General features: G+C 66.4%; 112 protein-coding genes, 4 tRNA genes and 3 pseudogenes (2 of these 119 cut by a window edge). 74 read left to right on the top strand and 45 right to left on the bottom strand.

The window, feature by feature from the left end; genetic code table 11:
• Positions 1-659, bottom strand: the 5' portion of a protein-coding gene (locus ACWPV3_RS13635; protein WP_453978203.1) for an arginine N-succinyltransferase. The gene continues 349 nt to the left of window position 1, outside the view; only the first 659 of its 1,008 coding nucleotides appear in the window; it begins with the start codon at positions 657-659; its stop codon lies beyond the left edge, outside the window.
• A 1-nt stretch (position 660) separates the two neighbouring features.
• Entirely contained in the window at positions 661-1,911 is a 1,251-nt protein-coding gene (locus ACWPV3_RS13630) for a hydrolase (protein ID WP_453978202.1), read from the bottom strand.
• A 98-nt stretch (positions 1,912-2,009) separates the two neighbouring features.
• Between ACWPV3_RS13630 and ACWPV3_RS13625 the strand changes: the two genes are divergently transcribed.
• Together ACWPV3_RS13625 and arsC are read left to right on the top strand one after the other, a co-directional pair.
• Positions 2,010-2,546: a hypothetical protein gene (locus ACWPV3_RS13625; protein WP_453978201.1), complete on the top strand. Its 537-nt coding sequence runs from the start codon at positions 2,010-2,012 to the stop codon at positions 2,544-2,546.
• A gap of 2 nt (positions 2,547-2,548) precedes the next feature.
• Positions 2,549-2,890, top strand: a complete 342-nt coding sequence (gene arsC / locus ACWPV3_RS13620; RefSeq protein WP_453978200.1) for an arsenate reductase (glutaredoxin) — start codon at positions 2,549-2,551, stop codon at positions 2,888-2,890.
• Here the strand turns inward: arsC and ACWPV3_RS13615 are convergent.
• The 5 genes and pseudogenes from ACWPV3_RS13615 to ACWPV3_RS13595 all read right to left on the bottom strand — a co-directional run.
• Positions 2,887-7,146, bottom strand: a complete 4,260-nt coding sequence (locus ACWPV3_RS13615; protein ID WP_453978199.1) for a translocation/assembly module TamB domain-containing protein — start codon at positions 7,144-7,146, stop codon at positions 2,887-2,889. The genes arsC and ACWPV3_RS13615 overlap by 4 nt on opposite strands.
• A complete protein-coding gene (locus ACWPV3_RS13610; protein ID WP_453978198.1) occupies positions 7,143-8,963 on the bottom strand; it encodes an autotransporter assembly complex protein TamA in 1,821 nt (606 codons plus the stop codon). The genes ACWPV3_RS13615 and ACWPV3_RS13610 overlap by 4 nt, the downstream gene beginning before the upstream one ends.
• Positions 8,964-8,995: 32 nt before the next feature.
• Entirely contained in the window at positions 8,996-9,262 is a 267-nt protein-coding gene (locus ACWPV3_RS13605; protein ID WP_292087590.1) for a hypothetical protein, read from the bottom strand.
• A gap of 258 nt (positions 9,263-9,520) precedes the next feature.
• Positions 9,521-9,920, bottom strand: a pseudogene (locus tag ACWPV3_RS13600) (CoA transferase); the annotation flags it as partial.
• A 118-nt stretch (positions 9,921-10,038) separates the two neighbouring features.
• Positions 10,039-10,350: pseudogene (locus tag ACWPV3_RS13595) on the bottom strand (CoA transferase); the annotation flags it as partial.
• A 164-nt stretch (positions 10,351-10,514) separates the two neighbouring features.
• Here ACWPV3_RS13595 and ACWPV3_RS13590 point away from each other — a divergent pair.
• Both ACWPV3_RS13590 and ACWPV3_RS13585 read left to right on the top strand, forming a co-directional pair.
• Positions 10,515-10,591: transfer RNA gene (locus ACWPV3_RS13590), tRNA-Lys, on the top strand.
• Between the two features lie 83 nt (positions 10,592-10,674).
• Positions 10,675-11,217 carry a hypothetical protein gene (locus tag ACWPV3_RS13585; protein WP_453978197.1) on the top strand — a complete coding sequence of 181 codons (543 nt, stop codon included), beginning with the start codon at positions 10,675-10,677 and terminating at the stop codon, positions 11,215-11,217.
• On the opposite strand, the gene tgt is transcribed toward ACWPV3_RS13585, so the two are convergent.
• From tgt to udk, 3 genes are read right to left on the bottom strand one after another with little or no spacing between them, the layout of a single operon-like run.
• Positions 11,214-12,326, bottom strand: a complete 1,113-nt coding sequence (gene tgt, locus ACWPV3_RS13580; protein ID WP_453978196.1) for a tRNA guanosine(34) transglycosylase Tgt — start codon at positions 12,324-12,326, stop codon at positions 11,214-11,216. The genes ACWPV3_RS13585 and tgt overlap by 4 nt on opposite strands.
• Entirely contained in the window at positions 12,327-12,800 is a 474-nt protein-coding gene (locus ACWPV3_RS13575; protein WP_312733333.1) for a hypothetical protein, read from the bottom strand. It lies immediately after the preceding gene.
• Position 12,801: 1 nt separating this feature from the next.
• A complete protein-coding gene (udk, locus tag ACWPV3_RS13570; RefSeq protein WP_453978195.1) occupies positions 12,802-13,449 on the bottom strand; it encodes a uridine kinase in 648 nt (215 codons plus the stop codon).
• A 160-nt stretch (positions 13,450-13,609) separates the two neighbouring features.
• On the opposite strand from udk, the gene ACWPV3_RS13565 reads away from it, so the two are divergent.
• Together ACWPV3_RS13565 and ACWPV3_RS13560 are read left to right on the top strand one after the other, a co-directional pair.
• The gene (locus tag ACWPV3_RS13565; RefSeq protein WP_453978194.1) at positions 13,610-15,238 is read left to right on the top strand and encodes a long-chain-fatty-acid--CoA ligase; all 1,629 of its coding nucleotides are present in this window, start codon (positions 13,610-13,612) and stop codon (positions 15,236-15,238) included.
• Positions 15,239-15,257: 19 nt separating this feature from the next.
• Positions 15,258-15,941, top strand: coding sequence for a DUF1499 domain-containing protein (locus ACWPV3_RS13560; RefSeq protein WP_453978193.1), 684 nt, complete (start codon positions 15,258-15,260; stop codon positions 15,939-15,941).
• Here the strand turns inward: ACWPV3_RS13560 and ACWPV3_RS13555 are convergent.
• A complete protein-coding gene (locus ACWPV3_RS13555) occupies positions 15,938-16,840 on the bottom strand; it encodes an MBL fold metallo-hydrolase (protein WP_453978192.1) in 903 nt (300 codons plus the stop codon). The genes ACWPV3_RS13560 and ACWPV3_RS13555 overlap by 4 nt on opposite strands.
• 220 nt (positions 16,841-17,060) lie before the next feature.
• A complete protein-coding gene (locus tag ACWPV3_RS13550) occupies positions 17,061-17,600 on the bottom strand; it encodes a hypothetical protein (protein WP_453978191.1) in 540 nt (179 codons plus the stop codon).
• A gap of 250 nt (positions 17,601-17,850) precedes the next feature.
• On the opposite strand from ACWPV3_RS13550, the gene ACWPV3_RS13545 reads away from it, so the two are divergent.
• Both ACWPV3_RS13545 and ACWPV3_RS13540 read left to right on the top strand, forming a co-directional pair.
• Positions 17,851-20,808, top strand: coding sequence for a TonB-dependent receptor domain-containing protein (locus ACWPV3_RS13545; protein ID WP_453978190.1), 2,958 nt, complete (start codon positions 17,851-17,853; stop codon positions 20,806-20,808).
• A gap of 143 nt (positions 20,809-20,951) precedes the next feature.
• Complete coding sequence (locus ACWPV3_RS13540) at positions 20,952-21,539, top strand: hypothetical protein (RefSeq protein WP_453978189.1); 588 nt, start codon at positions 20,952-20,954, stop codon at positions 21,537-21,539.
• A 40-nt stretch (positions 21,540-21,579) separates the two neighbouring features.
• On the opposite strand, the gene metH is transcribed toward ACWPV3_RS13540, so the two are convergent.
• From metH to ACWPV3_RS13515, 5 genes are read right to left on the bottom strand one after another with little or no spacing between them, the layout of a single operon-like run.
• Entirely contained in the window at positions 21,580-24,246 is a 2,667-nt protein-coding gene (gene metH / locus ACWPV3_RS13535; RefSeq protein ID WP_453978188.1) for a methionine synthase, read from the bottom strand.
• Positions 24,246-24,707, bottom strand: coding sequence for a hypothetical protein (locus ACWPV3_RS13530; RefSeq protein ID WP_453978187.1), 462 nt, complete (start codon positions 24,705-24,707; stop codon positions 24,246-24,248). The genes metH and ACWPV3_RS13530 overlap by 1 nt, the downstream gene beginning before the upstream one ends.
• On the bottom strand, positions 24,704-25,792 hold the full coding sequence (locus tag ACWPV3_RS13525; protein ID WP_453978186.1) for a homocysteine S-methyltransferase family protein: 1,089 nt from the start codon (positions 25,790-25,792) through the stop codon (positions 24,704-24,706). Before ACWPV3_RS13525 ends, ACWPV3_RS13530 begins: the two co-directional genes overlap by 4 nt.
• The gene (metF, locus tag ACWPV3_RS13520; RefSeq protein WP_312733347.1) at positions 25,792-26,745 is read right to left on the bottom strand and encodes a methylenetetrahydrofolate reductase [NAD(P)H]; all 954 of its coding nucleotides are present in this window, start codon (positions 26,743-26,745) and stop codon (positions 25,792-25,794) included. Before metF ends, ACWPV3_RS13525 begins: the two co-directional genes overlap by 1 nt.
• Positions 26,745-27,707 (bottom strand): ArsR/SmtB family transcription factor, encoded by a 963-nt coding sequence (locus ACWPV3_RS13515; RefSeq protein ID WP_453978185.1) that lies wholly within the window; start codon positions 27,705-27,707, stop codon positions 26,745-26,747. Before ACWPV3_RS13515 ends, metF begins: the two co-directional genes overlap by 1 nt.
• 120 nt (positions 27,708-27,827) lie before the next feature.
• On the opposite strand from ACWPV3_RS13515, the gene ACWPV3_RS13510 reads away from it, so the two are divergent.
• Positions 27,828-28,226: an EF-hand domain-containing protein gene (locus ACWPV3_RS13510; RefSeq protein ID WP_453978184.1), complete on the top strand. Its 399-nt coding sequence runs from the start codon at positions 27,828-27,830 to the stop codon at positions 28,224-28,226.
• On the opposite strand, the gene ACWPV3_RS13505 is transcribed toward ACWPV3_RS13510, so the two are convergent.
• The 5 genes from ACWPV3_RS13505 to ACWPV3_RS13485 form a co-directional block, all read right to left on the bottom strand.
• A complete protein-coding gene (locus tag ACWPV3_RS13505; protein ID WP_453978183.1) occupies positions 28,227-29,153 on the bottom strand; it encodes a 2-hydroxyacid dehydrogenase in 927 nt (308 codons plus the stop codon).
• The gene (locus ACWPV3_RS13500) at positions 29,150-29,482 is read right to left on the bottom strand and encodes a DUF5615 family PIN-like protein (protein ID WP_453978182.1); all 333 of its coding nucleotides are present in this window, start codon (positions 29,480-29,482) and stop codon (positions 29,150-29,152) included. Before ACWPV3_RS13500 ends, ACWPV3_RS13505 begins: the two co-directional genes overlap by 4 nt.
• Entirely contained in the window at positions 29,479-29,706 is a 228-nt protein-coding gene (locus ACWPV3_RS13495) for a DUF433 domain-containing protein (RefSeq protein WP_312733357.1), read from the bottom strand. Before ACWPV3_RS13495 ends, ACWPV3_RS13500 begins: the two co-directional genes overlap by 4 nt.
• A gap of 24 nt (positions 29,707-29,730) precedes the next feature.
• The gene (ettA, locus tag ACWPV3_RS13490; RefSeq protein WP_453978181.1) at positions 29,731-31,398 is read right to left on the bottom strand and encodes an energy-dependent translational throttle protein EttA; all 1,668 of its coding nucleotides are present in this window, start codon (positions 31,396-31,398) and stop codon (positions 29,731-29,733) included.
• Between the two features lie 103 nt (positions 31,399-31,501).
• Positions 31,502-32,113: a TIGR02466 family protein gene (locus ACWPV3_RS13485; RefSeq protein WP_453978180.1), complete on the bottom strand. Its 612-nt coding sequence runs from the start codon at positions 32,111-32,113 to the stop codon at positions 31,502-31,504.
• An 87-nt stretch (positions 32,114-32,200) separates the two neighbouring features.
• On the opposite strand from ACWPV3_RS13485, the gene ACWPV3_RS13480 reads away from it, so the two are divergent.
• Complete coding sequence (locus tag ACWPV3_RS13480) at positions 32,201-34,231, top strand: acetyl/propionyl/methylcrotonyl-CoA carboxylase subunit alpha (protein WP_453978179.1); 2,031 nt, start codon at positions 32,201-32,203, stop codon at positions 34,229-34,231.
• Here the strand turns inward: ACWPV3_RS13480 and ACWPV3_RS13475 are convergent.
• Positions 34,228-34,518, bottom strand: coding sequence for a putative quinol monooxygenase (locus ACWPV3_RS13475; protein WP_313454094.1), 291 nt, complete (start codon positions 34,516-34,518; stop codon positions 34,228-34,230). The two genes, ACWPV3_RS13480 and ACWPV3_RS13475, sit on opposite strands and share 4 nt — an antisense overlap.
• 102 nt (positions 34,519-34,620) lie before the next feature.
• Here ACWPV3_RS13475 and ACWPV3_RS13470 point away from each other — a divergent pair, with 102 nt between their 5' ends.
• The 5 genes from ACWPV3_RS13470 to ACWPV3_RS13450 all read left to right on the top strand — a co-directional run bounded on the left by ACWPV3_RS13470 (position 34,621) and on the right by ACWPV3_RS13450 (position 39,385).
• Positions 34,621-35,019, top strand: coding sequence for a DUF1489 family protein (locus ACWPV3_RS13470; RefSeq protein WP_453978178.1), 399 nt, complete (start codon positions 34,621-34,623; stop codon positions 35,017-35,019).
• Positions 35,020-35,082: 63 nt separating this feature from the next.
• The gene (locus tag ACWPV3_RS13465; RefSeq protein ID WP_453978177.1) at positions 35,083-36,435 is read left to right on the top strand and encodes an MATE family efflux transporter; all 1,353 of its coding nucleotides are present in this window, start codon (positions 35,083-35,085) and stop codon (positions 36,433-36,435) included.
• A gap of 38 nt (positions 36,436-36,473) precedes the next feature.
• A complete protein-coding gene (locus tag ACWPV3_RS13460; RefSeq protein WP_453978176.1) occupies positions 36,474-36,881 on the top strand; it encodes a hypothetical protein in 408 nt (135 codons plus the stop codon).
• Between the two features lie 64 nt (positions 36,882-36,945).
• A complete protein-coding gene (metG, locus tag ACWPV3_RS13455) occupies positions 36,946-38,649 on the top strand; it encodes a methionine--tRNA ligase (RefSeq protein WP_453978175.1) in 1,704 nt (567 codons plus the stop codon).
• A 22-nt stretch (positions 38,650-38,671) separates the two neighbouring features.
• The gene (locus ACWPV3_RS13450) at positions 38,672-39,385 is read left to right on the top strand and encodes a 2OG-Fe(II) oxygenase (protein ID WP_453978174.1); all 714 of its coding nucleotides are present in this window, start codon (positions 38,672-38,674) and stop codon (positions 39,383-39,385) included.
• Between the two features lie 32 nt (positions 39,386-39,417).
• Here ACWPV3_RS13450 and ACWPV3_RS13445 read toward each other — a convergent pair whose 3' ends face one another.
• From ACWPV3_RS13445 to ACWPV3_RS13435, 3 genes are all read right to left on the bottom strand, one after another.
• Complete coding sequence (locus ACWPV3_RS13445) at positions 39,418-39,843, bottom strand: hypothetical protein (RefSeq protein WP_453978173.1); 426 nt, start codon at positions 39,841-39,843, stop codon at positions 39,418-39,420.
• Between the two features lie 225 nt (positions 39,844-40,068).
• A complete protein-coding gene (locus tag ACWPV3_RS13440) occupies positions 40,069-40,602 on the bottom strand; it encodes a rhodanese-like domain-containing protein (protein WP_453978172.1) in 534 nt (177 codons plus the stop codon).
• A gap of 4 nt (positions 40,603-40,606) precedes the next feature.
• Positions 40,607-40,933, bottom strand: a complete 327-nt coding sequence (locus ACWPV3_RS13435; RefSeq protein WP_453978171.1) for an ArsR/SmtB family transcription factor — start codon at positions 40,931-40,933, stop codon at positions 40,607-40,609.
• 44 nt (positions 40,934-40,977) lie between these two features.
• Between ACWPV3_RS13435 and ACWPV3_RS13430 the strand changes: the two genes are divergently transcribed.
• The gene (locus tag ACWPV3_RS13430) at positions 40,978-41,325 is read left to right on the top strand and encodes a carboxymuconolactone decarboxylase family protein (RefSeq protein ID WP_453978170.1); all 348 of its coding nucleotides are present in this window, start codon (positions 40,978-40,980) and stop codon (positions 41,323-41,325) included.
• On the opposite strand, the gene ACWPV3_RS13425 is transcribed toward ACWPV3_RS13430, so the two are convergent.
• From ACWPV3_RS13425 to rlmB, 3 genes are read right to left on the bottom strand one after another with little or no spacing between them, the layout of a single operon-like run.
• Positions 41,322-41,666, bottom strand: coding sequence for a rhodanese-like domain-containing protein (locus ACWPV3_RS13425; protein WP_453978169.1), 345 nt, complete (start codon positions 41,664-41,666; stop codon positions 41,322-41,324). The two genes, ACWPV3_RS13430 and ACWPV3_RS13425, sit on opposite strands and share 4 nt — an antisense overlap.
• Positions 41,663-42,472 carry a TerC family protein gene (locus ACWPV3_RS13420; protein WP_453978168.1) on the bottom strand — a complete coding sequence of 270 codons (810 nt, stop codon included), beginning with the start codon at positions 42,470-42,472 and terminating at the stop codon, positions 41,663-41,665. The genes ACWPV3_RS13425 and ACWPV3_RS13420 overlap by 4 nt, the downstream gene beginning before the upstream one ends.
• Positions 42,473-42,503: 31 nt before the next feature.
• Entirely contained in the window at positions 42,504-43,388 is an 885-nt protein-coding gene (gene rlmB / locus ACWPV3_RS13415) for a 23S rRNA (guanosine(2251)-2'-O)-methyltransferase RlmB (protein ID WP_453978167.1), read from the bottom strand.
• Positions 43,389-43,537: 149 nt separating this feature from the next.
• Between rlmB and ACWPV3_RS13410 the strand changes: the two genes are divergently transcribed.
• The 10 genes from ACWPV3_RS13410 to rplA all read left to right on the top strand — a co-directional run bounded on the left by ACWPV3_RS13410 (position 43,538) and on the right by rplA (position 49,550).
• Positions 43,538-43,621 (top strand) — tRNA-Tyr (locus tag ACWPV3_RS13410).
• Between the two features lie 82 nt (positions 43,622-43,703).
• Positions 43,704-43,777 (top strand) — tRNA-Gly (locus tag ACWPV3_RS13405).
• A 52-nt stretch (positions 43,778-43,829) separates the two neighbouring features.
• The gene (gene tuf, locus ACWPV3_RS13400) at positions 43,830-45,020 is read left to right on the top strand and encodes an elongation factor Tu (RefSeq protein ID WP_453978166.1); all 1,191 of its coding nucleotides are present in this window, start codon (positions 43,830-43,832) and stop codon (positions 45,018-45,020) included.
• A gap of 349 nt (positions 45,021-45,369) precedes the next feature.
• Positions 45,370-45,504, top strand: a complete 135-nt coding sequence (locus ACWPV3_RS13395; RefSeq protein ID WP_453978165.1) for a hypothetical protein — start codon at positions 45,370-45,372, stop codon at positions 45,502-45,504.
• Between the two features lie 95 nt (positions 45,505-45,599).
• Positions 45,600-46,934, top strand: coding sequence for a hemolysin family protein (locus ACWPV3_RS13390; protein WP_453978164.1), 1,335 nt, complete (start codon positions 45,600-45,602; stop codon positions 46,932-46,934).
• A gap of 95 nt (positions 46,935-47,029) precedes the next feature.
• A tRNA-Trp gene (locus tag ACWPV3_RS13385) sits at positions 47,030-47,105 on the top strand.
• Positions 47,106-47,175: 70 nt separating this feature from the next.
• Positions 47,176-47,475, top strand: a complete 300-nt coding sequence (gene secE, locus ACWPV3_RS13380) for a preprotein translocase subunit SecE (protein WP_453978163.1) — start codon at positions 47,176-47,178, stop codon at positions 47,473-47,475.
• Positions 47,476-47,492: 17 nt separating this feature from the next.
• Positions 47,493-48,068: a transcription termination/antitermination protein NusG gene (nusG, locus tag ACWPV3_RS13375; protein ID WP_292089579.1), complete on the top strand. Its 576-nt coding sequence runs from the start codon at positions 47,493-47,495 to the stop codon at positions 48,066-48,068.
• A gap of 357 nt (positions 48,069-48,425) precedes the next feature.
• Positions 48,426-48,857, top strand: a complete 432-nt coding sequence (gene rplK, locus ACWPV3_RS13370; RefSeq protein ID WP_054765996.1) for a 50S ribosomal protein L11 — start codon at positions 48,426-48,428, stop codon at positions 48,855-48,857.
• A gap of 3 nt (positions 48,858-48,860) precedes the next feature.
• Positions 48,861-49,550: a 50S ribosomal protein L1 gene (gene rplA / locus ACWPV3_RS13365; protein WP_292089577.1), complete on the top strand. Its 690-nt coding sequence runs from the start codon at positions 48,861-48,863 to the stop codon at positions 49,548-49,550.
• A 60-nt stretch (positions 49,551-49,610) separates the two neighbouring features.
• Here rplA and ACWPV3_RS13360 read toward each other — a convergent pair whose 3' ends face one another.
• Entirely contained in the window at positions 49,611-50,219 is a 609-nt protein-coding gene (locus ACWPV3_RS13360; protein ID WP_453978162.1) for an NAD(P)-dependent oxidoreductase, read from the bottom strand.
• Positions 50,220-50,271: 52 nt separating this feature from the next.
• Between ACWPV3_RS13360 and ACWPV3_RS13355 the strand changes: the two genes are divergently transcribed.
• The 7 genes from ACWPV3_RS13355 to rplL all read left to right on the top strand — a co-directional run bounded on the left by ACWPV3_RS13355 (position 50,272) and on the right by rplL (position 54,898).
• A complete protein-coding gene (locus tag ACWPV3_RS13355) occupies positions 50,272-50,688 on the top strand; it encodes a winged helix-turn-helix transcriptional regulator (protein ID WP_453978161.1) in 417 nt (138 codons plus the stop codon).
• A gap of 162 nt (positions 50,689-50,850) precedes the next feature.
• Positions 50,851-51,495, top strand: a complete 645-nt coding sequence (locus ACWPV3_RS13350) for a DUF47 domain-containing protein (protein WP_453978160.1) — start codon at positions 50,851-50,853, stop codon at positions 51,493-51,495.
• Positions 51,496-51,500: 5 nt separating this feature from the next.
• Positions 51,501-52,502, top strand: coding sequence for an anion permease (locus ACWPV3_RS13345; RefSeq protein ID WP_453978159.1), 1,002 nt, complete (start codon positions 51,501-51,503; stop codon positions 52,500-52,502).
• Positions 52,502-52,951 (top strand): NUDIX hydrolase, encoded by a 450-nt coding sequence (locus ACWPV3_RS13340; protein ID WP_453978158.1) that lies wholly within the window; start codon positions 52,502-52,504, stop codon positions 52,949-52,951. The genes ACWPV3_RS13345 and ACWPV3_RS13340 overlap by 1 nt, the downstream gene beginning before the upstream one ends.
• A gap of 69 nt (positions 52,952-53,020) precedes the next feature.
• Positions 53,021-53,605, top strand: a complete 585-nt coding sequence (locus ACWPV3_RS13335) for a DUF2059 domain-containing protein (protein WP_453978157.1) — start codon at positions 53,021-53,023, stop codon at positions 53,603-53,605.
• Positions 53,606-53,936: 331 nt separating this feature from the next.
• A complete protein-coding gene (rplJ, locus tag ACWPV3_RS13330) occupies positions 53,937-54,452 on the top strand; it encodes a 50S ribosomal protein L10 (protein WP_292089568.1) in 516 nt (171 codons plus the stop codon).
• Between the two features lie 62 nt (positions 54,453-54,514).
• The gene (rplL, locus tag ACWPV3_RS13325) at positions 54,515-54,898 is read left to right on the top strand and encodes a 50S ribosomal protein L7/L12 (protein ID WP_087119339.1); all 384 of its coding nucleotides are present in this window, start codon (positions 54,515-54,517) and stop codon (positions 54,896-54,898) included.
• 73 nt (positions 54,899-54,971) lie between these two features.
• Here the strand turns inward: rplL and ACWPV3_RS13320 are convergent, their stop codons facing one another.
• The 5 genes from ACWPV3_RS13320 to ACWPV3_RS13300 all read right to left on the bottom strand — a co-directional run bounded on the left by ACWPV3_RS13320 (position 54,972) and on the right by ACWPV3_RS13300 (position 60,389).
• The gene (locus ACWPV3_RS13320; protein WP_292089566.1) at positions 54,972-55,154 is read right to left on the bottom strand and encodes a hypothetical protein; all 183 of its coding nucleotides are present in this window, start codon (positions 55,152-55,154) and stop codon (positions 54,972-54,974) included.
• Entirely contained in the window at positions 55,148-55,573 is a 426-nt protein-coding gene (locus ACWPV3_RS13315; protein ID WP_313454508.1) for a serine hydrolase domain-containing protein, read from the bottom strand. Before ACWPV3_RS13315 ends, ACWPV3_RS13320 begins: the two co-directional genes overlap by 7 nt.
• A gap of 108 nt (positions 55,574-55,681) precedes the next feature.
• Complete coding sequence (locus ACWPV3_RS13310) at positions 55,682-57,655, bottom strand: M61 family metallopeptidase (protein WP_453978156.1); 1,974 nt, start codon at positions 57,653-57,655, stop codon at positions 55,682-55,684.
• Positions 57,656-57,769: 114 nt separating this feature from the next.
• Entirely contained in the window at positions 57,770-59,725 is a 1,956-nt protein-coding gene (locus ACWPV3_RS13305; protein WP_453978155.1) for a M61 family metallopeptidase, read from the bottom strand.
• 112 nt (positions 59,726-59,837) lie between these two features.
• Positions 59,838-60,389 carry an FKBP-type peptidyl-prolyl cis-trans isomerase gene (locus ACWPV3_RS13300; protein ID WP_312733413.1) on the bottom strand — a complete coding sequence of 184 codons (552 nt, stop codon included), beginning with the start codon at positions 60,387-60,389 and terminating at the stop codon, positions 59,838-59,840.
• A gap of 344 nt (positions 60,390-60,733) precedes the next feature.
• On the opposite strand from ACWPV3_RS13300, the gene rpoB reads away from it, so the two are divergent.
• Positions 60,734-64,849, top strand: a complete 4,116-nt coding sequence (rpoB, locus tag ACWPV3_RS13295) for a DNA-directed RNA polymerase subunit beta (RefSeq protein WP_453978154.1) — start codon at positions 60,734-60,736, stop codon at positions 64,847-64,849.
• A gap of 106 nt (positions 64,850-64,955) precedes the next feature.
• On the top strand, positions 64,956-69,152 hold the full coding sequence (gene rpoC, locus ACWPV3_RS13290) for a DNA-directed RNA polymerase subunit beta' (protein WP_453978153.1): 4,197 nt from the start codon (positions 64,956-64,958) through the stop codon (positions 69,150-69,152).
• A 60-nt stretch (positions 69,153-69,212) separates the two neighbouring features.
• On the opposite strand, the gene ACWPV3_RS13285 is transcribed toward rpoC, so the two are convergent.
• Positions 69,213-70,028, bottom strand: coding sequence for a hypothetical protein (locus ACWPV3_RS13285; RefSeq protein WP_453978152.1), 816 nt, complete (start codon positions 70,026-70,028; stop codon positions 69,213-69,215).
• 413 nt (positions 70,029-70,441) lie between these two features.
• Here ACWPV3_RS13285 and rpsL point away from each other — a divergent pair, with 413 nt between their 5' ends.
• The 6 genes and pseudogenes from rpsL to ACWPV3_RS13255 all read left to right on the top strand — a co-directional run bounded on the left by rpsL (position 70,442) and on the right by ACWPV3_RS13255 (position 76,705).
• A complete protein-coding gene (gene rpsL / locus ACWPV3_RS13280; protein WP_021697983.1) occupies positions 70,442-70,816 on the top strand; it encodes a 30S ribosomal protein S12 in 375 nt (124 codons plus the stop codon).
• 81 nt (positions 70,817-70,897) lie between these two features.
• Positions 70,898-71,371, top strand: coding sequence for a 30S ribosomal protein S7 (gene rpsG / locus ACWPV3_RS13275; RefSeq protein ID WP_166623005.1), 474 nt, complete (start codon positions 70,898-70,900; stop codon positions 71,369-71,371).
• Between the two features lie 135 nt (positions 71,372-71,506).
• Positions 71,507-73,585 carry an elongation factor G gene (gene fusA / locus ACWPV3_RS13270; RefSeq protein ID WP_453978151.1) on the top strand — a complete coding sequence of 693 codons (2,079 nt, stop codon included), beginning with the start codon at positions 71,507-71,509 and terminating at the stop codon, positions 73,583-73,585.
• Positions 73,586-73,693: 108 nt separating this feature from the next.
• A pseudogene (tuf, locus tag ACWPV3_RS13265) lies at positions 73,694-74,886 on the top strand (elongation factor Tu).
• A 224-nt stretch (positions 74,887-75,110) separates the two neighbouring features.
• A complete protein-coding gene (locus tag ACWPV3_RS13260) occupies positions 75,111-75,602 on the top strand; it encodes a carboxylesterase family protein (protein ID WP_453978150.1) in 492 nt (163 codons plus the stop codon).
• On the top strand, positions 75,509-76,705 hold the full coding sequence (locus ACWPV3_RS13255; RefSeq protein ID WP_453978149.1) for a carboxylesterase family protein: 1,197 nt from the start codon (positions 75,509-75,511) through the stop codon (positions 76,703-76,705). The genes ACWPV3_RS13260 and ACWPV3_RS13255 overlap by 94 nt, the downstream gene beginning before the upstream one ends.
• 4 nt (positions 76,706-76,709) lie before the next feature.
• Here the strand turns inward: ACWPV3_RS13255 and ACWPV3_RS13250 are convergent, their stop codons facing one another.
• Together ACWPV3_RS13250 and ACWPV3_RS13245 are read right to left on the bottom strand one after the other, a co-directional pair.
• Positions 76,710-77,750, bottom strand: a complete 1,041-nt coding sequence (locus ACWPV3_RS13250; RefSeq protein WP_312733422.1) for a L,D-transpeptidase family protein — start codon at positions 77,748-77,750, stop codon at positions 76,710-76,712.
• Between the two features lie 43 nt (positions 77,751-77,793).
• On the bottom strand, positions 77,794-77,955 hold the full coding sequence (locus ACWPV3_RS13245) for a hypothetical protein (RefSeq protein WP_292088357.1): 162 nt from the start codon (positions 77,953-77,955) through the stop codon (positions 77,794-77,796).
• Positions 77,956-78,130: 175 nt separating this feature from the next.
• Between ACWPV3_RS13245 and ACWPV3_RS13240 the strand changes: the two genes are divergently transcribed.
• The 3 genes from ACWPV3_RS13240 to ACWPV3_RS13230 all read left to right on the top strand — a co-directional run bounded on the left by ACWPV3_RS13240 (position 78,131) and on the right by ACWPV3_RS13230 (position 81,219).
• A complete protein-coding gene (locus ACWPV3_RS13240) occupies positions 78,131-79,291 on the top strand; it encodes a GNAT family N-acetyltransferase (protein WP_313454254.1) in 1,161 nt (386 codons plus the stop codon).
• Positions 79,292-79,302: 11 nt separating this feature from the next.
• Positions 79,303-80,214: a transcriptional regulator gene (locus ACWPV3_RS13235; RefSeq protein WP_313454253.1), complete on the top strand. Its 912-nt coding sequence runs from the start codon at positions 79,303-79,305 to the stop codon at positions 80,212-80,214.
• A 114-nt stretch (positions 80,215-80,328) separates the two neighbouring features.
• Entirely contained in the window at positions 80,329-81,219 is an 891-nt protein-coding gene (locus tag ACWPV3_RS13230) for a GIN domain-containing protein (RefSeq protein WP_312733428.1), read from the top strand.
• A gap of 154 nt (positions 81,220-81,373) precedes the next feature.
• Here the strand turns inward: ACWPV3_RS13230 and ACWPV3_RS13225 are convergent, their stop codons facing one another.
• Positions 81,374-82,120, bottom strand: a complete 747-nt coding sequence (locus tag ACWPV3_RS13225; protein ID WP_313454252.1) for an outer membrane protein — start codon at positions 82,118-82,120, stop codon at positions 81,374-81,376.
• A gap of 527 nt (positions 82,121-82,647) precedes the next feature.
• Here ACWPV3_RS13225 and rpsJ point away from each other — a divergent pair.
• The 28 genes from rpsJ (at position 82,648) to rplQ (ending at position 97,685) form a co-directional block, all read left to right on the top strand.
• Positions 82,648-82,953 (top strand): 30S ribosomal protein S10, encoded by a 306-nt coding sequence (rpsJ, locus tag ACWPV3_RS13220; protein WP_003164367.1) that lies wholly within the window; start codon positions 82,648-82,650, stop codon positions 82,951-82,953.
• Between the two features lie 21 nt (positions 82,954-82,974).
• The gene (gene rplC / locus ACWPV3_RS13215; RefSeq protein WP_292088350.1) at positions 82,975-83,724 is read left to right on the top strand and encodes a 50S ribosomal protein L3; all 750 of its coding nucleotides are present in this window, start codon (positions 82,975-82,977) and stop codon (positions 83,722-83,724) included.
• Positions 83,724-84,362 (top strand): 50S ribosomal protein L4, encoded by a 639-nt coding sequence (gene rplD / locus ACWPV3_RS13210; RefSeq protein ID WP_292088348.1) that lies wholly within the window; start codon positions 83,724-83,726, stop codon positions 84,360-84,362. Before rplC ends, rplD begins: the two co-directional genes overlap by 1 nt.
• Positions 84,362-84,664: a 50S ribosomal protein L23 gene (locus ACWPV3_RS13205; RefSeq protein ID WP_087119318.1), complete on the top strand. Its 303-nt coding sequence runs from the start codon at positions 84,362-84,364 to the stop codon at positions 84,662-84,664. Before rplD ends, ACWPV3_RS13205 begins: the two co-directional genes overlap by 1 nt.
• Positions 84,665-84,668: 4 nt before the next feature.
• On the top strand, positions 84,669-85,505 hold the full coding sequence (gene rplB / locus ACWPV3_RS13200; RefSeq protein WP_292088346.1) for a 50S ribosomal protein L2: 837 nt from the start codon (positions 84,669-84,671) through the stop codon (positions 85,503-85,505).
• A 2-nt stretch (positions 85,506-85,507) separates the two neighbouring features.
• A complete protein-coding gene (rpsS, locus tag ACWPV3_RS13195) occupies positions 85,508-85,786 on the top strand; it encodes a 30S ribosomal protein S19 (RefSeq protein ID WP_017506055.1) in 279 nt (92 codons plus the stop codon).
• A 3-nt stretch (positions 85,787-85,789) separates the two neighbouring features.
• The gene (gene rplV / locus ACWPV3_RS13190; protein WP_087119316.1) at positions 85,790-86,170 is read left to right on the top strand and encodes a 50S ribosomal protein L22; all 381 of its coding nucleotides are present in this window, start codon (positions 85,790-85,792) and stop codon (positions 86,168-86,170) included.
• Positions 86,170-86,925 carry a 30S ribosomal protein S3 gene (gene rpsC / locus ACWPV3_RS13185; protein ID WP_292088344.1) on the top strand — a complete coding sequence of 252 codons (756 nt, stop codon included), beginning with the start codon at positions 86,170-86,172 and terminating at the stop codon, positions 86,923-86,925. The genes rplV and rpsC overlap by 1 nt, the downstream gene beginning before the upstream one ends.
• A 3-nt stretch (positions 86,926-86,928) precedes the next feature.
• On the top strand, positions 86,929-87,369 hold the full coding sequence (rplP, locus tag ACWPV3_RS13180; protein ID WP_453978148.1) for a 50S ribosomal protein L16: 441 nt from the start codon (positions 86,929-86,931) through the stop codon (positions 87,367-87,369).
• On the top strand, positions 87,369-87,566 hold the full coding sequence (gene rpmC, locus ACWPV3_RS13175; protein WP_054765463.1) for a 50S ribosomal protein L29: 198 nt from the start codon (positions 87,369-87,371) through the stop codon (positions 87,564-87,566). The genes rplP and rpmC overlap by 1 nt, the downstream gene beginning before the upstream one ends.
• Positions 87,567-87,576: 10 nt before the next feature.
• A complete protein-coding gene (rpsQ, locus tag ACWPV3_RS13170; protein WP_292071425.1) occupies positions 87,577-87,819 on the top strand; it encodes a 30S ribosomal protein S17 in 243 nt (80 codons plus the stop codon).
• Positions 87,820-87,837: 18 nt separating this feature from the next.
• On the top strand, positions 87,838-88,206 hold the full coding sequence (gene rplN, locus ACWPV3_RS13165; protein WP_292088341.1) for a 50S ribosomal protein L14: 369 nt from the start codon (positions 87,838-87,840) through the stop codon (positions 88,204-88,206).
• A gap of 1 nt (position 88,207) precedes the next feature.
• Positions 88,208-88,516: a 50S ribosomal protein L24 gene (gene rplX / locus ACWPV3_RS13160; RefSeq protein ID WP_161638968.1), complete on the top strand. Its 309-nt coding sequence runs from the start codon at positions 88,208-88,210 to the stop codon at positions 88,514-88,516.
• On the top strand, positions 88,516-89,076 hold the full coding sequence (rplE, locus tag ACWPV3_RS13155) for a 50S ribosomal protein L5 (RefSeq protein ID WP_292177041.1): 561 nt from the start codon (positions 88,516-88,518) through the stop codon (positions 89,074-89,076). The genes rplX and rplE overlap by 1 nt, the downstream gene beginning before the upstream one ends.
• Positions 89,077-89,095: 19 nt before the next feature.
• Positions 89,096-89,401 (top strand): 30S ribosomal protein S14, encoded by a 306-nt coding sequence (gene rpsN, locus ACWPV3_RS13150; protein ID WP_453978147.1) that lies wholly within the window; start codon positions 89,096-89,098, stop codon positions 89,399-89,401.
• 15 nt (positions 89,402-89,416) lie between these two features.
• A complete protein-coding gene (gene rpsH, locus ACWPV3_RS13145; protein WP_292088333.1) occupies positions 89,417-89,815 on the top strand; it encodes a 30S ribosomal protein S8 in 399 nt (132 codons plus the stop codon).
• 1 nt (position 89,816) lies between these two features.
• Positions 89,817-90,350 carry a 50S ribosomal protein L6 gene (gene rplF / locus ACWPV3_RS13140; protein WP_313454547.1) on the top strand — a complete coding sequence of 178 codons (534 nt, stop codon included), beginning with the start codon at positions 89,817-89,819 and terminating at the stop codon, positions 90,348-90,350.
• 3 nt (positions 90,351-90,353) lie between these two features.
• Entirely contained in the window at positions 90,354-90,710 is a 357-nt protein-coding gene (rplR, locus tag ACWPV3_RS13135) for a 50S ribosomal protein L18 (RefSeq protein WP_292088330.1), read from the top strand.
• A gap of 12 nt (positions 90,711-90,722) precedes the next feature.
• Entirely contained in the window at positions 90,723-91,331 is a 609-nt protein-coding gene (gene rpsE / locus ACWPV3_RS13130; protein WP_453978146.1) for a 30S ribosomal protein S5, read from the top strand.
• A 3-nt stretch (positions 91,332-91,334) separates the two neighbouring features.
• Positions 91,335-91,523 (top strand): 50S ribosomal protein L30, encoded by a 189-nt coding sequence (gene rpmD / locus ACWPV3_RS13125; protein ID WP_292088327.1) that lies wholly within the window; start codon positions 91,335-91,337, stop codon positions 91,521-91,523.
• Positions 91,524-91,683: 160 nt separating this feature from the next.
• Positions 91,684-92,277: a 50S ribosomal protein L15 gene (rplO, locus tag ACWPV3_RS13120; RefSeq protein ID WP_453978145.1), complete on the top strand. Its 594-nt coding sequence runs from the start codon at positions 91,684-91,686 to the stop codon at positions 92,275-92,277.
• Between the two features lie 128 nt (positions 92,278-92,405).
• On the top strand, positions 92,406-93,785 hold the full coding sequence (secY, locus tag ACWPV3_RS13115) for a preprotein translocase subunit SecY (protein ID WP_453978144.1): 1,380 nt from the start codon (positions 92,406-92,408) through the stop codon (positions 93,783-93,785).
• 37 nt (positions 93,786-93,822) lie between these two features.
• Positions 93,823-94,383, top strand: a complete 561-nt coding sequence (locus ACWPV3_RS13110; protein WP_292088322.1) for an adenylate kinase — start codon at positions 93,823-93,825, stop codon at positions 94,381-94,383.
• A 31-nt stretch (positions 94,384-94,414) separates the two neighbouring features.
• Complete coding sequence (locus ACWPV3_RS13105) at positions 94,415-95,143, top strand: energy transducer TonB (protein ID WP_453978143.1); 729 nt, start codon at positions 94,415-94,417, stop codon at positions 95,141-95,143.
• A gap of 126 nt (positions 95,144-95,269) precedes the next feature.
• Entirely contained in the window at positions 95,270-95,638 is a 369-nt protein-coding gene (rpsM, locus tag ACWPV3_RS13100; protein ID WP_054766909.1) for a 30S ribosomal protein S13, read from the top strand.
• A gap of 14 nt (positions 95,639-95,652) precedes the next feature.
• Positions 95,653-96,042: a 30S ribosomal protein S11 gene (rpsK, locus tag ACWPV3_RS13095; RefSeq protein ID WP_054765476.1), complete on the top strand. Its 390-nt coding sequence runs from the start codon at positions 95,653-95,655 to the stop codon at positions 96,040-96,042.
• Between the two features lie 94 nt (positions 96,043-96,136).
• Positions 96,137-97,156, top strand: coding sequence for a DNA-directed RNA polymerase subunit alpha (locus ACWPV3_RS13090; RefSeq protein ID WP_292088320.1), 1,020 nt, complete (start codon positions 96,137-96,139; stop codon positions 97,154-97,156).
• 109 nt (positions 97,157-97,265) lie between these two features.
• Positions 97,266-97,685, top strand: coding sequence for a 50S ribosomal protein L17 (gene rplQ / locus ACWPV3_RS13085; RefSeq protein ID WP_313454738.1), 420 nt, complete (start codon positions 97,266-97,268; stop codon positions 97,683-97,685).
• A gap of 81 nt (positions 97,686-97,766) precedes the next feature.
• Here rplQ and poxB read toward each other — a convergent pair whose 3' ends face one another.
• The 3 genes from poxB to ACWPV3_RS13070 all read right to left on the bottom strand — a co-directional run bounded on the left by poxB (position 97,767) and on the right by ACWPV3_RS13070 (position 101,490).
• Entirely contained in the window at positions 97,767-99,515 is a 1,749-nt protein-coding gene (gene poxB, locus ACWPV3_RS13080) for a ubiquinone-dependent pyruvate dehydrogenase (RefSeq protein WP_453978142.1), read from the bottom strand.
• Positions 99,516-99,713: 198 nt separating this feature from the next.
• Positions 99,714-100,574 (bottom strand): hypothetical protein, encoded by an 861-nt coding sequence (locus ACWPV3_RS13075; RefSeq protein ID WP_453978141.1) that lies wholly within the window; start codon positions 100,572-100,574, stop codon positions 99,714-99,716.
• Positions 100,564-101,490 (bottom strand): ABC transporter ATP-binding protein, encoded by a 927-nt coding sequence (locus ACWPV3_RS13070; RefSeq protein WP_453978140.1) that lies wholly within the window; start codon positions 101,488-101,490, stop codon positions 100,564-100,566. Before ACWPV3_RS13070 ends, ACWPV3_RS13075 begins: the two co-directional genes overlap by 11 nt.
• 99 nt (positions 101,491-101,589) lie before the next feature.
• Between ACWPV3_RS13070 and ACWPV3_RS13065 the strand changes: the two genes are divergently transcribed.
• Entirely contained in the window at positions 101,590-102,834 is a 1,245-nt protein-coding gene (locus tag ACWPV3_RS13065) for an alkaline phosphatase family protein (protein WP_453978139.1), read from the top strand.
• 67 nt (positions 102,835-102,901) lie between these two features.
• Complete coding sequence (locus ACWPV3_RS13060; protein ID WP_453978138.1) at positions 102,902-104,623, top strand: tetratricopeptide repeat protein; 1,722 nt, start codon at positions 102,902-102,904, stop codon at positions 104,621-104,623.
• Positions 104,624-104,792: 169 nt separating this feature from the next.
• Here ACWPV3_RS13060 and ACWPV3_RS13055 read toward each other — a convergent pair whose 3' ends face one another.
• The 3 genes from ACWPV3_RS13055 to ACWPV3_RS13045 all read right to left on the bottom strand — a co-directional run.
• Positions 104,793-105,422, bottom strand: coding sequence for a DsbA family protein (locus tag ACWPV3_RS13055; protein WP_453978137.1), 630 nt, complete (start codon positions 105,420-105,422; stop codon positions 104,793-104,795).
• 186 nt (positions 105,423-105,608) lie between these two features.
• Entirely contained in the window at positions 105,609-107,006 is a 1,398-nt protein-coding gene (locus ACWPV3_RS13050; RefSeq protein ID WP_453978136.1) for a M48 family metalloprotease, read from the bottom strand.
• Positions 107,007-107,067: 61 nt separating this feature from the next.
• Positions 107,068-109,669: the 3' portion of an Rne/Rng family ribonuclease gene (locus ACWPV3_RS13045; protein ID WP_453978135.1), read on the bottom strand. Its footprint extends 80 nt past the window's final position; 2,602 of the gene's 2,682 nt are visible here — the last part of the coding sequence; the start codon falls outside the window, past its right edge; its stop codon occupies positions 107,068-107,070.

The following is a 109,669-nucleotide window of genomic DNA, read 5'->3' as shown; positions in this document are numbered from 1 at the left end:
GGTTCGGGCAGCAGTTCGACATAGATCGGATGGCGCGGCGCCAGGTCGAGGATGAACTGTTTGTCGGTCGATCCGGTCATCCGGTCGGCGTCGTCGAACTCCATCGGGAAGAATTTGTGCGCCACATGATCCCAGAAGGGGCAGGCGCCGTCGGGGGTGAAGACGCCGCGCAGTTCGGCCAGCACATTCTCGGCGAACAGATCGGGCTGGGCGCCGATCAGCATATAGCGCGACTGGCTGAGCAGGCGGCCCGCGCCGCCCTTGCGCCGGTCGTCCTTCAGGAACAGCGATCCGACCTCGGTCCAGCCCGTGCATTCGTTGACCAGCACCAGGGTCTGGTGGTCCAGCTTGACGCCGATCGACGGCGACGACGCCGTGTTGTTGACGACGCGGAACGAGAAGAAGGGGCGTTTCAGCCCCACCGTCGCCTTGACCGAGCCGATACCGTCGATGTCGCCGGTGTCGCCATCCTCCAGCATCAAGGTGTACCAGGCCTCCTGCGGCGTGACCTCGCCCCGGAAACTGGCCTGGCTCAGCTCCAGCCGGTCGGACAGGACGTCGGGGTCTTCGGGCAGGCTGGTGAAGCCGGGGCCGGACAGGATGGCCAGTTCCAGCACATGATCCAGGTCGGCGGGACCGGCGGGACGGACGATGAGCATTCTACAGGGTTTCCATCCGCAGGGATTTCAGTTTCGCTGCGTCGATCTCGCCCGAGGCGACCTTGCACAGGATCAGGGCGCTGAGCTGGGCGCGTTCGACGAAGCTGTCGGGCCAGGCGAACTCCTGATCCGAATGGATGTCGCCGCCCCGGACGCCCAGGGTGTCGATATTGGGCAGGCCCGCGGCGTGCAGATTATTGCCCTCGCACACCCCGCCCGACGGTTTCCAGGCGATGGGCTGGCCCAGCAGGGCGCCGGCTTCCTTCACCGCTTCGAACAGGGCGGTCTGGGCGGCGTCCATCGGCTTGGGCGCGCGGGTGAAGCCGCCATGCAGGTCCAGCGTCAGCCCTTCGAACGGCGGCGTGGCGGCAAGGCTGCGCACCTGGGCGTCGACCCAGTCGGCGGCGGCCTTGTCCGGCACACGCACGTTGAAGCGCACCACGGCGTTGTCGGCGACCACGTTCAGGGCGCCGCCGCCTGCGATCTTGGCGACATTGACGGTGACGCCCTCGTGCTGGCCGTTCAGGGCGTGCAGGGCGGCGGCGATGATGGCGGCGCCCGCCACCGCATTGCGGCCTTCGTCGAAGGCGCGCCCGGCGTGGGCGGCGCGGCCCGTGACGATCAGATGATAGTTGCCGCTGCCCTTTCGTGCGCCCGCCAGCGTGCCGTCCGCCAGCGCCGGTTCGTAGGTCAGGCCGACATGGCCGCGCGCGCCCAGGTCGGCCAGCAGCGGGGCCGAAGCCGGCGAGCCGATCTCTTCGTCGGGGCTCAACAGCACGGTCCAGCCGACGCCGTGTCTGTCTGGATGGGTTTCGAACGCCTCCAGCGCGGCCAGAAGCACGCTGATCCCGCCCTTCATGTCGGCGACTCCCGGCCCGTTCAGGGCGCCGTCGGCCCGCGTGGTGACGGTCTGGAACCGGCTGTCGGCCGGGAAGACGGTGTCGTAATGGCCGGTCAGCACGATCTGGATCGGCGCCTCGGGCCGGGCGGTGATCTTCAGGGCGTCGGCATGGGCCTCGGTCCGCACCGCGCCGTCGTCGGAAACGGTGGTCGAGCCTTGGGTCGGCAGCCGCTCGACCACGGCGGGCAGGCGACGGGCCTCGGCCTCCAGCACATCCAGCATGATGTTCAGCCCGGCGGCGTTGCGGCTGCCGGAGTTGATGTTCGCCCAGTCGATGGTGCGTCCGATGATGGCCTCGCGTCGCGCGGCGACGTGGTCGAGGACGGCCTGGTCGGAGGTCAGAATCCGCATCGGCCAGACCCTAGACGGACGGACCGCAAAGGTGAAGGCCGGGACTGGCTGGACAGGGCATGAACAGGCGCTAGTTTCGGGGGAAAGGGGACATCGTCATGCTCGAATCCTGGCTGCGCGCCGCCAATCCTTTCAATCGCCCCCGCGCCATGGCCGAGGCGCAGCGGGCGGCGCGCACCGCCAGTTTCGCCCTGATCCTCTCGGCGGCGTCCAGCCTGGCCTCGGCGGGGCTGATGGCGATGCATCCGGAATGGATGGCGACCATCATGGCCAATCAGTACGCCCGAATGGGCATGTCCGACGAGATGCAGCAGGCCCAGCAGACGATGATGGCGACCATCATGCCTTGGGCGATGGTGGGCGGCATGGTCGTGACCGTGGCGATCTGCCTGGTCCTGGCCTGGGTTCAATGGAAGTTCATGACCCGCGCCATTCCGATCATCCTGCTGATTCTGATCGCATACAGCGCCGTGACAGGCCTGGTGGGGCTGAGCACCGGCCAGTATCACGGCATGGCCCCGGGCTTCGTGACGATGAGCGTGCTGACGTGGGCGATCCAATTGGTGTGTGGGGTGCTGTATGTCGCCGCCCTGCGCGGGGCCCTGGTGCTGCATCGCCTGAAGCAGGAGCCTTGAGCATGAGCGTCGTCCTCTACCACAATCCGAAATGCAGCACGTCGCGCAACGCCCTGGCCCTGCTGCGCGAGCGGGGGATCGAGCCGACGGTGGTCGAATATCTGAAGACCGGCTGGGACAAGGCGACGCTGGAGCGCCTGGCGTCGAACACGGGCCTAGTTCTGCGCGGCCTGTTGCGAGCCAAGGAGGCGGCGGCCAAGGCCCTGCTGGAGGCGAACGCCTCGGACGCCGATATCCTGAAGGCGGTCCTGGCCGAGCCCGCCCTGATCGAACGCCCGATCATCGAGACCGACAAGGGCGCCCGGATCGGCCGGCCCGTCGAACGGGTGCTCGAGGTTCTCTAACGCCGGTTGGGGCGTCGGTCGCGCTGCTCGCCGGGCGGGCGGCTCTCGCGCCGCCAGCGGATCGACAGGCTGGTGTCGCCCTGACCGCCGAACTGCGAGGCCACGGCGATGTTGCGACGGGGTTGCCATTCGACCTTGACCGCCGCCCCGCCTTCGCCGCCCCCGATCACTTCCAGATAGACGTTGTCGGTGATGTAGCGGCCGCCCGCGATGGTGACGGCCGAAGCCTCGCCCCCGAACGACAGCCGGTCCAGACCCGCCAGTTCGCGCAGATTGCCGATCACGTCGAAGCCGCCGCCGCCGGCCAGGGCCGCAACCCCGGCCGCCAGCTGGGCCGCCTCGAACGGCGACAACTGCGAGGCCGAACGGCCGAACAGCACTTGCGACAGGATTTCGTCCTGGGGCAGGGAGGGGGTGGAGGTCAGGGCGATCTTGGGCTCCGCCGCCGTGCCGGTGACGTTGATGGAGGCGGTCAGGGCCGTGTCCTCACGCGTCGCCGACAGGTTCAGGCGGATCAGCTTGGGATCGGTCGACAGGGTGACGCGGCCGTCGTCGTCGAAGACGAAACGCTTGCCCGCGAACTCGTAGTCGCCGCGCACCACGTTTGCGACGCCGGTCAGTTGGGGCTGGGCGATGGTGCCGCGCACCTGGGCGTTGACGTCCAGCACGACGTTCAGGCCGCGACCGCTGACCCGCACCTTGCCGCCCGAGGAGCGCAGGGCGATGTTCATGCCGATCTGCGGTCCGCGCGCCTTCTTTTCGGTGTCGACGGGATCGCCGCCGGGACGGTTGATCTCGACCACGTCCATGGAGACGATGCCGGTAGAGCCGGGCACTTCGGGTTCGATCCGGGCCTCGTCGATATTCATCTGGCCCGTCAGCTGGACGTTGCCGTCCTGGCCGCGAACGATGGTGATCGGACCCGAGGCGCGGGCTTCGCCGATGTCGTTGTCGATGACGCGGAAGCGGTTCAGCGTCAGCTGGGCCGTGGAGCCCGAGCCTTCGCGCAGGCCGATCCGGCCCTGACCCGTCACCGTGCCGCCCGAGCGGTCGTTGGCGGTGAAGGTCTCGATCTGGGCGGTGGTGTCGTCAAAGCTGGTGCGCAGGGTCAAGTCGCCCAGGACCAGACCCACCGCATTCTCGCGATAGGCGCCCTGGCTCAGGTCGAACCGGCCGTTGATGCGGGGTTCGGCCAGGGTGCCGCCGAGGACGGCGCGGCCGGCGACCTGGCCCGACAGGCTGCGTTCGCCGCCCAGGAACAGGTCCCAGATCGGCTGAATCTGACCGTTGATCGCCACGTTGCCCGACATCGGACGGGTGCGGGCGATGGCCAGGCGCAGCGGCGCTGCCGAGGTCTCCACCGGCAAGGTCAGGTCGGCCGAGGCCTGGACGGCGCCCTCGTCGACGGCGGTGGCGCGCACGGTCAGGGTGTCGCGGGCCAGGACGGCGTCCAGCCGCCCGTCCACGGCCAGGCCGGCGGGCGCGTCGATGCTGCGGATCTTGGCCAGGACCAGATTGGCCGTGCCCGATAGGTCGTCGCCCGTGCCGCGCACGGTGATCCGGCCGGTGGCCGTGCCGCGCAGGTCCGGCGCCAGGGAGCCCACGTCCACCGTCGTCAGATCGGCCTGAAGTTGGGCGGATCGGGCGTCCTGGCGCATGTCGGCCAGCAGCACGCCGCCGCCGACACCGAGGTCAAGATGGGCCGAGCGTTCGGCGCCGTTCAGGGTGATGGAGGCCGGGCTGCGGGTCGTGAAGGCGACTTCGCGCACACGCCCTCCGCCCTGCAGGGTCAGATTGTGCGCCTGACCCTGGCGGGAATAGACGCCCGCGCCGTTGAACTGGGCCGGCGTGTCGCCGCCGACGTCCAGCGCCAGGGTGAAAGGCAGGCGGGCCAGCGTTCCCTGGCCCTTCAGGTTCAGGGTGCGCAGGGTCCAGGTCTGGCCCGCCAGCCGCACGTTGCGGCCCGTGACGTCCAGCACGGCGGTGTCGGAGCCGCCGCCTTCGGTCAGGCGCACCCGGCCGTTGGCCTCGCCCGCCGCCAGGAAGGCGCCGGAACGTGCGGTGAAGGTCAGGTCGGCGCTGGAGGGAATGTTGTTCGACAGGGCCACGGCGCCCTGGGCCGTCACTCCGCCGGCGTTGACGTCCAGATCGGTCAGGCGGATGCGGTCGCCGCCCAGGAAGAAGTTCCCCTGCGCTCGGGCCGGGCCGTAGTTGGAGCCGCTGGTCACGGTGATGCGGCCGTCGGAGGCGTCCGTGCCCTTGCGGAAGCTCAGCACCATGTCGGCGTCGTTCAGCACCAGGGCGCCGGCGGTGATGGTCTGGAAGCCGGCGGTCAGATCGACGCGGGGCTCTGACAGGGTGCCGGTCAGGGCGCCCTGACCCTTCATGTCGCCGCCGATCTCGACCGGGCCGGCGTTGAAGGGACCGCGCGCGTTCCAGTCCAGGGCCAGGCGCAGGCGTCCGGCCGTTTCGATCAGGCCCTTGGCGCCGGCGCGTCCGGCCGCGCCGGTCAGTTCGCCGCGCGTGACCTCGATACGGCCGCCGTTCAGACGACCGTCCAGCTGCAGGCGGGGCGTCTTGCCCAGGATCCGGTCCAGTTCGGGCAGGCCGACCGACAGGTCGCGGCCGCGTCCGTCGAAGTTCAGCACCCAGGGCGCGCCTGTGCGGGCGGTAGAGGCGCGCAAGGGGCCCCCGAAGGCGCCGCGCGCCTTGGGCAGGATGCGCGAGGCGTCGGTCAGGCGAACGTCGCCGCGGAAGCTCATGCCGCCCAGGAGATTGCGTCCGCCCGAGCCCTTCAGCGTCAGGCCCTGACCGGTCAGATCGACCTTTTCCAGCAGCAGGGCGCCGTCCTTCATGCGCGCGGCCTGAAGCTGCACGCGCGGGCTGGAGCCCAGAAGGCCGCCGATGATGCCGTTGGCGACGCCGCCATTGGCGCGGATGTCGCCGTCCAGGTCCATGCGGCCGTTCTTGACCTGGACGTTCAGCGGGCCGGCGATGCGGGTGGCGCGGTAGCTGGCCAGGTTGGCGTTCAGCACGGTGGCCTGGCCCTCGAGGCTCCAGTTCGCGGCGTCGCCCTTGAACACGCCGGAATAGGCGGCGGGGCCGGCCACGTCCGAACCGGCCAGACGGCTGAGCGAGGCGATCTGTAAATCCAGCCTGATCCCGTCGGGCGAACTGCGGTCCGACATGCGGATGACGCCCGAGGCCTGGGAGGCGACGTTGTCGGCGATCAGTTTCCAGCCGACGCCCTGGTAGGCCTTGTCCCTCGACGGTACCATGGCGAAGCCGAAGCGCGCGGTGCGGCCGATCTTGGTGATGAAGGGCGCCAGCAGTTCCGAGCCGCTGAAGTCGGCGAAGCCCGACACGCGTGATCCGTTCTTGCCGAATTGCCCCTCGATCGTCAGGGGGGTGAATCGCCCGGTCTGGACCCTGGCGTGAACGATCTCGTCGTTCAGCACGGCGACCGCCGAGAAGGGCTGGTCCGGCGAATAGCCCAGGCTGCCCGCCAGGGGGCCGCCCTGCGCCTCGTTGGCGCGCAGGTTCAGCCGGGTGTCCTCCAGCTTGCCGCCGAAGCTGGCGTTCAAACGCAGGAAGTCGCCGGGTCGGTTCAGGCTGTCGGCGTCGACGACGGCCGATTTGACGCCCGTGCGTGGAATGTCGGCCTTGCCCGACAGCGCCCAGCGTCCGTACTCCTTGGAGAAGCCCTCCATCAGTTCGACGTGGGTCGAGAAGCGGTCGATGGCGATGGAGATCGGCTGCGGGCCGCCCGGCTGACCGGTGTCCGGTTCCAGCACCGGCTGGCGGATCAGGCGGATGACGTCGGCGCTGATATCCTTGGCGTGAAAGCGCCGGCCTAGCAGGGGCCAGTAGGACCAGTCCATGTGGACGTTGCGTGCTTCCAGCCAGACGCCCTGGGCGTCGGTCACGGTCAGCCGGTCGATGCTGAAGTCATGCAGAAGGTCGCCCTTCACCCCATAGACGTTCAGTCGGCCATACCGGCTCAGCTTCTGGTTCTGCAGCAGGGCGGCGACCCGTTCGCGGCCGGAATCCGAACCGATGTAGTAGCGGCCGCCGACCAGGGCGGCGGCCGTCAAGACCAACAGGACCGCGACCACGCCCACCGCGATCAGGGCCAGACGCCGGGTCCAAACCCGCCAGGCCGCCTTGCGGACCCTTTCCCGCCGGGCAGGCGTCTTCGGGGCTTCCTGCGTCGGGGCGTCCTCGGATGTCGGGGGCGGGGGAGGGGTGTCGGTCAAAACGCCTGGCCGATGCTGACATAGATCTGGAAGGCCGCGTCGCCCGGACGCCGGTTCAGCGGCATGGCTACGTCGGCGCGGATGGGGCCGAACGGGAGTTTGTAGCGCACGCCCGCCCCGACGCCATAGCGGGTGTTGGTCAGGTTCGGTGTCGCCTGGAAGCCGACGGCGCCGGCGTCCACGAAGCCGACGGCCTGGAAGCTTTCGCCGATGTCGCGTCGAACCTCGAACGAGGTTTCGAACAACGACAGGCCCCCGCCCGGCGTGCCATCCGGCAACTGGGGATTGACGCCCTGATAGGAATAGCCGCGCACCGAACCCCCGCCGCCCGAATAGAACAGGCGGTCGGACGGCACGGTCAGCTCGCCGCCGCCGACGATGGAGCCAATGCGCAGGCGGCCGGCCAGGACGGTTCGCCCCTTCTGGATCGGGAAATAGGCCGTGGATTGCCCTTCCGTGCGCAGGAAGACGATGGTGTCCTGGCCCGTCACGGCGGTCGGCTGGACCGACAGGTTCACGCGCCAGCCGGTGGTGGGGTTCAGCGGATCGTTCGACCGATCCAGATAGGCGCTGGTCCGGCCCGTCAGGATGGCCAGGTCGCGGTCCAGCTTGACCGAGCGGGGCGGCACGGTGGTGTAGTCGTAGCGGCTCTCGGCGTAGCGTCCGGCGTCCAGGCCGACGCCGTAGTTGAAATAGGAGGTCTTGCCGATGCGCTGTTGCAGATCGGCGGCCAGGACCACGGCCGCGCGGTGGAAGGCGTCGGTTTCCTGATTGACCAGGGCGGCGCTCAGTTTCAGCGTCCGGCCCGGGCGGCGCCAGTGGGGCAGCGACAGGTCGGCGCCGAGGCGGCTGTCGATGTTGGCCAGGCGGGCCTCAAGCCGCAAGGTGTCGGCCCGGCCGAAGCGATTGTAACGGGTCTGGATCACATCCACGCCCGCGCCCTCGGCTGTGGACCAGGTGGCGCCGGCTTCCAGAATGCGGCGCGGTCGATCCTGAAGAGTGACGATGACGGGACGCAAGCCCGCTTCGGTGGTCTGATCGACGGGGGCCAGGGCGACGCCGACATTGTCATAGACGCCGGTGTCCAGAAGCCGACGCTCCAGCTCGGCCACCTCGTCGGGATCGTAGCGGTCGCCTTCCTTCCAGGGCGCCAGGCCCGCGACCCAATCGGCATTGGTGCCGCCGCGCGTGACCAGACGCACGCCGTTCAACCGGACCAGAAGGCCCGAGGCGATGTGGTATTCGGGGGCGACGGTGAATGCAGCGTGATCGACGACGACGCGGCGCGGCTCGGCCTTGGCGTCGGCGTAGCCGTCCCGGGTCAGGCTGGCGACGATCCGGCCCTCGCCGGCGATGATGTCCACGGCGCGACCGGGATCGCCGGCCTTCAGCCCGATGGCGGCGATGGCGTCATGGGCGCTGTCGGCGTCGGGCGCGGGATCGGTCCAGCGGACGGCCGGATCGGTCAGCAGGAAGCGTTGCCCAGGGGTGACGTCGACGATGGCCACGGGGGTCTGCTCGCCCTCGACCTGATCCTCAAGCAGGGGTTGGTAGTAGCCTTCCGACCGCAACAGGGCCAGGGCGGCGTCCATCGCGCCACGCGCGCGGCGGCGCGCCTCGAACCGGCTCTCGGCGGCGTCGTCCACCGTGCCGACGGCGCGTTCCAGCATCCGGCGCAGATCGCCGCTCATGTCGCCCCGAATCTGGGCGCGCGGCTCCGCCGAGGCGGCGTCGGCGCACGCCGTCCAGGCGGCCATGGCGGCGAGAATCAGGGTCGGCCGGAATTTCAAACGGAAACCTTCGTCAACAGGTGTCATCGCCGGGCGCCGGGCCCGGCGCCTCGCGCGGTTCAGTAGAAGAGGGTTTCGCTGTCGGGCTGGACCGACTGTTCGGAACTGCGTTCGTCAGGTTTCAGCTTTTCCGGCGGCGGGGTCGGCACGGGGTCGGTGACGGGCGGCGTCTCGACGGGTCGTTCCGGCGGGGCGGGTTCGGGCGGGGCGACATCGACGGGCGGGGTGCGGTCATCGTCGTAGTCGCTCGACCGACGGTCGTCGCAGGCCGAGAGGCTGAGCGCCCCGAGAGCCGTGGCGGCCAGAACAAGGATCGAGCGTTTCATCACAAAAGTCCCCGGCTTAGACCCCTTGCAACGTCTCAGGGTCTTGCGCCGTTCCATAACGAGCAAAATGTCCGAGGTCATCCTGTGTGTGACCAAGCCTGAATGGCGTCTGAAAGCGTCACGGAGGGTGGGGGTGCGGCTGCGCGAACCGGGGCGCCGTCGATCGGGGTGCGGGCGTCGGCAGACCGTCCTCGAACGTCGCCCGCGCGCGATTGTGCGGATGGTCAGCGCCTCGGACAGGGACAGGACCGGGGTGACGCAGGCCTCGGTGTCGGCGAAGGCGGCGGCCCAGTCGTCGCGGTCGCGCTGGGCGAAGATCTGCTCCAGCCGAGCATGAAGGGTACCATCCGGCGAAATCGTATTGCGGCGCTGTCTCGGGCGCGATGTCCAGGCCGTGCAACAGGGCGGCGTAAAAGCGCGGCTCCAGCGCCGCCACGGCCACGAACCCGCCGTCGCGGCAGCGATAGCAGCGATAGAAGGGCGCGCCGCCGTCCAGCAGATTGGCCCCGCGTCGGTCGCTCCAGGCGCCTTGGCCGCGCAAGGCCTGGAACAGACCGCCCAGCAAGGCCGCGCCGTCGGTCATGGCGGCGTCCACCACCCGACCGCGCCCCGTGGTGCGCGCTTCGATCAGCCCCGCCAGCACGCCCACGACCAGCATCATCGCCCCGCCGCCATAGTCGCCCACCACGTTCAGCGGCGGGGCGGGCGGTCGATCCGCTTAACCCCATGGCGTGAAGCAGACCCGACAGGCCGATGTAGTTCAGATCGTGCCCCACCGTCTGGGCCAGGGGGCCGGTCTGGCCCCAGCCGGTGACGCGACCGAACACCAGGGCGGGATTGCGCTGCTGCAGGACGTCGGGCCCATAACCCAGGCGCTCCATCACCCCGGGTCGAAATCCCTCGATCACAGCGTCGGCCTTTTCGACCAGAGCCAGGATGCGGTCCCGGTCGGCCGCGTCCTTCAAATCGACGGGAATGGAGGCGCGGCTCCGGTGCAACACCGCGCCGCCCACCTCATCGAAGGCGCCCGCGCCCACGGACGCCGCGCGGCTGAGACGCAGCACCTCGGCGCCCAGATCGGCCAGCATCATGCCGGCGAAGGTGACGGGGCCCAGACCGTCGAACTCCAGGATGCGTAGGCTAGCTAAGGGTTGCATTCGTCATGAGTAGCCAGCGGCGCACTTGACCGGAAGAGCGGATTGCAACAGAAGGCGCCCTTCGACGGTTCGGGCCAGCCCGGACGTCGCGCGGTGCGTCCTTAGCTCAGTTGGTTAGAGCATCTGACTTTTAATCAGAGGGTCCTCGGTTCGAGCCCGAGAGGACGTACCATCTAAAGCCCGCTTCGGCGGGCTTTTTGCTGTCTGGGCCTATGGGCTTTTGATCCCCGTCGCCCCACGTGGTCTAAGGGCGGCATGAAGCGTATCGTCTCTGTAAGTCTCGTCGCCCTCGTCCTGGCGGGGTGCAACGCCGGTCATTCGGCCTTGGGCGGGGTGGAGCAGGTGCGGACCGGGCTGGGCGATGCGGTCACGGCGCCGCTGGACGATCTGAACCTGCGACGTCAGCTGATTCCCACCGTCCTGCTGCAGGCCGAGGCCAATCCTTACGATCTGCGCAATCTGAACCAGTGCACGACCATCGGCGCGGAAGTGGCGCGGCTGGATGAGGCCCTTGGGTCGGACACCGACGAACCGCCGCGCCAGGACGGATCGTACCGCAGCGAGCAGGCGGCGGATGCGGCGGCCAGGGCGGCGCTGGACGCCATCCGCAACACGACCACCGACTTCATTCCGGGACGCAGCTGGATCCGTCGGCTCAGCGGCGCCGACCAGCATTCCAGGCACGTCCAATCCGCCATTCAGGCCGGCCGAATGCGGCGCGCCTTCCTGAAGGGCGTCGGCATGCAGCGGAACTGCGCCCCGCCGGCCGCGCCCGGCTGGTTCCAGCCGAGGCGCTAGCCGTTCGACGTGTGCCGGGCGTGGAAGTCGCGGCGGAAGGCTTCGAACCGACCTTCCGAGATCGCCGCCCGCATCGCCGCCGTCAGGGCCTGATAGAAGGCGATGTTGTGCCAGCTGAGCAGCACCTTGCCCAGGATTTCGTCGGCGCGGATCAGGTGATGCAGATAGGCCTTTGAATATTGCGACGATGGGCCGGCGATGGCCGGGTCCAGCGGGTCCTGATCCTCGGCGAAGCGGGCGTTCTTCAGGTTCAGCGGGCCGTCCCAGGTCCAGGCCTGGCCGTGACGACCGGCCCGCGTCGGCAGGACGCAGTCGAACATGTCGACGCCGCGCCACACCGCCTCGACCAGATCGACCGGCTTGCCCACGCCCATCAGATAGCGGGGGCGGTCGGCGGGCAGAAACTCCGGCGCATAGTCCAGCACCTCGCACATGGCCTGATGGCCTTCGCCCACGGCCAGACCGCCGATGGCGTAGCCGTCGAAGCCGATCTCCTGAAGCTGTTCCGACGATTGGCGACGCAGGTCTTCGAAGGTCGAACCCTGCTGGATGCCGAACAGGGCCTGATGCTCGCGCTGGCCAAAGCGCGCCTTGGACCGGGCGCCCCAGCGGATCGACAGCTCCATCGCCTTTCTGGCCGCCTCCTTCTCCGCCGGGAAGGCGACGCACTGGTCCAACTGCATGGAGATGTCGGCGCCGATGCGGTCGGCCTGAATCTCGATGGAGCGTTCCGGCGTCAGGACGTGTTTGGAGCCGTCGATATGGCTGGAGAAGGTGACGGCCTCTTCCTTCACCTTGGAAATCCCGGCCAGGGACATGACCTGAAAACCGCCCGAGTCGGTCAGGATCGGCTTGTCCCAGCCCATGAACTTGTGAAGCCCGCCCAGACGCTCCATCCGCTCGGGGCCGGGGCGCAGCATCAGGTGATAGGTGTTGCCCAGGATGATGTCGGCGCCGGTCGCCTTGACCTGATCCACCGTCATCGCCTTGACCGTGGCGGCGGTGCCGACGGGCATGAAGGCGGGGGTGCGGATGTCGCCGCGCGACGTTTTCAGCACGCCCGTGCGGGCGCGACCTTCGGTGGCGGAGATGTCGAAGGGGAAGGGCATTCAGGCGATCAGTCGTTCAAGCTGCTCGACCCGCACCAGATCCTTGGGGCGGCCGAACAGGCGGTAGAGGGCGATATGGTCCCGAATGTCGGGCACGAACAGATCGACGTCGTCCAGAACGATCCGACGTCGCGAGGTGAAGCCGGCAGGGCGCCACTCGCCGCCGTCGCGCGTCTCCAGTTCTGCCATGACCTCGACCAGCAGGGGTTGGTCCGGCGCGCGGCCGAAGACGGCCGAACGGAACAGGCCCTCGCCCGGATCGGGCACGACATGGCCGCCCAGGGCGGTTAGCAGCACGGGTGCGTCGCGCCGCGCGCACAGCACGTCTATGTCGGGCACATGCAGGTCCGTCAGTCCGTAAAGGGCCATGGCCGCGCCGCCGAAGATCCACCACGGCTCACGCAGGTCCTGAGCCGCCTCGCCCACGGCGATCAGGCCGTCGCGCAGGTCGGGGGGAAGGTCGTCGAAATCCATCTCAGTCGTCCAGCAGGGACTGAAGCAGCGGATGGGCCAGGACCGGCGCGGCGAGGCGCACCACGGCCTGCGGGTCTTCCAGGCGCACGGCGGCGGTGGCGTCGGCGACGATGAAGTCGGCGTGGGTGCGCGACGGTTCGGTCAGCCGTTCATGGCCGGGACGCACGGTCGCCAGATACTGGGCCACGACCGAATCGGCCGACCGGCCACGCTCGGCCTGGTCGCGCAGCAGGCGTCGGATGAAGCGGATGTCCGCCGGCGTGTCCACGAACACCCGGATATCGAACAGGGCCGTCAAGGCGGGGGTGCACAGGACGTGGGTGCCCTCCACGATCACGACCTGGGCGGCGGGCACGGGTTCTCCGCCCGGCTCGCGTCCGTGATGGATGAAGGAATAAACCGGGGCGACGACGTCCTCTCCAGCCTTCAACGCCTGCAGGTCGCGGATCATCAGGTTGTGATCGCGCGCCGCCACATCGTCGAAATCGAACGTCGCTGCGTCGAAGCCAGGCAGGGAGGCCGCGTCCCGGTAATAGGAGTCCTCGCGCACCAGAACCGCCGCGCCGTCCGGCAGGGCCGAAACCAGGGCCTCGGCCAGCGTGCTCTTGCCGGAGCCCGACCCCCCCGTGATCGCAATCAGAATAGCCATCCGGGCCTTCTAGGGCGCCGCGCCAGTCGACGCCACAAGGGACGATCCGCCGCGCCGAAGGTGACGCAAGGTCACGTTGCTTATCGCTGATAACCAATGATAGCGTCTGCTCAAGCGTCGCATCCAAGCCGACGCAACCCAAGGACACAAGGAAACGCATATGCTGGGCTTGATGCAGGACTGGCCGCTGACGGTCGACAAGATCATCGATCACGCCAAAAACTGGCACGGCGCGCGCGAGGTCGTGACCCGTTCTGTCGAGGGACCGATCGTCCGCACGACCTACGCCCAGATTCACGATCGGGCCAAACGGGTCTCGAACGCCCTGAAGGATTGGGGGATCAAACCAGGCGACCGGGTCGCGACCCTGGCCTGGAACACCGGCAATCATATCGAGGCCTGGTACGGCATCATGGGCATCGGCGCGGTCTGCCACACCCTGAACCCGCGCCTGTTCCCCGAACAGCTCGTCTATATCATCAACCACGCCGAAGACCGGATCATCTTCGTCGACCTGACCTTCGTGCCGTTGCTGGAAGCCATCCTGCCGCACATCCCCAAGGTCGAACGCGTCGTGATCATGACCGACGCCGCCCATATGCCGCAGACCAGCCTGCCCAAGGCCGTCGCCTATGAGGACGTCATCGCGGGCCAGTCCGCGGACGTGGTCTGGGGCGACTTCGACGAACAGACCGCCTGCGGCCTGTGCTACACCTCGGGCACGACGGGTAATCCGAAGGGGGTGCTGTATTCGCACCGCTCCAACTTCCTGCACACCTTCATGGGGCTTCAGGCCACCGTCATGGGCGCGACGCCCAAGGAGGTGATCCTGCCGGTCGTGCCGATGTTCCACGCCAACGCCTGGGGCATCGCCTTCGCCGGCCCGGCCGCCGGGACCAAGCTGGTCATGCCGGGCGCCAAGATGGACGGAGCCTCGATCTACGAACTGATCGAGCAGGAGGGCGTGACCTTCTCGGCCGCCGTGCCGACGGTGTGGCAGGGGCTGTTCGCGCACATGAAGGCCAACGGTCTGGGCTTCTCGACCCTGAAGCGGGTTCTGATCGGCGGTTCGGCCTGTCCGGAAAGCCTGATCCGGGGCTTCCAGGACGATTTCGGCGTCGAAGTCACCCACGCCTGGGGCATGACCGAGACCTCGCCCATCGGCACCATCGGCAACCTGCCGCCCGAAATCCTGAAGCTGCCCTATGACGAGCAGATGAAATATCGCCTGAAACAGGGCGTGCCGCCGCTGGGCGTCGAGCTGAAGCTGAAGGACGAGGCCGGGAACGAACTGCCGCACGACGGCGAGACCTTCGGCCGGCTGATGGTCAAGGGGCCGACGATCAGCAAGGGCTATTTCAAGGAGGAAGGATCGATCCTGGACGACGAGGGCTTCTTCGACACCGGCGACGTGGCCACGGTGGACGAGATCGGTTTCATGCAGATCACCGACCGCGCCAAGGACGTCATCAAGTCAGGCGGCGAATGGATCAGCTCCATCGAGATCGAGAACATCGCCGTGGGCCACCCCAAGGTCGATATCGCCGCCGTGATCGGCGCGGCCCACCCCAAATGGGACGAACGGCCGGTGCTGATCCTGAAGCTGAAGCCCGATGAAACCCTGGACAAGCAGGAGCATCTCGACTTCCTGAAGGGCAAGATCGCCAAATGGTGGATGCCCGATGACGTGGTGGCGGTGGCGGAAATCCCGCTGGGCGCCACGGGCAAGATCGACAAGAAGCTTCTGCGCGAACGGATGAAGGACTACCGTCTGCCCGAATCCGCCTGATCGTGTGCCGAGAGCGTCGATGTTGTCCCGAAAGCCTGTTCCGCCCCTGATCCTGTGGCTCACGGCCCTGACCGCCGTAGCACCGGTGCTGGTGGTGGCGGCCGTGGCGGCGACGCGGTTCGGCGGCGTGTCTCTGGCCGTCGCCTATGACCTGCTGACCTGGACGGTGGCGCGGGGGCTGGGCTGGGTCGCTCTGGCGGCGGCTGTGGCGGTAGGGGTTCTGGCGCTGCGCGACCTGCGTCGACGCGGCGTCTTCGCCCTGATCGCCCTGACCCTGGCCGGCGGCACGGTCGGGGTGTTCCAGTTCCAGGCCTATCGCCTGGCCCAGCCGAACCCCCGCGACGTCAGCACCAATGTGGCCGAGGCGCCCCGATTCAACGCTTTGGCCGACCTTCATCCCGGCGCCGCCGACGTCCAGGGCGCGCCGGCCTGTCCCGGGGCTCAGGCCGTGCCCAGCCAGATGTTGGCCCAACAGGCCGTTTCCGCCTTGGTCGATGCCGGATTCCCGGTGGCGCGCGCCGCGACCTTCGAGGTCGAGGGCGTGCACGAAGGGGCCTGGTTCGGCTTTCCCTACGACGCCGTCGTCCGCATCCGCCCAGGCCGCACCGACGTCCGCGTCGTCGCCCGCGACCCCCGCCCCGACGGCGGCGCGACCTGCCGCCTGACAGCCAAGATCGTCGCGAACCTGGAAGCTCAGCGCTAGGTCGCGCCGAAGACAGCGCCCAGGGACGGTTCGCCCACGACGGTCGCGCGCCCTTCGCCGACCAACTTCACCAGATGGGCCAGCACCGACAAGGACGCGGCCGGCCAGAGGCGCGGGTCGACGCCGGCGTACAGGATCGGGACGATCTCCGCGACGGTGCGGTCGCCCGCCTGAAGCCGCGCCAAGATCTGGGCCTCGCGGTCCAGACGGTGGGCGCGATAGGCGCTCAGGAAAGGTCGAACCTGGGTGATCGGCGGCCCATGGGTCGGCCAGATCGTCTCGAAGTCGCGGGCGATCACCCGGTCCAGACTGTCCATATAATCGCGCATGTTCCCGTCCGGCGGGGCGACGACGGTGGTGGACCAGCCCATGACGTGATCGCCGCTGAACAGCGCGTTTTCCTCCTTCAGCGCGAAGGCCATGTGGTTCGAGGTGTGCCCGGGCGTGGCGACCGCCTCCATCGTCCAGCCGTCGCCCACGACGATCTCGCCGCCCGACAGCACGATGTCGGGGCGGAAATCGGCGTCTTCGTCCTCGTCCAGCATGCCCGAGGCGTGGGTTTCCTGTAGCGGAGGCCGCGCCGCCAGGATCGCGGCGCCCGTCGCCTGGGCGAAAGGACGGGCGAGGGGGGCGTGGTCGCGATGGGTATGGGTCACAAAGACATGACTGACCGTGCGTCCTGCAACGGCTTCAAGCAGAGCCGCCAAGTGGGCCTTGTCCATGGGGCCCGGATCGATCACGGCGACAGTCGCGCCCGCATCGGGACGCCCGACGATATAGGTCCCCGTGCCTGTAAAGGTGAACGGCCCCGGATTCTCGGCGATCACTCGCTGGATCAGGGGGGAGACGAAGTCGCGCCGCCCATAGGCGAAGTCGAACGCCCGAACGAAGGGAATCACGACGTCCACCATTGCTGGCGTGGCGCTTGCCTCTCGAAGCCCGCAACCTCAGTCGGAGCATGCCCCTTGGCCCGGTCGATCATCCTCGTTGTCTCAAAACGGCTCCAGGCCCTGGCCGCAGCCCTGCTGTGTCTCATGGCGATCCAACTTGTCGCAGCCTCATGCACGCCCGAACCCGCGCCGTATGCGACGCGAGTGACAATACAGCGTTAGGCGACGACTACTCCCGGCGAACTCGAAACGGGGGCGTGTCGCCGACTTTCATCATGTAACTCCCCAAGGCTGCTCGACGCACGGTCACGGGGTATTGGCGCCGTGCCGAGAAAATGGGATCTCCTCCATCGACTTTCCGCCAAGTCGATCCATCGTCGAGTGTGATGATCCACTCGCCTCGTCCCAGATTTCGAGCGCCTATCATCGTCCCCGAAATGGACTGCAACTCTTCGGACCGACCCTCGCGGTCGAACGGATTGGCGATCGATACGTTGAAGCCGAATAGTCGCCGCTGGTTCTGCTGCACATCCTGCCGGCTGACCACGGTGAGCTCCCCAGCGGCCGCCAGATTTGTTGCGGCGGCGTCGAAGCAAGCGAGTCGAGCATTATCGTCCTGTAGATCTCGGCATCGCGTGACAGCCTCCAAAAGCCCCTCCCTGTTTCGTGGTGAATATTCCTGAGACAAGGCCGTGTTTGAGCAAAAAATAATCGATAAAGCGCCAATAGTTGAGACATACGTAAAAACTGCATGGCTTTTAAGGGGCATGATATTTCTCGTGACGGGCGGTGGTTCGTATCGATCTTTAGCATGAGATTTCGCACGAACAGACTTCGTTCTTGCGGCCTAAGGTGTGACGTCTTTGCGACATTCGTGTCGCCATTGTGTTCGCAGGTGTGCTTCAAGCTGGACTTGGCGCATGGCTTGGTATGCTCTCCTCGAGACCGATCGCGTGATCGGGCGGTAATTATTGAGCGACTCGCGTTTGGCGAGCTTCGACTCTTTCGGGAGAGCAACCTTGACCACCAACAGATATCGCAGCGGCTTGCTGGCGACCACGATCATCGGCGGCGCGGCCTTGGCGATGGCGGCTTCGCCGTCCTTCGCCCAAACGACCGATGATCAAGCCACCGAAGTCGGCGAAATCGTCGTCACTGGTTCGCGTATCGCGCGCCAGGACTACCGTTCGACCAGCCCCATCGTCACCGTCAGCGCGCAAGACTTCCAGGCGACCGGCGCCGTCACGATCGACAGCCTGATCAACGACCTGCCGCAGTTCACGCCCTCGATCTCCTCGACGTCGAACAACCCGTCCAATGGCGGCCAGGCCAACATCAACCTGCGTAACCTGGGGTCAAACCGCACGCTGGTTCTGATGAACGGCCGTCGCGTCGTTCCGTCGAACTCGGACGGTTCGGTCGACGTCAACCTGATCCCGACCGCGCTGATCAAGAATATTGAAGTCATCTCGGGCGGCGCTTCGGCGGCCTATGGTTCGGATGCGCTGGCAGGCGTCGCCAACTTCATCCTCGACGACAATTTCACCGGCGTTCAGGTGGACGCCCAGTATGGTGAAACGGACCGTGGTGACGGCCGGACCGAATCTTATTCGGTAACGCTTGGCGGGAACTTCGACGATGACCGCGGCAACATGGTGTTGTCGCTGGGCCGCTCCACGCGCGCGACCATCTACAACGCCGCGCGTGATTTCTCGAAGGTTTCGGGTCCGTCGGGCACTTCCCCCTTGGGTTCGACCATCTTTGACAGCAACAACCTGCCCAGCCTGGCTGTCGTTCGCGCCTACTTCAACAATGCGACGCTGTCGAACACGGGGGCTTTCGGTTTCAACGACGACAACAGCCTGTTTTCGTACACCGGAAAGCTCAACGTCAAGAATCCTGCCGGTGCGGGTGCGGAATATACGGCGCCGGGTGCAAACTACACGTTCAACACTGGTCCGCTTAACTATCTTCAACTTCCGCTCGACCGTTACAATGTGTACGGCGGCGGTCGCTACAAGATCAATGAGAACGCCGAAGTCTACGCCAGCGCCCTGTTCACGCAGTATATCGGCGACACCGAACTGGCTGCCAGCCCGGCCGCCAACGGCACCGGTTTCCGCGTCCCGGCGACCAACCCGTTCATTCCGGCCGACCTGCGCACCTTCCTCAACGCGCGTGCGAACCCCAATGGTTCGTTCCTGCTGAACAAGCGCTTCACCTCGCTTGGCGGCCGTCACTCGACCGAAGAATACAACATCTATCAAATCACTGCGGGCGTCCGTGGGCAGGTGCCGCAAAGCACCTGGACCTATGATGTCTACGGTTCGTATGGCCGCGTCTCGAACACGACGACGCAAACTGGCAACGTTTCGCGGTCTTCGGTCCAACGTTTGCTGGACGCCCCCGATGGCGGACGCAGCCTGTGCTCGGGCGGTTTCGATCCGTTCGGCGTCACCGATCTGTCGGCCGACTGCATCAACTACATCGGTCGCTCGGCGCGGAACTCCACTGTAACTGAACAACGCGTCATTGAAGCCACCCTGCAAGGCAAGGCTTTCGATCTGCCGGCCGGTGAAGCGCGCGTCGCCCTCGGCGCCCAGTATCGCCAAGACGACTTCGCCTTTGGCGCTGACTCCTCCTTGGCTCAAGTCAACGCAACGACGCCTCACCTGGGATTGAATGGGCAGCCTGACGGCGGCAACATCGGTGGGTCGGAAATCGCTGGCTTCAACCCCACGCCTTCACTGGCCGGCGGCACAAGCTCGAAGGAACTGTTCATTGAAGCGCTCGTACCGCTTCTGTCGGACATCCCCTTCATCGAGCAGCTGGACCTGAACCTGGGCTATCGCTACGCCGACTACAGCACGGCTGGTGGCACCCAGGCCTATCGTGCTGAGCTGGACTGGACCATCGCGGGCGGCCTTCGCGCACGCGGTGGTTACAGCCGCTCGGTGCGTGCGCCCTCCATCGGCGAGCTGTTTGCAACGGCAAGCTCGGACTTCCCCAATATCGGCGCGCCTTCCGCGACCGGGACGGGCGGCGATCCTTGCGACACGCGTAGCAGCTTCCGCCAAGGTGCGAATGCGGCGGCCGTGCGTGCACTGTGCTTGGCGCAAGGCATTTCTGCCCTGGCGATCGACAACTACCAGTATTCCAATAACCAGGTCGAAAGCCGCACCGGCGGCAACCCCAACCTGAAAGAGGAAACCTCGGATAGCTGGTCGGTCGGTCTGGTTTATCAGTCGCCGCTTCAGTCGCCTTGGCTGTCGGGGCTGTCGGCCTCGATAGACTACTATAATATTGAGATCACGGATGCGATCGGCTCCATCTCGGCGGCCGACTCGCTGAAGGGTTGCTTCAACGTCACCGGTGAAAATCCGACCTTCAGCGCCAGCAACTCTTACTGTCAGCTGTTCCGTCGCGATCCGCTGTCGGGCAATATTGTCGGCGCGGTCGAAAACCAAGCCAACCTGGGCATGGTCAAGACGTCGGGCATCGACCTTCAGGCGGATTGGTCGCTCAACATGGCCGATATCGGCGCGGGTGACTGGGGCCGACTGAAGTTCAACACGGTCGTGAGCTGGCTTGAGAACTATGAGGACAACGTCGTCGCTGGTGGTGTCTTCACGGATCGCACCGGCACGATCGACAGCTCGTTCGGCAACACCTTCCCCGAGTGGAAGGCGTTGACCTCCGTCACCTGGTCCGACGGCCCGTTCTCTATTGGCGCTCGCTGGCGTCGGGTCGGGGAGATCACCGTGATCAACACCACGGAGGTTCTGCCTTCGATCGACTACTTCGATCTGAATGGTTCGTGGGCGATCAACGACGTCGTGTCGCTGCGCGGTGGCGTGAACAACCTCACCGACGAGCAACCCAACGTCTTCGATCCGGGCGTTCAAGCGAACACCGATCCGTCGACCTACGATGTGCTGGGTCGTCGTTACTACGTCGGTCTGACCGCCAAGTTCTAACGCCGGTCTGAACACGAAAACTGAGGCGGCGGGGCCACGCTCCGCCGCCTTTTTCGTTGGGGGGCGGTCGCAGAAAAACCATCTGGGTCTGAGAGCGTTAAGCTTCGCCGCCCGCAGTCGTGGCGCAGAGTTCAAGGACCATCATGTTCAAGACCCTTCTTGGCGGCGTCGCCGCCCTGTCGCTGATCGGTGCGAGCAGCCCCGTGTTCGCTCAGGAGGCCGAAGGCCCCGTGGTGACACGCGCGCGACCCGCCGAGACGGCGGACGCCCTGAAGGTGCGCGAAGCCATCGCCTACGCCAATCCGCTGCCGCGCGGGGCGCCGACGTCCGACTATCCGCTTGTCGCCTGGTGCGACGCCCTGGTGACAGGCCATGCCGATCTGGGGGAGACCCTGACCGACCATGCGCCGGAAGACCTGGAACTGATCCGCCTGGGCCGTCTGGAAGCGCAGGATTTCCGCAGCGCCCTGGCTGTCGCCGAGCCGCGCCAGAACGCCGCATCCAAGGCCGAGGCCGCGCGTGCGGTCGCAGCGGTGAAGGCGCAATGGGCGCCGCTGTTGGCAAGCCAGGACGAGGCGGCGCGCAGCCAGTCGTTCGGCCTGTTCTATGGCCTGCCGGGCCGCTGCGAACACGCGGCGCGCCGTATCCGCGAGAACATCACCACCCCGCCGGCGACCCCGGCGGAGGTCGGGTTGGAAGCCCCGGCCGCTGCGCCTTCCAGCGCCAACTGATCCACGGGTGAAGCGACGGGAAGCGGCGGTCTGGCCTCGGTCAGGCCGCCGTTTCGCGTTTCTGGGCGTAGGGGTCGTAGTTGAGGATGGGCGCCAGCCAGCGTTCGACCGTTTCGATCGTCATCCCCTTGCGGACCGCATAGTCCTCGACCTGATCGCGGTCGATCTTGCCGACGCCGAAATAGTGGCTGCCCGGATGGCCGAAATAGAGGCCCGAGACCGAGGCCGGGGGCGTCATGGCGAAGCTTTCGGTCAAGGCCATGCCGGCGTTTTCGCCCGCGTTCAACAGGCGGAACAGGGTGGCCTTTTCCGTGTGGTCGGGCTGGGCCGGATAGCCGGGGGCGGGGCGGATGCCCTGATACTGTTCGGCGATCAGGTCATCGACGCTGCTGGCTTCATCTGGCTTGTAGCCCCACAACTGAGTGCGGACTTCCTTGTGCAGGCGTTCGGCGAAGGCTTCGGCCAGGCGGTCCGCCAGGGCCGTTGCCATGATGGATGAGTAGTCGTCGCCTGCATCCTTGAACCGTTTGGCGATCTCCAGTTCGCCATGGCCTGCCGTGACGGCGAAGGCGCCGATGTAGTCGTCGCCCTCTTCGGCGATGAAGTCGGACAGGGCCAGGTTCGGCTTGCCGTTCGACTTCTTGATCTGTTGGCGCAGGGTGTGGAAACGGGCGATTTCCTCGGAACGGGCTTCGTCCGAAAAGACCGCGATGTCGTCGCCGACGGCGCGGGCGGGCCAGAAGCCGACTACGCCTTTCGCCGTGAACCACTTCTCCTCAACGATGCGTTTCAGCATGGTCTGGGCGTCCTTGAACAGGTCGCGGGCGGCCTCGCCTACGATTTCGTCCTCCAGGATCAGCGGATAGCGGCCAATCAGCTCCCAGCTGGCGAAGAAGGGGGTCCAGTCGATGTGGTCGGCCAGGTCCTGCAAATCCCAGGCGTCGAACGCCTTCACCCCGATGAAGGAGGGCTTGCCCGGCATGGGTTGGTCGGGATCGGGGCGGAAGCGGTTGTCACGCGCCTGGTCCAGGGTGGCGCGAGCCTTGACCTCCTGGCCACGCGCATACTGTACGCGGATGCGGATGTATTCGTCGCGGGTGGCGGCTTCGTTTCGTGCCTTTTCGGACGGCGACAGCAGACCCGAGACCACGCCGACGGCGCGGCTGGCGTCGACGACATAGGTGGTCGAGCCCCGGCGATAGGCCGGCTCGATCTTGACCGCCGTGTGGGTGCGGCTGGTCGTGGCGCCGCCGATCAGCAGGGGGATGTCGAAGCCGCGCCGCTCCATCTCTGAGGCCACGAAGACCATTTCATCCAGCGACGGGGTAATCAGGCCGGACAGGCCGATGATATCCACCTTGTGCTCGACGGCGGCGTCGAGAATGCGGTCGGCTGGGACCATCACGCCTAGGTCGATGACCTCGTAGTTGTTACATTGCAGCACGACGCCGACGATGTTCTTGCCGATGTCGTGGACGTCGCCCTTGACGGTGGCCATCAGGATTCGACCCGCCTGCTCGCGCGGCTTGCCGGCCTTTTCGGCCTCCATGAAGGGTTCTAGCCAGGCGACGGCCTGTTTCATCACGCGGGCGGATTTGACCACCTGCGGCAGGAACATCTTGCCCGAGCCGAACAGGTCGCCGACCACGTTCATCCCGTCCATCAGCGGGCCTTCGATGACATGCAGCGGGCGCTCTGACGCCAGGCGCGCCTCTTCGGTGTCGGCCTCGATGAACTCCGTGATGCCGTTGACCAAGGCGTGTTCGATCCGCTTGCCGACCGGGGCGTCGCGCCATTTCAGGTCCACGACCTTGGCCGCGCCCTTCTCGCCCTTGTAGCGGGGCGCGATGTCCACCAGTCGCTCGGTGTTCGAGACATTGGTCCGCTGCGGCCGGTTCAGGATCACATCCTCGACCGCCTCGCGTAGTTCGGGGTCGATGTCGTCATAGACGGGCAGGTCGCCGGCGTTGACGATGCCCATGTCCATGCCCGCGTTGATGGCGTGGTACAGGAAGACGCTGTGGATCGCCCGGCGCACCGGCTCATTACCGCGGAAGCTGAACGACACATTTGACACACCGCCCGAGACGCGGGCGTAGGGCAGGGTGCGTTTGATCTCCCGCGTCGCCTCGATGAAGTCGACGGCGTAGTTGTCGTGCTCCTCGATCCCCGTCGCCACGGCGAAGATATTGGGGTCGAAGATGATGTCCTCGGGCGGGAAGCCCACCTCGTTGACCAGGATGTCGTAGGCGCGGGTGCAGATTTCGATCTTGCGCGCGGCGGTGTCGGCCTGACCCATTTCGTCGAAGGCCATGACCACGACGGCGGCGCCGTAACGCAGGCATTTGACGGCGTGTTCGCGGAACTCCGCCTCGCCCGCCTTCATGCTGATCGAGTTCACGATCGGCTTGCCCTGGACGCACTTCAGCCCCGCCTCGATCACCTCCCATTTGGATGAGTCGATCATGATCGGGACGCGGGCGATGTCGGGTTCCGCCGCGATCAGGTTCAGGAAGGTCCGCATGGCGACGACGCCGTCCAGCAGGCCTTCGTCCATGTTGATGTCGATGATTTGGGCGCCGGCCTCGACCTGCTGGCGAGCCACGTCCAGCGCCGCCGAATAGTCGCCCTCGACCACCAGCTTGCGGAATTTGGCGGAGCCGGTGACGTTCGTGCGTTCGCCGACGTTGATGAAGACAGGACGCATCAAACGAACTCGGCTTTCAGGATGGGCAGCCTCTTGCGCTGCCATAGGCTCTTCTTGATTGACCGGGCGCGTCGGCAGGAGCGGATAGACACAGCTGTTGTCGTCACCGCTTCCTTGAATCCCCGACTGTCGAGGAAAATCCAAGAACGAGCCGGATACCCGTTCGGCCCACTGAGAGAGACGCCTCGCCCCGCCACAACGGCATCGCAAAGAGCGAGAACTTTTTCCACATCGCGTTCACTTCGAAGCAGCTCATAATTCAGCCCCTGGCCGCTGCTTATGTGCAGTTCGAAGCTGCCGATGCTCGCGTCGAGTAGGGACATGTCGTCACCATCTCCCATTCGCAGAAGGACGGCCTTCGCGGAATCATGGTCGATCTCGCAGGCGGGCTCGGCGGCGGCAAAACTCGCCAGTTCGCCGCGCAAGCGCCGGAATGCTTCGATCTCGGCGGTTCTGCTCACGCCACCAGCTCGAACGGTTCCAACCCAGATAGCCGCAAGGCCACCGGCCGTTCCGGGATCGCGCGGGGCTTCAGCGGCGCGACTTCTTCGGCGACGTGACGGATGTGATCCGGCGTCGTGCCGCAGCAGCCGCCGACGATGTTGACCAGGCCGGACGCAGCCCATTCCTCGATGAAGTGGGCGGTCTCGTGCGGCTCCTCGTCATACTGGCCCATGGCGTTGGGCAGGCCGGCGTTGGGATAGGCGGCGACCAGGGTGTCGGCGACGCGGCTGAGTTCGGCGATGAAGGGCCGCATCAGGTCGGCGCCCAGGGCGCAGTTGAAGCCGACGGCGAAGGGTTTGGCGTGGCGCACGCTGTTCCAGAAACCCTCTGCCGTCTGGCCCGACAGGGTGCGGCCCGAACGGTCGGTGATGGTGCCCGAAATCCAGATGGGCAGCGGCTCCAGCCCCTCGTCCTCCAGGTCCTTGATCGCCTTGATGCAGGCCTTGCAGTTCAGCGTGTCGGTGATGGTCTCGATCAGATACAGATCGACGCCGCCTTCGTTCAGCGCCTTCACCTGATGGCGATAGGCCTCATAGACCTGATCGAAGGTCACGCTGCGGGCGCCCGGGTCGTTCACGTCGGACGACATGGACAGCATCTTGTTCAAGGGGCCGATGGAGCCGGCGGCGAAGCGGGGCTTCGACGGCTCCTTTTCCGTCCAGCGGTCGGCGACGGCGCGGGCCAGTCTGGCGCCTTCCAGATTGATGTCCCACACGGCCTGGGCGTCCAGGGCGTAGTCTTCCTGGGCGATGGTGGTGCCTGAGAAGGTGTTGGTCTCGGATATGTCGGCGCCCGCTGCGTAATATTGGTCGTGCAGGTCGGAAATGATGTCGGGCCGGGTGATGCAGAGGATGTCGTTGTTCCCCTTCATCTGGTGCTTTTCGTCATAGCCGTTGGCGGCGACGAAGCGGTCGGCGCGGAAATCGGCCTCGGTCAGACCGCGTCGCTGGATCATGACGCCCCAGCTGCCGTCCAGGACAAGAATGCGCTCCTTGGCCGCCTGATGCAGGGCGGCGATGCGTTCGGCACGGGAAAGGGGCATCAGGCGACGGCCTTGTGTTCGCGCACGCCCAGCACACGACAGATGGCGTAAACCAGTTCGGCCCGGTTCAGCGTGTAGAAGTGGAAATCCGAGAAACCCTCTTCCTGAAGACGCGCGCAGGTCTCTGCGGCGATGGAGGCGGCCAGCAACTTGCGGGTCTCGGGGTCGTCGTCCAGGCCGTCGAAATGGGCCGCCAGCCAGTCGGGCAGGGCCGCGCCGCACGCCGCCGTCATCCGCTTCAGCCCCGCGAAGTTCGACACGGGCATGACGCCGGGAATCAGGGGGATGGTCACGCCCGCCGCGCGCACTCGGTCGCGGAAACGCAGGAAGGCCTCGATATCGAAGAAGAACTGGGTCACGGCGCGCGTGGCGCCGGCATCGACCTTGGCTTTCAGCACCTCGATGTCGTGGTCGATGGAGGGGCTTTCGGGATGGCGTTCGGGATAGGCGCCGACCGTGACGTCGAAGCCGCCGACACGACCGATGGCGGCGGTCAGTTCGGTGGCGTTGGCGTAGCCGTCGGCGCGGGGCTGATAGGCGCCGCCGATGCCGGCCGAACCCGGCGGGTCGCCGCGCAGGGCCACGATGTGATCGACGCCGATGGCCTTGTAGCCCTCGATCACCTCATCCACCTCGTCGCGGCTGGCCTCGACGCAGGTCAGGTGGGCGGCGGGGCGCAGGGTCGTCTCGCTGATGATGCGCTGGACCGTGCGGTGGGTGCGTTCGCGGGTGGAGCCGCCGGCGCCATAGGTGACGGAGACGAAGGCGGGGTTCAGCGGCTCCAGCCGACGGATCGCCTTCCACAGATTGGCCTCGGCTTCGTCCGACTTGGGTGGGAAGAATTCGAAGGAGACGTTGACGGCGTTGTGGTTCGAGCCGGCGCGCGCGACGGGCCCCAGCGGCGAAAGCAGAAGGGCGCGGGCTTCGGCCAGATTCAGGGCGGGGGCGGCCATCAGGCGGTCTTTCGGTCGGATTGGGCGCGGCGCTCGGCCGTCCAGATGGTCACGGTCAGGCCCTCGTTGTCGGGGGGCAGGGCGATGGGCGCCGAAGGGGTCAGGCCCGCGCTGATCAGCCAGTCGCGAATCTCGGCGTCGGCGAAGCCCAGGCGGCGATGCTGATGGGCCTCGCGCATGTGTTCGAAATCGTGGGGGGCGAAATCGACGATGACCAGACGGCCGCCCGCACTGACCAGGCGCGCGGCCTCGGACACGGCGGCGGCGGGATCGGCGAGGTAGTGCAGAACCTGGTGCACGATCACCAGATCGGCGCTGGCGGCGGGCAGGCGGGTCGAGAAGATGTCGCCGTGGCGCAGTTCGACCTTGTCGAGTCCGGCGCGCGAGACATTGGTGCGGGCGATGTTCAGCATGTTCTGGCTGAGATCCAGCCCGACCGACATTTTCGCCTTCTTGCCGAACAGGGTCAGCATCCGGCCCGAGCCGGTGCCCAGGTCCACGACCCGTTCGAACGGGCCGGGGCCGACCGCCCGCTCCAGCGCCGCCTCGACGGCGCTTTCGCTGACATAGAGGGAGCGCAGCCGGTCCCACTGGGGCGCGACCTGTTCGAAATAGTCGGCGGCGGCGGCCTCGCGCTCCTTGCGTACGTCGTCCAGGCGGCGATGGTCGGCCTCGCCCGCGTCGTCGGCCAGGATGTCCAGCACGGTGTCGATCAGCCGACGCGCCTGGGCGTCGTGCGACAGACGATAATAGACCCGCGCCCCATCGGGGAAACGTTCGATCAACCCCGCGTCCGTCATCAGCTTCAGATGGCGCGACACGCGCGGCTGGCTCTGGTCCAGGATGCGCGACAACTCCATGACCGACAGTTCCTCGCCGCCCAGCAACGAAAGAATACGGAGACGGGTCGGTTCGCCTGCGGCGCGCAGGGCTTCGACGGTCTGATCGGCGGACAGGCTCATGAGGTCATATAAAGATATCCTTATATGATTAAGCAAGGAAAAAACGCGGCCCTGGAAATCCGGCGACGGGAAAACTTCGTGCGCGCGTTTGATGAAGACGTCACCCTTTGGAGAAATCTAATGCGTCTTCTTTTGATCACGGCGCTGGTCGTGGCCGCTGCAGGCCCCGCCCTGGCGCAAAGCGATTTTCCCGAACCGCCCATGCCGCAGATGTCCGGCGATCAGGCGGGGCCGCGCATGGGTATGATGCGTCCGCCCGAGCGCGAGACCCTGGCCGAGATGCAGGCGCGGACCGGACGGCTGTTCGACCGTCTGGACGCCAATCATGACGGCGTGATCGACGCGGCCGAACTGGCCAATGCACGGGGCGGGCGGATGCTGACGCGCTTTGACGCGAACGGCGACGGCCGCGTCACGCGCGACGAGATGAACGCGGGCGTACAGGCCCTGTTCAAGACGTTGGACAAGAACGGCGACGGCGTCGTGACCGCTGACGAACGGCCTCAGCGCCCGAACTGATCAGGCCACGGGCGTCTTCAGCGCCTGGCCCGCGAAATGGGCCTGCAGGTTTTCGATCAGCAGGACCAGCATGCCCTGCACCCCGGCGGTGGTCGCGCCGGCGGTGTGGGGCGTCAGGACGATATTGGGAACGTCCGCCCAGCGCGCCGGATCGGTCGGTTCGTCCTGGAAGACGTCCAGCGCCGCCTGGCCCAGGGCGCCGGTCTTCAGCGCCTCGATAAGGGCGTCCTCGTCCACGACCTGCCCGCGCGAGACATTGACCAGGAGACCGTCCGGTCCCAGGGCCCGGAGGATTTCGCGCGAGATCAGGCCCCGATTGGTCTCGTCGGCCTTGCAGGCGACCACCAGTATGTCGCTGGCCTGGGCCAGGGCCAGAAGACTGTCGGCGCGGGGCCAATCGGCCTCATGCGGACGCGGCCCCCACCAGGATACCTCCATCCGGAACACGCCGGCCCGTTGGGCCACTGCGCGGCCGATATGGCCCAGGCCGACGATCCCCAGTTTCTGCCCTGCCAAAGAGGGGGTGATGGTGCGGGTTTCGACCTTCCATTCGCCGTTGCGGACCTGACGGTCGCCGGAAACGATCTGACGGCGGGCGGCCAGGATCAGGCCCAGGGCGTGGTCGGCGACATCCTCGTGGTTCACGCCGGGCGCGTGGCTTACGGGCAGGCCGCGCGTCCGACACCAATCGATGTCGATACCGTCGTAGCCGGCGGTGAAACAGGCGATCAGGCCGAGGTTCGGCAGACGCTCGATGAGGGCCTTGTCGAGCGGATATTCCCCGGCGACGACCAGAGCCCGGATGTCGTGGGCGGCCTCGACCGGCGGCCCCTCCCAGAAGCGATAGACGTCATATGCGCTCTCCAGAAAGCCGGAGAGCGGCGCCAGATGCCGCTGCATGATGAGAACGGCGGGGCGTTGGGTCATGCGCGCACCTCGATCAGATGAATGCTCTCGTTCAGGCGATCCTGAATCAGGGGCCACTTAGGCGTCAGCCAGGTCAACAGCGAATGGGTCGTCGCATTGCCGATGCGAAGCCAGACGACCTGGGGGCCATCGCGCCGGTCCGAAGCCCACAGGGCGAAATCCCGGTCCTTGGTGACGATGATGCGGCGCTCCGTCCTGGCCAGACGCCAGATGTCGTCGTCGGACGCGTCTAGCGCGAGCAGGGTGGAGACATGGTCTGCGTCGAACCCTTGCGTCTTCAGCCAGTCGGCGAGCGATGGCGGCAACTGGGCGTCGACGACGAACTTCATGCGGCGATGACGGCCGTGTCGCCAATCGATGCGGCCGCATAGGCCAGGCTGGCGCGGATGTCGTCCGGCTCGAGATAGGGAAAGTCGGTCAGGATGTCTTCGTGACTGGCCCCGCCCGCGAGCATGTCCAGCACGTCCTGAACCCGGACGCGCATGCCGCGAATGCAGGGGCGGCCCCCGCACTGGTTCGCGTCGATGGTGATGCGGGACAGAAGATCGCTCATGTCCCGCATCCTATCATGGTTTGATCAGCGACCGAACTTCTGGTGCTGGACGCGTTTGGGGATGATGCTGTCGGCGCCCAGGCGACGCATCTTGTCCTGTTCGTAGGCTTCGAAATTGCCCTCGAACCATTCCACATGGCCGTCGCCTTCGAAGGCGAGGATGTGGGTGGCCAGACGGTCCAGGAACCAGCGGTCGTGGGAGATGACCACGGCGCAGCCCGCGAACTCTTCCAGCGCCTCTTCGAGGTTCTGCAGGGTTTCGATGTCCAGGTCGTTGGTCGGTTCGTCGAGCAGGATCAGGTTGCCCCCGGACGCCAGGGTCTTGGCCAGGTGGACGCGGTTGCGCTCACCGCCCGACAGCTGGCCGACCTTCTTCTGCTGGTCGCCGCCCTTGAAGTTGAACGATCCGACATAGGCGCGTGTGTTGATCTCGCGCTTGCCGACCATCATCACGTCGGTGCCGCCGCTGATGGCCTGCCAGATGGTTTCTTCCGGCTTCAGGTCGTCGCGCGACTGATCGACATAGGCCAGCTTGACCGTTTCGCCGACCTTGATCGTGCCGCCGTCGGGCTTCTCCTGGCCGGTGATCAGCTTGAACATGGTCGACTTGCCGGCGCCGTTGGGGCCGATGACGCCGACGATGCCGTTGGGCGGCAGTTTGAAGGTCAGATTATCGAACAGGACCTTGTCGCCGTAGGACTTCTGCAGGCCCTCGACCTCCAGCACCACATTGCCCAGGCGTGGGCCGGGCGGAATCTGGATGACGGCGAAGGATTGGGCCTTGGCCGAGTTCTCCTGTTCGGCGACCATCTTCTCATAGGCCGCCAGACGAGCCTTGGACTTGGCCTGACGGGCCTTGGCGCCCGAACGGACCCATTCCAGTTCGCGGGTGAGGGCGCGCTGGCGGGCTTCGGATTCCGACTGCTCCTGCACGACGCGCTTCTGCTTGGCTTCCAGCCAGGAGGAATAGTTGCCCTCGTGCGGGTGGCCCTTGCCGCGATCCAGCTCCAGCGTCCACTTCGTGACCTGGTCCAGGAAGTAGCGGTCGTGGGTCACCAGGATGACGCAGCCGGGGAAGTTCTCCAGATGGTGCTGCAGCCAGGCGACGGATTCGGCGTCCAGGTGGTTGGTCGGTTCGTCCATCAGCAGCATGTCGGGCTTGGACAGCAGCAGGCGGGCCAGGGCCACGCGGCGCTTTTCACCACCGGACAGGTTGGTGACTTCCCAGTCGTCGGGCGGGCAGCGCAGGGCGCCCATGGCCTGGTCGATGCGGCTGTCGATGTCCCAGACGTCGCCGGCGTCGATCTTTTCCTGAAGGGCGGTCATCTCCTCCATCAGTTCGTCGGTGTAGTTTTCGCCCAGTTCGGCGGCGACCTCGTTGAAGCGGTTGACCCACTGCTTCTCTTCGCACCAGGCCTCGACGTTCTGGCGGACGTTCAGGGCGGGATCGAGCTGGGGCTCCTGCTCCAGATAGCCGCGCTTGACGCCGTCGGCGGCGCGGGCCTCGCCCGAGAACTCGTTGTCCAGGCCGGCCATGATCTTCAGCAGGGTGGACTTGCCCGAGCCGTTGACCCCGACGACGCCGATCTTGGCGTCGTTGTAGAAGCTGAGCCAGATGTTCTCGAAGATCTTCTTGCCGCCGGGGAAGGTCTTGGTCAGACCCTGCATCTGGAAAATATATTGCTGCGCCATGAGGTGCGGTTTCGCCCTTCGGGTTCGTCTGATTGGGGAGTTGGCCCGATGTAGCGACCCGGCGCGCGAAGGGCAAATAAGGCGGCCGCGCGACGGGGCCGGGTCAGGCGTAGTTGAAGCTGATGGAGATGCGGTCGGACTTGGCCTGGTTGGTCGGCACCTCGTGCCGCAGCCAGCTTTCCCACATCAGGACCGTGCCCGCCCGGGGGCGCAGATAGACGAAGGGCCGTTCGGTCTCGGGCGCGTCCTCGGCGACTGAGGGGCGAGCCATCATGAAGGGCAGGCGCGGATCCTCCAGCTTCAGCGAGGAAGCGCCATCCGGCACCGCGACATAGACAGTGCCCGATAGGAAGGCGTGGGGATGGATATGGCCGCTGTGGCCGCCGCCGGGCTTCAGGACATTGACCCACAGATTATCCAGGCGCGGCTTGCGGGCCAGGTCGAAGTTGAGCGCCCGGGCGTAGGCGACGGCATGGCGGTCCAAGTGACGCTTCAGCTCCGCGAACTCCGGGAACCGCTGCGGCAGGTCGTTCAGGGAGCCGTAGGACGTATAGCCGCGATAGCCGTTGGCCCGGCACCAGCGGCGGCCGGCTTCATCCTCCTCGGCCATAAGGCGGACGACATCGACCAGCTGGGCGTTGAAATCGGCCCAGCCGCGACCCTCGGCGAGGGAGGCTTCATAGACCTGGGTGACGAAGAGAGGGCGCAGGGACATGGGCTGGATTTACAGGGCGTAACGTCGCCTGAGAAGGCTTGTGCGCGGCCCCTCGCGCGCTCGGCACGATCCGGCTAAGGATAGGGGATGTTCAAGTCCGTCCTTGTCGCCAACCGCGGCGAAATCGCCTGTCGCGTCTTCCGCACCGCCAAGCGGATGGGATTACGCACCATCGCCGTCTATTCCGAGGCGGACGCCGACGCCCTGCATGTGCGGGAAGCCGACGAGGCGGTGTTGATCGGGCCGGCTCCGGCGCGCGAATCCTATCTGGACGCGGAAAAGGTGCTGGCGGCGGCCAAGGCGACGGGCGCGGAGGCCATCCACCCGGGTTACGGCTTCCTGTCCGAGAACGCCGACTTCGCCGAGGCGGTGATCGCGGCGGGCATCGTCTGGATCGGCCCGCAGCCATCCTCGATCCGCGCCATGGGGCTGAAGGATGCGGCGAAAAAGCTGATGATCGAGGCGGGCGTGCCCGTCACCCCCGGCTATCAGGGCGAGGATCAGTCTCTTGAGACCCTGACGACCGAGGCGAACCGCATCGGCTTTCCGGTTCTGATCAAGGCGGTCGCCGGCGGCGGCGGCAAGGGGATGAAGAAGGTCGACCGGCCCGAGGACTTCGCCGACGGCCTGGCTTCGGCCCAGCGAGAGGGCCAGTCGTCCTTCGGCGATCCGCGCGTCCTGATCGAAAGCTACATCACCCGCCCGCGCCACATCGAGGTTCAGGTGTTCGGCGACAGCCATGGGAATGTCGTCCACCTGTATGAACGCGACTGTTCGCTGCAACGCCGCCACCAGAAGGTGATCGAGGAGGCGCCCGCGCCCGGCATGGACGCCGCCACGCGCCAGGCCGTCACCGCCGCCGCCGTTCGCGCCGCACAGGCCGTGAACTATCAGGGCGCGGGCACCATCGAGTTCATCGCCGACGCCTCCGACGGGCTGAAGGCCGACCGCATCTGGTTCATGGAGATGAACACGCGGCTGCAGGTCGAGCATCCGGTGACGGAGAGCATCACCGGCGTCGACCTGGTCGAATGGCAGTTGCGCGTCGCGGCGGGCGAACCGATCCCGCTGAGGCAGGACGACATTCCGATGAACGGCTGGGCCATGGAGGCTCGTCTCTACGCCGAGGACCCGGCCCACGGCTTCCTGCCGTCGATCGGGCGGCTGGATCACTTCGTCATGCCCGACGACATCCGGGTGGATACGGGCGTGGAGCAGGGCGGCGAGGTCAGCCAGTTCTACGATCCGATGATCGCCAAGCTGATCGTCCACGCCGACACGCGAGAGGCGGCGGCGGCGCGCCTGGCTGACGCCTGCCGCGAGGTCGAGGTCTGGCCCGTCCGCACCAACGCCGGCTTCCTGGCCCGCTGCCTGGACCATCCGCGCTTCGTCGAGGGCGACGTGGACACGGGGTTCATCGCGGCTGAGGAGGGGGCGTTAGTCACGGCAAATGCTGACCAAGACCTTCTGGATACTGGAGCGCTCGCGTCGCTGGCCGAGCATGAACATAGTTTGGCTTGGTATGACGAGCTGAAACGGTATTCTGCCTGGAATGCTAGTTCGGAAGGTTTGTACGGCTTCCGTCTGAACAGATCCGCAGGCTCGCAATTTAGTCTTCGCAGGAACGGTGAGACGATTGCCGCCACAATCAATGTGGCACCTCCTCCTCCTTTCAGCATCGATGAGCGCTACCTGGTTGACCGGAACGACAGTCGGCACGTCTTGCACACTGAAATGGGTTCAAGCAGCGCCCTGAACGAGTTGGTCATGGACGGTCGACCAACTGGTGCGCGAGCCTATGTAACGAGCGATCAGGTCGTTCTCTTCCATGACGGCGACGCCATCGCATTTGACCGTCGTGCCCAGCGGTCCGGGGGAGCAGGCGGCTCCGCCTCCGACGGCGGCCTGCGCGCGCCCATGCCGGGCAAGATCGTCGCCGCGCCTGCAAAAGTCGGGGATGTCGTGACCAAGGGCCAGCCGGTCGTGGTGCTGGAGGCCATGAAGATGGAGCACGCCCTGACCGCGCCGTTCGACGGCGTGGTCGAGAGCCTCTCGACCGCCGTCGGCGACCAGGTCGTGGAGGGCGCGGTCCTGGCGGTGGTGAAGGCCTCGACCTAGAGACCGACGCCGCCGATGGGGCGGGTATAGGTCGTTTCCCCGAACACGGCGATCAGACCCAGGGCCGGTCGCAGTTCCGCCGTTTCGTGGATATGGGCCGACCAGGCCGTGTGGGTCGCCTTGTTGAACCAGACCTCCGTCACCCAAAGGGCGTCGGGATCGACGGCGTCATGGGCCACCACATAGGAGTGGCAGCCGGGTCGTTTCACGCCGGGATCGAGCAGACAGAAGGCCAGGTCGTCGCGACGACCGGGATGCGCCGTCAATCTCGTAATCAAGCCGTACATGCAGATCCTTGGGCGCCGGAACGGGAGCGCGAACAGCTGTTCCTAACGGTCCGAAGATTTAAGAATCTGGCTAAGCCGCCTAAGGGACATTACGTGGTCGCCATGCCGCTTCACATGATCAAGCTTTGCGTCGGGGTGTCCGACGTCGAATGGCTGGAAAACCGCGCCGCATCGGGAAAGCCGCTGATCGTCCATACCCGGATGACGCCCAAGCGCGCGACCGAGATCGAGGACGGCGGATCGCTGTACTGGGTGGTCAAGGGAACCATCGTCTGCCGCCAGCCGATCCTGGACATCGCCACCCTGGGCGAGGGCAAGGCCAGCCGCTGCGAGATCACTCTGGAGCCGCGCGTGATCCGCACCGCCCCGGTGGCGCGCCGTCCTTTCCAGGGCTGGCGCTATTTCGAGGGCAAGGACGCCCCCGCCGACCTGGACACGCTGGACGCGGGCGAGGCGCCCGAGGCCCTGGTGCGGCAGCTGCGCGAACTTGGCGCCTGGTAGGCTGAGCCCACAAAGTTTTTGGGAGTTGACCCCGGCGGTCGCCCATGGCCTGTGCCCCGTCCCATGATCCGTTTCACTCCCCAGACCCGATCCACCCTTCGTGAACTGACGACCCTGGCCTGGCCGGTCGTCATGGCGCGATTGGGCATCATGACCATGGGGCTGACCGACGCCATCGTGGTGGGGCATTATTCCAGCCGCGAACTGGCCTTCCACTCCCTGGCCTGGGCGCCGTCGTCGGTGGTGCTGACCACGGCGGTCGGTCTGATGATGGGGGTTCAGGTCATGACCGCCCGACTGAGAGGCGAGGGACGGCACGACGAGGTCGGGGCCGTGCTGCGGCGCGGCCTGGTCTATGCCTTGCAGATCGGCGTGGTCTCCATGATCGCGCTTCTTCTGCTGGGGCCGTTCGGCATGGTCCACATGGGGCTGGAGGACGGATTGGCCGAGGGCGCATCGCCCGTGCTGATGGTCTTCGCCCTGTCGATGCCGGCCTATCTGATTTCGGTGGCGGCGCAGTTCTTCCTCGAAGGGCTGCATCGGCCCAAGGCGGGCATGGTCGCCATGTGGGTGGCCAATGCGGTCAACCTGGGCCTGAATCTGCTGCTGGTGCCCGACCTGTTCGGGCTGGGCGTGCACGGGGCCGTGGCCTCGGCCTGGGCGACCTTCGGCGCGCGCACGGCCCTGGCGGTGTTTCTGGCCGTCTACATCCTGCGTCTGCCCGAGGCGCGGCAGTGGGGCCTGTTCGCCAAGCCGCGCCGCGACCGCTCGACCGAGGTCGAGCAGATTCGGGTGGGGATCGGCGCGGGATCGTCGAACTTCGTCGAGGTCGGCGCCTTCGCCGCCATGACCCTGTTCGCCGGCCAACTGGGCGCGGCCGAGACCGCCAGTTGGGCCGTAGTGATCAATGTGTCCGCCATCGTCTTCATGGTGCCGATGGGTCTGTCGTCCGCGACCGCCGTTCTGGTCGGGCGGGCCTATGGGGCCGGGGACAAGGCGGGGGTAATGCGCAGCGGCCTGTTGGGCGTCGGCGTGGTCACGATCCTGGCCTTCGTCATCGCCATCGGACTGTGGCTGGCGGCGCGGCCGGTGGTCGGCGCCTACACCACCGATCCGGCGATCCTGGCCATCGCCGCCCCGGCTCTGGTTCTGGCGACCCTGTTCTTCGTCGCCGACGCCCAGCAGGTGGTCGCGGCCCAGGCCAACCGCGCCGCCGGTGACGTGGTCTGGCCGACCCTGATGCACGTCTTTTCCTATGGCGTGGTCATGATCCCGCTGGGCTGGTGGCTGGCGCACCGGATCGGCGTCAACGGCCTGGTCTGGTCCGTCATCGTCGCCAGCGTCATCTCGGGCGCGTTGCTGACGGGGCGGTTCATAAGGATCGCGCGGCGGTTGCCGCTTAGGAGTGCTAGTTAGTCCCGCGCCGCGCCGGTCGGTAAGCTAAAGGTTTTCTGATGACGGAGTTCTCAGCGCTCGAAATGGCGGCTGCACGTCTGATGGCGACACAGATGGGTGAGGATGACGTCCAGGCCCTTCTCGACCAACTGGAAACCGCAAGCGTGACTGACCGCGACTTCACTGGCGTCGGCTTCTACACCAGCTTCGCTGTCGACAGGTCATTGCCACCAGCCAAATTTGGCACCGGTTTTGGCGGTTGGGTCCGATGTGAAGTCGGGCCAAATGCATATCCGCTGGAGTTCATTCTCTATGTGGATGCTGGCTATGTTTTTATGATCGAGGCCTACAGCTTTTTGGATGGATATGGAGACCTGGATCTTCTGACAGCGTGCTTCACCGAGCCGAGGCCAGGTGAGCAAGATGAGGAGGCAGCAGGTCAGGGGGACGCTTTATTCGGCGATTGAGCACAGGTGACGCGGCGGTTCGGCCGCTCTATATCCCTGCGCTTCCCCGAACGACTGGACGATCATGGCCCGCATCCTCATCACCTCGGCGCTGCCCTACATCAACGGCATCAAGCACCTGGGGAATCTGGCGGGGTCGATGCTGCCGGCGGACGTCTGGGCGCGGTTCAAGCGGGCGCAAGGTCATGAGGTCCTCTATATCTGCGCCACCGACGAACACGGCACGCCGGCCGAGCTGGCCGCCGCCGCCGCCGGTCAGGACGTGCGGACCTATTGCGACGAGCAGCACGAAATTCAGAAGGCGGCGGGCCAGGCGTTCGGCCTGAGCTACGACTGGTTCGGCCGGTCGTCGAATCCGCCGAACCACCGTCTGACCCAGCACTTCGCAGAGTCCTTGGAGAAGAACGGCCTGATCGAGGAGCGGGTGGATCGGATGATCTACTCCATCGACGACGCCCGCTTCCTGCCCGACCGCTATGTGGAGGGGACCTGCCCGCACTGCGGCTATGACAAGGCGCGCGGCGATCAGTGCGACAACTGCGGGCGTCTGCTGGACCCGACCGACCTGATCGATCCCTATTCCTCCGTCTCGGGATCGCGGAACCTGGAGGTGCGCGACACCCGCCACCTGTATCTGCTGCAAACGAAGATCGAGCCGCAGATCCGCGCTTGGGTGGACGGCAAGTCGGGCTGGCAGCCGCTGGCCAAGTCCATCGCCAACAAGCATCTGGACGAAGGGCTGATCGATCGGGGCATCACTCGCGATCTGGCCTGGGGCGTGCCTGTCATCAAGGACGGCTTCCCCCGCCCCGGCATGGAAGACAAGGTCTTCTATGTCTGGTTCGACGCCCCCATCGAATATATCGGCGCGACGGAGGAGTGGGCCGAGGCGACGGGCCGGACCTGGCGCGACTGGTGGCGGCTGGACGAGGGCGCCGAAGATGTCCGCTACGTCCAGTTCATGGGCAAGGACAACGTCGCCTTCCACACCGTCAGCTTCCCGGCCACGATCATCGGCTCGGGCGAGCCGTGGAAGACGGTCGACCAGCTGAAGGCGTTCAACTGGCTGAACTGGTACGGCGGCAAGTTCTCGACCAGCCAGAAGCGCGGCGTGTTCATGGACCAGGCGCTGGACCTGCTGCCGGCCGACTACTGGCGCTGGTATCTGACGGCCTACGGTCCCGAACACTCCGATGCGGCCTTCACCTGGGAGCAGTTCCAGGGCGCGATCAACAAGGACCTTGCCGACGTGCTGGGCAATTTCGTCAACCGCATCGTCAAGTTCGCCGAATCCAAGTTCGACGGCGTCGTGCCCGAGGGCGGCGAGGCCGGTCCGCTGGAAGCCAAGCTGGAGGCCGACCTTCGTGCCGCCGTCGCCGAGGCGACCGAACAGTTCGAGGCGATGGAGTTCAGAAAGGCCGCCGCCGCCGTGCGCGCCGCCTGGGTTCTGGGCAACGAATATCTGCAGGAGGCCGCGCCCTGGACGGCGCTGAAGACCGATCGCGACCGGGCGGCGGTCGGCGTGCGCACCGGCCTGAACATGGTCGCCTTGTTCGCCCGTCTGGCCGCGCCGATCCTGCCCTTCACCGCGCCGAAAATCGCGGCCTCGGTCGGGGTGACGGATCTGAGCTGGCCCGCCGCCGGCGCCGATCTGCTGAACGCCCTGCCGGTCGGCGGCAGGGTGGAGGCGCAAGGGGTGTTGTTCGCCAAGATCGAGGACGCCCAGGTGGTGGAATGGTCCGAGCGCTTCGGCGGCGCGGACGCCTGATCGAGCGGCGAGGGCAGACGCGATGACGCCGACCCTGACCTTGCTCGACGAAGGCCGCCGCGCCGCGATCCGTGACCGTCTGGCGCAAACGGGGCGGGCGCAGATCGATGGCGTGCTGAAACCGGCGGACGCTCAAGCCCTGTATGAAGCCGCCACGGCCGCCAAGTATAATGTGGTGACGCGGCGCGGGACGGGCCATGTCGATCTGCCTGCCGCCTGGCTGGCTTCGCTGACACCGCATCAGAAGCGCGGGTTGGGACAGGCGGTGCAGGCTTCGGCCCAGAGCGACTTCCAGTACCTGTACGACAATCATCCGATCTACGACCTGGTGGAGGCGGGGCAGGCGGCGCCGATTTGGCGCGACCTGCTGGTCTTCCTGAACGGCGAGGCGTTTCTGGGTCTGATGCGGGATTTGACCGGCGAGCCGCGCATCGCCCTGGCCGACGCCCAGCTGACGCGGTTTCGCGCCGGGCATTTCCTGACCGAGCATGACGACCATGCAGACGGTAAGAACCGCTTCTTCGCCTATGTGCTGAGCCTGACGCCGGCCTGGCGCATCGAATGGGGAGGGCTGCTGGCCTTCCATGGCCCGGATGGCAATGTGGCCGAGGCCTTCACCCCGCGCTTCAACACCCTGAACCTGCTCGAGGTGCCGTCGCCCCATTCGGTGACGCAGGTGGCTCTGTCGGCGGGCGCCGACCGGATTTCCGTCACGGGCTGGCTGCGGGGGGCATAGGGCGAACCGCTCCCTTGCCCCCCGACTTCGGGTCAGTAGGCGCTGAGCCTCGGTGCGATGTTTCGGGCGCGGCCGGTCGATGCAAGCCGGTATCCGTCCGCCGTGGCTTCGAGAGAGAAGGTGACGCGCAGTCCGTTTCGGCCAGCGCCGAGCGTATCGGCCGGCAAGGCCGTGCGCGGGATCTCGATGACGAAGTCGTACAGGCCCGGTTGCGGATTGGAGGGCAGGGCGTAGCCGTCGGCCGTCTGCACAAGGTTCCTGAGGCTGCCGCCGGGATTCTTGCCGCCCTTGACGACGATCCCCCCTATGGGTTGCCCGGCCTGTCTGGCCTGGATGCCAGACGCAGAAGCTTCGGCGGCCCGGATGTCGCCGGCGCCGGGATCGGCGATCCAGGTCTGGGGCGTCGCCAGGTTCAGATCGATCCGGAAACGGCCTGCGGTATAGGTTCTGACCGACACGCTTTGGGCTGGCGCGGAAGGCGCCGCGATAAGCGCCTCCGTTCGTGGGCGCGGGCTGCGCTCAACCGCCTGGGCGTCGGCGGCAACCGCGCCTCCAAGAACAATCGCGCACGCTGTCAATGCGCCGAAGACGTACCGCATAGCCTGTCCTCCCTATGCCCCCGCGCGAGGATAGGCCCGTCGCACAGCGCTATACAATCCGCATTTCGATGATTTTCGAAAGGGTCAGGTGCGGTTCCAGGGCGCATGGTTCAGCAAAATCGCCAAGCCGCACCAGCCGGTGACGCCGGCTGTGGCCAGGGCCGCGCCGAACAGACCGGCGACGACGAACCCCGCCGGGCCGAAGGCGAACCCCGCCAGGACGCCGACCACCACCAGAAGGCCGACCGCGATCTGGACCTGACGAAAGATCGACAGGCGCGGCGCGGCGGCGCCGGCCGACACCACCGGCAGCCCGGCGGCGGCCCAGGCCTCGATCCCGCCTTCCAGGTTGAACACCCGCTGACCGCCCGGCGCGACGGCGCCCACGGCGGCGCAGGCCTGACCGCCGCGTCCGCCTTTCTGACACTGAAACACCAGCTTGCGGCCGCGAGGCAGGCCCATGCCGCGCAGGATGTCGTTCGTCTGCGTCAGCGGGGCCGACAGGGCGTAGGGAATGTGGGCGGCCGCGAATTCGGAGGGTTCGCGCACGTCGATCAGGATGGCCTCGCCCTGGTTCAGCCACTCCAGGGCCTGACGGGGCGAAACGGTGTCGGTCATGGACTCAATCCTTGGCGCAGAAGTGGGTGTAGAGCACGGTCATGATCTCGACCGCCGCCGGATGGGCGATGAAATAGGTCAGGGTGCGATGGTCGCGGCGGAAATCGACCACGCCCTCGTCCTTCAGCTTGGCCAGATGCTGGGACATGGAGGTTGGGGCCACGCCCGTCTCCTCGATCAGGGCCGAGACGTTTCGTTCCCCTTGAGCCAGGGCGCACAGGATCAGCAGCCGATGGGGATTGGCCAGGCTTTTCAGAAAGGTCGCCGCCGCGTCCGCGCGGGGCGGCAGGGCGTGGGAGAAATCGACCACAAGCGTGTCTTTACATTTCATGTTTCGATCATATCATAAAAACACGAAATGAAAAGGAGACCCTCATGGCCAAGGATTATGCGGCGCTCACGCGCGACATCTCGACCTACATCGGCGAACTGCGCCGCGCCCAGCCAGAGCCGATGCAGGCATTCTCAGCCTTGGCCAAGGGGGCTTCGGCGGATCGGGCGGTCGACAAGAAGACGAAGGAAATGATCGCCTTGGCCATCGGCGTAACCCAGCGCTGCGACGGCTGCATCGGCTTTCACGCCAAGGCGCTGAAAGACTTGGGGGCGAGCCGCGACGAGATCGCCGAGGTCATGGCCATGTGCGTCTATATGGGCGGCGGACCGGCCCTGATGTATGCGGCCGACGCCCTGAGGGCGTTCGACCAGTTCGCCGAGGTGGCCTAGCGGTCGGCGAAGATCACGGGAAGGCTGGCCGCGTGCCAGGCCTGGATGCCGCCGGTCAGGTTGAAGACCGGCTGGCCCTGGGCGGCGGTTGGGCCGACGAAGGCGCAGACCTGATGGCTGCGCCCGCCCTTCAGGCATTGGACGATGATTTTCTTGTCGGCGGGCAGGTCCAGCGCCTCCCAGGCGGCGGGCATCTGGCTGAGCGGGGCCAGGATGGCGCCGTCGATGCGGGCGGCGGCGAACTCGTCCGGCTCTCGCACGTCGATCAGCACCGCCTCGCCGGCTTCCAGCCAGGCGGCGGCTTCGTCCACGGTGACGGTCGAGACGGTCGAGACGGTCATGCGGCGGGCTCCGGCGCGGCGACCGTCGTGGGCGGAGGGGCGTCGACCGTCCCGCCGTGGCGTCGGTGCTTGGCGACCTCTTCGGGTTTGATGTCCAGCAGGGCGGGGGCGGCGGCGTTGAACCGTTCGGTGTTGTCGGTGCGCACGATCACCTGACGCGCGCCGTCCCAGATCATGTGCAACGCGACATAGAGGACGACGACCAGGCCGATGTAGCCGATCCAGCGGAAACGGTGCAGCAGCTTGGCGATATAGGTGGCGGCGACGCCCATCAGGCCGATCGACAGGATCAGGCCGAAGACCATGACCCAGGGGTGCTCATGCGCCGCCCCTGCGACGGCCAGGACATTGTCCAGCGACATGGTGATGTCGGCGACCATGATCTGGATCAGGGCCGCGCCGAACGACTTGCGTTTGATGCCCAGCTCCTCGGGTGACGGGCCGGTGCCGTGCTCGATGCTCATGGCCAACTGAAGTTCGGCCTCGGCCTCGGCCTGGTCGTGGGTGGCCTGTTCGCGCAACTCGCGCCACATCTTCCAGCAGACCCAAAGCAGCAGAAGTCCGCCCGCCAGCAGCAGGCCGACCAGGGCCAGCAGTTGAACCGTGATCAGGGCGAAACCGATCCGCATGACGACGGCGGCGGCCAGGCCGATCAGGATCGCCTTCTTGCGCTGATCCTGGGGCAGGGCGGCGGCGGCCAGACCCACGGCGACGGCGTTGTCGCCGGCCAGGACCAGATCCATCATGACGACCTGGCCCAGGGCCGTGGCCTGGCTGGCGAACTCGGGGGAGGAGAGGAATTCCATGCCCGCTCTCTAGCCGCGCCGCGACCGTCTGTCAGCCGCGTTGCGCGCGGGCGGCCTCGTACAGGGCCACGGCGGCGGCGTTGGAGACGTTCAGGCTCTCGAATCCGCCCGGCATGGGGATCTTGGCCAGGACGTCGCAATGTTCGGCGACCAGGCGGCGGATGCCGTCGCCCTCCGACCCCATGACCAGGACGGTGGGCTGGCGGTCCAGCGCCTGTTCCAGCGTCTGTTCGCCCGAGCCGTCCAGGCCGACGGCGCGCCAGCCCAGGTCGGCCAGCCGCTCCAGCGCGCGCGACAGATTCGTCACCCGGGCGTGGGGCAGGCGTTCGGTGGCGCCGACCGCCGCCTTGGCCAGGGCGCCGGCCAGGGCCGGGGCGTGACGATCCTGGACGATGATTCCCCGCGCGCCGAAGGCCAAGGCCGAGCGGAAGATGGCGCCGACATTCTGGGGGTCGGTCAACTGGTCCAGCATGACGATGACGCCTTCAGCCGGTTCGGCCAGGTCTTCCAGCGCCACGCCTTCCAGCGGCTGGACCTTGAAGGCCAGGCCCTGATGGACCGCACCGGGCGGCAGCATCCGGGTCAGGGTCTGGTTGTCGACGGTCTCGATCCGGTGGCCGTGGGTCAGCTTGCCGTCCTCGATCTCGGCGGCCCGCTCGGGCGTAGCCAGAAGACGGCCCATTCCGCGCCGCGCGGGATTCGCCAGAGCCGCCAGAACCGGGTGGCGGCCCCACAGGAAATTATCCGCGTCGGCGCGGCTCCGGTCGGGCGAACGCTGCGGGCGCGGCGTCTCCTCGCGCCCGCCAAAGCCTTGCACGGCGGGCTTTTGGCCTCTTTCTCGCGGCCCGGAAGTGCGGCTTCCGAAAGCCTGTTTTTTACCGCTTTTACGGTCGTTGCGTTCTGATTTCGACGACACTATAAGACGCCCTCCGATTTGGAGCCCCAAGGGCTTTCGGGTCTGGGCGCCCCCTCTACTGCAGAGGAGGCGGCAAGCCGAAGGCTTTTGTTTCGTCCCGCTTCTTTATGGGCGGAACGGAGGGGTCCGGCGGTTCGACAAGGCGCGCTGGGGGAATGTCCCGAGCGGCAAAGGGGGGGGACTGTAAATCCCCTGCGTAAGCTTCGAAGGTTCGAGTCCTTCTTCCCCCACCACGCGCCTTCGACGGACACGACGGATCAGGACGACGGAGAGGAACCGGCTGCGGCGTTCCCCAAGAACTTCCGCAGTCTCCGCGCGGGTATAGCACAATGGTAGTGCAGCAGCCTTCCAAGCTGAGGATGTCGGTTCGATCCCGTCTACCCGCTCCAGGTTTTTGAATGCACACAGCGCCCCTCAACCCGGGCCATCAGGAGTTTGGCCATGGCCAAGGAAAAGTTCGAACGCACGAAGCCGCACTGCAACATCGGCACGATTGGTCACGTTGACCACGGCAAGACGACGCTGACGGCGGCGATCACGATGACGCTGGCGAAGGCCGGCGGCGCGAAGGCGATGAACTACGCCGACATCGACGCTGCGCCGGAAGAGAAGGCGCGCGGCATCACGATCAACACGGCGCACGTGGAATATGAGACGGCCAACCGTCACTACGCCCACGTCGACTGCCCCGGCCACGCCGACTATGTGAAGAACATGATCACGGGTGCGGCGCAGATGGACGGCGCGATCCTGGTGGTTTCGGCCGCCGACGGCCCGATGCCGCAGACCCGCGAGCACATCCTGCTGGCCCGTCAGGTCGGCGTGCCGGCCCTGGTGGTCTTCATGAACAAGGTCGACCTGGTCGACGACGAAGAACTGCTGGAACTGGTCGAGATGGAAGTGCGCGAGCTGCTGAGCAGCTACCAGTTCCCGGGCGACGAAATCCCGATCACCAAGGGTTCGGCCAAGGCCGCGACCGACGGCGTGAACCCGGAAATCGGCGAACAGCGCGTTCTGGCCCTGATGGAAACCGTCGACGCCTACATCCCGCAGCCGGAACGTCCGGTCGACCTGCCGTTCCTGATGCCGGTGGAAGACGTGTTCTCGATCTCGGGCCGCGGCACCGTGGTCACGGGCCGCGTCGAGAAGGGCATCATCAAGGTCGGCGAGGAAGTCGAGATCGTCGGCATCCGTCCGGTCCAGAAGACGACCTGCACGGGCGTGGAAATGTTCCGCAAGCTGCTGGACCAGGGCCAGGCGGGCGACAACGTCGGCGTGCTGCTGCGCGGCACCAAGCGTGAAGACGTCGAGCGCGGCCAGGTGCTGTGCAAGCCGGGCTCCATCACCCCGCACACCAAGTTCCTGGCCGAAGCCTACATCCTGACCAAGGAAGAAGGCGGTCGTCACACCCCGTTCTTCACGAACTATCGCCCGCAGTTCTACTTCCGCACCACGGACGTGACGGGCATCGTTCAGCTGAAGGAAGGCGTCGAGATGATCATGCCGGGCGACAACGCCGAGCTGAACGTCGAACTGATCACGCCGATCGCGATGGACCAAGGCCTGCGCTTCGCCATCCGTGAAGGCGGCCGCACCGTCGGCGCCGGCGTCGTCGCCAAGATCATCGAGTAATATACCCGACGGTCCGGCCTCAAGTGTGCGCCTCCGCGAGGCGCGCCTAGGCCAACCAGAACAGTCGCGTAACAGAGCGGCCCCCGGAAACATCCGGGGGCCGCTTCTGCGTGGGGACACGACATAAAGCGCCGTCACCCTCGGGCTTGACCCGAGGGGCGGAGGTTCCGCCGCATTGCCTCACCGGAGGCGCACAGCCCGATCCGCGTCTGATCCTCGGGTCAAGCCCGAGGATGACGGGGAAGGGGAGCGAGGGGCCTGATCTCTCGCTCGGCGGGCGAGCGGTCTTGCCTGCAACCGAAAATCCCGGCTTACGTTCGGAAACAGACGTTAACCTTTCGGTAACTACATGCGACGCGCGATCCGGCTGGGCATTTTCATTGGCGTCGTTCTGGGCATGAGCGCCTGCGCGACCCGTTACGACGCCGACGGACGGCCCGTGTCGGGCGCCTATGGCTCGGTCGAGGCGGGACGGACGGCCTGAGGCGAAAGGAAAACGTAGCGCTGGCCGCGATCCTGCCCTAATGTAGCGTCGCGGACGCCGACTGTCGCGCCGCGTCGGTCCCCACACCCCCTTAGATGTTACTCATCGCCATTGCCGTCGTTCTGCTCCTCGTGGTGCTCAACGGCCTGTTCGCCATGACCGAATTGGCGGTCGTCTCTTCTCGAAAATCGAAGCTCCAGGCCCGGGCCGAGCGGGGGGATCGCGGCGCGCGGGCCGCGCTGAAGCTTGCGGACGAACCGACGCAGTTTCTTTCGGCCGTGCAGGTCGGCATCACCCTGATCGGCATTCTGGCGGGCGCCTATGGTCAGGCGACCATCGCGGGCGAGCTGGATCGCATTCTGGAAGTCGCCTTTCCAGCCTTCCGCGCCTACACCGAATTCTTCGCCACGGCCCTGGTGGTCGTGTGCATCACCTATGTCTCGCTGATCATCGGCGAACTGGTGCCCAAACGTCTGGCGTTGATCTTCCCCGAGGCGGTGGCCTCCAAGATGGCCAAGCCCATCTCGACCCTGGCCATCGTGCTGAAGCCGTTCGTCCTGCTGCTGACGGCCTCGACCTCGGGCATTCTGAAGCTTCTGGGGGTCAAGGACCGCGACGGCTCGGACGTCACTCAGGAAGAGGTGGCGACCATCCTGGCGGAGGGCGCGTCCGCCGGCCTGATCGAGCCCGAAGAACAGGAAATGATCGAGGAGATCCTGCGCCTGGGCGACCGTCCCGTCCGGGTGGCTATGACGCCCCGCCACGACGTCTTCTGGATCGCGCTGGACGATCCCGAGGAGATTCTGCGCGAGGAGATTCGCACCTGCCCCTATTCGCGGATCGTGGTGGCGCGCGAGAGCGACGTCGATAATCCCCTGGGGGTCGTGCACAAGAAGGATCTGCTGGACGCCCTGCTGACCGACGGCAAGTTCGACATCGAGGCCCTGGTGCAAGAGCCGGCCTTCATCCCGCAGTCGACCTCGGTGCTGAAGGCGCTGGAGATATTGAAGGGCTCCAAGGTTCACATGGCCTTCCTGGTCGACGAATTCGGCGCCTTCGAGGGCGTGGTGACGGCCACCGACCTCCTGGAAATGATCGCGGGCGACTTCAACGAGGGGCACGACGAGGAACAGGCCTGGATCGTGCAGCGCGCCGACGGCAGCTGGCTGGTCGACGGCCAGACGGACCTGGACGATCTGGCCGACGCCCTGGGCGAGGATTTCGGCGAGCACGAGGGCTTCCACACCGTCGCGGGCCTGATCCTGCATCAGCTGTCGCGCGTGCCGGACGAGGGCGAGGTTCTGCAGGTCGGCCGATTCGAGGTCGAGGTGGTCGACATGGACGACCGCCGCATCGACAAATTGATCTTCAAGGAGCTGATCAAGGCCGAGGACGAGCGAGACGCCGTCGCCGCCCACCTGGAAGAGTAGGGCGCGCGTCCACATCGCCCTTGAAAAGCCGGGCGGCGTCGGGCATACGCCCCCCTCTGGCGAACGCGCGGGCCGGACGGTTCGCGCGATTGTCTAGGAGTTTAGCTCAGCTGGTAGAGCACCGGTCTCCAAAACCGGGGGTCGTGGGTTCGAGTCCCCCAACTCCTGCCAATCCCCCCTGTCGCTTCCGGATGGGACTTCCCATCTGGGGCGACAGGAACAATTGTGTGAAGAGCAACTGATGGCCAAGGCCAAAACTCCCGGCAAGCGGCCCCAGGCCAATGCGAAGCCTCAGGTCGCTGCGGGCGCCGCCGCCATCACGGTCGATTCGTCCGAGCCGAAGAAGCCCCGCCCGAGCATCACCCAGTTCTACCAGCAGGTGATGGCCGAGGCGCGCAAGATCGTGTGGCCCAGCCGCAAGGAGACGTGGATCACCTCGGTGATGGTCTTCATCATGGTTGTGGTCGCCTCGATCTTCTTCTGGATCGTGGACACCGGCCTGGGCTTCCTCTTCCGCTGGATCATCGGCCTCGGCTCGTAAGGATAGATAGAACCGTCATGACCGACGCAGCGCCCGCCAAGCCGGCCAATCCGCGCCACAAGTGGTATATCGTCAACGCCTATTCGAACTTCGAGAAGAAGGTCGCAGAGCAACTGCGCGATCAGGCCAAGCAGCAGGGTCTGGAAGACGCCTTCTCCGAAATCCTGGTCCCGACCGAGGACGTCGTCGAGATCCGTCGCGGCCGCAAGGTGAACTCGGAACGCAAATTCTTCCCCGGTTATGTGCTGGTGAAGATGGAAATGACAGACCAAGCCTATCACCTGGTCAAGAACACGCCGAAGGTGACGGGCTTCCTGGGCGCGGCGGGGGGCACCAAGCCGCTGCCGGTCTCGGAACGTGAAGTTCAGAACATCATCGGCGCGGTGGAAGAGGGCGTCGAACGTCCCAAGCCCACGATCCGCTTCGACATCGGCGAAAAGGTCAAGGTCATCGACGGCCCGTTCGCCAGCTTCGACGGCTCGGTCGAGAGCGTGGACGAGGAACACGCCCGCCTGCGCGTCGCCGTGTCCATCTTCGGCCGCGCCACGCCGGTCGATCTGGAATACGGTCAGGTGGAGAAGGTCGCGGGCTGAGGCCGGCGTTCCCGTCGAGAGATTTAAGCCGCGTCCGAAAGGACGCGGCTTTTTTCGTTTCGGGATGACCTACCAGCGCCGTCATCCTCGGGCTTGACCCGAGGACCGGGTCGTCCGCCGCCTTGCGCCTGGCGCGACGCACAGCCCGATCCGCGTCCGGTCCTCGGGTCAAGCCCGAGGATGACGGAATGGGGGCAGCAAGTCCCTGCGTTGCCTTTCCGTCCCCCCTCTGTTACACGCGCGCCTTCGCTCGGCGGGCCTCGGCTCGCGGGGCGGCAAATCCGTGGGAGGCAGCCATGCCGGACCACGGCTCACCGGCCCTGCGTTCGTTCGCCGGGTCATTCATAGGAGAGACCAATGGCCAAGAAGATTCTCGGCTATATCAAGCTGCAAGTGCCGGCCGGTTCGGCCACGCCTTCGCCCCCGATCGGCCCGGCCCTGGGTCAACGCGGCGTGAACATCATGGGCTTCTGCAAGGAGTTCAACGCGCGCACCGAGAAGGAAGCCAAGGGCACCCCGCTTCCGACCGTCATCACCGTCTACCAGGACAAGTCGTTCACCTTCGTCACCAAGACGCCGCCGGCGACCTGGTACCTGAAGCAGGCCACCGGCCTGAAGTCGGGCTCCAAGCTGGTCGGCCGTGAAGTCGCCGGCAAGATCACCGTGGCCCAGCTGCGTGAGATCGCCGAAAAGAAGATGAAGGATCTGAACGCGAACGACCTGGACGCCGCGACGAAGATCATCGAAGGCTCCGCCCGCGCGATGGGCCTCGAAGTGGTGGAGGGCTAATCCATGGCTAAGCAAACCAAGGCTCAAAAGGCCCGCACCGGCCTGACCCAGGACCTGCTGCCGTTCACCGACGCCATCAAGCTGGCCAAGGACAACGCCAAGGCCAAGTTCGACGAATCCATCGAGATCGCCGTCAATCTGGGCGTCGATCCGCGTCACGCCGACCAACAGGTCCGCGGCGTAGTCAACCTGCCGTCGGGCACGGGCCGCGACGTTCGCGTCGCCGTCTTCGCCAAGGACGCCAAGGCCGAGGAAGCCAAGGCGGCCGGCGCCGAACACGTCGGCGCCGAAGACCTGTACGAAAAGATCGCCGGCGGCTTCATGGAGTTCGACCGCGTGATCGCCTCGCCGGACATGATGGCCCTGGTCGGTCGTCTGGGTAAGGTGCTGGGCCCGCGCGGCCTGATGCCGAACCCCAAGGTCGGCACCGTGACCCCGAACGTGGCCCAGGCCGTCAAGGACGCCAAGGGCGGCGCCGTCGAGTTCCGCGTCGAGAAGGCGGGCATCGTCCATGCCGGCATCGGCAAGGCCTCCTTCACCCAGGACGCCCTGGAAGCCAACGTCAAGGCCATCGTGGACGCTCTGGTCCGCGCCAAGCCGTCGGGCGCGAAGGGCACCTATGTGAAGCGCATCAGCCTGTCCTCGACGATGGGCCCGGGCTTCAAGGTCGATCCGGCTTCGCTGGGCGCCTAAGCGTTTCGGTCGAATGAGAATGAAGGCCCCGGAGAGCGATCTCCGGGGCCTTTTTCATGGTCAGTAGGCGGCGGTGAAGCGCGCGCGGCTGTGTTTGTGCTGCTCCAGTTCATCGACCATGGCGATGGCGTAGTCGGCGAAGCTGATCCTGCTGTCGCCGTTGGCGTCGGTCAGCAACTGGTCGCCGCCCGTGCGGTAATGACCCAGACGCGGGCCTTCCTCGATCAGGGCGGCGGGCGAGAAGAAGGTCCAGTCGATCTGGGTCTCGCCGCGCAGGGCTTTCAGGAAGTCGAGCCCGCCGACGGCGAGGGGTTTCCATTCCTCCGGGAAGGCGGGGGTGTCGATCAGCAGGACGCCGGGGGCGACCTCAAGGCTGGCGGCGCCGCCGGTGACCAGCAGGCGCGGCACGCCCGCCGTCTTCAACGCCGCCAGTATGGCGTCGGCGGGAACATCGAAATGAAGGGCGCTGATCACCGCATCCGAACCCTTGATCAGGTCAGGCAGGGCGGCCGGGTCAGAGGCGTCGCCCGCGACGGGCGTGACGCCGGGCGTCGAGGGTATGGCCTCCGGCTTGCGCGCGATGGCGGTGACGGTGTGGCCGCGCGCGGCCAGTTCTTTGGTGATCTCCGATCCAGCGCGACCGCTGGCGCCGAGGACTGCGACTTTCATGGAAGGCTCCTGTGGTATCCAATGGTAACTAGGTGTGATACTGACTGCGACCATGCAAGACGGCACCTTTCACTCACCTGGTCACTCCGAAGAAACCTGGACGCGGGGCGATGTGTTCGCGGCTGACTGTCCAACGCGCCAGTTGCTGGATCGTGTCGCAGACAAGTGGAGCACGCTGATCCTGATCGTGCTGGGCGAGGGGCCGATCCGGTTCAATGGATTGAAGCGGCGCATCGACGGCGTGTCCCAGAAGATGCTGAGCCAGACGCTGAAGTCGCTGGAGCGTGACGGCCTGGTGTCGCGCACCGTCGTCGCGACCGTGCCGGTGACGGTGACCTATGCGGTGACGCCGCTGGGGCGGGGGCTGATGGCGTCGATGCAGGCCATGATCGACTGGGCCGAGACACGGATGCCCGAGGTCGCGCAGGCGCAGGCCGACTATGATGCGCGCAGTCTAGACGCCCATTGAATCTGTCCAGGTGCGTGGCGCGAGGGCTGCGAGACCGTAGGCCAAGGCCCATGCGAGCGATAAAGCGGACCGTCCGTGGTCGGAAAACTTGACGGCGCGCGCTGTATCCTTTTTTGGGGGCGCGCGGTCGCCCGAAGGCGTCGCCTGATCGGGGATTGTCGGATGCTGAGCTGGTTCCAGGCGTTGCTGCCCAAGGAAGACAATTTCTTCCGCCTGTTCGACGCCCATGCGGCGACCCTGATCAAGGGCGCGGAGGCCATGCGGCGTATGCTGGACGGCGGCGAGGAGACCGAGCACTGGCGCCAGGCCGTGATCGCCCACGAGCATGAGGCCGACGACGTGGCGCGCGAGGTGCTGTTCGCCGTGCGCCGCAGCTTCATCACCCCCTTCGACCGGTCCGACATTCGCGGCCTGACCAACTCTCTGGACGACGCCATCGACCAGATGCAGAAGACCGCCAAGACCATCGGCCTGTACGAACAGCGCGCCTTCCAGCCCAAGATGCGCGAACTGGGCGACATCGCCGTGCTGTGCGCCGCCAAGACGGTGGAGGCCGTCGGCCTGCTGCCGGCCATGCGCAAGAACCACGAGCGGTTGAACGCCTTGACCGAGCAGATCGCCCATCTGGAGAGCGACAGCGACGCCCTTTACGACGAGGGGATGAAGGCGCTGTATCACGCGCATCGCGGGGGCGACGCCATGGGCTTCATCATCGGCGCCGAGATCTACGACCATCTGGAGAAGGTGGTGGACCGGTTCGAGGACGTGGCCAACCGCATCAACGGCGTGCTGGTCGAGCACCTCTGACCGTCATGGATCACGCCCTCCTGATCCTGGTCTTCCTGATCGGCGTGGCCATCCTGTTCGATTTCCTGAACGGGTTGCACGACGCGGCCAACTCCATCGCCACCATCGTGGCCACGCGCGTCCTGCCGCCGGTGTTCGCGGTCGGCTGGGCGGCCTTCTTCAACTTCATCGCCTTCCTGTTCTTCGGTCGGCATGTGGCGGACACCATCGGGCGAGGGATCGTCGATCCGGGGATCATCTCGGACCAGGTGATATTCGGCGCCCTGATGGGGGCCATCGTCTGGAACGTCGTGACTTGGCTGGCGGGCATTCCGTCGTCCAGTTCGCACGCGCTGGTCGGCGGCCTTCTGGGCGCGGGCGTAGCCAAGGCGGGAACCGGGGCGATCGTCGTCGCCGGCGTGGCCAAGACGGTGGCGGCCATCTTCCTGTCGCCGGCCATCGGCTTCGTCCTGGCGCTGCTGCTGGTGCTGCTCGTGTCCTGGCTGTTCGTGAAGGCGAACCCCGCATTCGCGGACCGGGTGTTCCGGGGGCTTCAGTTCCTGTCGGCCTCGGCCTATTCGCTGGGCCACGGCGGCAACGACGCCCAGAAGACCATGGGGATCATCGCCATTCTGCTGTATTCGCGCGGTATGCTGGGCGGCGAATTCCATGTGCCCTTCTGGGTGGTGATCACCTGTCAGGCGGCCATCGCCCTGGGAACCCTGTTCGGCGGCTGGCGTATCGTTCACACCATGGGATCGCGCATCACCCGTCTGACGCCGCAGCAGGGTTTCTGCGCAGAGACGGGCGGGGCCATCACCCTGTTCGCGGCGACCAGTCTGGGCGTGCCGGTCTCGACCACCCACACCATAACCGGCGCCATCGTCGGCGTGGGCGCGGCCAAGCGCGTGTCGGCGGTGCGCTGGAACGTTGCGCGCAGCATCGTGACGGCTTGGTTCGTCACCATGCCGGCGGCGGCGGCGATCGGCGCGCTGTTTTATGCCGTCGGCGGACTGTTCCTTACCTGATGGCCAACGCTTCCAAACGCACACGCCTGTCGGAGACGCGGCAAGTCGCGGCCCTGCCGTGGCGGCTCGAGGACGGCCAGCGCCGCATCCTGATGATCACCTCCCGCGAGACGCGGCGGTGGGTCATTCCCAAGGGCGGAAGAATGGTCGGCAAATCCGATCCCGAGGCCGCCGCCCAGGAGGCGCTGGAGGAAGCCGGGGTCAAGGGCGACATCAAGGATCATTCGATCGGCGTCTTCCGCTACGCCAAGGGGCTGAAGGATGGCGGACAGCGCCTGTGCGTGGTGTCGGTCTATCCGCTGGAGGTGCTGATTCAATTGGGCGCCTGGCCCGAGGCGCATCAGCGCGAGCGCCGCTGGATGACCCCCGCCGAGGCGGCCGAGGTGGTGCATGAGCCGGACCTGGCCGCCCTGATCCGCGACTTCGACGCCACGCCGGTGGAAGGCTGAGCAACCTTCGGTCGATTTCGGCTGGTCAACGATGCGTCAGCCCCCGATAAGAGCGGCGAGGGGGAGGCCATGATCTTTATTCGAAATCTTGCGATCGCCTTGGCGCTGGCCGCCGTCGCGAGCCCGGGGCACGCACAGGACAGGAACCAGGGCGCGGCGCGGACCGACGAAAACGGTCAACCGCTGCTGCAGGTGGTCGTCAGGCCGGACGCGGGGGCGGCGCAACGGACCGAACTGGCGACGCGGCTTATCCGGCTGTCGGCCGGGCCGAATTTCCAGAAGGACATGGAGGCCCTGATCACGGCTCAACTCAATCAATTGGAGGGCAGCGGCCAGCATCGACGAGAGGCGGACTGGATGCGCGCCAATGCGCCCCGGATGCTGACGGCCATGACCGAGCGGATGCTGGCCGACCTGGCGCCGCGCTACGCCACCATCTACACGACGGAGGAACTCGAGGCGCAGATCGCCTTCTTCGATTCCCCGATCGGTCGCCGCATCTCGACCAAGAGCGTGCAGCTGGGCATGGCCTCGCAAGAGGTCATGACCGACAGCCTGCAATCCTTCGTCACCGAACTGGCGACAAAATACTGCGCCCAGTTCGATTGCGAGACGAACGCGGGTCAAGCCGCCGCCAAGCCCCAACGGCGCTAGACGCCGATCCCTTCACGCGGCGGGTTGATTTTCCGGTGCGTCGCCTGTAAGAGCGCCGCTTCCCGCTGAAAGCTTGTCTTTCGGCGGTCCTGTCCGAGAACTTCGGGGCGTGGGGGCCACCCATGCCGTAACTGTCGAAAAGCCTTTCGACGCCGTGGGGAGATGGGGACGCGACCTTGCCGCGTATCGGCCCGCACTCCGGGACGGACGCCGTCAGACGCATCCTTCGGACAATACGACCGGCCCGAACGTCTCGCAGCGATGCGGCGCGCTTTGGCCAATCCGTCGTCGGGAATAAGCCCGGCGGCGAATACCAAGACTGGAGACCGCAATGGATCGCGCTCAAAAAGCCGAGTCTATCGAATCGCTCAAGGGCGTGTTCGCCGAGGCCGGCAGCGTGGTCGTGACCCACAACCTGGGTCTGACCGTTGCGGAAATGGAAGATCTGCGTGGTCGCCTTCGCAAAGAAGGCGGCGCGTTCAAGGTGGTCAAGAACCGCCTGGCGCTGAAGGCGCTCGAAGCCGAAGAAGGCAGCGACTACCACGGCCTGTTCAAGGGCCCGGTGGGCATCGCCTACTCCGAGAACCCCGGTACGGCCGCCAAGGTCGTCACCGAGTTCGCCAAGGCCAACGATCGCTTCAAGATCGTCGGCGGCTTCATGGGCGAAACCGTCGTCGATCAGAAGGGTGTCGAGGCTCTCTCGAAGCTCCCGACGCTCGACGAGGTTCGCGGTCAACTCATCGGCCTGCTCAATGCGCCTGCGACCCGTATCGCCGGCGTGCTGCAAGCACCCGCCGGTCAGTTGGCCCGCGTGTTCAACGCCTACGCCACCAAGGAAGCCGCGTAAGCGGCCCCGCCTTTCATCTCTGCATCACTCTCTAAACCTCATCCTCCGAAGGAAAACTGACAATGGCCGACCTCGCCAAGATCGTCGAAGACCTGTCCGCGCTTACCGTTCTGGAAGCTGCTGAACTCTCCAAGCTGCTGGAAGAAAAGTGGGGCGTCAGCGCCGCTGCTCCGGTCGCCATGGCTGCTCCGGCCGCCGGCGGCGCCGCTCCGGCTGAAGCCGCCGAAGAGCAAACCGAATTCACCGTCGTCCTGGTCGACGGCGGCGACAAGAAGATCAACGTGATCAAGGAAGTCCGCGGCGTCCGTTCGGACCTGGGTCTGAAGGAAGCCAAGGACCTGGTCGAAGGCGCTCCGCAGAACGTCGTCGAAAACGTCTCGAAGCAACAAGCCGACGAGATCGCCAAGAAGCTGACGGAAGCCGGCGCCAAGATCCAGATCAAGTAATCTGGATCTCAGCTCTGCTGATATCGGAAAGGCCCGGCGGGAAACCGCCGGGCCTTTTCTTTTTTGGCGACGACTAGATATCGTCGCCCGACAGCGGGCGGATTTCGGCGAACCGGCCAGCGCCGTCCGCCCGGACCACGAAGTCGATCGTCCTTCGCTGAAAGCGAACGCGATAGAGGCGGCGCGTCAGGCCGTCGTCCAGCGCGCGTTCAGACAACAGGTCCATGCCCTCGATCGGCCCCACGGCCGTCAGCATCGCCTGGCCGAAGTCCTTGTAGAACGCCGCTGCGCCGTCGCGCGCCTGGTCGGTGAAGACGGTGGGATCGACGACGCCGCCCCCTCGAAATAGAGGGTGATCGGATCGTCCAGCGAGAGGACGCCCTGTTCCACCAGCCGCATCAGCACCACCCCGGCGAAGATCTTGGAGGCCGAGGCGGTCTGGAAGGGCGTGTCGGGGGTGACGGCGCTGGGCCATTCCAGATTGGCTTGGCCATAGCCTTGAAGCCTGACGATCCGACCGGAATCGACGACTGCGACGGCGACGCCGGGAATGTGGCTGGCGTCCATGAATCGGGCGACGGCGTCATCGACGGGGTCGGCCCGGACGCCTGTTACAGTCATCAGGCCAAGGGCGACGGCCAACGCCGCCGTCTGGGCCGGGAATTTCTGGATCATGTCCGCCTCCGTCGATGAAACGCTAGAGGAGGCGCTGGCCCGTCGATACTTAAACCGCCGCAAGCTTTGCGGCGGAAAAGCGCGACCTGTCGTTCGACGGCGGCGTGGTCAACGCCGCCTTGGCGCCAGGATGTCCGACAGGCGGTCGGGCGTTCCGTCGATCCGTTCCAGCCGCGGATAGCGTAGGCCGTCGTGATAGTCGAAGGCGACGGTGCGGAAGCGGTCGCCGGACTTGATCAGCAGTTCGATCGGAGCGGTCGATCCCTTGGCGGCGGTGACGGCGTCGCGCAGCACCTCGGCGGAGCCGGCCTTTCCGTTGACGGCCACCAGGCTCCAGCCGGCTCCGATCCCCTGCTGGAAGGCGGGGCCGCCCCAGCGGATGTTGGTCAGCTTGTCGCCCGACAGGGTGAAGCCCAGCGAATACTGGAAGTCGTTGGCCCAGCCGGTCTGGACCGACTTTTCGGCGGCCGTGGGCGTGTCGGTGTAGGTCAGGCGGTATCCGCCACGCTCGATCCCGGCCAGGGGCGCGCGGGCGTCCGGGCCAACCGCGTCGAGCCGGTCGCGCAGGAAGGCGGCCCAGTCGTGCGGATGGACCGCGTTCAGGGCGGCGACCACCTGGTCGAAAGTGTAGCCCTGGGGCGCCCAGACGCCGTCGTCGTGACCGAAGAAGGCGCGGGCGAAGTCGTCGAGCGACTTGCGGCCGTTCGTCTCGGCTCGGATCAGGGTGTCGGCGTCCAGCCAGACCAGCAGGCTTTCGCGATAATAGTCGCCGGTTCCGCGCATCCACGACGGATATTGGCCCGGCACGCGGTAGCCTAGGAGGTTGTGATTGTTGGTGTCCTGAAGCGCGCGCCACTCTCGGCCCGGCTGATTGTCGTAGAAGGCGGCGACGGTCGCCAAGGTGGCCAGGGCCACCTCCTTGGAGTGCAGGCCCGAACGGGCGGCCAGAACGTCGCCCCAGTATTCGGTCTGACCCTCATAGACCCACAGAAGGGTGTTCTGGGTCGGGACATTGTGGTTGGCGGTCAGCTCGTCGGCCGGACGCATGAACTTGCCGTTCCACGAATGGGTGTATTCATGCGGCAAGAGGCCCCGGTCGCCCGCGCTCTTGGCCCAGTTGGTGAAGAAGTCGGGGGCGCTGGTGTTCTCGGAGGAGCGGTGATGCTCCAGCCCGATGCCGCCCAGTTGGTCGGTCAGGGCGAACAGGAACTCGTAGTGGTCGAAGTGGCGGGCGCCGAACAGGCGGTCGGCCTGCTGGACCATGTTCTCGAACAGCTTCAGCTGGTCTTCGGTGGCGGTCAGGCCCTTGGCCTCGTCGGCGACGATGTTCAGATGGACCTTGTCGCCCGATGGGTCGATATCGACGCGGCGATAGTGGGCGCCGGCGAACATGGGGCTGTCGATCAGGGTGTAGAGGTCGGTGGGGGCGAAGGTCGCCACGTCGCCGTCCTGCGACGCCGTCGTCAGGGCTGTGCCGTATTTCCAGCCCGCAGGCAGGACCACCGAGGGCGCGACTTGGATCTGGCGGCTGAAATAGCCGGCCGGATAGAGGATGGCCTTCTCCCACTGAAGATTGACCATCGCCGGGGTCATCAGCACGCGCCAGTTGGAATTGTCCGGCTGGGTCAACTGCTGGAAGGCGACGTCGATGCTGGAGACGCCGGCCGGAATGTCCAGGTGAAAGGCGTAGGGGTCCAGGGTGTCGCGCAGCCACTCGATGCGCCGGCCATTGGCGGTGACGGTCAGGCCCGACAGCAGCTGGATCGGGCCGGTGGCGGCATGATTGCCGGGCAGATATTTCGGATAGAGCAGGGTCAGAGGCCCCGGCCCCGTGACCGGAATGGTCTCGGTCACACTGATGATCCGGCGATCACGGTCGGTGATGTCGGCCCGGTACTGGATCACGCCCGGATAGGGCCTGTCCTGGGGCGCGGGAATGGCCGGCTGGGCGCGGGGCAGGGCCAGGGGCGCCTGGCTGGCGTCGGTGACGACGGGCGTGGATCGGAAGGTCTGGGCGGCGGCCGGGACGGCGGCGGCCATCAGGACGGCGAGGCAGGCGACGGTCAGGCGGGTACGCGGCATCAGGTCATCCGAACAGAAGGGCAGGCGCCCACCGTCGAGGGCGGGCGCCGCCACGTCAAGAGACGGATGACCCGAACTTTCCTCACCCGCGCCGAAGGGAGGAACGATCGGGCGTCAGCGGGCGCGCGGCGTCAGGATGTCGCCCAGACGGTCGGGCGTGCCGACGATCCGCTCCAGCCGGGGGTAGCGCAGGCCGTCATGATAGTCGAAGGCGACGGTGCGGTACTGGTCCCCGTCCTTGACGATCAGGGTGACGGGCACGGCCGGATCCTTGGCCGCGGTGACGGCGGCGGCGATACGGTCGGCGGTGGCCGCCTGGTCGTTGACGGCGACGATCTCCATGCCGACGGCCAGGCCCGACTTGAAGGCCGGACCGTCCCACTGGACGCTGCGGATCTTGTTGCCCTCGCCGGTCTGGAAGCCCAGCGAATAGGTGAAGTCGTTGCGCTTCAGCTCCGCATACAGGGTCTTCATGTAGTCGGTCGGGGTGTCCGTATAGGTCAGCCGCCAGCCGCCGCGTTCCAGCCCGTCCAGCGGGGCGTGCGCCTGCGGGCCGTCCGCGTCCAGGCGCGCGCGCAGGAAGGCGGCCCAGTCGTTGGGAACCACGGCGTTCAGGGCCGCGACCACGTCCTCGAAGGTGTAGGGAGCGGGCGCATAGTCGCCGTCCTGAACGCCGTAGAAGGCGCGGGCGAAGTCGTCCAGCGACTTGCGGCCGCCCGTCTTCTCCCGGATCGTGGTGTCGACATCCAGCCAGATCAGCTGGCCTTCCGAATAGTAGTCCTCGTCACGCTGCCACGACAGCCAGCCCTTGGGCTGGCGCTGGCTGATGATCGGGTCGTTGGTTGTGTCCTGAAGGGCGCGCCATTCCCGGCCGACGCGCGTCTGATACGTGGCGGCGGTCATGGCCAGGGAGTCCATGGCCTGCTGCTTGGTCAAAAGGCCCGAGCGGGCGGCGATGACCTGGCCGTAGTATTGGGTTTGGCCCTCATAGACCCACAGCAGGCTGTTCTGCAGCGGGCTGTTGAAGTTGGGGACGTACTGGTCGGCGGGGCGACGCCATTTGCCGTCCCATGAATGGTTCATCTCGTGGCTGAGCAGATCGCGATCCGCCAGATGTTTGTCCCAGCCGGTGAAGAAGGCCGGATCGACCGAATTTTCGGAACTGCGGTGATGCTCCAGGCCGATGCCGCCCAGCTTGTCGGTCATGGCGATCAGGAAGTCGTAGTGGTCGAAGTGGCGCGCGCCGTACAGGCGGTCCTTCTGGACGATCAGGTTGCGCAGGATCTGGATCTGGGCGTCGGTGGCCTCCAGGCTGTCGGCCGCGTCGGCGACGATGTTGGCCCGCACCGGCGAGCGGCCGCCGGGATCCAGGTCGATCTGGCGATAATGGAGGCCGGCGAAGACGGGGCTGTCGATCAGAACCTCCAGGTTCACCGGCTTGAAGGTCTGGACGTCGCCGGACTTCATGTCGGGCTCCAGCGCCGTGCCGAAGCGCCAGCCTGCGGGGAAGGTGACGGTCGGGCGCACCATGATGTTCCGCGACCAGTGACCGGCCGGATAGAGCAGCATCTTCTCCCACTGAATGTTCAGCATCTCGGGCGTCATGGTGATGCGGCCCTGGGCGCCGGTGGTCGGCGACAGGTGCTGAAGCCTGATCTTGAGCTCGCGCGCACCGGTCGGCACGACGATGTGGAGGGCGAAGGGATGCAGGGTGTCGCGCACCCATTCCACGCGCTGGCCGTCGGCGGTGATCTCGATCCCCGCCAACTGGGCGATGGGGCCGACCGGCCCGTGGTTGCCGGGCAGCCATTCCGGGAAGAACAGGGTCATCGGCCCGGCCTGGGCGACCGGGATCGTTTCCGTCACGGCGAAGATGTGCTGGGTCAGGTTGGTGGCGTCCACCTCCAGGCCGATGACGCCCGGATAGGCGACGTCCTGCGCATCCGGGATGGCGGGAAGCGGCGCGGGCAGGGCGGGCGGATAGGTCGACGCCTGTTGAGCCAGGGCTGCGGGGGCGGCGGAGACTAAAAGCAGCGCCAGGCCGGCGGCGCGGAGACGGGGTCGGATCATCGCGGACTCTATCGGACACGAGCAGGGGAACTGCGACAGTCCGCCGCAGGGGGCGGGGCGTCAAGCGGCGCAGTCCGAAATTGCGCCGCGTCCGTGTCGAGCGTGACGAGCCTCAGCCCGGCTTCACGTCCAGCAGTTCGACCGAGAAGCGCAGGGTCGAATTGGGCGGCAGTTCGTCGCCGCCGACCCAGCGCGAGCCGTAGGCGAGGGAGGCGGGGATGACGAACTCATAGGTCTCGCCGACGTGCATCAGGGCGACGCCCTCGGTCCAGCCCTTGATGACGCGGTTCAGCGGGAACTCGGCCGGTTCGTTGCGGGAATAGGAGCTGTCGAACTCGCGTCCGTCGATGAAGGTCCCGCGATAGTGGACCTTGACCGTATCGGTCCCCTTGGGCTGGGCGCCTTCGGGATGGGCCTTGCCGATGCGGCGATACTGAAGCCCGCTCTCAGTCGTGGTCCAGCCGCGCCGGGCGCCGTTCCAGGTCAGATAGTCGACATTACCCTGGTCCCACACCTGCTGGGGCGTCAAGTCGGCTTGAGCCTGAACCTGTGCGGCGGCTCGCGCGGCGGCGGAGGCCGTTTCGGCATAGGTCACGGGCTCACGATGCGTCGCGCAGGCGGACAGGGCGAGAACGGCGAACAGGGGCAGGGCGATGCGAGTCATGGGGCGACGCTAGATGACGGCGGTGAAGGCGGCAACGCGGATTGGCGCGCCGTGCGGAAAAGGTTCCGCCGGGGCCTTTATTTCGTCGCGAATGCGCGTATATGTGCGCGCTCCCGCAACACTCCATATGAGTCTGCGCGCAAGCGCCGAGGCCCGGTCAGTCGCCCTCCGACCGGAGCGAAGGCGCGGCTCCTTCCCAGGGAGCCGGTACATTTCAGGCGTCCTGGTCCGGCAGCGGGCCGAGGGTGGACGCCGAAAAAACTGGCTGCGGACGTGGAAACGCGTGCCGTGGCTGCTGCATTTCACGCACGGTTTCCCCGGATCGTGCGCATGGGAAACACTGAATGACCGACGCCTCCCACGATCTCGCCATTCCCGGTCAGATCGCTTCCGCCACCTCGTTCACCGGCAAGAAGCGCATCCGCAAATCCTTCGGGCGCATTCCCGAAGCGGTGCAGATGCCGAACCTGATCGAGGTTCAGCGCGCCTCCTACGAGCAGTTCCTGCAGCGCGAGGTCCGTCCGGGCCAGCGCAAGGAGCAGGGCATCGAGGCGGTCTTCAAGTCGGTGTTCCCGATCAAGGACTTCAACGAACGCGCCATTCTGGAATACGTCTCCTACGAGTTCGAGGACCCGAAGTACGACGTTGAAGAGTGCATCCAGCGTGACATGACCTATGCCGCGCCGCTGAAGGTCAAGCTTCGCCTGATCGTGTTCGAAACCGACGAGGAAACGGGAGCCCGTTCGGTCAAGGACATCAAGGAGCAGGACGTCTACATGGGCGACATCCCGCTCATGACGGACAAGGGCACCTTTATCGTCAACGGCACCGAGCGTGTGATCGTCTCGCAGATGCACCGTTCGCCGGGCGTCTTCTTCGACCACGACAAGGGCAAGACGCACTCGTCGGGCAAGCTGCTGTTCGCCGCCCGCGTGATCCCGTACCGCGGCTCGTGGCTCGACTTCGAGTTCGACGCCAAGGACGTGGTCTATGTGCGCATCGACCGCCGCCGCAAGCTGCCGGCCACGACCTTCCTGATGGGTCTGGGCATGGACGGCGAAGAAATCCTGAAGACCTTCTACGAGACCGTGCCTTACGAGAAGCGCGGCGAAGGCTGGGTCACGCCCTACAAGGCCGAGCGCTGGCGCGGGGTTAAGCCGGAGTTCGACCTGATCGACGCCGACACCGGCGAAGTGGTCGCCCAGGCCGGTCAGAAGATCAGCGCCCGCGCCGCCAAGAAGCTGGGCGAGACGACGACCTCGCTGTCGCTGGCCGCCGACGCCCTGGTCACCAAGTATCTGGCCAATGACGCCGTCAACTTCGAGACCGGCGAAATCTACGCCGAGGCCGGCGACGAACTGGACGCCCCGACCATCGAAGTGCTGGAGCAAAACGGCTTCACCACCATCGAAGTGCTGGACATCGACCACGTCACGGTCGGCGCCTACATGCGCAACACCCTGCGCGTGGACAAGAACGACAACCGCGAGGACGCCCTGTTCGACGTCTATCGCGTGATGCGTCCGGGCGAGCCGCCCACCCCGGAAGCCGCTGAGGCCATGTTCAACTCGCTGTTCTTCGACAGCGAACGCTACGACCTGTCGGCCGTCGGCCGGGTCAAGATGAACATGCGTTTGGAAAGCCCCGAGGTCTCCGACGAGATCCGCGTCCTGCGCAAGGAAGACGTGCTGAAGGTGCTGCAGATCCTGGTCGGCCTTAAGGACGGCCGCGGCGAGATCGACGACATCGACAACCTGGGCAACCGCCGGGTCCGTTCGGTCGGCGAGCTGCTGGAAAACCAGTACCGCGTCGGTCTGCTGCGCATGGAGCGCGCCATCAAGGAGCGCATGTCCTCGGTCGATATCGACACGGTCATGCCGCACGACCTGATCAACGCCAAGCCGGCCGCCGCCGCGGTTCGCGAGTTCTTCGGTTCGTCGCAGCTGTCGCAGTTCATGGACCAGACGAACCCGCTGTCGGAAATCACCCACAAGCGTCGTCTGTCGGCGCTTGGCCCGGGCGGTCTGACGCGTGAGCGCGCGGGCTTTGAAGTCCGCGACGTGCACCCGACCCACTACGGCCGCATCTGCCCGATCGAAACGCCGGAAGGCCCGAACATCGGCCTGATCAACTCGCTGGCCACCCACGCGCGCGTGAACAAGTACGGCTTCATCGAGAGCCCGTACCGCCGCGTGAAGGACGGGCAGGCCCAGGGCGAGGTGGTCTACATCTCGGCCATGGAAGAGTCGAAGTACACGATCGCTCAGGCCAACATCGAACTGAAGAACGGCCAGATCGTCGAGGACCTGGTCCCCGGCCGGATCAACGGTGAATCCCAGCTCCTGAACAAGGACGCCGTGGACATGATGGACGTGTCGCCGAAACAGGTCGTTTCGGTCGCTGCGGCCCTGATCCCGTTCCTGGAAAACGACGACGCCAACCGCGCGCTGATGGGCGCCAACATGCAACGTCAGGCCGTGCCTCTGGTGCAGTCGGACGCGCCGTTGGTCGGCACCGGCATGGAAGCGGTCGTGGCCGTGGACTCCGGCGCCGTCGTGGTCGCCCGTCGTGACGGCGTCGTCGAACAGATCGACGGCACCCGGATCGTCGTGCGCGCCACCGGCGACGTGGACGCCGCCCGCTCGGGCGTCGACATCTACCGCCTGTCGAAGTTCCAGCGTTCGAACCAGTCGACCTGCATCAACCAGCGCCCGATCGTGCGCGTGGGCGATCAGGTGAAGGGCGGCGACGTCATCGCCGACGGTCCGTCGACGGACCTGGGCGAACTGGCTCTGGGTCGCAACGCCCTGGTCGCCTTCATGCCCTGGAACGGCTACAACTTCGAAGACTCCATCCTGATCTCCGAGCGCATCGTGCGCGACGACGTCTTCACCTCGATCCACCTGGAAGAGTTCGAAGTCGCCGCCCGCGATACGAAGCTTGGCCCTGAGGAAATCACGCGCGACATCCCCAACGTCGGCGAGGAAGCCCTGCGCAACCTCGACGAAGCGGGCATCGTGGCCATCGGCGCCGAGGTCCAGCCGGGCGACATCCTGGTCGGCAAGGTGACGCCGAAGGGTGAGTCGCCCATGACGCCGGAAGAGAAGCTGCTGCGCGCCATCTTCGGCGAGAAGGCTTCGGACGTGCGCGACACCTCCCTGCGCCTGCCGCCCGGCGTCGCCGGCACGATCGTCGACGTTCGCGTCTTCAACCGTCACGGCGTCGACAAGGACGAGCGCGCCATGGCGATCGAACGCGCCGAGATCGAACGTCTGGGCAAGGACCGCGACGACGAGCTCAAGATCCTGGAGCGCAACGTCTATGGCCGCCTGAAGCCGCTGATCGTCGGCAAGAACGCCGTGTCGGGGCCCAAGGGCATTGGCCGCGGCGAACTGACCGAAGAGAAGCTGGCTGAGGTCAGCCGTGGTCTGTGGTGGCAGATCGCCCTGGACGACGAAAAGGCTATGGGCGAGCTGGAAGCGATGAAGCGCCAGTTCGAGGACGCTCGCAAGCAACTGGACCGTCGTTTCGAAGACAAGGTCGAGAAGCTGCAGCGCGGCGACGAACTGCCCCCCGGCGTGATGAAGATGGTCAAGGTCTTCGTGGCCGTGAAGCGCAAGCTTCAGCCCGGCGACAAGATGGCCGGCCGTCACGGCAACAAGGGCGTCATCTCCAAGATCCTGCCGATCGAGGACATGCCGCACCTGGAAGACGGCACCCACGTCGACGTCGTTCTGAACCCGCTGGGCGTGCCGTCGCGCATGAACATCGGCCAGATCTTCGAAACCCACCTGGGTTGGGCCGCCGCCGGTCTGGGCAAGCAGATCTCCGGTCTGCTGGAAGCCTGGCAGCAGGGCGGTCAGAAGCAGGCCCTGGTCGAACGCTTGACCGAAATCTACGGCCCGGAAACCCCGCTGCCGGAAGACGAGGAAGAACTGGTCGAACTGGCCCGCAATCTGTCCAAGGGCGTGCCCTTCGCGACCCCGGTCTTCGACGGCGCGCACATCGGCGACATCGAGCGTCTGCTGGAAGAGGCGGGGCTGAACAAGTCGGCCCAGTCGATTCTGTACGACGGTCAGACGGGCGAGCAGTTCAAGCGTCCGGTCACGGTCGGCTACATCTACATGCTGAAGCTGCACCACCTGGTCGACGACAAGATCCACGCCCGCTCCATCGGCCCGTACTCGCTGGTCACTCAGCAGCCGCTGGGCGGCAAGGCGCAGTTCGGCGGTCAGCGCTTCGGGGAAATGGAGGTCTGGGCTCTGGAAGCCTATGGCGCCGCCTACACCCTGCAGGAGATGCTGACGGTGAAGTCCGACGACGTGGCCGGCCGTACCAAGGTCTACGAGGCCATCGTCCGCGGCGACGACAGCTTCGAGGCCGGCATTCCCGAGAGCTTCAACGTGCTCATCAAGGAAATGCGTTCGCTGGGTCTGAACGTGGAGCTGGAGAACAGCTGAGCCGGATCATGAGCCCTCTCCCGCCAATGGCAGGGGAGGGCGCTTCCGCCGCCTGCCTCTCCGTTCTGAATAATTTTCGCGGGTCTTTCCCGCAGAAGGAATCAAGATGAACCAGGAAGTCCTGAACATCTTCAACCCGGTCCCGGTCACGCCGACCTTCGACCAGATCAAGATCGCCCTGGCCTCGCCGGAGAAGATCCGGTCGTGGTCGTTCGGCGAGATCAAGAAGCCGGAAACCATCAACTACCGCACGTTCAAGCCCGAGCGTGACGGCCTGTTCTGCGCCCGTATCTTTGGCCCGACCAAGGACTACGAATGCCTGTGCGGCAAGTACAAGCGCATGAAGTACAAGGGCATCATCTGCGAGAAGTGCGGCGTTGAAGTCACCCTGGCCCGCGTTCGCCGCGAGCGGATGGGTCACATCGAACTGGCCGCCCCGGTCGCTCACATCTGGTTCCTGAAGTCGCTGCCCAGCCGCATCTCGCTGATGCTGGACATGGCGCTGAAGGACGTCGAGCGCGTCCTTTACTTCGAGAACTACATCGTCACCGAGCCGGGCCTGACCCCGCTGAAGCAGAACCAGCTGCTGACGGAAGACGAGTTCTATCGCTACCAGGAAGAGTACGGCGACGACGGCTTCACCGCCGAGATCGGCGCCGAGGCCGTCCGCAACCTGCTGATGGGCATCGACCTGAACGCCGAGGCTGAAAAGCACCGCGCCGAGCTGGCCGACAATCCCTCGGAAATGAAGGCCAAGAAGGCGTCCAAGCGCCTGAAGCTGATCGAGGCCTTCCTGGAATCGGGCAACAAGCCCGAGTGGATGATCCTGACGATCGTGCCGGTCATTCCGCCGGAACTGCGTCCGCTTGTGCCGCTGGACGGCGGCCGTTTCGCCACGTCCGACCTGAACGACCTGTATCGCCGGGTCATCAACCGGAATAACCGCCTGAAGCGCCTGATGGAGCTGCGGGCGCCGGACATCATCATCCGCAACGAAAAGCGGATGCTGCAGGAATCGGTCGACGCCCTGTTCGACAACGGCCGCCGCGGTCGCGTCATCACGGGCGCGAACAAGCGTCCGCTGAAGTCGCTGGCCGACATGCTGAAGGGCAAGCAGGGCCGCTTCCGTCAGAACCTGCTGGGCAAGCGCGTCGACTATTCGGGCCGTTCGGTCATCACCGTGGGTCCGGAACTGAAGCTGCACGAGTGCGGCCTGCCCAAGAAGATGGCGCTGGAGCTGTTCAAGCCGTTCATCTATGCGCGCCTTGACGCCAAGGGCCTGTCGGGCACCGTCAAGCAATCCAAGCGCATGGTCGAGCGCGAGCAGCCCGCCGTCTGGGACATCCTGGACGAGGTGATCCGCGAACACCCGGTTCTGCTGAACCGCGCGCCGACGCTGCACCGTCTGGGCATCCAGGCGTTCGAGCCCAAGCTGATCGAGGGCAAGGCCATCCGCCTGCATCCGCTGGTCTGCACCGCCTTCAACGCCGACTTCGACGGCGACCAGATGGCCGTTCACGTCCCGCTGAGCCTTGAGGCCCAGCTGGAAGCGCGCGTCCTGATGATGTCGACGAACAACATCCTGTCGCCCGCCAACGGCAAGCCGATTATCGTGCCGTCGCAGGACATCGTCCTGGGTCTGTACTATCTGTCGCTGGTCAAGGACGGCGAGCCGGGTGAAGGCAAGCTGTTCGCCAACATCGGCGAAATCGACGCGGCGCTGGACGCCAAGGTCGTGACCCTGCACACGCGCATCAAGGCGCGCTGGACCGAACAGGACGCCGAGGGCAAGGAGGTGACGAAGGTCATCGACACGACGCCCGGCCGGATGAAGCTGGCCGCTCTGCTGCCGCGCAACCCGAACGTCGGCTATCGCCTGCTCGAAAAGAACCTGACCAAGAAGGAGATCGGGAACCTGATCGACGTGGTCTATCGCCACTGCGGTCAGAAGGCGACGGTCATCTTCGCCGACCAGATGATGGGCCTGGGCTTCCGCGAGGCGGCCAAGGCGGGCATCTCGTTCGGCAAGGACGACATCGTGATCCCGGCCAAGAAGGCCGAACTGGTCGCCGAAACCCGCGCCCAGGTCGAGGAGTACGAGCAACAGTACGCCGACGGCCTGATCACGCGCGGCGAGAAGTATAACAAGGTTGTCGACGCCTGGGCCAAGGCCACGGACCGGATCGCCGACGCCATGATGGGCGAGATCGCGCAGCCGCGCGTGCTGATCGAGGGTGAAAACCCCGACATCAACTCGGTCTTCATGATGGCCAACTCGGGCGCCCGGGGGTCGCAGGCGCAGATGAAGCAACTGGGCGGCATGCGCGGCCTGATGGCCAAGCCGTCCGGCGAGATCATCGAGACGCCGATCACCTCGAACTTCAAGGAAGGCCTGACCGTCCTTGAATACTTCAACTCCACCCACGGCGCCCGCAAGGGTCTGGCCGACACCGCGCTGAAGACCGCCAACTCGGGTTATCTGACCCGCCGTCTGGTGGACGTGGCGCAGGACTCGATCGTCACCGAGCAGGACTGTGGTTCGACCCGCGGCATCACCCTGCGCGCGGTGATGGAGGGCGGCGACGTCCTGGTCTCGCTGGGCCAGCGCATCCTGGGTCGCTATGCGGCCGAGGACATCAAGGAGCCGGGTACGGACACCGTGCTGTTCCCTGCCGACACCTATCTGGTCGAGGAAGTCGTCGAGGCCGTGGAGGCCGCCGGCGTCCAGTCGGTCAAGGTGCGTTCGGCCCTGACCTGCGAAGCCGAAGCCGGCATCTGCGCCCACTGCTATGGTCGTGACCTGGCGCGCGGCACCAATGTCAACATCGGCGAAGCGGTCGGCGTCATCGCCGCCCAGTCGATTGGCGAGCCGGGCACCCAGCTGACGATGCGGACCTTCCACATCGGCGGAACGGCCCAGGTGGCGGAAACCTCCTTCATGGAGGCGACCAATGCCGGTACCGCCAAGATCACCGGCCCGACCGTTCTGGCCGCGCACGGCGACCTGGTGGCCATGAGCCGCAACGTCACCGTAACCGTGGTCGTCGACGGCAAGGACCGCGAGACGCACAAGGCCCCCTACGGCGCCCGCATCCGCGTCAAGGACGGCGGCGAGGTCAAGAAGGGCCAACGCCTGGCGGAGTGGGACCCCTACACCACCCCGATCCTGACGGAAGTGGGCGGCGTCGTGCGCTTCGAGGACCTTGTCGAAGGCTTGTCCGTCAAGGAGGAGACCGACGAAGCGACGGGCATCGCCCAGCGCGTCGTCTCGGACTGGCGCGCCAGCCCGCGCGGTTCGGACCTGCGTCCGGCCATGGGCGTCACCCTGGGCGACGCCTACGCCAAGCTGGCCTCGGGCTCCGACGCCCGCTACCTGCTGCCCGTCGGCGCGGTTCTGTCCGTGGCGAACGGCGACGAGGTCAAGCCGGGCGAGATCATCGCCCGCGTCCCGACCGAAGGCGCCAAGACCCGCGACATCACCGGCGGTCTGCCGCGCGTCGCCGAACTGTTCGAAGCGCGCCGTCCGAAGGACTGCGCGGTCATCGCCGAGATGGATGGTCGCGTCGAATTCGGTCGCGATTACAAGAACAAGCGTCGCATCAAGATTACGCCCGAGCCTAACGCCGACGGCGTGCAGGGCGAACCGGTCGAGTTCCTGATCCCGAAGGGCAAGCACATCTCCGTCCACGACGGCGATCTGATCCAGAAGGGCGACTACATCATCGACGGCAACCCGGATCCGCACGATCTGCTGCGCATCCAGGGCGTCGAGGCGCTGGCCGAATATCTGGTGAACGAAGTGCAGGAGGTCTATCGCCTGCAGGGCGTGCCGATCAACGACAAGCACATCGAAGTCATCGTGCGTCAGATGCTGCAGAAGGTCGAGGTGATCGACTCGGGCGAAACCACCCTGATCCGCGGCGACACCGTCGAAGTGGCGGAAGCGGCTCTGGAGAACGCCAAGGTCGAGAAGCGCGGCGGTCGTCCGGCGACCACCCAGCCGGTTCTGCTGGGCATCACCAAGGCGTCGCTGCAGACCCGCAGCTTCATCTCGGCGGCGTCCTTCCAGGAAACCACGCGCGTCCTGACCGAGGCCTCGGTCCACGGCAAGAAGGACATGCTGGAAGGGCTGAAGGAGAACGTCATCGTCGGCCGCCTGATCCCGGCGGGCACGGGCGCCTATCTGCGCTCGCTGCAGAAGATCGCCAACGAGCGCGACGCGGAACTGACCCAGGCCCGCGAAGAGGCGATCGAGCCGCTGCCGGCTGATCTGCAACTGGAGCTGGAGAGCAGCGAAGGCTGATCTCCGGTTTCGCAAGAAACGAACCGAAGAGGGCGGCGCCGGCGACGGCGTCGCCCTTTTCTATTGCGGCTCGCGGCCTGGCCCGGTCGCCCCGGGAACCATCGGGACGCCGGATGCGGGCGGCCCATCGCGGCGGGTGCGGATATTGCGGCTGGAATCCGGGGCGAAGGACGGGTCCAGATGCGCGCCGGCGCAGCCGGTGCCGAAGTTGGAGCCGATGCAGTCGGCCGGTCCGACCACGCCCACGCCGCCGGAGAGCGGACGACGCTGTGCCTCCCATTGCTGAAGTCGACGCGCGCCCTGGCGGGCGAATTCGGCGTCGCGTCGAGGATTGCCGGTGCCGCTGATCGGCGGCGCGGCGGCGGCGCGGCGGCCGAAATCGTCGCGACAGGTGCGGCGCTCGGCTTCGCTCAGCCGTTCGGGCGAGGCGCAGCCGATCAGGCCCTGACGCAGGGACCGCGCCATGGCGGCCTCGCGGTTGGCCGGATCGACGCGCCAGACGTCTGGCGGCGGCGGTGCGTCCTCGGGCGCGGGGGGCGGCCAGACGGGGACGCAAGGGGAGGGACGATCTGGAACCTGAGCGGGAACCTGCGCCTGGATCGTGCGCGCGGACGACGGCGCGGACGACGCCGAGCGGGCGACGTTCGGCTGCGCCTCGGGCGGCGAGACGACCGGCGGCCTGGGCCGTTCGTCGGGCAGCAGCGGGCGAGGCTCGATGTCCAGATAGATCGGGGGCGGCTCTATCCGCAGGTCGCGAGCCCTGATCCCCAGCGTCGTATAGGCCAGCGCCGCGATCAGGGCGGTGTTGATCGCCACCGACGCCGCCGCAAGCCCGGCCTTGCGCCAGTCGGGTCTATGGGATCGTATGATCGCCAATCGCTGCGCCTCCCGCCTCCAGGGCGGACAAGCTGTGCTAGAAGCGTGGCCGCTTTCAGGCGGATGCGCGCCCGGTTCGAGACCGGGCGGCGAGGCGGTCGGGGCCTTCTTGACCTTTCTCCTCATCGCGCGTAGAAGCCGCGCACTTTCGAGGCGTGGCCGGTTCGCCGGTTGCTGAGATCGTGACAATCGAACGGACGGCCTGTGCGCCGCCGGAACGCCCGAAGCGCGCGTTCCGGCCCTTTGTGTTTTCGTGTTCCGGTTCGCCGGGGCGAAACGGAGGGCTGTTTGTCGTTACGGTATCAGTCTCGATGACACCCGGGCGGGGGAATGGTCCCTCGTTCACAAAAGAAGGCGCGGGGCGCCTCGGTCGAAAGACACACGCCCCCCATAGAAGTCGAGACCTGTCTCATATGCCTACGATCAACCAGCTGATCCGCAAGCCGCGCAAGCCCAAGCCCGTCCGTAACAAGGTTCCGGCCCTGGAGGGTTCGCCCCAGCGTCGCGGCGTCTGCACCCGCGTTTACACCACGACCCCGAAGAAGCCGAACTCGGCTCTGCGTAAGGTCGCCAAGGTCCGTCTGGCCAAGAACGGCTACGAAGCCGTGTGCTACATCCCCGGCGAAGGCCACAACCTGCAGGAACACTCGGTCGTCCTGATCCGCGGCGGCCGCGTGAAGGACTTGCCCGGCGTTCGCTATCACATCCTGCGCGGCGTGCTGGATACGCAAGGTGTCAAGGACCGCAAGCAGCGCCGTTCGCACTACGGCGCCAAGCGTCCGAAGTAAGCCGTTTCTCTCCGGGCCGTCGCGCCCGGAGGTCTTTTCGAGATCTTCCCGGCGTCGGCCGGGCACTGCAAGGAATACTCCATGTCGCGTCGTCACCGCGCCCAGAAGCGTGAAGTTCTGCCGGATCCCAAGTTCGGGGACCTGATCGTCACCAAGTTCATGAACTACGTCATGTACGAAGGTAAGAAGGCCGTCGCCGAAAACATCGTGTATGGCGCCTTCGACATCCTGGCCGAGAAGAAGAAGGACCAGACCGCGGTCGAGACCTTCCACTCCGCGCTGGACAACGTCGCCCCGGCGGTCGAAGTCCGTTCGCGTCGCGTCGGCGGCGCCACCTATCAGGTGCCGGTCGAGGTCCGTCCGGACCGTCGTCGCGCCCTGGCGATCCGCTGGCTGGTCAACGCCGCCCGCAAGCGCGGCGAGAACACCATGACCGAGAAGCTGGCCGCCGAACTGCTGGACGCCTCGAACAACCGCGGCACCGCGGTCAAGAAGCGCGAAGACACTCACAAGATGGCCGAAGCGAACCGCGCCTTCAGCCACTACCGCTGGTAAGCGTCTTAAAACCGCCAACTGCGGTGACTATCTGAGACTATCCGGCGCGGGCGGTTTGAGCTAAATCGCCCGCGCCGTCTTATCCGACATTCCGATGGGCGCTTTCGGCGTCCGAAGCCCCCAAGGGACGCTCCTATGCCCCGCACGCATAAAATCGAAGACTACCGCAACTTCGGCATCATGGCCCACATCGACGCGGGCAAGACCACGACGACCGAGCGGATCCTGTATTACACCGGCAAGTCGCACAAGATCGGCGAAGTGCACGACGGCGCCGCCACCATGGACTGGATGGACCAGGAGCAGGAACGCGGCATCACCATCACGTCCGCCGCGACGACCGCCTTCTGGAAAGAGAAGCGCCTCAACATCATCGACACCCCCGGCCACGTGGACTTCACCATTGAAGTCGAGCGTTCGCTGCGCGTGCTGGACGGCGCCGTGACCGTGCTGGACGGCAACGCCGGCGTCGAGCCGCAGACGGAAACCGTCTGGCGCCAGGCCGACAAGTACAAGGTTCCGCGCATCGTTTTCGTCAACAAGATGGACAAGATCGGCGCTGACTTCGACGCTTCGGTCCAGTCGATCCGCGACCGCCTGGGCGCCAAGGCCGTGCCGATCCAGTTCCCGATCGGTGCGGAATCGAATCTGAAGGGCTTGGTCGACGTCGTCGAAATGCGTTCGGTCGTCTGGGACAACGACGCCCTGGGCGCCAACTTCACCGTCGGTGAAATCCCGGCCGATCTGATCGACAAGGCCAATGAAGCCCGCCAGTACCTGATCGACAACGCCGTCGAACTGGATGACGAGGCGATGGAAGCCTATCTGGAAGGCACGGAGCCTTCGGTCGAGACGCTGAAGAAGTGCATCCGCAAGGCCGTGCTGACCGGCGCCTTCTATCCGATCCTGTGCGGCTCGGCCTTCAAGAACAAGGGCGTGCAGACGCTGCTGGACGCGGTGGTCGACTATCTGCCGTCGCCGATCGACATCCCGCCGACCCCGGGCATCGACTTCAAGACCGAAGAGCCCGTCGTGCGCAAGGCTTCGGACGACGAGCCCCTGTCGGTGCTGGCGTTCAAGATCATGGACGACCCCTTCGTCGGCTCGCTGACCTTCTGCCGCTTGTATTCGGGCAAGATGGAAACGGGCATGGGGCTGTTGAACTCGACCCGCGACAAGAAGGAACGCGTCGGCCGCATGCTGCTGATGCACTCCAACAACCGCGAGGACATCAAGGAAGCCTACGCCGGCGACATCGTCGCCCTGGCCGGCCTGAAGGACACCCGCACCGGAGACACCCTGTGCGACCCGATCAAGTCGCCCGTCATCCTGGAGAAGATGGAGTTCCCGGCGCCGGTCATCGAGATCGCCGTCGAGCCCAAGACCAAGGCCGACCAGGAGAAGCTGGGCGTCGCCCTGGCCAAGCTGGCTTCGGAAGATCCGTCCTTCACGGTCTCGACCGACCACGAGTCGGGCCAGACGATCCTGAAGGGCATGGGCGAACTGCACCTGGACATCAAGATCGACATCCTGAAGCGCACCTACAAGGTCGAAGCCCAGATCGGCGCGCCGCAGGTCGCCTATCGTGAATCGATCAGCCGCCGCGCCGAGATCGACTACACCCACAAGAAGCAGACCGGCGGTACGGGCCAGTTCGCCCGCGTCAAGCTGGTGTTCGAGCCGGGCGAGCCGGGTTCGGACTTCGTCTTCGAATCCGCCATCGTCGGCGGCGCGGTGCCCAAGGAATACATCCCGGGCGTCGAAAAGGGCCTGAAGTCGGCCAAGGACAACGGCCTGCTGGCCGGCTTCCCGGTCATCGACGTCAAGGCCACCCTGGTGGACGGCGCCTTCCACGACGTCGACTCCTCGGTCCTGGCGTTCGAAATCGCTTCGCGCGCCGCCTTCAAGGAACTGCGCGAGAAGGGCGGACCCAAGCTGTTGGAACCGATCATGGCCGTCGAGGTCGTGACCCCGGAAGAGTATCTGGGTTCGGTCATCGGCGACCTGAACGGCCGTCGCGGCATGATCCAGGGTCAGGACATGCGCGGCAACGCCACCGTCGTGAACGCCTTCGTGCCGCTGGCCAACATGTTCGGCTATGTGAACACGCTGCGCGGCATGTCGCAGGGTCGCGCCCAGTTCACGATGCAGTACGACCACTACGAGCCGGTGCCGCAACACGTCGCCGACGAAGTGATCAAGAAGTACGCCTAAGCTTTCCCTTTTCGGAAAGCGGACCTATATGCGCCCGGACCGCAAGGACCGGGCGTCCTTCACCCCCAAACCACAGGAACCCCGGTTCGGGGACCTAGGAGCTAGAGAATGGCCAAGGAAAAGTTCGAACGCACGAAGCCGCACTGCAACATCGGCACGATTGGTCACGTTGACCACGGCAAGACGACGCTGACGGCGGCGATCACGATGACGCTGGCGAAGGTTTAGCGGCGCGAAGGCGATGAACTACGCCGACATCGACGCTGCGCCGGAAGAGAAGGCGCGCGGCATCACGATCAACACCGCGCACGTGGAATATGAGACGGCCAACCGTCACTACGCCCACGTCGACTGCCCCGGCCACGCCGACTATGTGAAGAACATGATCACGGGCGCGGCGCAGATGGACGGCGCGATCCTGGTGGTTTCGGCCGCCGACGGCCCGATGCCGCAGACCCGCGAGCACATCCTCTTGGCCCGTCAGGTCGGCGTGCTTACCCTGGTGGTCTTCATGAACAAGGTCGACCTGGTCGACGACGAAGAGCTGCTGGAACTGGTCGAGATGGAAGTGCGCGAGCTGCTCTCGTCGTACCAGTTCCCGGGCGACGAAATCCCGATCACCAAGGGTTCGGCCAAGGCCGCGACCGACGGCGTGAACCCGGAAATCGGCGAACAGCGCGTTCTGGCCCTGATGGAAACCGTCGACGCCTACATCCCGCAGCCGGAGCGTCCGGTGGACCTGCCCTTCCTGATGCCGGTCGAAGACGTGTTCTCGATCTCGGGCCGCGGCACCGTGGTCACGGGCCGCGTCGAGAAGGGCGTCATCAAGGTCGGCGAGGAAGTCGAGATCGTCGGCATCCGTCCGGTCCAGAAGACGACCTGCACGGGCGTGGAAATGTTCCGCAAGCTGCTGGACCAGGGCCAGGCGGGCGACAACGTCGGCGTGCTGCTGCGCGGCACCAAGCGTGAAGACGTCGAGCGCGGTCAGGTTCTGTGCAAGCCGGGTTCGATCACCCCGCACACCAAGTTCCTGGCCGAAGCCTACATCCTGACGAAGGAAGAAGGCGGTCGTCACACCCCGTTCTTCACGAACTATCGCCCGCAGTTCTACTTCCGCACGACGGACGTGACGGGCATCGTTCAGCTGAAGGAAGGCGTCGAGATGATCATGCCGGGCGACAACGCCGAGCTGAACGTCGAACTGATCACGCCGATCGCGATGGACCAGGGCCTGCGCTTCGCCATCCGTGAAGGCGGCCGCACCGTCGGCGCTTTGCGTCGTCGCCAAGATCATCGAGTAATATACCCGACGGTCCGGCCTCAAGTGTGCGCCTCCGCGAGGCGCGCCTAGGCCAACCAGAACAGTCGCGTAACAGAGCGGCCCCCGGAAACATCCGGGGGCCGCTTCTGCTTTGTGAATGTGGGTTCGCCGACCGAGGCCCGGACGTCGCACGGGCGGTGCTTCGCCCGGCGGAAACCGACCGCGGCTTCAGGTATTGTCCTCGTTCCGACTCCAAGGGTCCCTATGCGTCCGTTCCTGCTTCTCGCCCTTCTTGTCTTGCTCGGCGCCTGCGCCACCCATCCCGGCAAGGTCGATCAGGTGCGGTTCGCAGCCGACGCCCGGCCGGTGACGGCGACGACGGAGGCGGGGGCGTTGCGGGGCGTCGAGGGGAATGGCGTGCGGGCTTTCCTGGGCGTGCCCTACGCCGCGCCGCCGGTCGGAGACCGACGTTGGCGCGCGCCGGGCGCGGTCGAGGCCTGGACCGGAACGCGCGACGCCACGCGGATCGGGGCGGACTGCACCCAGGCGCTGGGGCGGCGCGCCATCCTGGGCGGGGGCGGCGGGATCGTGGTCGGGTCCGAGGACTGTCTGTTCCTGAACATCTATGCGCTAAGGCGGGTGAGGCCACGGACCTGCCGGTCATGGTCTATGCGCCGGGCGGGGCCTTCACCATCGGGGCGGGCGCCAACTACGACCCGTCCAGGCTGGCGCGCGAGCAGAAGCGGGTGGTCGTGACGCTGAACTATCGGTTGGGCGCGTTGGGGTGGCTGGCCCATCCAGGATTTCAGGCCGAGGGTGAGGGGTTCGGCGGCAATTTCGGCCTGATGGACCAGCAGGCGGCCCTGCGCTGGGTCCATCGCAATATCGTGGCCTTCGGCGGCGATCCGTCGAACGTGACTCTGTTCGCCGAAAGCGCGGGAGCCTGGACCGCCTGTTATCTGATGACCTCGCCGGGATCGGAGGGTCTGTTCCAGCGGGTCATTTTGCAAAGCGGTGGCTGTCTGGAGCCGTCGTCCCTGGTCGGCGCCGAGGCGGCGGCGGCTTCGGGGGGGCTGTTCGCCGAACGGCTGGGCTGCACGGGCGAGGATCAGGTGAGGTGTCTGAAGGGCCTACCGGCCTGGCGGCTGTCGCGGGCGGCCTCGGTGCGGGCGGGGATCAACGGACTCGGCTCCTGGGGGCCGGTGCATACGGATGCGACCGTGCCGGAAAACCCCGCAGTCGCCTTCGCCCATGGGCGCTTCGTGCGCGTGCCGGTCATCGTCGGCTCCAACCTGGACGAGGGGCGGCTGTTCGCCAACGAAGTCAAGACAATGGACCGTTACGACAAGGAGACGGTCTGGATGTATGGCGACGAGGGGGCGCGGGTGCTGGCGCGCTACCCCGTCGGGCCGGCGGGGCCTGCCTACGCTATCGCGACCCAGTTCACGGACCAGAGGTTCGCCTGTCCGTCTCAGGCCCTGCGGCGTCAGTTGTCGCGGTTCGTGCCGGTGCACGGCTATGAGTTCGCGGACCGCAACGCACCCTTCGTTCTGCCGCGCTGGATCGTCGGGCTGGACCTGGGCGCCTATCACGCCAGTGAACTGGCCTATGTGTTCGGGACCAGCTGGATCTTCGCCGACGTGAAGCGGTTCACGCCCGAGCAGAAGGCCCTGTCGGGACGAATGCAGGCGCTGTGGGCGGGCTTCGGCCAGACGGACTTTGGTGCCGACTGGCCGGCTGTGGAAGGCGACGGGCCGGTGCGCGTCTTTAGCCCCGAAGGCGACCGGTTGGACGAGGACTTCTTCGCCCGCCATCAGTGCGACTTCTGGGACGGCACCTCGTTCGGCGCCGTCCACTGAGGCCTTATAGAAACCGCACGGTCACGCCGGGCTTGACCTTGTCGGCCAGGGTCCAGGCGTCCCAGTTGGTCAGGCGCACGCAGCCGTGCGAGGCGGTCTTGCCGACCAGATGCGGATCGGGCGTGCCGTGGATGCCATAGCTGGGCTTGTTCAGGTCGATCCAGACGACGCCCACCGGGTTGTTCGGGCCTGGCTTGACCAGAACCTTCTTCTTGCCGTCGCCGTAGCTGAGCTTTGACGGGTCGTAGAGATAGTCGGGGTTGCGGGCGACGCCGTTGACCTTGACCGTGCCGCTGGGCGTCGGATTGTCGCCGCTGCCGATGGTGGCGGGGAAATAGGCCAACTGTCGACCGTCGGCGGCGAAGGCGCGCACCGAACCCTCGCGCTTGTCCACGTCGATGTGGTCGACGTCGGCGGCCAGAGGCGTCGTGTTGACGGCGGGGACCAGCAGGGCCTGGCCTGCGCGGTTGAAGTCGGCGCCGGGGTTCATGGCCCGCAGCAGGGCCTCGGTGACATGGAACCGTTCGGCCAGGGCCTCGACGATATTGGCGTAACCCATGTGCGGCGCCTGGCCCTGAGCCTCCAGCTCGGTCGGGACCACGCCCAGATAGGGGCCGTCCAGATCGGCCTGGGTGATGCGATAGAGGGTGGTGACGGGACCGGCCCCTTGTCGGCGCAGGCGGTCCTGCACGCCGTCATCCAATCGGCCGGTCGTCGGCAGATCGTTGGCCTTCTGGAAGGCGGCGACGGCCTGTCTCATGTTCGAGCCTTCAAGGCCGTCGATGGCGCCGGGTGAAAAGCGCGCGCGCTCCAGCAGGACCTGGGCGCGGATCAGGGCAGGCTGGGGCTGGGCGGGTTGCCCAGGGGGCGCCGGGACATCGGCTGGCGGCGGCGTATAGGCCGCGTTCTCGATAGCGTCGCGCGACAGCGGGCCGGCGCGGCCGATTCCGGCGTCCGCAGACGAACGGTCGGGGGTGTTGTCGCGCGAACAGGCGGCGAGGGCGACGAGGGACAGGGCGGACGCAAACAGGACGCGACGATTCATCAGGAGCTTTCAGATGGCGAATAGGGAGGCGGGTCGGGCGGGATCAGTTTTCCTCGCCGGTGGCGGGGTCGGTCGCGGTCTCGCCCGAGTTGCTGGAGCCCTTGGAGCCTTTTGGTTCTGTCGCCGGACGCGGGGGTTGGCCGTCGCTGTCGGGGCGCTGGTTTTCGTTCTCGACGGCGCGGTCGTCGGGGCGAGGATCGGTCATGAGGGCGTTTCCGGCGAAGGTTGAGATTGAACAGGGAACGCGCGCGGGCGGCGGCGGCTCCCATCCCTGGTCGTCAACAGCTGTTCACCATGCCGGTGAACCCTAACGAAACGGCGGATCGGGCAGGATGGAGGCTGGATTTGACTTGGCGACGCCAGGTCCGTTTAGGACGCCCATGCCCGACATTCTAAAGGTCGAGATCATCAGGACGGAGGCGCTGGACGCCGCCGGGATCGCCCTGTGGCGGGAGTGGACGGCGACGAACCCGACCCTCACCAGTCCCTATTTCCGCTGGGATTACGCCGAGATCGCCGGGCGCGTCTGCCCGGGGGCGGCGCTGGCGGTGTTCCGGCGCGACGGGCGGATCGTGGGGTTCTTCCCCTTCCAGCGGCGTGGGCGCGCGGTGCAGCCGCTGGGCGCACCGATGAACGACTATCATGGCGTGATCGCCCCGGCGGAAGAGACGATCAGCCTGGAAGAGGTCGCGCGCCTGTTGAAGGCCAGTCGTTTGAGCGTGCCCGGCTGGATCGGCGCGGGCGAGGCCGGATGCGCCCGCCAGACCGTGCAGGTGGTCATGCCGGACAGCGGCTATGACGCCTGGTACGCCGAGCGCCGCGCGACCTATGGCAAGTATTTCAAGGACAAGGAGCGGGCGCGCCGCAGCCTGGAGGCCGAACTGGGTCCGATCCGGGTCGAGCGGGCCTTGCGCGATCCCGACATGCTGGACCGGTTGATCGAACTGAAGGCGGCGCAGTATCGGCGTTCGGGCCTGCACGACATCTTCGCCTGTGGCTGGACACGCGATCTGTTGCAGGCGCTGATGGCCGATCCGCGTGCGGACTTCGGCGCCTCGATGGCGGCCATGCACGCGGGCGACAAGCTGGTGGCGGTCGAGTTCTCTCTGTACGCCGGACGGCACTACCATTTCTGGTTCCCGGTCTATGAGCCGGCGCTGGCGCGGTGTTCGCCGGGCATACTGCTGAGCATGGACACGATGCGGCTGGCGGCGGCGGAAGGCTTCCGCGTGTTCGACTTCGGTTTCGAGGGCGAGACCTACAAGAAGTACTTCGTCAACGCGCGCCAGACGGTGCGCGAGGCCATCGTGGTTCGGCCGGGCCTCGGTCAGACACTGGGCGACCTGGCGGCGGCGACGCTGAGCCGGGTCGGTGGAAAGGGCGAGGCGTTGCGCACCTCTCTGCGCCGGCGCTGGTCCACTATCGAGGCGTGCGAGCCGACGGCGGCCGGACAGGTGCGCGGTGCGGCGGTGGCGGCGGGCGCCCTGGCCCGCAAGGCGACCGCTGCAAAAAAGACGACCGCGCGCGTGGCGCACGCCTGAGAGGACCGTTCATGACCGACCGCCGCACCCGCTATCCCGGCCCGATCGCCGAGGCCAGGGACCATCCGCATACGCTGGTGGAGCAGGGCTTCGCCGAGGACGCGGCCCTGGCGGCGGTTCTGGACCGCTATCCGGCCGAACTGTTCGACATCAATCTGTACGACTTCGACGACGCGGGGCAGGTGTCCCTACGGACCGGGGCGCGCGGGCGGCTGTCGGGCGAGGACCTGCTGGAAGCGATCAAACAGGGACGGCTGTGGGTCAATCTGCGCGAGGTCGAACGCGGCTGGCCCGAACTGTGGGCGGCGGCGATGAAGGACTTCGCGGCCATCCAGGCGACCTATCCGGGCATGCGGGCGGTGCGGAACGCGGGGCAGTTGATCCTGTCGTCGCCCAAGGCGCGGGTGCCCTATCATTTCGATGCGGCCGGGGTGGTGCTGTTCCACCTGCGCGGGCGCAAGCGGCTGTTCATCTATCCGGGCGACGAGCGGCACCTGCCGGAGCGGAACATGGAGCAGGTGGTCGCGCGCCAGACGACCGAGGAACTGCCCTATGCGCTGGCGTTCGAGAACGACGCCCAGGTCATGGACCTGGAGCCGGGGCGGGCGCTGACCTGGCCGCTGTATGCGCCGCACCGGGTGGAGAACCTGGACCGCTTCTGCGTCAGCCTGTCGATGGATTTCCAGACCTGGCCCTCGCGGTTCCGGAACGGGGCGCTATTCACCAATGCGGTGATCCGCAGTCGGGGCGGCAGGCCGCGCTTCACCGACGGCATGACGACGCCGGAACTGGCGGCGCGTTGGGCCGCGTCGCTGGCGCTGAAGAAGGCCGGGGCGATGAAGAGCCGGATCGCCCATTTCGAACGCGACTTCGAACCCCAGGTCGGGGCGGCGGACGGGGCGGGCGCGCTGACGGCGTCCTGAGGTCCTGGGGCGTGGGCCGGCCCGCGCGTTAAATCGCGTTCATGACCTGAAGTTAAAATGACTTCGTCCGGCGGGCCGGGCACCTTTCCCTCAGACACGGGAAGGGAAACTCTCATGAAACTCGCATTGATCGCCGCCGCAGCGACCGCCGCCTTGACGGGCCTGACTGTCGCTGCGCCCGCCTCGGCCGCCGAGGTCAAGATTCGCAACGCCGTGGCCCGCGTGGTCGTGATCGCCGAGGATCGTCAGGATGTGGCGGTGGAGGTCCAGCAGGGCCGATCTCGCCTGCCGGCGATCCAGGTTCGCCGCAACGGTCGCGATGTCGAGATCGACGGTGGTCTGGGCCGCAACCGCCTGTGGGGCGGATCGGACAGCATCCGGAGTTGCAACAGCGGCCGCGCCGACGCCGCCCAGCCGGGACAAGGCGCCACGGTCGAGGTCCGCGACCTGGGGCGAATCCGGCTGGAGGACGCGCCGATGATCATCCTGCGCACGCCGCGCGACGTGGACCTGAACGCTGGCGGCGCCGTGTTCGGCGCGATCGGCCGGGACGCGCGCTCGGTCGAACTGAGCAACGGCGGCTGCGGCAACTGGAACGTCGCCAACGTGGACGGCGACGTCGAGCTGGCGGTGGGCGGCTCGGGCTCCATCCGGGCGGGGACCTCGCGCGCGCTGCAAGCCAGCGTCGGCGGATCAGGTTCGATCTCGGCCGGAGCGACGGGCAATCTGCGTGCGGCGGTGGGCGGCTCGGGCGCGGTGACGGTGGCCAGCGCGCGCGGCCGGGGCGACGTCTCCATAGGCGGGTCCGGCGACGTGACCATCCGCGACGGCCAGCTGGAAAGGCTATCGGTCGCCATCGGGGGCTCGGGCAATGTTCGATATGGCGGGACCACGCGCGACCTCAGCGCCAGCATCGCCGGCTCCGGCGACGTCCGGGTGGGAGCCGCCACCGGGTCGGTGTCGCGCTCCATCGTCGGATCGGGAACCGTCATAATCGGGCGATAAGACCCGAACGCTCGCCGCGCGAGGAAGGCCCCCGGTCGCGGAACCCCGGGGGCCTTTTCGCATGGGCGGACGTCCTGGAGTGCGAGCACGAAAAAGCCCCGGCGGATCGCTCCGCCGGGGCCTTCTTGTCTTCCGGTGCGAACCGGCTTCGGGATTAGAAGCCGCGGATGCCGGGCAGACCGGCCAGGGTGCGGCCCAGGTTGGCGCCGGCGCGATCCAGCGTCTGCAGCGCGCCGCCGAAGTTGTAGCGCGCGCCGATGGTGAAGTTGTCGGAGTCCAGATCGACATCGTTGAACGAGACGCGCTGATAACCGCCGAACAGGCTGATCGGGCTGTTGTCCAGTTGGTACTCGGCGCCGACGCCATAGGCCCAGGCGTCGACCTTGCCGAAGGTGTCGACGTCGACGTTGTTGTACGACACGCCGGCGTTCAGGCGCAGCGACGGGTTGACGTAGTAGGCGGCGTCGCCGCCGATGGTCCAGGCGGCCGAACCGTCCAGGTCGGTGTAGGCCACGACGCCGGTCAGGGTGGCGGAGGCCAGGTACTTCTGCATTTCACCGCCGACCGAGAAATAGTTCTCGCCGCCGATGTCCGACACGCCGACGAAACCGCCCGCGCGCAGGTCGGAACCGAAGGTCTTGGTCAGGTGGGCGGCGGCGGCGCCGACCGTGTCATCGCCCAGGTCGCTGTCCGAATAGGCGACCGCACCGTTCAGGGTCACGGTCCATTCCGGAGCGACCTTCATGGCGGTCACGCCGTCCAGGGTCGCGCCGTCGGTCTTGAAGCCGTCGGTGTCGGTGTGGGTGTAGCCCAGGCCGACCGAACCGACCGACTCTTGAGCGAAGGCCGGAGCGGCGATCAGGGTGGCGGCGGCAGCCGTGGCGAGGAGGATCGTCTTCATTTTGTTTTTTCCTTAGCAGTCTGTTCCTCGGATGGGGGTCCGGGGAGGCGGCCTGCTAACCCATTGCCGCGAAACTGAGCATTAAACCGCCGTTACATAAGTGTCTTGCAACCGCCGTGTGGCGCATCGGCCACGTCTTGTGGCGGGAATGTGTCGCTAGTGAGGGCGGCCCGAGGCAAGGGATTAAGACGGGCTCATATTTGGGCGCCGGTGACAGACGCGGCGGTCGGAAAGGGGAAAGTCCCGCCGGCCGGTTTCGGCGCTTGACGAAAGCGGAATCGGCAGGCATAAGCCGCCACTCTTGTTGGACCGGCTGTGCACTTCGGTGCAGACGCGGTTCGCAAGAACGACCTAAGTCACTGTTCTTTGCAGCTTCTTGGGACTTCAACGGCCTTCGCGGGCGACTGCGTGGGCCGATCGTTTTTGCGGATTTGCGTTTCCTGAGGGCCTCGTGCCCGAAGGCCTTCGGTCTTTGAAATGGTTCACAGGGACGCGGTCCTCCGACCGCATTGGAAGTAAGCACCGATATGGATCAAAGCATCCGCATCAGGCTCAAGGCCTTTGATCACCGCGTCCTCGATTTTTCGACGCGCGAGATCGTCAACACCGCCAAGCGCACCGGCGCCACCGTCCGTGGTCCGATTCCGCTGCCGACCCTGATCGAAAAGTTCACCGTGAACCGCTCGCCGCACGTCGATAAGAAGTCGCGTGAGCAGTTTGAAATCCGCACGCACAAACGCGTGCTCGACATCGTCGACCCCACCCCGCAGACCGTGGACGCGCTCATGAAGCTCGACCTGTCCGCCGGCGTGGACGTCGAGATCAAGATTTAAAGTAGAAAGAGGCGGGATCCGATGCGCACGGGCGTGATCGCCAAGAAGCTGGGCATGACCCGCGTGTTCGCCGAAGACGGCGCGCACGTTCCGGTCACTGTGCTGCAGCTCGACGGCTGCCAGGTCGTCGGCCAACGTACCCAGGAGCGTGACGGATACGTCGCTCTCCAGCTGGGCGCTGGCGCGAAGAAGGCTAAGAACACCAACAAGGCTCAACGCGAGACCTTCGCCAAGGCGGAAGTCGAGCCCAAGGCCTATGTCACCGAGTTCCGCGTCGATGCGGACGGTTTGCTGGACGTGGGCGCCGAACTGTCGGCCGAACACTTCGTCGTGGGCCAGAAGGTGGACATCCAGGGCGAGACCATCGGTAAGGGTTTCGCCGGCGCCATGAAGCGCTGGAACTTCGGCGGTCTGCGCGCCACGCACGGCGTGTCGATCTCGCACCGTTCGCACGGTTCGACGGGTAACCGTCAGGACCCGGGCCGCACCTTCCCCGGCAAGAAGATGGCCGGTCACTATGGCGCGGAAACCGTCACCACCCAGAACCTGACCGTCGTCCGCGTGGACGCCGAGCGCGGCCTGATCCTGATCAAGGGCGCTGTCCCGGGTCACGACGGCGGCTACGTCAAGGTTCGCGACGCCATCAAGAAGGCCCGTCCGGCCGACGCCCCGTTCCCGGGCGCCGTCAAGTCGGCCAAGGCTGCTGCTCAACCCGCCTCGACCCCGGCTGAAGAAGCCCCGGTCGAAGCGACCGAAGGCGGTGAAGCGTAATGAAACTCTCTGTCATCAAACTCGACGGCAAGGCCGCTGGCGACCTGGACCTGTCGGATGCCGTCTTCGGCATCGCCGACATCCGCGGCGACATCCTGGCCCGCACCGTGAACTGGCAACTGGCCAAGCGCCGCGCCGGCACGCACAAGGTTCAAACCCGCAACGAGAATTCTCGTACGGGCAAGAAGATGTACAAGCAAAAGGGCACCGGCGGCGCTCGTCACGGTTCGCGCCGTGCGCCCCAGTTCGTCGGCGGTTCGCGCGCCTTTGGTCCGGTTGTCCGTGACCACGGCTTCTCGCTGCCGAAGAAGATCCGCGCCCTGGCCCTGCGTCACGCCCTGTCCTCCAAGGCCAAGTCCGGCGACCTGATCCTGGTCGACACCGTCTCGGTCAAGGAAGCCAAGACGGCCGCCCTGCGCGAGACGTTCGGCAAGCTGGGCTGGACCAAGGCGCTCATCATCGCGGGTCCGGAAGTCGACACGAACTTCGGCCTGGCCGCACGCAACATCCCGCACATCGACGTGCTGCCGAACGCCGGCCTGAACGTCTATGACATCCTGCGCGCGGACAAGCTGGTGCTGACCAAGGCCGCCGTCGAGGCGATCGAAGCCCGCTTCAGCGATAAGGAAGCCGCGTAATGGCCGCTCAACCTACCGCCAAGCACTACGACACCATCCTGGCCCCGGTGATCACCGAAAAGGCCACGATCCTGTCGGAGCAGAACAAGGTCGTCTTCCGCGTTGCGGACACGGCCTCCAAGGACGAGATCGCCGCAGCGGTCGAAAGCCTGTTCAAAGTCAACGTCGTCAAGGTCAACACCCTGGTTCAAAAGGGCAAGACCAAGCGCTTCCGGGGCATCCTGGGTCGTCGCGTCGACATCAAAAAAGCTATCGTGACGCTGGCCGAAGGCCAGTCGATCGACGTGACCACGGGGCTCTGATCAGATGGCCTTGAAAACCTACAATCCGACTTCGCCGGGCCGTCGCGCCCTCGTGCTGGTCGACCGTTCGGAACTCCACAAGGGCCGTCCGGAAAAGTCGCTGACCGAAGGCCTGACCAAGTCGGGCGGACGCGGGCAGGGCGGTCGCATCGCGGTCCGCTTCCGCGGCGGCGGCGCCAAGACCCTGTACCGCAAGATCGACTTCAAGCGTCGCAAGTGGGACGTGGTCGGCACGGTCGAGCGTCTGGAATACGACCCGAACCGCACGGCCTTCATCGCCCTGGTGACGTATGCCGACGGTGAGAAGACCTACATCATCGCGCCGCAACGCCTGAAGGCGGGCGACACGATCGTGGCGGGCGAAAAGACCGACGTGAAGCCCGGCAACGCCATGCCGCTTCGTTCGATGCCGGTGGGTACGATCATCCACAACATCGAGATGAAGCCCGGCAAGGGCGCCCAGCTGGCCCGTTCGGCCGGCGCCTACGCCCAGCTGGTCGGCCGCGATCAGGGTTACGCCCAGATCCGCCTCGGCTCGGGCGAACTGCGCATGGTCCTGGACAGCTGCATCGCCACGGTTGGCGCGGTTTCGAACCCCGACCACATGAACCAGAACCTGGGCAAGGCCGGTCGCAAGCGTCACATGGGCTGGCGTCCGCACGTTCGCGGCGTCGCCATGAACCCGATCGACCACCCGCATGGTGGTGGTGAAGGCCGGACCTCTGGTGGTCGCACCCCCGTCACGCCGTGGGGTAAGGACACCAAGGGCACCCGTACCCGTAAGAACAAGGCTACGGACAAGTACATCATCCGTACCCGCCACGTTAAGAAGGCTCGCTAAGAATGGCCCGCTCCTCCTGGAAAGGCCCGTTTGTCGACGGGTATCTGCTCAAGAAGGCCGACGCCGTTCAATCGTCGGGCCGCAAGGACGTGATCAAGACCTGGTCGCGCCGCTCCACCATCCTGCCGCAGTTCGTCGGTCTGACGTTCGGCGTCCATAACGGCCAGAAGCATGTGCCCGTGTCGGTCTCGGAAGAGATGGTCGGCATGAAGCTCGGCGAGTTCGCCCCGACCCGGAACTTCCCGGGCCACGCGGCGGACAAGAAGGCCAAGAGGAAGTAACCGATGGCCCAGACCAAGAACACGCGCCGCGTCGGTTCGACCGAAGCCCGCGCCAAGCTGGTGAACGTGCGGATCAGCCCGCAAAAGCTGAACCTGGTTGCCGCCTCGATCCGCGGCATGCCGGTTCAGAAGGCGCTGAACGAGCTGGAATTCAGCCGTAAGCGCATCGCCGGCGACGTCCGCAAGGTCCTGTATTCGGCGATCTCCAACGCCGAGAACAACCACAACCTCGACATCGACAACCTGGTCGTCGCCGAGGCCTTCGTGGGCAAGAACCTGGTGATGAAGCGTTTCGCGAGCCGCGCTCGTGGTCGCTCGTCGCGCATCCTGAAACCGTTCAGCGAGATCACCATCGTGGTCCGCGAAGCCGGCGAGGCCGCCTGATGGGACAGAAAATCAATCCGGTCGGTCTGCGCCTCGGCGTGAACCGCACGTGGGACAGCCGCTGGTTCGCCGGCGGCGCCGACTATGCTCGCCTGCTGCACCAGGACCTGAAGCTGCGCGAGTGGCTGAAGGAACGCCTGTCGGCCGCCGGCGTGTCGCGCATCATCATCGAGCGCCCGCACAAGAAGTGCCGCATCACCATCTACGCCGCCCGTCCGGGCGTCGTGATCGGCAAGAAGGGCGCGGACATCGAGAAGCTGCGCAAGGACATTCAGGCCCGCACCGAGGGTGAAGTTCACCTGAACATCATCGAGGTCCGCAAGCCGGAAACCGACGCCCAGCTGATCGCCGAGAACATCGCGCAGCAGCTGGAACGCCGCGTGGCCTTCCGTCGCGCCATGAAGCGCGCCATGCAGTCGGCCATGCGTCTGGGCGCCAAGGGCATCCGGATGAACGTCTCGGGTCGTCTGGGCGGCGCGGAAATCGCGCGTATGGAATGGTATCGCGAAGGTCGCGTGCCGCTTCACACGCTGCGCGCCGACATCGACTACGGCTTCTACGAAGCCAAGACGACCTACGGCATCATCGGCGTGAAGGTCTGGGTCTTTAAGGGTGAAGTGCTGGAGCACGATCCCATGGCGCAGGACAAGCGTTGGGCCCAGGAAGCCTCGGGTCCGTCCTCGAACGAAGGCCGCGAACGCGGCGGCCCCCGTGGCGACCGCGGTCCGCGTCGCGACCGGGGACGTGAGAACTAAGTCATGTTGCAACCGAAGAAGACCAAGTACCGCAAGGCCTTCAAGGGCCGCATCCACGGCTCGGCCAAGGGCGGCTTCTCGCTGAACTTCGGGTCGTACGGCCTGAAGACGCTGGAGCCCGAGCGCATCACCGCGCGTCAGATCGAAGCGGCCCGCCGCGCGATCACCCGCCAGATGAAGCGTCAGGGCCGCGTCTGGATCCGCGTCTTCCCCGACCTGCCCGTCACGGGCAAGCCGGCCGAGGTCCGGATGGGCAAGGGCAAGGGCGCCGTGGACCACTGGGCCGCGCGCTGCCACCCTGGCCGCATCCTGTTTGAAATCGACGGCGTTCCGGACGACATCGCCCGCGAAGCGCTCCGTCTCGGCGCCGCCAAGCTGCCGGTCCGCACCAAGGTCGTGACCCGTATCGACGCCGGCGTCGTTCACGTTGAGGAAGCCGCGTAATGACCAAGATCGCCGATCTGCGGTCTCAGACGACCGACCAACTGGCCGACGAGCTGCTGAAGCTCAAGAAGGAACAGTTCAACCTGCGCTTCCAGGCGGCCACTGGCCAAATGGAAAAGACCCACCGCGTGGGTGAAGTGCGCAAAGACATCGCCCGCATCTCGACGCTTCTGCGCGAGAAGCGTGCGGCCTCGTAAGGAAACGAAGATGCCCAAGCGAATTCTCGAAGGCGTGGTCGTGTCCGACAAGGGCGAAAAGACCGTCGTCGTGAAGGTGGAGCGTACCCTGCTGCACCCCGTTCTGAAGAAGACCGTGCGTCTTTCGAAGAAGTATCACGCGCACGACGAAGCCAACGCGCTCAAGGTCGGCGACATCGCTCGCATCGTCGAGTGCGCCCCGAAGTCCAAGCTGAAGCGCTGGGAAGTTCTTTCCCCGGCCTCGGCCTCGTAATCAGAAGGATCTGATCTTATGATCCAGATGCAAACTAACCTGGACGTGGCCGATAATTCGGGCGCTCGCCGGGTCATGTGCATCAAGGTGTTGGGCGGCTCCAAGCGCCGCTACGCCTCGATCGGCGACACCATCGTCGCCTCCGTGAAGGAAGCCATCCCGCGTGGCCGCGTGAAGAAGGGCGACGTCGTTCGCGCCATCGTCGTGCGCACCGCCAAGGACATCCAACGCAAGGATGGCTCGGTCATCCGTTTCGACAAGTCGGCCGCCGTCATCGTCAACAAGGCGAACGAGCCGGTCGGCACCCGCATCTTCGGCCCGGTTCCGCGCGAGCTGCGCGCCAAGAACCACATGAAGATCATCTCGCTGGCTCCGGAGGTCCTGTAACATGGCCGCCAAGATCAAGAAGGGCGACCGCGTCGTCGTCCTCACCGGCAAGGACAAGGGCCGCACGGGCAACGTGCTGAAGGTCCTGCCTTCCGAAAACCGCGTCCTCGTCGAAGGCGTCAACATGGTTCAGCGCCACACGCGCCCGAGCCAGGCTGACCCGCAAGGCGGCATCAAGAACAAGGAAGCCTCGCTTCACCTGTCGAACGTCGCGATCGCCGACGCCAACGGCAAGGCGACCCGCGTCGGCTTCAAGATCGATGGGGACAAGAAGGTCCGCATCGCCAAGACGACGGGAGACGTCATCTGATGGCGACCGAGAAATACACCCCCCGCCTGAAGACGGACTATCAGAACCGCATTCGCGCGGAGATGAAGACCAAGTTCGGCTACACGAACGAAATGCAGGTGCCCAAGCTGGACAAGATCGTCCTGAACATGGGCGTCGGCGAAGCCGTCGCGGACTCCAAGAAGGTCAATGCGGCCCTCAAGGATCTGACGGCCATCGCTGGCCAGAAGGCCGTGCCGACCAAGGCCCGTAACTCCATCGCCGGCTTCAAGCTGCGCGAAGGCATGGTCATCGGCGGCAAGGTCACGCTGCGCGGCGACCAGATGTACGAGTTCCTGGACCGGTTCATCACGATCGCGCTGCCGCGCGTGAAAGATTTCCGCGGTCTGAAGGGTTCGTCCTTCGACGGTCGCGGCAACTACGCCACCGGTCTGAAGGAACACATCGTGTTCCCGGAAATCAACTACGACCAGATCGACCAGATGTGGGGCATGGACATTGTCGTCTGCACCACGGCCAAGACCGATGAGGAAGCCAAGGCTCTCCTCACCGAGTTCAAGTTCCCGTTCGTGAAGAACTGAGCGGGAAGGGAAGAGAACAATGGCTAAGAAGAGCGCCGTAAACCGCAACGAAGCCGTCAAGGCCCTGGTTGCGAAGTATGCCGCGAAGCGGGCCGCCCTGAAGGCGATCGCCAACGATGAAAACCTGCCGCTGGAGGAGCGTTTCGATGCGCGCCTGAAGCTGGCCGAGCTGCCGCGCAACTCCGCGCCGACCCGCATTCGCAACCGTTGCGAAGTCACGGGCCGTCCGCGGGCGTTCTACCGCAAGCTCAAGATGAGCCGGATCGCGCTGCGCGAACTGGGCAACCTGGGGCAAATCCCCGGCCTGACCAAGTCGAGCTGGTAAGGGGAGCGAACAGACATGATGATCAACGATCCCCTGAGCGACATGATCGCTCGCATCAAGAACGCGGCGACCCGCAAGCGTTCCAAGGTGCTGACCCCGGCCTCCCGTCTGCGCCAGCGCGTCCTGGACGTGCTGCAGGACGAAGGCTACATCCGCGGCTACAGCCTGGTTCAGAACCCGGGTGAGTTTCCGCAGTTCGAGATCGAGCTGAAGTACTTCGACGGTCAGCCCGTCATCGCCGAGATCGCGCGCGTGTCCAAGCCGGGCCGCCGCGTCTACTCCGCGATCGGCGATCTGAAGCCCGTCAAAAACGGCCTCGGCATCTCGATCCTCTCGACTTCGAAGGGCGTCATGTCCGACGCCGCCGCGCGCGACGCCAATGTCGGCGGCGAAGTCCTCTGCAGGGTCTACTGATATGTCCCGTATTGGCAAGAAAACCATCGCCGTGCCGAAGGGCGTGACTGTCACGCTCGACGGCCAGAACGTCACGGTCAAGGGTCCCAAGGGCGAACGCGCCTGGACCGTCGCCGAAGAGATCGAAGTCAAGCAGGAAGGCGACGAACTGTCGCTGGCCCTGCGTCAGGACACGCCGCGCGCCCGCGCGATGTGGGGCCTGTCGCGGACCCTGGTCGACAACATGGTCGTCGGCGTCACCTCGGGCTTCGAAAAGTCGCTGGAGCTGGTCGGCGTGGGCTACCGCGCCGCGATGAAGGGCGACGCCCTGTCGCTGCAGCTGGGCTTCTCGCACGAAGTCGACATCAACCCGCCGGCCGGCGTCAGCTTCGCTGTTCCCAAGCAGACCGAGATCAAGATCTCGGGCGCGGACAAGCAAGCCGTCGGTCAGATCGCCGCCGTCATCCGCAAGCTGCGTCCGCCGGAGCCCTACAAGGGCAAGGGCGTCCGTTACGCCGGCGAGACCGTGCGTCGCAAGGAAGGCAAGAAGAAGTAAGTCATGGCTCTTTCTCTTCGACAACAAGCCAAGCGCCGCGCCGAGCGCACCCGTCGCCGCCTGAAGGCCGTCGCCAACGGTCGTCTGCGTCTGTCGGTCTACCGCTCGGACAAGAACATCTCGGCGCAGATCATCGACGACGCCAAGGGCGTCACGATCGCCGCCGCCTCGTCGCTGGAAGGCGGCAAGGGCGCCAAGGGATCGGATGTCGCCGCGGCCTCGGCCATCGGCAAGCTGATCGCCGAACGCGCCATCGAGAAGGGCGTCAAGGACGTCGTCTTCGACCGGGGCGAATACATCTATCACGGACGGGTGAAGGCGCTGGCGGAAGCCGCGCGTGAAGCCGGCCTGAACTTCTAAGGGACGCGACAGATGGCGCAACAACCCCAACGCGGCGGCGGCGGCAACGATCGCAACCGTCGTGACAACCGCAACGCTCCTGCTGTCGAGGGCCCGGATTCGGACATCGTCGAAAAGCTGGTTCACATCAACCGCGTCGCCGCCACCGTGAAGGGCGGTCGTCGTTTCTCGTTCGCGGCCCTGATGGTCGTCGGCGACGGCAAGGGCCGCGTCGGCTTCGGTCATGGCAAGGCGCGCGAAGTGCCGGAAGCCATCCGCAAGGCGACCGAGGAAGCCAAGAAGACAATGATCAAGGTTCCGCTGCGCGAGAACCGCACCCTGCACCACGACGGCAACGGCCGTTGGGGCGCCGGCAAGATCATGATGCGCGCGGCGCCTCCCGGCACCGGCGTCATCGCGGGCGGTCCGATGCGTGCGGTCCTCGAAACCCTGGGCGTCCAGGACGTCGTGGGCAAGTCGACCGGCTCGTCGAACCCCTACAACATGATCCGCGCCACCTTCGAAGCTCTGAAGGTCCAGTCGTCGCCCCGTCAGGTGGCCTCGAAGCGCGGCAAGAAGGTCGCCGATCTGATGGGCCGTCGCAACGACGGCGCCTCGGCGCCCGAAGCCGTGGAGTCCTAAGTCATGGCCGAGAAGAAGACCGTCACCGTCAAGCAGATCGGTTCGCCGATCCGCCGCAAGAACGACCAGCGCGCCACTCTGATGGGCCTGGGCCTGAACCGTATGGGTCGTGAATCGACCCTGGAGGACACCCCTTCGGTTCGCGGCATGATCGCCAAGGTCCACCATCTGGTGGAAGTGGTCGAAAAGTAAGCCTTTCGCCCTCCTTCGGAACACCGGGGGAGGGCGTTTCGCATCTTGCTTATGTTTCGAGGGTCGCCTATGAGCGGCCCTTCATTTTTTCCAAGCCGAGTCCGGTCGCCTCGTTCCCCGAGGTCATGTCCGGGCGCTAGAACCCGAAAGGATCAGGCATATGAAACTGAACGAAATCCGCGACAACGAAGGCGCGCACAAGAAGCGCATGCGGGTCGGCCGTGGCCCCGGTTCGGGCAAGGGCAAGACGGCCGGTCGCGGCGTCAAGGGCCAGAAGTCGCGCACTGGCGTCAGCCTGCTGGGCTTCGAAGGCGGTCAGATGCCGCTGTACATGCGCATGCCCAAGCGCGGCTTCAACAACCCGAACGCCCTGAAGCTGGCCGAAGTGAACCTGTGGCGTCTGCAGGACGCCATCGACGCCGGCAAGCTGGACGCCAAGGCGGAAATCAAGGGCGACGCCCTGGTCGCCGCCGGCGTGATCCGTCGCGTCAAGGACGGCGTGCGCCTGCTGGGCACCGGCGAGATCAAGGCCAAGCTGAACCTGGTCGTCTGGTCGGCCACGGCCGGCGCCAAGAAGGCCATCGAAGCCGCCGGCGGTTCGGTCGTCGAACAGCGCATCGAAGCTGAAGCCAAGGCCGCCGCGCGCATCGAAAAGCGCAACGCCGCCAAGGGCAAGGCTCCGGCCGCCAAGGCGCCCAAGGGCGACGCCAACAAGGTCTCGGCCCGCGCCAAGCGCGCCGCCGCCAAGGCCTGATCACACCGTCGTCGCGGCGTCAGGCCGTGACCTGATTACACCGACGACGACGAAAGAACGGAAGCGGCCCTCGCATGGGGGCCGCTTTCCGCCTATCTGACGACTCTCTTAGTCGTGGGGACGCATAGATGGCTTCGGCCGCAGAACAACTCGCCGCCAATATGAACATGGGCTCGTTCGCGAAAGCGACCGAGCTGCACAAGCGCCTGCTGTTCACGCTGGGCGCCCTGCTGGTTTATCGCATCGGCACCTATGTGCCGATCCCGGGCATCAATTCGCAGGCCTTCCTGCAGTTCTTCCAAGACCCTTCGGGTCAGCGCGGCATCCTGGACATGTTCAACATGTTCTCGGGCGGCGCCGTCGAACGGATGGCCATCTTCGCCTTGAACGTGATGCCGTACATTTCGGCGTCGATCATCGTGCAGCTGATGGGCACGGTGTATCCGCCCTGGGAGAAGCTGAAGAAGGAAGGCGGCGAAAGCGGTCGCAAGCAGTTGAACCAGTACACCCGCTATTTGACGGTGTTCCTGGCGCTGGCGCAGTCCTTCGGCATCGCGGCGGGCCTGAACGCCCAAGCCGGCCTTGTCGACAACCCCGGGATCTTCTTCATCGTCTCGACGGTCGTGACCCTGACCGGCGGCACCATGTTCCTGATGTGGTTGGGTGAGCAGGTGACGGCGCGCGGCGTCGGCAACGGCATTTCGCTGATCATCTTCGCCGGTATCGTGGCGGTCCTGCCGTCCACCATCGTGCGCTTGCTGGGCCTGGCTCAGCAGGGTCAGATGTCGCCCTTCGCCCTGCTGTTCATCGCCGTGATGGCCGTGGCCGTGGTCGTCTTCATCGTCTTCATGGAGCGCGCCCAGCGCCGCCTGCTGATCCAGTATCCGAAGCGCCAGGAAGGCAATCGCATGGCGGGCGGGGAGCGTTCGTTCCTCCCGTTGAAGGTCAACACCGCCGGCGTCATTCCGCCGATCTTCGCCTCGTCGCTCTTGATGCTGCCGACCACTGTGGCGACCATGACGGCGGGCGCCGACCTGCCCAGCTGGCTGAGCTGGTTGCCGCTGGTGACGGCGCAACTGACGCACGGTCAGCCCCTGTTCATGGTGCTTTACGCCGCCCTGATCATCTTCTTCTGCTTCTTCTACACCTCGATCACCTTCAACCCGGAGGAGACGGCCGAGAACCTGCGCAAGTACGGCGGCTTCCTGCCGGGCATCCGTCCGGGCAAGCGCACGGCGGAGTATCTGGACTATGTCCTGACCCGCCTGACGGTGATCGGCGCGGCCTATATCACCGCCGTCTGCCTGCTGCCTGAGTTCATCGTCAGCCAGTTCGGCAACAGCTTGTATTTTGGCGGCACGTCGATCTTGATCGTGGTGTCGGTCACGATGGACACTGTGGCCCAGATTCAGTCGCAACTGCTGGCGCACCAGTACGAGGGGCTGATCAAGAAGGCCAAGCTGCGCGGTCGTGGCGGTCGTGGCGCGCCCACGCCGGTGCGTCGCTGATCGCAGCGGGTTGAAGACGTCTAGGGGGAGCTGAAGCGTGAACTTGATCCTGTTCGGACCGCCCGCGGCGGGCAAGGGCACCCAGGCCAAGCGGCTGGTGGAAGAGAAGGGCATGGTCCAGCTCTCCACCGGCGACATGCTGCGGGCGGCCATCGCCTCGGGCTCGGAACTGGGGCTCAAGGTCAAGGACGTGCTGGCGCGCGGCGATCTGGTCACGGACGAGATCGTCATCGCCCTGATCGAGGATCGCTTGCCCGAGGCCGAGGCCGCCGGTGGCGCCATCTTCGACGGCTTCCCCCGCACAGTCGCCCAGGCCGAGGCCCTGGACGCCATGCTGGCCCAGCGCGGCGCCCAGATCGACGCCGTGGTGCGGCTGAAGGTCGACGACGCCGCCTTGACCGACCGGATCGCCAAACGGTTCGCCGAACAGGGGCGTCCCGACGACAATCCGGACTCCTTCAAGGTTCGCCTGGACGCCTACAACCGCAACACCGCGCCACTGCTGCCCTATTATGAAGGGCAGGGGAAGCTGACCGAGGTGGACGGCATGGGCGCGATCGAATCCGTGGCCAGGGCCATCGACGAAGCGCTGGCGTGACCAAATCCGGCGTCGGGCGTTGAAAGCTCCGATGTCCGATACCGCGCCTGCCGAAACCTCACGCCCTCTGCGTCGCTGGCGCGCGCCTGCGATCTTCCTTGGCGTGGCCGCTCTGGAGATCGGCCTGTTCCTGCTGTTGGGCCAGGTGAAGGGGCGCGCCCCCGAGGTCGCCGTGGTCGAAAACCGGCCCTTCGAAGTCGTGCTGTACGATCCGCCCCCGCCGATTCCGCGGCCGCCGGCCCCGGTCAGCGGCGGCGGCGCGCCGGCCGCGCCCTCCAAGGTCAACATCCCCCCGCCGCCCAAGGTTCAGCAGCCGCGCGAACTGCCTGCCCCGCCCAAGCCCGCGCCGACGCCCGCGCCCGTGGTCGGCGTCGCGCCCGCGCCGTCGTCTCAGCCAGGCTTCGGCCAGGGCGGGCAGGGGACGGGTCAGGGCGAGGGCGTCGGCGCGGGTGACGGTCCGGGCAGCGGCTCCAGCGGCCCGCGCCTGATCACAGGCCCGACGATGGGGCAGGTCCGCGCCAACCATCCGCCCGGCGCCCGCAGCCGCTACGGCCGGGTCGAGTTGTCGTGCCGGATCCGGCTGGACACTCGTCTGGACGGCTGCCGCGTGGTGCGCGAGACGCCGCTCGGCCTGGGCTTCGGTCAGGCCGGCCTGGCGGTGTCGGGCCTGTTCCGTTTCCAGCCTCCGATAGAGAACGGCCGTCCGGTGGAGGGCCAGCAGGTCACGGTCGGGGTCGATTTCGGGCGTCCACCGCGCTGAGCGCCTCAGACGTTGACGCCCGGTGAATCATCTGTATAAGGGCGCCTTCCCGCGAAGGGCGCCACGCTCCTGGTCTGTTGACCGGAGCGTTTGTTGCGTCTGACTAACGCGTATCTGGAGAATTTCGTGGCCCGTATTGCTGGCGTCAACATCCCGACCAACAAGCGCGTGGAGATCGCGCTTCAGTACATCCATGGCATCGGCCCCGCCGCCGCCAAGGACATCACCGAAAAGGTCGGCATCGAAGCCGCCCGTCGCGTGAACCAGCTGACGGACGCCGAAGTCCTGTCGATCCGCGAGACGATCGACCGCGACTATACGGTGGAAGGCGACCTGCGCCGCGAAACCTCGATGAACATCAAGCGTCTGATGGACCTGGCCTGCTATCGCGGCCTGCGTCACCGCAAGGGCCTGCCGGTCCGCGGTCAGCGTACCCACACCAACGCTCGCACCCGCAAGGGTCCGGCCAAGCCGATCGCCGGCAAGAAGAAGTAAGAGAGAGCTGACCGATGGCCAAGGAACCGGGTCGCGTAAAGCGCCGCGAACGCAAGAACATCACGTCGGGCGTCGCCCATGTGAACGCCAGCTTCAACAACACCATGGTGACGATCACCGACGCGCAAGGAAACGCGATTTCCTGGTCGTCGGCCGGCCACATGGGCTTCAAGGGCTCGCGTAAGTCCACCCCGTACGCCGCCCAGATGGCGGCGGAAGACGCCGGCAAGAAGGCCCAGGAACACGGCCTGAAGACGCTGGAAGTCAATGTTTCGGGTCCGGGATCCGGCCGTGAATCGGCTCTGCGCGCCCTGCAGGCCGTCGGTCTGACGATCACCACTATCCGCGACGTCACGCCGATGCCGCACAACGGTTGCCGTCCGCCCAAGCGTCGTCGCGTCTGATCGCGACTTCGTTCCAGGCACCCCCAATCTCCGTCGGCTCCACCATGGCCTCGTCGACAAGGCCGGAGCCGACGAAACCCGTTCGAGGGACAAAATGATCGAAAGAAACTGGCAAGAGCTGATCCGTCCCGAGAAGCCGCAGGTGGAAACCGGTTCGGACGCGCAACGCAAGGCGCGTCTGGTGGCCGAACCCCTGGAGCGCGGCTTCGGCGTGACGCTCGGCAACGCGCTGCGTCGCGTTCTGCTGTCCTCGCTGCAAGGCGCGGCGGTCACGGCCATCCAGATCGACGGCGTCGTGCACGAATTCTCCTCGCTGGAAGGCGTTCGAGAAGACGTCGTGGACATCGTCCTGAACATCAAGCAACTGGCGCTGCGCATGCACGCCGAGGGCCCCAAGCGCATGACCCTGCGCGCCACCGGCCCCGGCGCGGTGACGGCCGGCCAGATCGACGTGCCGGCGGACATCGAGGTTCTGAACCCCGATCACGTCATCTGCACCCTGGACGACGGCGCCTCGATCCGCATGGAGCTGACCGTCCAGAACGGCAAGGGCTATGTCGCCGCCGAACTGAACCGCCCGGAAGACGCGCCGATCGGCCTGATCGCCGTCGACGCCCTGTATTCGCCGGTCAAGCGCGTCGCCTATCGCGTCGAGCCGACCCGCCAGGGCCAGTCGCTGGACTACGACAAGCTGCTGCTCGAAGTGGAAACCAACGGCGCCGTCACGCCGGTGGACGCCGTGGCCTACGCCGCGCGCATCCTGCAGGACCAACTGCAGATCTTCATCACCTTCGAAGAGCCCAAGAAGGCTGTCGAGCAGTCGGACGGCAAGCCCGACCTGCCCTTCAACCCGGCGCTGCTCAAGAAGGTGGACGAGCTGGAGCTGTCGGTCCGTTCGGCCAACTGCCTGAAGAACGACAACATCGTCTACATCGGCGACCTGATCCAGAAGACCGAGGGCGAAATGCTTCGCACCCCGAACTTCGGCCGCAAGTCGCTGAACGAGATCAAGGAAGTTCTCGCGACGATGGGCCTCAGCCTCGGCATGGACGTGCCGAACTGGCCGCCCGAAAACATCGAAGATCTGGCCAAGAAGTTCGACGACCAGATCTAAGTTCAACCCTCCGCCCGTCTCCTCTCGGGGAGAATGTCGGGGCGGTTAGAAGATTACGGGCCTAGGTCTCCGATCAGGAGATACCGGGCCCGGAGTAGGAGAGACCCAGATGCGCCACGGCGCCGCCCATCGTAAACTCGGTCGCACGACCAGCCACCGCACCGCCATGTTCGCCAACATGGCCGCCTCGCTGATCAAGCACGAGCAAATCACCACGACCCTGCCCAAGGCCAAGGAACTGCGTCCCTTCGTCGAGAAGCTGGTCACGCTGGCCAAGAAGGGCGATCTGCACGCGCGTCGTCAGGCCATCAGCCAGGTCCGCGACGTGCCGCAGGTCGGCAAGCTGTTCGAAACGCTCGGCCCGCGTTACGCCGAACGTAACGGCGGCTATATCCGCATCATGAAGGCGGGCTTCCGCCACGGCGACAACGCCCCGATGGCCGTGATCGAGTTCGTCGACCGTGACGTCGAAGCCAAGGGCAAGGACTCCGGTCCGGTCCTGGCCTACGAAGGCGAAGACGAGGCCTAAGCCTCTCGTTCCATTCGACACTGAACGCCGAAAGGGCGGCCGGAGCGATCCGGCCGCCCTTTTGCTTGGTCGCAGACGGGCTCAGCGTAGCAGGTTGGTCCTGGCCAGTTCGACCAGTTCGTCGCCGCGTCCGCTCATCACCGCGCGCATGGCGAACAGGCTGAAGCCCTTGGCCTGTTCGGCCTTGATCTTGGGCGGCATAGCCAGTTCCTGGCGGGCGGTGACGACATCGACCAGCGCCGGGCCGTCATGGGCCAGGGCCTGGCGCAGGGCGTCCTCCAGGGCGTCCGATCGTGTGACGCGCACGCCGAAGAAGCCGATGTCGCGCGCGACGGCCGCGAAGTCCGGGTTTTGCAGATCGACATTGGCGTCCAGATAGCCGGCGGCCTTCTGCTCCAGCTCCACAAAGCCCAGAGTGCCGTTGTTGAAGACGACGATCTTGATCGGCAGCTTCATCTGCACGGCGGTCAGCAGGTCGCCCATCAGCATGGTCAGGCCGCCGTCGCCGGACAGGGACACGACCTGCCGCTCGGGCATCGCCGCCTTGGCGCCCAGGGCCTGGGGCAGGGCGTTGGCCATCGAGCCATGGTTGAACGAGCCGATCAGCCTCCGCCGCCCGTTCATCCTCAGATAGCGAGCGGCCCAGACGGCCGGCGTGCCGACATCGACGGTGAAGACGGCGTCGTCCGCCGCCACGGCGTCCAGCGTCCTGGCCACGAACTGGGGATGCAGGGGCTGGTCGCCGTCGCGCGGGGTCGCCAGTTCGTCCAGGCCCTTGCGCGCCTCGACATAGTGTTTGCGCGCCGCGTTCAGGAAGCTGTCGTTACGATCATGGTCCAGCCGGGGCGTCAGGGCCGCGATCGTTTCGCGCACGTCGCCGACCACGCCCAGGGTCAGGGGCGCGCGACGGCCCAGGGCGCCGGGGTCGCTGTCCACCTGAACGATCCGCGCCTTCGTCGGATAGAAGTTTCGATAGGGGAAGTCCGTACCCAGCATCAGCAGGGTGTCGCACTCCATCATCGCGTGATAGCCGGAAGAGAAGCCGATCAGGCCGGTCATGCCGACATCGTTGGGATTATCCCATTCGATCCACTCCTTGCCGCGAAAGGCGTGGACGATCGGCGCCCTCAACGTCTGAGACAGGGCCACGACCTCGTCATGAGCCTCGGCGACGCCCGAGCCGCACAGCAGGGTCACGGCCTTTGAGTCGTTGAGGATGTCGGCCAACTGCTCGACTGCGCCGTGGTCGGGCGACAGGCGCGGCTGGGCCAGGGGCGGCCAGTCGGCCGAGGCGCCGTCCGGCACGGCCTGCAACGACACGTCGCCGGGAATGACCAGGACGGCAACGCCCTTCTTGCCGATGGCGGTGCGCATGGCCCGGTGCAGGATCTCGGGCATCTGGCGGGCGTCCTGAACCATTTCGCAGAAATGGCTGCACTCGCGGAACAGTTCGGTCGGATGGGTCTCCTGGAAGTAGCTGAGGCCGATCTCGCTGGACGGAATATGGGCGGCGATGGCCAGGACCGGCACATGGTTGCGCTGACAGTCGTACAGGCCGTTGATCAGGTGCAGATTGCCCGGCCCGCAGCTGCCGGCGCAGACGGCCAGATCGCCGGTCAAGGCCGCCTCGGCGCCCGCGGCGAAGGCGGCGACCTCTTCATGGCGGACATGCATCCAGTCGATCTCGCCCGAGCGCAGCAGGCTGTCGTTCAGACCGTTCAGACTGTCGCCCGTCACGCCCCAGATACGCTGGACGCCGGCGTTGTGCAGGGTGGCGACGATCAGATCGGCTACGGTGCGCGGCGCGGATTTGCGAGACAACAGGCTCATGCGGACATCCCTTTCGGTGAGGCGCCGCGACGGGGCAGGGGGAGGCCGCCCCGATACCGCTACGCTTGAGCACTAAACCCGATCAGGAGCGCCGAGGTTCCACAAGAGGGGTGTCGCGGTCAGCTTCTTCCCCCGCCTGCCGACGCGGCCCACGCCCCATGCGCGGGCCCACGTCTTCATGGAAAAGCGGCTCTAGCCCTATTCCTTGGACAGGTCCTGGTGCTGGAACCAGACGATGGCGCCGGCCAGGGGAATTCCGGTCCATAGACCGAGACCCAGCAGACCCTTGGCCAGGGCCTGGGGCGGCAGGCTCCCGGCGGCCGGACCGCCGTGGATCACGGCCTTCAACAGGTCGGCGGCCATGCCGGGCGTCAGAAGCGGCATCAGCCACCCTTCCGGCGAGACGCCCATGGAGGCCAGAAGATTGGGCAGGAAGAACTGCCCGATTCCGACGACCGTCGGCACGAACAGGGCCGCCAGAAGCGACCGCGTCATCACCGCCGCCAACAGGCCCAGCATGACGAACTGGACGATGCGGCCCCAGCCCAACAGGGTCAGCCAGGCCAGGTCGGCCAGTTGGCCGCCGGTCAGGCTGAAGGTCAGGGCGCGCTTGAACACCATCGCCTTGATCAGGCTGGAGGCGATGTCGCCGATCAGCACCGCGACCGTGGCGGCGATGGTCAGGCCGACCACCACAACGACCTTGCCCAGCAACAGGTTGGGCCGACTGTTGCGGGCCGTGGTCAGGCGCCATGTCTCCCAGCGATAATCGCCGGCGAAGATCGTCGCCGCGCCGATCAGCACGAACATCAGCACCGCCGGATTGGCGAACTCGGCCGCGCTGGAAACCAGGCCCGCGCCCAGGTCCAGCGGGGAGGCGTTCAGACCCAGCTCGGGCGGGAGCTTGCCCGCCAGCTTGGCCTCGTTGGCCTTGGCGAAGATGAAGGTCGCCGTCGAGATCAGAAGGCCGACCACCGGCACGAACAGCAGGCTCCAGAACAGGGCCGTCCGGTTCTTGGACAGGCGATAGGATTCGGCGCGGATCGCATCAACCAGCATGGGCGGCCCCCTTGGCGGCGTTGGTCTGCACGCCGGTCCAGCCGGTCTCGGTCATGAAGACGTCCTCCAGGTCGGCCCCGATCCAGCGGGCCTCTTCGATCTCCACCCCGGCCTCGACCAGGGCGCGGATGACGGCCGGGGTCTCCGACCGGGCGATGGCGGCCACCAGGGCGTCGCCGTCCAGACTGGCGCGCTCGCCCAGGACACCCAGGGCCTTGGCCAGGGGCGTGACCGACAGGCGAAGCCGTTCGCCGGACGCCGTCAGGTCCGAGACCCGGCCCTCGGTGATGACCCGGCCCTTGTTGAAGATGGCGACGCGGTCGCAGACGCGCTGGACTTCTTGAAGTTGGTGGCTGGCCAGGATGATGGTCACGCCGTAGTCGTCGGCCAGGCTGCGGATCAGGGCGCGCATCTCCTGGATGCCGGGCGGGTCCATGCCGCTGGTCGGCTCGTCCAGGATGACAAGGTCGGGCTTGGTCATCAGGGCGGCGGCGACGCCCAGGCGTTGCAGCATCCCGACCGAAAAGCCGCGCACCTTGCGGTTAGCCGCCTCGGTCAGGCCCACCCGGGCCAGCCAGCCGTCGATCTCCTGGGCCGGAACGCCGCCATGGGCGCGGGCCAGCCATTCCAGCACCTGGCGGGCGGTCATGAAGGGCGGAAAGCGCGGCGTCTCGATCATCGAGCCCATGCGCCGGGTGGCGGCCGGGTCGCCGATGCGTCCGCCCATGACGGTCGCCTCGCCGCTGGTCGGGCTGATCAGGCCCAGCAGGGTGCGGAACAGGGTGGACTTGCCCGCTCCGTTCGGCCCGAGAATTCCATAGACCCCGCCGCGCGGGATCGACAGGGTCAGACCGTCCAGCGCCTTCACCGCCCCATAGGTCTTGGTCAGGTCGCGGATTTCAATGACGGTGTCCATGATGCAAGCTTGGCGCGAGAACGTCGTTCCCACAAGCCGTCGTGCGCCTGTCGCCCATTAAGTTTAGGCAATCGTCTCGTATCGCATTCGAGGTCGCCCATGTTCCGTTTCCCGCTCGCCGGTCTGATCGCCGCCGGCGCCATCGCCCTGTCGTCCTGCGCTGGAACCCCGCCTGTGCAGACGCCGCAGGCTGTGGTCGATTCGACGGTTCAGGCGGCCTTGCCGGATCGGGTGATCCTGATCTCCATCGACGGCTTCCGGCCGGACTATCTGGGCAAGGGGCAGACGCCGGTGCTGGACGGACTGGTCGCCGGGGGCGCGTTCGGGCCGATGCGGCCGTCGTTCCCCAGCGTGACCTTCCCCAACCACTATACGCTGGTGACGGGGCTGCATCCCGACCATCACGGCGTGGTGGCCAACCGGTTCACCGACGCGCGGCTCGGCGTCTTCACCATGGCCAGCAAGGAAAGCGGCTTCTGGGATCAGGGCGAACCGATCTGGGTCACGGCCGAGAAGGCGGGGATGCGCACCGGGACCATGTTCTGGCCGGGATCGGAGGTCGAGATCCACGGCGTGCGCCCCAGCCAGTGGGCGCCCTTCGACCAGAGAATGCCGGGCGACGCACGGGTGGACCGTGTGCTGTCATGGCTGGATCTGCCGACGGACCAGCGGCCCAAGCTGGAGACCCTGTATTTCGACATCGTCGACACCGCCGGCCACCACTATGGGCCGGATGCGCCGGAAACGGGCGCGGCCGTGGCCTCGGTGGATGCGTCGATCGGGCGGTTGATCGACGGGCTGAAGGCCAGGGGGCTGTACGACCGGACGATGCTGGTGGTGGTGTCCGATCACGGCATGGCGGCGACCTCGCCCGACCGGGTGATTTGGCTGGACGACATCATCGACCCGGCGGCGCTGAAGATCGGCTATGGCGGGGCGGTGCTGACGGCCGATCCGGCGCTCGGTCGCGAGGCGGAGGTGCAGCAGAAGCTGGTCGGCCGGCATCCGCACATGGAATGCTGGAACAAGGCCGACGTGCCCGCGCGCCTCGTCTATGGCTCCAACCCGCGCGTAGGACAGATCGTCTGCCTGGTCGAGACCGGCTGGCTGACGGCGACGCGCGACCGGCCCGTGACCCGGGCGGGCGGGGCGCACGGCTATGACAATCAGGCGCCCGAGATGGCGGCGGTCTTCATCGCCCACGGGCCGGGCGTGGTCGCCGGACGTCGTCTGAGCGATCTGGATAGCGTGGATGTTCAGCCCTTCCTGGCGCGTATGCTGGGCCTGGCGGCGCCGGCCGGCGATGGTCGACCCGAAGACACCTTGGCCGTCACCCGGCCCTGATCGGCGGCGCATTGGCGCGCTGGCGATTTCAGCGCACAATGAACCTTGCACACGCGGGGAGGCGGCAATGCGCAAGAGTTTGTGGGTCGCGACGGTTTCGGTCGCCTGTCTGATCGCGCCGGTCGCGGTGGCCGATGCGACCGCGACGGCGGCGACCCTGGCCCTGATCGCCAATCCCCAGATATGCGGCCGCGCGGCTGCCGTTGGCGACGCCCAGCCGACGGCCGATATGGTCATGGTCCCCGGCTTCGGCGACGAGGGGTTCAAGATCGACACCGCCAACCCGGAGGCCCAGGCCTGGTTCGACTATGGGGTGCGGCTGCGCTGGGCGTTCGAGCACACGGAATCGGTGCGCGCCTTCCGCAAGGCGCGGATGCTGGACCCCGGCTGCGGCATGTGCGCCTGGGGCGAGGCCTGGGCCATCGGGCCGAACCTGAACGGCGGCGGGACCGATCCGGACTCGCTGGCGACCGGCCTGCGCGTGGCGCGCGAGGCGCGACGACTGGGGGGCGATGCGACGCCGATGCAGCGCCAGATGATCGATGCCCTGATCCAGCGCTATTCGGGCGGCGAGAAGAGCCGGGCGACCCGGTTCGCCCGCGCCATGGACCGGATCGCCAAGCGCCATCCCGACGACGTCTCGGTGGCGACCATTACGGCCGACGCCTGGATGCTGAAGCCCGAGAACGATTGGTGGGACGACAAGGGCAAGGCGACGGATCCGGCCGTGACGCGGGCCATGGCCATTCTGGAGCACGCGCTGGAGGTCAAACCGAACGATCCGGGCGCCATTCACCTGTATATTCACCTGACCGAATGGTCGGACGATCCGCACCGCGCCCTGGCCTATGGCGAGCGGCTGGCCCTGCTGGCGCCGGGGGCCAGCCATCTGGTGCATATGCCGTCGCACACCTTCTATCGCGTCGGCCGCTACAAGGACGCGATGATGTCCAACGTCCAGGCCGTGGCGCTGGACAAGGCCTACGACCGGCTGGTCGGGCCGCCCGGCGGGATCAAGGGCATGCGGCTGCACGCCCACAACATCCATTTCGGCATGGGCGGCGCCTTGATGGCGGGCGGGGTCGAGCGGGGGCTGGAACTGGCCGACTGGTATATGCAGACCTATCCCGAGCTTCTGGCCGCGCCCAAGCCGGACGAAGACCCCTATCAGACCTATCGCCAGATCATGGCGGCCGACGCCTACGCCCTTTACGGCCGGTTCGGCGATGCGCGGCAGGTGGCGGTCCTGGCCGAACCGGACGCCGGACGCCCCCTGATGCGGGTGGGTTGGCGCTACGCCCGGGGCGAGGCGGCGGCTCGGCGCGGCGATGCGGCGGCCGTGCGGACCGAGGCGACGGCCATCGCCGACCTGCTGGCCCAGGGCGTCTTCAAGGGACCGATGGCCGACCGGCAGAAGGGCTTCGCCGAACTGTTCCAGAAAGTGCTGGAAGGCCGCGCGGCGATGATCGACCGCGATTATCCCGCGGCGGTCGCCGCCTACGGCCGGGCCGCGGCGATCCAGGCCATGGCGCCGGAAGGCGGCGATCCGCCGATGATCTGGTATCCGACGCGACGCAGCCTCGCGGCGGCCCTGTTGGCCTCGGGCGATGCGGCGGGTGCGCGCGACAAGGTCGGTGAACTGCTGAAGGACTGGCCCAACGACCCTTACAGCTACTACGTCCTCTATCGGGCGCAGATGGCCTTGGGCGACGAGGCGGCGGCCAACGACGCCCTGCGCCACGCCGGAATCGAATGGATCGGCGGGGCGATGAGTCTGGCTGAGGCTTGAAGTTTTCGGTTAGGGCAAAGAGGCGTCCGACGTTCCTGACACGTCATTCCGGGGCTGAACGAAGCGAAGAACCCGGAACCCAGGGCCTCATCCCATGGCTAAACGCGGCTTACGCTGGTTGCGCGCCTCCTGGGTTCCGGGTTCGTCCTGCGGACGCCCCGGAATGACGCTAACGTTTGGCCGCCTCGATCATCCGGCCGATTTCGGCGGGGTCGATGCCGGCGCTGGCCTTGCCGTTGACGAAGAAGCTGGGCGTGCCTTGCAGGCGCAGGGCGGCGGCCGTCGTGTGGATGTCGGCGATGTGGCGGGTGGTGTCGGGCGCGGCGATGGCGGCCTTGGCGCGGGTCATGTCCACGCCGTGCTGGGCCAGGATCTCGTCGATGGAGGCGATGCTGAGCGCGCGGGCGTTCATCAGGGCGTCGTAGACCTCCAGATACTTGCCCTGCTGGTGCGCGGCCAGGGCGGCGCGGGCGGCGTATTGCGAGGTGACGTCCTCGCCGCGGTCCAGGATGGGCCAGTCCTTGAAGACGAAGCGCACCTCGGGATGGGCGGCCATCAGGGCGCGATAGTCGTGGGCCACCGCCTTGCAGCCGGGGCAGCGGAAGTCGAAGAATTCGATCACCGTGACCTTGGCGTCGGCGGGGCCGAAGCTGGGATCGCGGCTGTCGGGCGCCAGCAGGCCGGCGTTGGCGGCGGCGGCCTGGTTGATCTCGTCGACGCGGGCCTGGGCTTCCTTCTGTTGCAGGGCTGCGCTGGCTTCCTGCAGGACTTCGGGGTGCTTCAGCAGATAGCCGCGCACATCGCCGGCGCCCGTGAAATAGGGCGCAGCGGCCAGGCCCAGGGCGACGACCGACAGGCCCAGCGCCAGATAGTTTAAGCGCGCGCGCCGAGGCCGCCGGGCTTGGCGGCGGCTGGGGCGGCGGGGGCGTTCTGGGGCGCGGGGTCGTGATCGGTCATGAAACTCTCGGTCGTCAAAGCAGGGGGATCAGTTGAGGGTCGGGCGACGCGCGGCCTCACGCCGGTCCAGGTCCTGGAGGTCTGCGGGCGTGGCGCCCGAGGCCAGGACGATGTCCACCGCCCGGCGCCATTCGATGGAGCCGGGGTCCAGCATGGAGCGGGCGCGCAGGGCGAACTGGGTCGCCTGTTTGTCATCGCCGGCGGCGAAATAGTATTCGGCCGAGGCCAGACGCGCCTCGCCTTCCTTGCCCTGGGAGGCGTAGGCCTGGGCCAGAAGGCGCCAGGCTAGGGTGTTGTCCTTCTCGGCCACCACGGCGTGCTTCAGCTGGGCGATGGCCTCGTCCAGATTGGCCTTGTCGTTGGTCTCGATCAGGGCGTGGGCCAGGTTGATCCGCAGCAGGGGGGCGTCGGGCTTCAGCCGAACCGCCTCGCGGTGGGCGGCGATGGCCTCGGCCGGCCGGGCCTCCTCGAACAGGATCTGGCCTTTCAGTTCGTGGAAATAGGGGTTGTCCGGGTCGCCGGCGATCAGGGCGTCCACCGCCGTCAGGGCCTTTTCGGTCTGGCCGTCGCGATACCAGGCGATGGCGCGCGCATAGCGGGCGGGCAGGGACGTATCGGTCGAAGGATAGTCCCGCAGGGTCGCTGTCGGCTGATCCATGAAGGCGTGGATCTTGGCCAGGATCAGCGCGTGCTGGGCCAGACGTTCGGGGCTGTCGCGGTGGTCGTAGTGCGGCTGCTCCTGCACGAAGCGGCGCAGGCTTTCGATCCGCTGGGCCGACAGGGGGTGGCTGCGGAAATAGGGATAGCGGCGCGCATCGGAGAAGACCTCCTGCGAGCGGAAATTATCGAAGAAAGACACCAGGCCCGCGCCCGACTCGCCGGCGGCCTCAAGGCCTCGCGCGCCGGTCAGGTCGGCTTCGCCTTCCTGACCCTGGAGATAGCGAAGCGCGCCCAGGGTTCCGAAATACTGGCTGGAGCCCAGCAGGGCCACGCCTGCGTCCGGCGCGCCGGCCGCGATGGCCAGGGCGCCCAGGGCCATGGTCATGAACATGGGCTGTTTGCCCGCGTTCTGGGCGCCGTCGCTGAGGGTATGGCGGTTCTTGATGTGCCCCGCCTCGTGCGCCATCACGCCCAGCAGTTCGTTGGGGGTCTTGGTCCGCAGGATCAGGCCGGTGTTGACGCCCATGATCCGCCCGCGCGTGGCGAAGGCGTTCAGATCGTTGTCATTGACCAGCAGGACCTCGATGTCCGCCGGGTTCAGACCCATGGCCGAAAAGACCGGGTCAGCCCATTCCCGGATAATGCCTTCGACCTCGGTGTCGCGGATCAGGCTCTGGGCCGAGGCCTGGCCGGCGACGAGGAAGGCCGTAAGGCCCGCCGCCGTCGCCGCCAGAAGGCGGGATGCAGATCGGGGAAGCCATGTCATGGCATGCTCCAAGAACGACCGGCCCCCGCCGCCTGCATCCTGACAGTCTAATCGTGACCGATCAGCGGCGCCACCATCCGCGTTTCGGCTTTTCGGGCGGGGCGACGATCTGGTTCGGGTCCTCGGCGATCAGAGCCTCGACGTCGATCTCGGGCTTGGGCGCCGCGACGGGCTCGGCCAGAACCACCGGCTCGGGTGCGCGCGCCTCCGCGATGGCCTGTTCGACCACGGCGGCTTCCTGGGGCGTCACGTCCAGAGTGACAGGTTCGCCTTCGGTCGGCTTCTCGTTGGGCTCGATCGCGGTTTCCAGGGCCTCGACATGCGGATCATCGACCGTCTGGGCGGCCAGGTCCGCGCCTTCGGGCGCGGCGACGGCGGCCTTGCGGCGGACCCGGCGGCGCTGGGGCTCTGCGACGCTGGCGGGGGCGGCGGACGCCTCGGCTTCATCGGCGGAGGGCATGACCACGGCCATCGGCGTGTCGGGCGAACCGTCGGGCGGCATACCCTCGTTGGTGGCGCGGTTCTCGACCTTGACCTCGTGGGCCAGGGCGTCGCCGTTGCGGCCCCGTCCACGACGACGGCGACGACGCGGCCGTCCGCCTTCCTCGCCGGTGCCGTTCTTCGCCACCACGTCCAGACCTTCCACGGTCTCATGTGCGGCGGAAGAGCTTTCACTCCGCTCGCCACGTTCCGGGCGGCTGTCGCCCCGACCGGGGTTCAGCGGATCGAACCAGACATAGGGATCATCCAGCGACGGCGTGCGGCCCCGCACCCAGGTATAGACGTCGCGCTCGCCGTCCTCGCGGGCGCGGCGACCGCCGCGACGGCCGCGACGGCGGCGACGACCGTTCTCGTCCTCTTCGTCGTCGGACAGATCGGCCAGGCCGGGCGTTTCCTCGGCGGTTTCCTCGTCCCGACGACCGCCACGGCGGCGACGGCGGTTGCGGCCCCGGCCGTCGTGACGATCCAGACGCTCGCGCGCCTCGTCGTCGTCGGTGTCCTCGCGCTCCAGGGAGTCTTCGTCGTCCTCGTCGTCCGGGACGATCTCCTCGTCTTCGTCCTCGTCTTCGTCCTCATAGAGGTCGGCGTCGAAGTCGTCGTCCAGGTCGGGCAGTTCGATCTCGGGCGCGACGAAGTCCTCGTTGGTCTCGGTGCGCTCGATAGTGTGTTCGCCCTGGCCCAGGCTGTCGTCGATCTGGACGATGACGTTCAGGCCGCGACGTTCCAAGAGCGCCTGCAGATAGGCGCGCTTGTAGTTCAGGATATAGAGGCCGACGGCGGTGCAGACCTTCAGCACCACGACGCCCGCGCCGTTCTTGCCGGCCTCGATGTCGACGGCCCGCAGGGTCATCAGGGCGGCGGATTCGGCCGAACGGATGCGGCCGGTGCCCTGGCAGTGGGGGCAGGCCTCGGTCGCGCCCTCGATCACGCCCAGGCGACGACGCTGGCGGCTGATCTCCATCAGGCCGAACGGCGAGATGCGGCCCATCTGGATGCGGGCGCGGTCGGACGACAGGGCGTCCTTCAGCACCTTCTCCACGGCGCGGTTGTTCTTGCCCTCGTCCATGTCGATGAAGTCGATGACGACAAGGCCGGCCAGGTCGCGCAGGCGCAGTTGGCGCGCCGCCTCGACGGCGGCCTCCATGTTCGTCTTGAACGCCGTCTGTTCGACGTTGCGTTCCTTGGTGGCGCGGCCCGAGTTGACGTCGATGGCCACCAGGGCCTCGGTCTGGTTGATGACCAGATAGCCGCCGGACTTCAGCGGCACGACCGGCTGGTGAATCTGGGTCAGCAGGTCCTCAATGCCGTTCGAGGCGAACAGGGGGCGGGAGCCGCGATACAGGTGAACCTTTTTGGCCTGGGCCGGCATCAGCACGCGCATGAAGTCGCGCGCTTCCTTGAAGCCCTCGACGCCCTCGACCTGGATGCCGTCGAAATCCTTGTCGAACATGTCGCGCACGGCGCGGCGGACCAGGTTCTCTTCCTCGTAGATCACAGAGGGGGCGTGAGAAGCCAGGGTGGTCTCGCGGATCGTCTCCCACAGGCGCAGCAGATATTGATAGTCGCGCTTGATCTCGGCCTTGGTGCGCTTGGCGCCGGCCGTGCGGATGATCAGGCCCATGCCCTTGGGCACGTCCAGGGCCGCGACGGCGCTCTTCAGACGGCGGCGGTCGGAGGTGTTGGTGATCTTGCGGCTGATGCCGCCGCCCTTGCCGGTGTTGGGCATCAAGACGCAGTAGCGGCCGGCCAGCGACAGCCAGGTGGTCAGGGCCGCGCCCTTGGCGCCGCGCTCGTCCTTGACGACCTGGACCAGCAGGATCTGGCGGCGCTTGATGACGTCCTGGATCTTGTAGCGGCGCATCAGGCGGCGCTTCAGACGCTCCTCGTCGGCCAGGGCGGCCTCGGGATCGACGTCGTCGCCGGTGGATTCGCGATCCAGATCGTCCTCGTCCTCGTCGTCGTGCGCCTCGGCCATGATGGCTTCGCGGTCGGCGACCGGGATCTGGTAGTAGTCCGGGTGGATTTCGTTGAAGGCCAGAAAGCCGTGGCGATTGCCGCCGTATTCGACGAAGGCGGCCTGAAGGCTGGGCTCTACGCGCGTGACCTTGGCGAGGTAGATGTTGCCGCGAAGCTGGCGCTTCGCCCGGGATTCGAAATCGAAT

This window comes from Brevundimonas sp. Marseille-Q4549 (assembly GCF_976940555.1).
This window is presented reverse-complemented; position numbering and strand designations above follow the sequence as displayed.

What these genes read in the sequence shown, in the direction of transcription:
- rpoB (WP_453978154.1), top strand. Translation starts at nt 60,734, where the DNA reads ATGACCGACGCCTCCCACGATCTCGCCATTCCCGGTCAGATCGCTTCC.
- rplX (WP_161638968.1), top strand. Translation starts at nt 88,208, where the DNA reads ATGGCCGCCAAGATCAAGAAGGGCGACCGCGTCGTCGTCCTCACCGGC.
- ACWPV3_RS13260 (WP_453978150.1), top strand. Translation starts at nt 75,111, where the DNA reads ATGCGTCCGTTCCTGCTTCTCGCCCTTCTTGTCTTGCTCGGCGCCTGC.
- secY (WP_453978144.1), top strand. Translation starts at nt 92,406, where the DNA reads ATGGCTTCGGCCGCAGAACAACTCGCCGCCAATATGAACATGGGCTCG.
- metH (WP_453978188.1), bottom strand. Translation starts at nt 24,246, where the DNA reads ATGCGTCCTGTCTTCATCAACGTCGGCGAACGCACGAACGTCACCGGC.
- ACWPV3_RS13505 (WP_453978183.1), bottom strand. Translation starts at nt 29,153, where the DNA reads ATGACCCAACGCCCCGCCGTTCTCATCATGCAGCGGCATCTGGCGCCG.
- secE (WP_453978163.1), top strand. Translation starts at nt 47,176, where the DNA reads ATGGCCAAGGCCAAAACTCCCGGCAAGCGGCCCCAGGCCAATGCGAAG.
- ACWPV3_RS13560 (WP_453978193.1), top strand. Translation starts at nt 15,258, where the DNA reads ATGTTGTCCCGAAAGCCTGTTCCGCCCCTGATCCTGTGGCTCACGGCC.
- rplJ (WP_292089568.1), top strand. Translation starts at nt 53,937, where the DNA reads ATGGATCGCGCTCAAAAAGCCGAGTCTATCGAATCGCTCAAGGGCGTG.
- ACWPV3_RS13585 (WP_453978197.1), top strand. Translation starts at nt 10,675, where the DNA reads ATGAAGCGTATCGTCTCTGTAAGTCTCGTCGCCCTCGTCCTGGCGGGG.
- ACWPV3_RS13575 (WP_312733333.1), bottom strand. Translation starts at nt 12,800, where the DNA reads ATGGATTTCGACGACCTTCCCCCCGACCTGCGCGACGGCCTGATCGCC.
- ACWPV3_RS13315 (WP_313454508.1), bottom strand. Translation starts at nt 55,573, where the DNA reads ATGATCCAGAAATTCCCGGCCCAGACGGCGGCGTTGGCCGTCGCCCTT.
- ACWPV3_RS13420 (WP_453978168.1), bottom strand. Translation starts at nt 42,472, where the DNA reads ATGGAATTCCTCTCCTCCCCCGAGTTCGCCAGCCAGGCCACGGCCCTG.
- ACWPV3_RS13465 (WP_453978177.1), top strand. Translation starts at nt 35,083, where the DNA reads ATGATCCGTTTCACTCCCCAGACCCGATCCACCCTTCGTGAACTGACG.
- poxB (WP_453978142.1), bottom strand. Translation starts at nt 99,515, where the DNA reads ATGAGCCTGTTGTCTCGCAAATCCGCGCCGCGCACCGTAGCCGATCTG.
- ACWPV3_RS13305 (WP_453978155.1), bottom strand. Translation starts at nt 59,725, where the DNA reads ATGATCCGACCCCGTCTCCGCGCCGCCGGCCTGGCGCTGCTTTTAGTC.
- ACWPV3_RS13625 (WP_453978201.1), top strand. Translation starts at nt 2,010, where the DNA reads ATGCTCGAATCCTGGCTGCGCGCCGCCAATCCTTTCAATCGCCCCCGC.
- ACWPV3_RS13440 (WP_453978172.1), bottom strand. Translation starts at nt 40,602, where the DNA reads ATGACCGACACCGTTTCGCCCCGTCAGGCCCTGGAGTGGCTGAACCAG.
- ACWPV3_RS13460 (WP_453978176.1), top strand. Translation starts at nt 36,474, where the DNA reads ATGACGGAGTTCTCAGCGCTCGAAATGGCGGCTGCACGTCTGATGGCG.
- ACWPV3_RS13470 (WP_453978178.1), top strand. Translation starts at nt 34,621, where the DNA reads ATGCCGCTTCACATGATCAAGCTTTGCGTCGGGGTGTCCGACGTCGAA.
- ACWPV3_RS13435 (WP_453978171.1), bottom strand. Translation starts at nt 40,933, where the DNA reads ATGAAATGTAAAGACACGCTTGTGGTCGATTTCTCCCACGCCCTGCCG.
- rpsC (WP_292088344.1), top strand. Translation starts at nt 86,170, where the DNA reads ATGGGACAGAAAATCAATCCGGTCGGTCTGCGCCTCGGCGTGAACCGC.
- ACWPV3_RS13235 (WP_313454253.1), top strand. Translation starts at nt 79,303, where the DNA reads ATGACCGACCGCCGCACCCGCTATCCCGGCCCGATCGCCGAGGCCAGG.
- ACWPV3_RS13105 (WP_453978143.1), top strand. Translation starts at nt 94,415, where the DNA reads ATGTCCGATACCGCGCCTGCCGAAACCTCACGCCCTCTGCGTCGCTGG.
- ACWPV3_RS13205 (WP_087119318.1), top strand. Translation starts at nt 84,362, where the DNA reads ATGGCCGCTCAACCTACCGCCAAGCACTACGACACCATCCTGGCCCCG.
- rpsH (WP_292088333.1), top strand. Translation starts at nt 89,417, where the DNA reads ATGATGATCAACGATCCCCTGAGCGACATGATCGCTCGCATCAAGAAC.
- rpsE (WP_453978146.1), top strand. Translation starts at nt 90,723, where the DNA reads ATGGCGCAACAACCCCAACGCGGCGGCGGCGGCAACGATCGCAACCGT.
- rplO (WP_453978145.1), top strand. Translation starts at nt 91,684, where the DNA reads ATGAAACTGAACGAAATCCGCGACAACGAAGGCGCGCACAAGAAGCGC.
- ACWPV3_RS13605 (WP_292087590.1), bottom strand. Translation starts at nt 9,262, where the DNA reads ATGAAACGCTCGATCCTTGTTCTGGCCGCCACGGCTCTCGGGGCGCTC.
- rplD (WP_292088348.1), top strand. Translation starts at nt 83,724, where the DNA reads ATGAAACTCTCTGTCATCAAACTCGACGGCAAGGCCGCTGGCGACCTG.
- ACWPV3_RS13500 (WP_453978182.1), bottom strand. Translation starts at nt 29,482, where the DNA reads ATGAAGTTCGTCGTCGACGCCCAGTTGCCGCCATCGCTCGCCGACTGG.
- rpsJ (WP_003164367.1), top strand. Translation starts at nt 82,648, where the DNA reads ATGGATCAAAGCATCCGCATCAGGCTCAAGGCCTTTGATCACCGCGTC.
- rplC (WP_292088350.1), top strand. Translation starts at nt 82,975, where the DNA reads ATGCGCACGGGCGTGATCGCCAAGAAGCTGGGCATGACCCGCGTGTTC.
- ACWPV3_RS13250 (WP_312733422.1), bottom strand. Translation starts at nt 77,750, where the DNA reads ATGAATCGTCGCGTCCTGTTTGCGTCCGCCCTGTCCCTCGTCGCCCTC.
- rpmC (WP_054765463.1), top strand. Translation starts at nt 87,369, where the DNA reads ATGACCAAGATCGCCGATCTGCGGTCTCAGACGACCGACCAACTGGCC.
- rpsG (WP_166623005.1), top strand. Translation starts at nt 70,898, where the DNA reads ATGTCGCGTCGTCACCGCGCCCAGAAGCGTGAAGTTCTGCCGGATCCC.
- tuf (WP_453978166.1), top strand. Translation starts at nt 43,830, where the DNA reads ATGGCCAAGGAAAAGTTCGAACGCACGAAGCCGCACTGCAACATCGGC.
- ACWPV3_RS13075 (WP_453978141.1), bottom strand. Translation starts at nt 100,574, where the DNA reads ATGCTGGTTGATGCGATCCGCGCCGAATCCTATCGCCTGTCCAAGAAC.
- ACWPV3_RS13430 (WP_453978170.1), top strand. Translation starts at nt 40,978, where the DNA reads ATGGCCAAGGATTATGCGGCGCTCACGCGCGACATCTCGACCTACATC.
- ACWPV3_RS13050 (WP_453978136.1), bottom strand. Translation starts at nt 107,006, where the DNA reads ATGACATGGCTTCCCCGATCTGCATCCCGCCTTCTGGCGGCGACGGCG.
- ACWPV3_RS13360 (WP_453978162.1), bottom strand. Translation starts at nt 50,219, where the DNA reads ATGAAAGTCGCAGTCCTCGGCGCCAGCGGTCGCGCTGGATCGGAGATC.
- ACWPV3_RS13525 (WP_453978186.1), bottom strand. Translation starts at nt 25,792, where the DNA reads ATGCCCCTTTCCCGTGCCGAACGCATCGCCGCCCTGCATCAGGCGGCC.
- rpoC (WP_453978153.1), top strand. Translation starts at nt 64,956, where the DNA reads ATGAACCAGGAAGTCCTGAACATCTTCAACCCGGTCCCGGTCACGCCG.
- metG (WP_453978175.1), top strand. Translation starts at nt 36,946, where the DNA reads ATGGCCCGCATCCTCATCACCTCGGCGCTGCCCTACATCAACGGCATC.
- ACWPV3_RS13550 (WP_453978191.1), bottom strand. Translation starts at nt 17,600, where the DNA reads ATGCCCCTTAAAAGCCATGCAGTTTTTACGTATGTCTCAACTATTGGC.
- fusA (WP_453978151.1), top strand. Translation starts at nt 71,507, where the DNA reads ATGCCCCGCACGCATAAAATCGAAGACTACCGCAACTTCGGCATCATG.
- tgt (WP_453978196.1), bottom strand. Translation starts at nt 12,326, where the DNA reads ATGCCCTTCCCCTTCGACATCTCCGCCACCGAAGGTCGCGCCCGCACG.
- rpsS (WP_017506055.1), top strand. Translation starts at nt 85,508, where the DNA reads ATGGCCCGCTCCTCCTGGAAAGGCCCGTTTGTCGACGGGTATCTGCTC.
- udk (WP_453978195.1), bottom strand. Translation starts at nt 13,449, where the DNA reads ATGGCTATTCTGATTGCGATCACGGGGGGGTCGGGCTCCGGCAAGAGC.
- ACWPV3_RS13245 (WP_292088357.1), bottom strand. Translation starts at nt 77,955, where the DNA reads ATGACCGATCCTCGCCCCGACGACCGCGCCGTCGAGAACGAAAACCAG.
- ACWPV3_RS13060 (WP_453978138.1), top strand. Translation starts at nt 102,902, where the DNA reads ATGCGCAAGAGTTTGTGGGTCGCGACGGTTTCGGTCGCCTGTCTGATC.
- rplK (WP_054765996.1), top strand. Translation starts at nt 48,426, where the DNA reads ATGGCCAAGAAGATTCTCGGCTATATCAAGCTGCAAGTGCCGGCCGGT.
- ACWPV3_RS13485 (WP_453978180.1), bottom strand. Translation starts at nt 32,113, where the DNA reads ATGTCCCTGCGCCCTCTCTTCGTCACCCAGGTCTATGAAGCCTCCCTC.
- arsC (WP_453978200.1), top strand. Translation starts at nt 2,549, where the DNA reads ATGAGCGTCGTCCTCTACCACAATCCGAAATGCAGCACGTCGCGCAAC.
- ACWPV3_RS13230 (WP_312733428.1), top strand. Translation starts at nt 80,329, where the DNA reads ATGAAACTCGCATTGATCGCCGCCGCAGCGACCGCCGCCTTGACGGGC.
- rpmD (WP_292088327.1), top strand. Translation starts at nt 91,335, where the DNA reads ATGGCCGAGAAGAAGACCGTCACCGTCAAGCAGATCGGTTCGCCGATC.
- ACWPV3_RS13510 (WP_453978184.1), top strand. Translation starts at nt 27,828, where the DNA reads ATGCGTCTTCTTTTGATCACGGCGCTGGTCGTGGCCGCTGCAGGCCCC.
- ACWPV3_RS13340 (WP_453978158.1), top strand. Translation starts at nt 52,502, where the DNA reads ATGGCCAACGCTTCCAAACGCACACGCCTGTCGGAGACGCGGCAAGTC.
- ACWPV3_RS13480 (WP_453978179.1), top strand. Translation starts at nt 32,201, where the DNA reads ATGTTCAAGTCCGTCCTTGTCGCCAACCGCGGCGAAATCGCCTGTCGC.
- ACWPV3_RS13475 (WP_313454094.1), bottom strand. Translation starts at nt 34,518, where the DNA reads ATGTACGGCTTGATTACGAGATTGACGGCGCATCCCGGTCGTCGCGAC.
- nusG (WP_292089579.1), top strand. Translation starts at nt 47,493, where the DNA reads ATGACCGACGCAGCGCCCGCCAAGCCGGCCAATCCGCGCCACAAGTGG.
- ACWPV3_RS13390 (WP_453978164.1), top strand. Translation starts at nt 45,600, where the DNA reads ATGTTACTCATCGCCATTGCCGTCGTTCTGCTCCTCGTGGTGCTCAAC.
- rplL (WP_087119339.1), top strand. Translation starts at nt 54,515, where the DNA reads ATGGCCGACCTCGCCAAGATCGTCGAAGACCTGTCCGCGCTTACCGTT.
- ACWPV3_RS13345 (WP_453978159.1), top strand. Translation starts at nt 51,501, where the DNA reads ATGGATCACGCCCTCCTGATCCTGGTCTTCCTGATCGGCGTGGCCATC.
- ACWPV3_RS13630 (WP_453978202.1), bottom strand. Translation starts at nt 1,911, where the DNA reads ATGCGGATTCTGACCTCCGACCAGGCCGTCCTCGACCACGTCGCCGCG.
- ACWPV3_RS13300 (WP_312733413.1), bottom strand. Translation starts at nt 60,389, where the DNA reads ATGACTCGCATCGCCCTGCCCCTGTTCGCCGTTCTCGCCCTGTCCGCC.
- rpsN (WP_453978147.1), top strand. Translation starts at nt 89,096, where the DNA reads ATGGCTAAGAAGAGCGCCGTAAACCGCAACGAAGCCGTCAAGGCCCTG.
- ACWPV3_RS13065 (WP_453978139.1), top strand. Translation starts at nt 101,590, where the DNA reads ATGTTCCGTTTCCCGCTCGCCGGTCTGATCGCCGCCGGCGCCATCGCC.
- ACWPV3_RS13515 (WP_453978185.1), bottom strand. Translation starts at nt 27,707, where the DNA reads ATGAGCCTGTCCGCCGATCAGACCGTCGAAGCCCTGCGCGCCGCAGGC.
- ACWPV3_RS13335 (WP_453978157.1), top strand. Translation starts at nt 53,021, where the DNA reads ATGATCTTTATTCGAAATCTTGCGATCGCCTTGGCGCTGGCCGCCGTC.
- ACWPV3_RS13395 (WP_453978165.1), top strand. Translation starts at nt 45,370, where the DNA reads ATGCGACGCGCGATCCGGCTGGGCATTTTCATTGGCGTCGTTCTGGGC.
- ACWPV3_RS13565 (WP_453978194.1), top strand. Translation starts at nt 13,610, where the DNA reads ATGCTGGGCTTGATGCAGGACTGGCCGCTGACGGTCGACAAGATCATC.
- rplA (WP_292089577.1), top strand. Translation starts at nt 48,861, where the DNA reads ATGGCTAAGCAAACCAAGGCTCAAAAGGCCCGCACCGGCCTGACCCAG.
- rplB (WP_292088346.1), top strand. Translation starts at nt 84,669, where the DNA reads ATGGCCTTGAAAACCTACAATCCGACTTCGCCGGGCCGTCGCGCCCTC.
- rpsL (WP_021697983.1), top strand. Translation starts at nt 70,442, where the DNA reads ATGCCTACGATCAACCAGCTGATCCGCAAGCCGCGCAAGCCCAAGCCC.
- ACWPV3_RS13450 (WP_453978174.1), top strand. Translation starts at nt 38,672, where the DNA reads ATGACGCCGACCCTGACCTTGCTCGACGAAGGCCGCCGCGCCGCGATC.
- ACWPV3_RS13240 (WP_313454254.1), top strand. Translation starts at nt 78,131, where the DNA reads ATGCCCGACATTCTAAAGGTCGAGATCATCAGGACGGAGGCGCTGGAC.
- ACWPV3_RS13255 (WP_453978149.1), top strand. Translation starts at nt 75,509, where the DNA reads ATGGTCTATGCGCCGGGCGGGGCCTTCACCATCGGGGCGGGCGCCAAC.
- rplV (WP_087119316.1), top strand. Translation starts at nt 85,790, where the DNA reads ATGGCCCAGACCAAGAACACGCGCCGCGTCGGTTCGACCGAAGCCCGC.
- ACWPV3_RS13540 (WP_453978189.1), top strand. Translation starts at nt 20,952, where the DNA reads ATGTTCAAGACCCTTCTTGGCGGCGTCGCCGCCCTGTCGCTGATCGGT.
- rplF (WP_313454547.1), top strand. Translation starts at nt 89,817, where the DNA reads ATGTCCCGTATTGGCAAGAAAACCATCGCCGTGCCGAAGGGCGTGACT.
- ettA (WP_453978181.1), bottom strand. Translation starts at nt 31,398, where the DNA reads ATGGCGCAGCAATATATTTTCCAGATGCAGGGTCTGACCAAGACCTTC.
- ACWPV3_RS13355 (WP_453978161.1), top strand. Translation starts at nt 50,272, where the DNA reads ATGCAAGACGGCACCTTTCACTCACCTGGTCACTCCGAAGAAACCTGG.
- ACWPV3_RS13350 (WP_453978160.1), top strand. Translation starts at nt 50,851, where the DNA reads ATGCTGAGCTGGTTCCAGGCGTTGCTGCCCAAGGAAGACAATTTCTTC.
- rplR (WP_292088330.1), top strand. Translation starts at nt 90,354, where the DNA reads ATGGCTCTTTCTCTTCGACAACAAGCCAAGCGCCGCGCCGAGCGCACC.
- rplE (WP_292177041.1), top strand. Translation starts at nt 88,516, where the DNA reads ATGGCGACCGAGAAATACACCCCCCGCCTGAAGACGGACTATCAGAAC.
- rpsQ (WP_292071425.1), top strand. Translation starts at nt 87,577, where the DNA reads ATGCCCAAGCGAATTCTCGAAGGCGTGGTCGTGTCCGACAAGGGCGAA.
- ACWPV3_RS13610 (WP_453978198.1), bottom strand. Translation starts at nt 8,963, where the DNA reads ATGACACCTGTTGACGAAGGTTTCCGTTTGAAATTCCGGCCGACCCTG.
- rplP (WP_453978148.1), top strand. Translation starts at nt 86,929, where the DNA reads ATGTTGCAACCGAAGAAGACCAAGTACCGCAAGGCCTTCAAGGGCCGC.
- ACWPV3_RS13425 (WP_453978169.1), bottom strand. Translation starts at nt 41,666, where the DNA reads ATGACCGTCTCGACCGTCTCGACCGTCACCGTGGACGAAGCCGCCGCC.
- rplN (WP_292088341.1), top strand. Translation starts at nt 87,838, where the DNA reads ATGATCCAGATGCAAACTAACCTGGACGTGGCCGATAATTCGGGCGCT.
- ACWPV3_RS13310 (WP_453978156.1), bottom strand. Translation starts at nt 57,655, where the DNA reads ATGCCGCGTACCCGCCTGACCGTCGCCTGCCTCGCCGTCCTGATGGCC.
- rpsK (WP_054765476.1), top strand. Translation starts at nt 95,653, where the DNA reads ATGGCCAAGGAACCGGGTCGCGTAAAGCGCCGCGAACGCAAGAACATC.
- ACWPV3_RS13225 (WP_313454252.1), bottom strand. Translation starts at nt 82,120, where the DNA reads ATGAAGACGATCCTCCTCGCCACGGCTGCCGCCGCCACCCTGATCGCC.
- ACWPV3_RS13320 (WP_292089566.1), bottom strand. Translation starts at nt 55,154, where the DNA reads ATGCTGACGGCCGTGGGGCCGATCGAGGGCATGGACCTGTTGTCTGAA.
- metF (WP_312733347.1), bottom strand. Translation starts at nt 26,745, where the DNA reads ATGGCCGCCCCCGCCCTGAATCTGGCCGAAGCCCGCGCCCTTCTGCTT.
- ACWPV3_RS13070 (WP_453978140.1), bottom strand. Translation starts at nt 101,490, where the DNA reads ATGGACACCGTCATTGAAATCCGCGACCTGACCAAGACCTATGGGGCG.
- ACWPV3_RS13090 (WP_292088320.1), top strand. Translation starts at nt 96,137, where the DNA reads ATGATCGAAAGAAACTGGCAAGAGCTGATCCGTCCCGAGAAGCCGCAG.
- ACWPV3_RS13495 (WP_312733357.1), bottom strand. Translation starts at nt 29,706, where the DNA reads ATGAGCGATCTTCTGTCCCGCATCACCATCGACGCGAACCAGTGCGGG.
- rplQ (WP_313454738.1), top strand. Translation starts at nt 97,266, where the DNA reads ATGCGCCACGGCGCCGCCCATCGTAAACTCGGTCGCACGACCAGCCAC.